Annotated in this window: 101 protein-coding genes, 1 tRNA gene and 1 pseudogene; 43 read left to right on the top strand and 60 right to left on the bottom strand. The window is 65.6% G+C overall.

Annotation, left to right across the window (positions count from 1 at the left end; translation table 11 throughout):
- Positions 1-222: 222 nt before the first annotated feature.
- A complete protein-coding gene (locus EV667_RS16105; RefSeq protein WP_131836291.1) occupies positions 223-681 on the top strand; it encodes a CBS domain-containing protein in 459 nt (152 codons plus the stop codon).
- A 69-nt stretch (positions 682-750) separates the two neighbouring features.
- Here the strand turns inward: EV667_RS16105 and rpoH are convergent, their stop codons facing one another.
- Together rpoH and EV667_RS16095 are read right to left on the bottom strand one after the other, a co-directional pair.
- Positions 751-1,662 carry an RNA polymerase sigma factor RpoH gene (gene rpoH, locus EV667_RS16100; protein ID WP_131836290.1) on the bottom strand — a complete coding sequence of 304 codons (912 nt, stop codon included), beginning with the start codon at positions 1,660-1,662 and terminating at the stop codon, positions 751-753.
- A 152-nt stretch (positions 1,663-1,814) separates the two neighbouring features.
- Positions 1,815-2,858, bottom strand: a complete 1,044-nt coding sequence (locus tag EV667_RS16095) for an RluA family pseudouridine synthase (RefSeq protein WP_131836289.1) — start codon at positions 2,856-2,858, stop codon at positions 1,815-1,817.
- On the opposite strand from EV667_RS16095, the gene EV667_RS16090 reads away from it, so the two are divergent.
- Both EV667_RS16090 and EV667_RS16085 read left to right on the top strand, forming a co-directional pair.
- Positions 2,857-3,195 carry a DUF6476 family protein gene (locus EV667_RS16090; protein WP_131836288.1) on the top strand — a complete coding sequence of 113 codons (339 nt, stop codon included), beginning with the start codon at positions 2,857-2,859 and terminating at the stop codon, positions 3,193-3,195. The genes EV667_RS16095 and EV667_RS16090 overlap by 2 nt on opposite strands.
- Positions 3,196-3,330: 135 nt before the next feature.
- Positions 3,331-3,405: transfer RNA gene (locus EV667_RS16085), tRNA-Glu, on the top strand.
- Here EV667_RS16085 and EV667_RS16080 read toward each other — a convergent pair.
- The 13 genes from EV667_RS16080 to EV667_RS16020 form a co-directional block, all read right to left on the bottom strand.
- A complete protein-coding gene (locus EV667_RS16080) occupies positions 3,365-4,189 on the bottom strand; it encodes a terminase small subunit (RefSeq protein WP_131836394.1) in 825 nt (274 codons plus the stop codon). The genes EV667_RS16085 and EV667_RS16080 overlap by 41 nt on opposite strands.
- Positions 4,190-4,595: 406 nt before the next feature.
- Entirely contained in the window at positions 4,596-5,858 is a 1,263-nt protein-coding gene (locus EV667_RS16075) for a YfjI family protein (protein ID WP_280960227.1), read from the bottom strand.
- Complete coding sequence (locus EV667_RS16070; RefSeq protein WP_342636724.1) at positions 5,859-6,677, bottom strand: ABC transporter ATP-binding protein; 819 nt, start codon at positions 6,675-6,677, stop codon at positions 5,859-5,861.
- Between the two features lie 13 nt (positions 6,678-6,690).
- Positions 6,691-7,644, bottom strand: a complete 954-nt coding sequence (locus EV667_RS16065) for a FecCD family ABC transporter permease (protein WP_131836285.1) — start codon at positions 7,642-7,644, stop codon at positions 6,691-6,693.
- Complete coding sequence (locus EV667_RS16060) at positions 7,641-8,666, bottom strand: FecCD family ABC transporter permease (protein ID WP_245516186.1); 1,026 nt, start codon at positions 8,664-8,666, stop codon at positions 7,641-7,643. The genes EV667_RS16065 and EV667_RS16060 overlap by 4 nt, the downstream gene beginning before the upstream one ends.
- Positions 8,653-9,585 carry an iron-siderophore ABC transporter substrate-binding protein gene (locus tag EV667_RS16055; RefSeq protein WP_131836284.1) on the bottom strand — a complete coding sequence of 311 codons (933 nt, stop codon included), beginning with the start codon at positions 9,583-9,585 and terminating at the stop codon, positions 8,653-8,655. The genes EV667_RS16060 and EV667_RS16055 overlap by 14 nt, the downstream gene beginning before the upstream one ends.
- On the bottom strand, positions 9,582-10,409 hold the full coding sequence (locus EV667_RS16050; RefSeq protein WP_245516185.1) for a (2Fe-2S)-binding protein: 828 nt from the start codon (positions 10,407-10,409) through the stop codon (positions 9,582-9,584). The genes EV667_RS16055 and EV667_RS16050 overlap by 4 nt, the downstream gene beginning before the upstream one ends.
- A 140-nt stretch (positions 10,410-10,549) precedes the next feature.
- Positions 10,550-13,018, bottom strand: coding sequence for a TonB-dependent receptor (locus EV667_RS16045; RefSeq protein WP_131836282.1), 2,469 nt, complete (start codon positions 13,016-13,018; stop codon positions 10,550-10,552).
- Positions 13,019-13,124: 106 nt separating this feature from the next.
- Positions 13,125-14,078, bottom strand: a complete 954-nt coding sequence (locus tag EV667_RS16040) for a FecR family protein (RefSeq protein ID WP_165901623.1) — start codon at positions 14,076-14,078, stop codon at positions 13,125-13,127.
- A gap of 86 nt (positions 14,079-14,164) precedes the next feature.
- Entirely contained in the window at positions 14,165-14,662 is a 498-nt protein-coding gene (locus EV667_RS16035; RefSeq protein ID WP_131836392.1) for an RNA polymerase sigma factor, read from the bottom strand.
- Between the two features lie 659 nt (positions 14,663-15,321).
- On the bottom strand, positions 15,322-17,088 hold the full coding sequence (locus EV667_RS16030; RefSeq protein ID WP_131836280.1) for a tetratricopeptide repeat protein: 1,767 nt from the start codon (positions 17,086-17,088) through the stop codon (positions 15,322-15,324).
- 343 nt (positions 17,089-17,431) lie between these two features.
- Positions 17,432-19,201, bottom strand: coding sequence for an FAD-dependent oxidoreductase (locus tag EV667_RS16025; RefSeq protein ID WP_131836279.1), 1,770 nt, complete (start codon positions 19,199-19,201; stop codon positions 17,432-17,434).
- Positions 19,202-19,209: 8 nt separating this feature from the next.
- A complete protein-coding gene (locus EV667_RS16020; RefSeq protein WP_131836278.1) occupies positions 19,210-20,142 on the bottom strand; it encodes an NAD-dependent epimerase/dehydratase family protein in 933 nt (310 codons plus the stop codon).
- Positions 20,143-20,239: 97 nt separating this feature from the next.
- Between EV667_RS16020 and EV667_RS16015 the strand changes: the two genes are divergently transcribed.
- From EV667_RS16015 to EV667_RS15960, 12 genes are all read left to right on the top strand, one after another.
- Positions 20,240-20,929: a hypothetical protein gene (locus EV667_RS16015; RefSeq protein ID WP_131836277.1), complete on the top strand. Its 690-nt coding sequence runs from the start codon at positions 20,240-20,242 to the stop codon at positions 20,927-20,929.
- A gap of 56 nt (positions 20,930-20,985) precedes the next feature.
- Entirely contained in the window at positions 20,986-22,038 is a 1,053-nt protein-coding gene (locus EV667_RS16010; protein WP_131836276.1) for a Gfo/Idh/MocA family protein, read from the top strand.
- 38 nt (positions 22,039-22,076) lie between these two features.
- Positions 22,077-22,997: an NAD-dependent epimerase/dehydratase family protein gene (locus EV667_RS16005; RefSeq protein WP_131836275.1), complete on the top strand. Its 921-nt coding sequence runs from the start codon at positions 22,077-22,079 to the stop codon at positions 22,995-22,997.
- Positions 22,998-23,036: 39 nt separating this feature from the next.
- Positions 23,037-23,873 carry a sugar phosphate isomerase/epimerase family protein gene (locus EV667_RS16000; RefSeq protein WP_131836274.1) on the top strand — a complete coding sequence of 279 codons (837 nt, stop codon included), beginning with the start codon at positions 23,037-23,039 and terminating at the stop codon, positions 23,871-23,873.
- A gap of 84 nt (positions 23,874-23,957) precedes the next feature.
- Entirely contained in the window at positions 23,958-25,742 is a 1,785-nt protein-coding gene (locus tag EV667_RS15995) for a thiamine pyrophosphate-binding protein (RefSeq protein ID WP_131836273.1), read from the top strand.
- 16 nt (positions 25,743-25,758) lie between these two features.
- Entirely contained in the window at positions 25,759-27,228 is a 1,470-nt protein-coding gene (locus tag EV667_RS15990; protein WP_131836272.1) for an aldehyde dehydrogenase family protein, read from the top strand.
- A gap of 7 nt (positions 27,229-27,235) precedes the next feature.
- Positions 27,236-28,192 carry an NAD-dependent epimerase/dehydratase family protein gene (locus EV667_RS15985; protein WP_165901622.1) on the top strand — a complete coding sequence of 319 codons (957 nt, stop codon included), beginning with the start codon at positions 27,236-27,238 and terminating at the stop codon, positions 28,190-28,192.
- Complete coding sequence (locus EV667_RS15980; RefSeq protein ID WP_131836270.1) at positions 28,189-28,566, top strand: cupin domain-containing protein; 378 nt, start codon at positions 28,189-28,191, stop codon at positions 28,564-28,566. Before EV667_RS15985 ends, EV667_RS15980 begins: the two co-directional genes overlap by 4 nt.
- 79 nt (positions 28,567-28,645) lie before the next feature.
- Complete coding sequence (locus EV667_RS15975; protein WP_131836269.1) at positions 28,646-29,482, top strand: IclR family transcriptional regulator; 837 nt, start codon at positions 28,646-28,648, stop codon at positions 29,480-29,482.
- A 380-nt stretch (positions 29,483-29,862) separates the two neighbouring features.
- Positions 29,863-30,717, top strand: coding sequence for a tripartite tricarboxylate transporter substrate binding protein (locus EV667_RS15970; RefSeq protein ID WP_165901621.1), 855 nt, complete (start codon positions 29,863-29,865; stop codon positions 30,715-30,717).
- Between the two features lie 71 nt (positions 30,718-30,788).
- Complete coding sequence (locus EV667_RS15965; RefSeq protein WP_131836267.1) at positions 30,789-31,316, top strand: tripartite tricarboxylate transporter TctB family protein; 528 nt, start codon at positions 30,789-30,791, stop codon at positions 31,314-31,316.
- Positions 31,317-31,344: 28 nt separating this feature from the next.
- Positions 31,345-32,871, top strand: a complete 1,527-nt coding sequence (locus EV667_RS15960; protein ID WP_131836266.1) for a tripartite tricarboxylate transporter permease — start codon at positions 31,345-31,347, stop codon at positions 32,869-32,871.
- A gap of 156 nt (positions 32,872-33,027) precedes the next feature.
- Here the strand turns inward: EV667_RS15960 and EV667_RS15955 are convergent.
- The 17 genes and pseudogenes from EV667_RS15955 to EV667_RS15875 form a co-directional block, all read right to left on the bottom strand.
- Positions 33,028-33,493 (bottom strand): annotated as a pseudogene (locus EV667_RS15955) (transposase family protein); the annotation flags it as partial.
- A gap of 269 nt (positions 33,494-33,762) precedes the next feature.
- The gene (locus EV667_RS15950) at positions 33,763-34,644 is read right to left on the bottom strand and encodes an urease accessory protein UreD (protein ID WP_245516183.1); all 882 of its coding nucleotides are present in this window, start codon (positions 34,642-34,644) and stop codon (positions 33,763-33,765) included.
- Positions 34,641-35,285: an urease accessory protein UreG gene (gene ureG / locus EV667_RS15945; protein WP_131836390.1), complete on the bottom strand. Its 645-nt coding sequence runs from the start codon at positions 35,283-35,285 to the stop codon at positions 34,641-34,643. Before ureG ends, EV667_RS15950 begins: the two co-directional genes overlap by 4 nt.
- Positions 35,286-35,287: 2 nt before the next feature.
- A complete protein-coding gene (gene ureC / locus EV667_RS15940; protein WP_131836265.1) occupies positions 35,288-37,000 on the bottom strand; it encodes an urease subunit alpha in 1,713 nt (570 codons plus the stop codon).
- A 2-nt stretch (positions 37,001-37,002) separates the two neighbouring features.
- Complete coding sequence (locus EV667_RS15935; protein ID WP_131836264.1) at positions 37,003-37,686, bottom strand: urease subunit gamma; 684 nt, start codon at positions 37,684-37,686, stop codon at positions 37,003-37,005.
- 28 nt (positions 37,687-37,714) lie between these two features.
- Entirely contained in the window at positions 37,715-38,398 is a 684-nt protein-coding gene (locus EV667_RS15930; protein ID WP_131836263.1) for an urease accessory protein UreF, read from the bottom strand.
- Entirely contained in the window at positions 38,392-38,859 is a 468-nt protein-coding gene (gene ureE / locus EV667_RS15925; RefSeq protein WP_131836262.1) for an urease accessory protein UreE, read from the bottom strand. The genes EV667_RS15930 and ureE overlap by 7 nt, the downstream gene beginning before the upstream one ends.
- A 130-nt stretch (positions 38,860-38,989) precedes the next feature.
- Positions 38,990-39,346: a hypothetical protein gene (locus tag EV667_RS15920; RefSeq protein WP_245516182.1), complete on the bottom strand. Its 357-nt coding sequence runs from the start codon at positions 39,344-39,346 to the stop codon at positions 38,990-38,992.
- Positions 39,318-40,016 (bottom strand): tetratricopeptide repeat protein, encoded by a 699-nt coding sequence (locus tag EV667_RS15915; protein ID WP_131836261.1) that lies wholly within the window; start codon positions 40,014-40,016, stop codon positions 39,318-39,320. Before EV667_RS15915 ends, EV667_RS15920 begins: the two co-directional genes overlap by 29 nt.
- Positions 40,017-40,020: 4 nt before the next feature.
- On the bottom strand, positions 40,021-41,112 hold the full coding sequence (locus tag EV667_RS15910; protein ID WP_131836260.1) for a Rieske (2Fe-2S) protein: 1,092 nt from the start codon (positions 41,110-41,112) through the stop codon (positions 40,021-40,023).
- Positions 41,113-41,184: 72 nt separating this feature from the next.
- A complete protein-coding gene (locus tag EV667_RS15905; RefSeq protein WP_131836259.1) occupies positions 41,185-43,581 on the bottom strand; it encodes a N,N-dimethylformamidase beta subunit family domain-containing protein in 2,397 nt (798 codons plus the stop codon).
- Positions 43,582-43,714: 133 nt separating this feature from the next.
- Positions 43,715-44,155, bottom strand: a complete 441-nt coding sequence (locus EV667_RS15900) for a N,N-dimethylformamidase alpha subunit family protein (protein ID WP_131836258.1) — start codon at positions 44,153-44,155, stop codon at positions 43,715-43,717.
- 181 nt (positions 44,156-44,336) lie between these two features.
- Positions 44,337-45,041: an urea ABC transporter ATP-binding subunit UrtE gene (gene urtE / locus EV667_RS15895; protein ID WP_131836257.1), complete on the bottom strand. Its 705-nt coding sequence runs from the start codon at positions 45,039-45,041 to the stop codon at positions 44,337-44,339.
- The gene (gene urtD, locus EV667_RS15890) at positions 45,038-45,784 is read right to left on the bottom strand and encodes an urea ABC transporter ATP-binding protein UrtD (RefSeq protein ID WP_131836256.1); all 747 of its coding nucleotides are present in this window, start codon (positions 45,782-45,784) and stop codon (positions 45,038-45,040) included. The genes urtE and urtD overlap by 4 nt, the downstream gene beginning before the upstream one ends.
- Before the next feature lie 8 nt (positions 45,785-45,792).
- Positions 45,793-46,893, bottom strand: coding sequence for an urea ABC transporter permease subunit UrtC (gene urtC, locus EV667_RS15885; RefSeq protein ID WP_131836255.1), 1,101 nt, complete (start codon positions 46,891-46,893; stop codon positions 45,793-45,795).
- A 44-nt stretch (positions 46,894-46,937) separates the two neighbouring features.
- The gene (urtB, locus tag EV667_RS15880; protein WP_131836254.1) at positions 46,938-47,813 is read right to left on the bottom strand and encodes an urea ABC transporter permease subunit UrtB; all 876 of its coding nucleotides are present in this window, start codon (positions 47,811-47,813) and stop codon (positions 46,938-46,940) included.
- Positions 47,814-47,920: 107 nt separating this feature from the next.
- Positions 47,921-49,228 (bottom strand): transporter substrate-binding domain-containing protein, encoded by a 1,308-nt coding sequence (locus EV667_RS15875; protein WP_131836253.1) that lies wholly within the window; start codon positions 49,226-49,228, stop codon positions 47,921-47,923.
- A gap of 533 nt (positions 49,229-49,761) precedes the next feature.
- Between EV667_RS15875 and EV667_RS15870 the strand changes: the two genes are divergently transcribed.
- The 6 genes from EV667_RS15870 (at position 49,762) to EV667_RS15845 (ending at position 56,686) form a co-directional block, all read left to right on the top strand.
- Positions 49,762-50,460: a response regulator gene (locus tag EV667_RS15870; protein WP_131836252.1), complete on the top strand. Its 699-nt coding sequence runs from the start codon at positions 49,762-49,764 to the stop codon at positions 50,458-50,460.
- Between the two features lie 58 nt (positions 50,461-50,518).
- The gene (locus EV667_RS15865; RefSeq protein WP_245516181.1) at positions 50,519-52,033 is read left to right on the top strand and encodes an ATP-binding response regulator; all 1,515 of its coding nucleotides are present in this window, start codon (positions 50,519-50,521) and stop codon (positions 52,031-52,033) included.
- The gene (locus tag EV667_RS15860) at positions 52,030-53,304 is read left to right on the top strand and encodes an ABC transporter substrate-binding protein (protein WP_245516180.1); all 1,275 of its coding nucleotides are present in this window, start codon (positions 52,030-52,032) and stop codon (positions 53,302-53,304) included. The genes EV667_RS15865 and EV667_RS15860 overlap by 4 nt, the downstream gene beginning before the upstream one ends.
- Positions 53,305-53,475: 171 nt before the next feature.
- Positions 53,476-54,780, top strand: coding sequence for an allantoate amidohydrolase (locus tag EV667_RS15855; protein WP_131836250.1), 1,305 nt, complete (start codon positions 53,476-53,478; stop codon positions 54,778-54,780).
- Entirely contained in the window at positions 54,756-55,724 is a 969-nt protein-coding gene (locus EV667_RS15850) for a phosphotransferase family protein (RefSeq protein WP_131836249.1), read from the top strand. Before EV667_RS15855 ends, EV667_RS15850 begins: the two co-directional genes overlap by 25 nt.
- A gap of 23 nt (positions 55,725-55,747) precedes the next feature.
- Positions 55,748-56,686: a choline kinase family protein gene (locus tag EV667_RS15845; protein WP_131836248.1), complete on the top strand. Its 939-nt coding sequence runs from the start codon at positions 55,748-55,750 to the stop codon at positions 56,684-56,686.
- A 45-nt stretch (positions 56,687-56,731) separates the two neighbouring features.
- Here the strand turns inward: EV667_RS15845 and EV667_RS15840 are convergent, their stop codons facing one another.
- The 12 genes from EV667_RS15840 to EV667_RS15785 form a co-directional block, all read right to left on the bottom strand.
- Positions 56,732-57,577 carry an SMP-30/gluconolactonase/LRE family protein gene (locus EV667_RS15840; protein ID WP_342636723.1) on the bottom strand — a complete coding sequence of 282 codons (846 nt, stop codon included), beginning with the start codon at positions 57,575-57,577 and terminating at the stop codon, positions 56,732-56,734.
- Positions 57,578-57,720: 143 nt separating this feature from the next.
- Positions 57,721-58,809 (bottom strand): LacI family DNA-binding transcriptional regulator, encoded by a 1,089-nt coding sequence (locus EV667_RS15835; RefSeq protein WP_131836246.1) that lies wholly within the window; start codon positions 58,807-58,809, stop codon positions 57,721-57,723.
- Between the two features lie 96 nt (positions 58,810-58,905).
- A complete protein-coding gene (locus EV667_RS15830; protein ID WP_131836245.1) occupies positions 58,906-60,393 on the bottom strand; it encodes an amidase in 1,488 nt (495 codons plus the stop codon).
- Between the two features lie 11 nt (positions 60,394-60,404).
- Positions 60,405-61,526: an ABC transporter ATP-binding protein gene (locus EV667_RS15825; protein WP_131836244.1), complete on the bottom strand. Its 1,122-nt coding sequence runs from the start codon at positions 61,524-61,526 to the stop codon at positions 60,405-60,407.
- 94 nt (positions 61,527-61,620) lie between these two features.
- Positions 61,621-63,321: an ABC transporter permease gene (locus EV667_RS15820; RefSeq protein WP_131836243.1), complete on the bottom strand. Its 1,701-nt coding sequence runs from the start codon at positions 63,319-63,321 to the stop codon at positions 61,621-61,623.
- A 25-nt stretch (positions 63,322-63,346) separates the two neighbouring features.
- Complete coding sequence (locus tag EV667_RS15815; protein WP_165901620.1) at positions 63,347-64,390, bottom strand: ABC transporter substrate-binding protein; 1,044 nt, start codon at positions 64,388-64,390, stop codon at positions 63,347-63,349.
- Between the two features lie 158 nt (positions 64,391-64,548).
- Positions 64,549-65,649 carry a phosphotriesterase family protein gene (locus EV667_RS15810; RefSeq protein WP_131836241.1) on the bottom strand — a complete coding sequence of 367 codons (1,101 nt, stop codon included), beginning with the start codon at positions 65,647-65,649 and terminating at the stop codon, positions 64,549-64,551.
- 7 nt (positions 65,650-65,656) lie between these two features.
- Positions 65,657-66,673 carry an ABC transporter permease gene (locus tag EV667_RS15805; RefSeq protein ID WP_131836240.1) on the bottom strand — a complete coding sequence of 339 codons (1,017 nt, stop codon included), beginning with the start codon at positions 66,671-66,673 and terminating at the stop codon, positions 65,657-65,659.
- A gap of 14 nt (positions 66,674-66,687) precedes the next feature.
- Positions 66,688-67,479, bottom strand: coding sequence for an ATP-binding cassette domain-containing protein (locus tag EV667_RS15800; protein WP_245516179.1), 792 nt, complete (start codon positions 67,477-67,479; stop codon positions 66,688-66,690).
- Positions 67,480-67,491: 12 nt separating this feature from the next.
- Positions 67,492-68,427, bottom strand: a complete 936-nt coding sequence (locus EV667_RS15795) for a substrate-binding domain-containing protein (RefSeq protein ID WP_131836239.1) — start codon at positions 68,425-68,427, stop codon at positions 67,492-67,494.
- 226 nt (positions 68,428-68,653) lie between these two features.
- Positions 68,654-69,922, bottom strand: coding sequence for a Zn-dependent hydrolase (locus EV667_RS15790; protein ID WP_207907759.1), 1,269 nt, complete (start codon positions 69,920-69,922; stop codon positions 68,654-68,656).
- 88 nt (positions 69,923-70,010) lie between these two features.
- Positions 70,011-70,673: a cupin domain-containing protein gene (locus EV667_RS15785; RefSeq protein WP_165901619.1), complete on the bottom strand. Its 663-nt coding sequence runs from the start codon at positions 70,671-70,673 to the stop codon at positions 70,011-70,013.
- Between the two features lie 257 nt (positions 70,674-70,930).
- Here EV667_RS15785 and EV667_RS15780 point away from each other — a divergent pair, with 257 nt between their 5' ends.
- The 3 genes from EV667_RS15780 to EV667_RS15770 are packed head-to-tail and all read left to right on the top strand — an operon-like array spanning position 70,931 to position 73,802.
- Positions 70,931-71,794 (top strand): NAD-dependent epimerase/dehydratase family protein, encoded by an 864-nt coding sequence (locus EV667_RS15780; RefSeq protein WP_245516178.1) that lies wholly within the window; start codon positions 70,931-70,933, stop codon positions 71,792-71,794.
- A gap of 29 nt (positions 71,795-71,823) precedes the next feature.
- Positions 71,824-73,089 carry an alpha-hydroxy acid oxidase gene (locus EV667_RS15775; RefSeq protein ID WP_245516177.1) on the top strand — a complete coding sequence of 422 codons (1,266 nt, stop codon included), beginning with the start codon at positions 71,824-71,826 and terminating at the stop codon, positions 73,087-73,089.
- Positions 73,086-73,802, top strand: coding sequence for a substrate-binding domain-containing protein (locus EV667_RS15770; RefSeq protein ID WP_207907758.1), 717 nt, complete (start codon positions 73,086-73,088; stop codon positions 73,800-73,802). The genes EV667_RS15775 and EV667_RS15770 overlap by 4 nt, the downstream gene beginning before the upstream one ends.
- 74 nt (positions 73,803-73,876) lie before the next feature.
- Here the strand turns inward: EV667_RS15770 and EV667_RS15765 are convergent, their stop codons facing one another.
- Genes EV667_RS15765 through EV667_RS15755 form a run of 3 tightly spaced genes read right to left on the bottom strand, consistent with a single transcriptional unit; the run spans position 73,877 to position 76,564 of the window.
- Complete coding sequence (locus EV667_RS15765; RefSeq protein WP_131836237.1) at positions 73,877-75,067, bottom strand: pyridoxal phosphate-dependent aminotransferase; 1,191 nt, start codon at positions 75,065-75,067, stop codon at positions 73,877-73,879.
- Positions 75,042-75,713 carry a TetR family transcriptional regulator C-terminal domain-containing protein gene (locus EV667_RS15760; protein ID WP_131836236.1) on the bottom strand — a complete coding sequence of 224 codons (672 nt, stop codon included), beginning with the start codon at positions 75,711-75,713 and terminating at the stop codon, positions 75,042-75,044. Before EV667_RS15760 ends, EV667_RS15765 begins: the two co-directional genes overlap by 26 nt.
- Positions 75,710-76,564, bottom strand: coding sequence for a dimethylarginine dimethylaminohydrolase family protein (locus EV667_RS15755; protein WP_245516176.1), 855 nt, complete (start codon positions 76,562-76,564; stop codon positions 75,710-75,712). Before EV667_RS15755 ends, EV667_RS15760 begins: the two co-directional genes overlap by 4 nt.
- A 269-nt stretch (positions 76,565-76,833) precedes the next feature.
- Here EV667_RS15755 and EV667_RS15750 point away from each other — a divergent pair, with 269 nt between their 5' ends.
- From EV667_RS15750 to EV667_RS15680, 15 genes are all read left to right on the top strand, one after another.
- Positions 76,834-77,607 (top strand): ABC transporter ATP-binding protein, encoded by a 774-nt coding sequence (locus EV667_RS15750; RefSeq protein WP_131836234.1) that lies wholly within the window; start codon positions 76,834-76,836, stop codon positions 77,605-77,607.
- Positions 77,608-77,656: 49 nt separating this feature from the next.
- On the top strand, positions 77,657-78,418 hold the full coding sequence (locus tag EV667_RS15745) for a transporter substrate-binding domain-containing protein (RefSeq protein ID WP_131836382.1): 762 nt from the start codon (positions 77,657-77,659) through the stop codon (positions 78,416-78,418).
- A gap of 126 nt (positions 78,419-78,544) precedes the next feature.
- Positions 78,545-79,264, top strand: a complete 720-nt coding sequence (locus EV667_RS15740; RefSeq protein WP_131836233.1) for an ABC transporter permease — start codon at positions 78,545-78,547, stop codon at positions 79,262-79,264.
- A 131-nt stretch (positions 79,265-79,395) separates the two neighbouring features.
- Positions 79,396-80,130: an ABC transporter permease gene (locus EV667_RS15735; protein WP_245516200.1), complete on the top strand. Its 735-nt coding sequence runs from the start codon at positions 79,396-79,398 to the stop codon at positions 80,128-80,130.
- A 2-nt stretch (positions 80,131-80,132) separates the two neighbouring features.
- Positions 80,133-81,302 carry a M20 aminoacylase family protein gene (locus EV667_RS15730; protein WP_131836232.1) on the top strand — a complete coding sequence of 390 codons (1,170 nt, stop codon included), beginning with the start codon at positions 80,133-80,135 and terminating at the stop codon, positions 81,300-81,302.
- Between the two features lie 33 nt (positions 81,303-81,335).
- On the top strand, positions 81,336-82,238 hold the full coding sequence (locus EV667_RS15725) for a LysR substrate-binding domain-containing protein (RefSeq protein ID WP_131836231.1): 903 nt from the start codon (positions 81,336-81,338) through the stop codon (positions 82,236-82,238).
- A gap of 145 nt (positions 82,239-82,383) precedes the next feature.
- Complete coding sequence (locus EV667_RS15720; protein ID WP_425359035.1) at positions 82,384-83,466, top strand: ABC transporter ATP-binding protein; 1,083 nt, start codon at positions 82,384-82,386, stop codon at positions 83,464-83,466.
- 18 nt (positions 83,467-83,484) lie between these two features.
- A complete protein-coding gene (locus EV667_RS15715; protein WP_131836230.1) occupies positions 83,485-84,600 on the top strand; it encodes an ABC transporter substrate-binding protein in 1,116 nt (371 codons plus the stop codon).
- Positions 84,601-84,656: 56 nt separating this feature from the next.
- A complete protein-coding gene (locus EV667_RS15710; RefSeq protein WP_131836229.1) occupies positions 84,657-85,496 on the top strand; it encodes an ABC transporter permease in 840 nt (279 codons plus the stop codon).
- A complete protein-coding gene (locus EV667_RS15705) occupies positions 85,493-86,305 on the top strand; it encodes an ABC transporter permease (RefSeq protein ID WP_131836228.1) in 813 nt (270 codons plus the stop codon). Before EV667_RS15710 ends, EV667_RS15705 begins: the two co-directional genes overlap by 4 nt.
- 1 nt (position 86,306) lies before the next feature.
- Positions 86,307-87,305 (top strand): fatty acid desaturase, encoded by a 999-nt coding sequence (locus tag EV667_RS15700; RefSeq protein ID WP_131836227.1) that lies wholly within the window; start codon positions 86,307-86,309, stop codon positions 87,303-87,305.
- A gap of 2 nt (positions 87,306-87,307) precedes the next feature.
- Positions 87,308-88,204, top strand: coding sequence for a sugar phosphate isomerase/epimerase family protein (locus EV667_RS15695; RefSeq protein WP_131836226.1), 897 nt, complete (start codon positions 87,308-87,310; stop codon positions 88,202-88,204).
- Positions 88,186-88,947 (top strand): class II aldolase/adducin family protein, encoded by a 762-nt coding sequence (locus EV667_RS15690; RefSeq protein ID WP_131836225.1) that lies wholly within the window; start codon positions 88,186-88,188, stop codon positions 88,945-88,947. Before EV667_RS15695 ends, EV667_RS15690 begins: the two co-directional genes overlap by 19 nt.
- Before the next feature lie 44 nt (positions 88,948-88,991).
- Entirely contained in the window at positions 88,992-90,077 is a 1,086-nt protein-coding gene (locus EV667_RS15685; RefSeq protein ID WP_131836224.1) for an aromatic ring-hydroxylating oxygenase subunit alpha, read from the top strand.
- Between the two features lie 47 nt (positions 90,078-90,124).
- Positions 90,125-91,750 carry a phytoene desaturase family protein gene (locus tag EV667_RS15680; protein ID WP_131836223.1) on the top strand — a complete coding sequence of 542 codons (1,626 nt, stop codon included), beginning with the start codon at positions 90,125-90,127 and terminating at the stop codon, positions 91,748-91,750.
- Between the two features lie 71 nt (positions 91,751-91,821).
- Here the strand turns inward: EV667_RS15680 and EV667_RS15675 are convergent, their stop codons facing one another.
- The 8 genes from EV667_RS15675 to EV667_RS15640 all read right to left on the bottom strand — a co-directional run bounded on the left by EV667_RS15675 (position 91,822) and on the right by EV667_RS15640 (position 99,153).
- The gene (locus EV667_RS15675) at positions 91,822-92,622 is read right to left on the bottom strand and encodes a creatininase (RefSeq protein ID WP_131836222.1); all 801 of its coding nucleotides are present in this window, start codon (positions 92,620-92,622) and stop codon (positions 91,822-91,824) included.
- A gap of 20 nt (positions 92,623-92,642) precedes the next feature.
- Positions 92,643-94,160, bottom strand: coding sequence for an amidohydrolase family protein (locus EV667_RS15670; RefSeq protein WP_131836221.1), 1,518 nt, complete (start codon positions 94,158-94,160; stop codon positions 92,643-92,645).
- 32 nt (positions 94,161-94,192) lie between these two features.
- On the bottom strand, positions 94,193-95,278 hold the full coding sequence (locus tag EV667_RS15665) for an ABC transporter ATP-binding protein (RefSeq protein ID WP_245516175.1): 1,086 nt from the start codon (positions 95,276-95,278) through the stop codon (positions 94,193-94,195).
- A gap of 5 nt (positions 95,279-95,283) precedes the next feature.
- Entirely contained in the window at positions 95,284-96,090 is an 807-nt protein-coding gene (locus tag EV667_RS15660) for an ABC transporter permease (protein ID WP_131836219.1), read from the bottom strand.
- Positions 96,087-96,995, bottom strand: a complete 909-nt coding sequence (locus tag EV667_RS15655) for an ABC transporter permease (RefSeq protein ID WP_245516174.1) — start codon at positions 96,993-96,995, stop codon at positions 96,087-96,089. The genes EV667_RS15660 and EV667_RS15655 overlap by 4 nt, the downstream gene beginning before the upstream one ends.
- An 82-nt stretch (positions 96,996-97,077) precedes the next feature.
- The gene (locus tag EV667_RS15650) at positions 97,078-98,241 is read right to left on the bottom strand and encodes an ABC transporter substrate-binding protein (protein WP_131836218.1); all 1,164 of its coding nucleotides are present in this window, start codon (positions 98,239-98,241) and stop codon (positions 97,078-97,080) included.
- Positions 98,242-98,284: 43 nt separating this feature from the next.
- Positions 98,285-98,761 carry a nucleoside deaminase gene (locus tag EV667_RS15645; protein WP_131836217.1) on the bottom strand — a complete coding sequence of 159 codons (477 nt, stop codon included), beginning with the start codon at positions 98,759-98,761 and terminating at the stop codon, positions 98,285-98,287.
- Positions 98,758-99,153, bottom strand: coding sequence for a hypothetical protein (locus EV667_RS15640; RefSeq protein ID WP_131836216.1), 396 nt, complete (start codon positions 99,151-99,153; stop codon positions 98,758-98,760). Before EV667_RS15640 ends, EV667_RS15645 begins: the two co-directional genes overlap by 4 nt.
- 487 nt (positions 99,154-99,640) lie before the next feature.
- Here EV667_RS15640 and EV667_RS15635 point away from each other — a divergent pair, with 487 nt between their 5' ends.
- From EV667_RS15635 to EV667_RS15625, 3 genes are all read left to right on the top strand, one after another.
- On the top strand, positions 99,641-100,603 hold the full coding sequence (locus tag EV667_RS15635; RefSeq protein ID WP_131836215.1) for a LysR family transcriptional regulator: 963 nt from the start codon (positions 99,641-99,643) through the stop codon (positions 100,601-100,603).
- Positions 100,604-100,747: 144 nt separating this feature from the next.
- Positions 100,748-102,286, top strand: a complete 1,539-nt coding sequence (locus EV667_RS15630) for a cryptochrome/photolyase family protein (protein WP_131836214.1) — start codon at positions 100,748-100,750, stop codon at positions 102,284-102,286.
- Positions 102,283-102,468, top strand: a complete 186-nt coding sequence (locus tag EV667_RS15625) for a DUF2256 domain-containing protein (protein ID WP_131836213.1) — start codon at positions 102,283-102,285, stop codon at positions 102,466-102,468. Before EV667_RS15630 ends, EV667_RS15625 begins: the two co-directional genes overlap by 4 nt.
- Before the next feature lie 19 nt (positions 102,469-102,487).
- Here EV667_RS15625 and EV667_RS15620 read toward each other — a convergent pair whose 3' ends face one another.
- Genes EV667_RS15620 through coxB form a run of 3 tightly spaced genes read right to left on the bottom strand, consistent with a single transcriptional unit; the run spans position 102,488 to position 106,034 of the window.
- Entirely contained in the window at positions 102,488-102,817 is a 330-nt protein-coding gene (locus tag EV667_RS15620) for a hypothetical protein (protein WP_131836212.1), read from the bottom strand.
- Entirely contained in the window at positions 102,814-105,342 is a 2,529-nt protein-coding gene (gene ctaD / locus EV667_RS15615) for a cytochrome c oxidase subunit I (protein WP_131836211.1), read from the bottom strand. The genes EV667_RS15620 and ctaD overlap by 4 nt, the downstream gene beginning before the upstream one ends.
- On the bottom strand, positions 105,339-106,034 hold the full coding sequence (gene coxB, locus EV667_RS15610) for a cytochrome c oxidase subunit II (RefSeq protein WP_131836210.1): 696 nt from the start codon (positions 106,032-106,034) through the stop codon (positions 105,339-105,341). The genes ctaD and coxB overlap by 4 nt, the downstream gene beginning before the upstream one ends.
- A gap of 33 nt (positions 106,035-106,067) precedes the next feature.
- On the opposite strand from coxB, the gene EV667_RS15605 reads away from it, so the two are divergent.
- On the top strand, positions 106,068-106,577 hold the full coding sequence (locus tag EV667_RS15605; RefSeq protein ID WP_131836209.1) for a DUF2231 domain-containing protein: 510 nt from the start codon (positions 106,068-106,070) through the stop codon (positions 106,575-106,577).
- Here the strand turns inward: EV667_RS15605 and EV667_RS15600 are convergent.
- Positions 106,538-107,044: a CopD family protein gene (locus EV667_RS15600; RefSeq protein WP_131836208.1), complete on the bottom strand. Its 507-nt coding sequence runs from the start codon at positions 107,042-107,044 to the stop codon at positions 106,538-106,540. The two genes, EV667_RS15605 and EV667_RS15600, sit on opposite strands and share 40 nt — an antisense overlap.
- Complete coding sequence (locus tag EV667_RS15595; RefSeq protein ID WP_245516172.1) at positions 107,041-107,613, bottom strand: cytochrome c oxidase assembly protein; 573 nt, start codon at positions 107,611-107,613, stop codon at positions 107,041-107,043. Before EV667_RS15595 ends, EV667_RS15600 begins: the two co-directional genes overlap by 4 nt.
- Positions 107,614-107,866 lie beyond the last annotated feature (253 nt).

The raw sequence follows: 107,866 nt of genomic DNA, 5'->3' as shown, positions 1-107,866 counted from the left end.
GGCGGAGGCGGCGGGGCGGATCGGCCCCGCCCGCCCGACCCTCCCCCCATCCCACCCGAGCCCGCGAAAGGCCCGCCAACCGGCGGGCCTTTTTGTTTGTCGTCGCAGGCACCGATGCTGCGCTGCCGCGACAGATTTCATTGACGCCGTGTGTATTGCATACCAGACTTAGACGAAAGAATAAGAAGCGTGACAGTCGAGGCTCCACCAGAGGGATACGCCATGCTTGTCGCCGATCTCATGAAGCTGAAAAGCGCCCGCGTTCCAACCATCCGCATGGCGGAAACCGTTGAAATGGCGGCAACATTGCTCAACCGCGAGCGTATCGGCGCCGTGGTGGTGAAGGACGCCTGCGGCTCGGAGGGCGTCACTGTCGTCGGCATCTTCTCCGAGCGCGACGTGGTGCGGGCCGTGGCCGAGCGTGGCGCCGGGGCGCTGCGTCTCACCGTCGGCGACCTGATGTCGCGCAACATGATCTCCTGTCGCATGGAAGACAGTATCGACCATGTCCGTGCGCTGATGGAGGAGCACCATGTGCGCCATCTCCCGGTCATGGAAGAGCACCAGCTGGTCGGCGTGCTCAGCATTCGCGACGTGCTTTCGCATGATGTGCGCGCAGCCGCGGCACCGGCCGGGGTCGGGCAGCCCTCCGCGGCGAGCCACACCACGCTGCCGGCCTGAACCGGGCACATGAAAAAGGGCGCCATCGCTGGCGCCCTTCATCTGCCGAGTCGAACCGCGCGGCCGTGCCTACAGCGCCGGCGACACGTCCTGTCGCATCGGCGCCGTCTCCATCTGGTGCACGCGGTCGATCACCGCCTTCTGCACCTTCTCGAACGCCCGGACCTCGATCTGGCGTACCCGCTCGCGCGACACGCCGAACTCGGAGGCGAGGTCCTCCAGCGTCATCGGGTCGTCGGACAGGCGTCGGGCCTCGAAGATGCGGCGCTCGCGTTCATTGAGCACCGAGAGGGCGCCGGACAGGGCACTGCGCCGGTTGTCCATCTCCTCATGCTCGACCAGTACCGATTCCTGGCTGTCGCTATCGTCGGCCAGCCAGTCCTGCCATTCGCCGCCGCCTTCGACATCGCCGCGAAGCGGGGAGTTCAACGAGGAGTCGCCGCCGAGGCGGCGGTTCATCTCGATCACTTCCTGCGCGGTGACGCCGAGCTTGGTCGCGATCTGCTGCACCTGGTCGGGCCGCAGATCACCTTCCTCCAGCGCCGAAATCTGGCTCTTGGCCTTGCGCAGATTGAAGAACAGCTTCTTCTGCGCCGCCGTCGTGCCCATCTTCACCAGGCTCCACGAGCGCAGGATGTATTCCTGGATCGAGGCCTTGATCCACCACATGGCGTAGGTGGCGAGACGGAATCCCTTTTCCGGCTCGAAGCGCTTCACCGCCTGCATCAGCCCGACATTGCCTTCCGAAATGACCTCGGAGATCGGCAGGCCGTAGCCGCGATAGCCCATGGCGATCTTGGCCACGAGGCGCAAATGGCTGGTGACGAGACGGTGCGCGGCGTCGGAATCCTCGTGCTCGCGCCAGCGCTTGGCGAGCATGTATTCTTCCTGCGGTGCCAGCATGGGGAACCGGCGGATTTCCGCGAGGTAGCGGCTCAGGCCACCTTCGGCGGACGGTAGGCTCATAGCGGAACGGGCCATGACTGCACCCTCCTTGTCTCACGGTCCCCATCAGCGGGCGACCGGCATGCGGCCGCTTTTCAGCCGGCCTCTACTCATACTAGCAGGAAGGAGCCGATTTTGCGAAAGCGCAAGGCGCTCGACGGTCACGAAGCGTTGAGCCGGCGGCGCCCTCAGCCCCCTGCCGCGAGGGCCTGATGAAGGCGGGCGAGGTCCGCCGGCAAGGCGCTCTCGAACGCCATGAGTTCGCCGCTGGCGGGATGCTCGAAGCCGAGCCGGGCGGCATGAAGGGCCTGCCGCCCGAGCCCGTCGAGCGCCTCGCGCGTGGTGTCGGGGAACCGGCTGGCGCGGGTGCGCTGGCCGACCCCATACACCGTGTCGCCGAGCAGGGGATGGCCGATATGGGCCATGTGGACGCGGATCTGGTGGGTGCGGCCGGTTTCCAGCTGGCACTCGACCAGGGAAGCGATCGGGCGGCCCTGCATGTCCGCATAGGTGGCGAGGCGCTGCCAGTGGGTGATGGCGAAGCGTCCGCCGGTCCGCACAGAGATGCGCTCGCGGGCCACGGGGTGGCGGGCGAGGGGGGCGTCCACCGTGCCGCTCGGCAGGTCCGGCGCGCCCCAGATGAAGGCGAGATACGCCCGCTCCAGCGGGCCGGTGCGGCCGTGATCGGCGAACTGGGCGGCCAGCCTCTTATGGGCTCGGTCGTTCTTCGCCACCACGATGAGGCCCGAGGTGTCCTTGTCGAGCCGGTGGACGATGCCGGGCCGCCGGACGCCGCCAATGCCGGAAAGACTGCTGCCGCAATGAAACAGCAGCGCATTGACCAGCGTGCCGTCCGGGCTGCCCGGGGCGGGGTGGACCACCATGCCGGCGGGCTTGTCGACCACGATCAGGTGGTCGTCCTCGTAGACGATGTCGAGCGGGATATCCTGCGCCGCCGGAGTGGCGTCCTCGGGCTCGGGCACCTCGACGCTGTAGCTCTCGCCGACCACCGCCTTGGCCGAGCCGCCGGCAACGGGCTGGCCCGCGCGCTGGACCCGACCCTCGGCGATCAGAGCCTGCAGGCGGGTGCGGCTGAACTCCGGCAGGTGGCGCGCCAAAACACGATCGAGCCGAAGCCCTTCATCCTCCGGCCCGACGGTGATATCGACGCGCGTCGCGACCACCTCCGGCGCGACATCGTCCATCTCCTCGTTGAGCTCCGGTGCCGGCATGACTTCTCCTGATCCAGACGACAAGCTCGACCCGGCGGCCGAGCGCGTGCTGCGCCGGATGCGCCGCTTCGCCGCCTTCTCGGGGCTTATCATGCTTCTGGGCTTTCTCGCCGTCTTCGGTGCCATCGGATACAAGCTGATGAGCGGCAGGAAAAGTGTCCCGGCCGAAATCGCCGGCACGATCCAGCTGCCAAAGGGCGCGGACGTGCGCGCGGCGGTCGTCGCCGGCGATCTCATCGCGGTGACGGTGACGCGCGAGGGCCGGATCGAAACGCATTTGTTCGACCTTGAAACCCGCGCGCCGCGCGGTGTCCTCGGCTTTGCCAGCGCACCCTGAGCGCGGCCGGCGAGGGCGCGGCGCATGGCATCGCGCAAGGCATCGACGGTGCGGGCCGGTGGAAAAGCCGCCGGCACCCCGCCAAGCCCCTTGATTGCGCGGCAAAACCGCTCTATCAGACCGGCCTGCCTAGATGCGCCCATCGTCTAGCGGTTAGGACGTCGCCCTCTCACGGCGAAAACCGGGGTTCGATTCCCCGTGGGCGCGCCAGCAATTTCAAGGGGTTAGGCCCCTGCCGGTTGCAGAAAATCAAAACGTACGGAAAATATACGGAATAGGCGCTTCCATGCTTGTGGGAGCCATGGCGAGCTTCCGGGCGCTTCTGCTTGATCAACAGCGAGAGCGGGTTCTCGGCGTCGCCCTGAAGTCTGACCTTGTCGTTGAACATGCCGAGGTGACGGGCCACGTTCTCCAGCGCCTTGTCGCGGTCGCGGAGCTTGACCTCAAGGCCGTCCCTTGTGGCCTTGACCCCATCGAATAGAAGAAGGGCGGAGCCGGATAGCTGGCCCGTGTCTGTCGCCTGGACACGGCCGACACCCTGGCCACTACACTCCGGGCATCGCGGGTGCGGGCTGAGCGTATGGTCATAGTCGAAGCCGCCGTCGCATGTCGGCGCGGGGCGCTTCTTCAATTCGGCTTCCGCAACAGCCTCGCTGAACTCGCGCGGCGAGCGCCAGTGGTAGAGGTGGCCAAGGCCATAGCAATAGCGGCAGGCACCGTGTCGGTACTGAATGACATCAGCCGCATTCGCGGTCGCGATGTCCCACCAGCGGCGCAGCACGGCGTCGGCCTCGATCTCGGTACGGGCCGAACGTTCCGCCATAGCGGCCTTCACCGCAGCCGCGACACAAGTTTTACCAAGCAGCTCAGGCCCGATGCGATTGGCCGTCCTGACGCTGTATCCTGCGCGAACCGCTGCGGCCGTTGAGTTCAGGTCGATCAGGTACTCGCCCACGAAGCGCTGCTGCCTGGCGGTGAGGTTGCGGGCTTTCATGAGAGTTCTCCGGCTTGTGCGAGGAATTCGAGCCGCTTGGCCACGATATTGAGGATCCCGGCAGCCTCTGGCCCGAGATCGAGCGTGCTCAGGGCCGCTAGCACCTCGGCATGTGCGCGTGGCAGGCCTCCGTCGAACTCGGCGATGGAAGCCCGCTCGCGAAAGGCATCCGGCTGTGCGAATCCGGCCGTCGCTAAAGTGGCGAAACGGCTAAGGTCTCCGCTATGTTGTGTGTTTTCAGTAACTTGACCGTTCTGGGTGCCGCTAAACCCGTCGCTAAGGAGGGCGAAGGTTCTGGCCGTGGTCTCAGCGCTGGTTGTCCATGGCGGATGCCTCTCACCGCGAAGCGCTGCCGAAGCCGCGCGTGGTGCCGCTGATGCGGACGGTGTGAATGGGACATAGTCCATCACTGCGCCCCCGCGGTCAGCCTGAGACGGCGCGGACGCGTCGAGATTTCCTCGACCCAGCCGTGCTCGACGAGAACCACGAGAGCCTCCTCAGCCTTATGCTTGGATCGCAGTCCATGGGGGCCATGCGTCAGAATCCGGCTAAAGCCGACGTCGCCACCTTCTTTCTTCAGCCATTTCAGCAGATTCAATGCGGTCTCGATGCGGGCATCGACAGGGGCTGCTCCCTTGAGGCGCAGGAGTTCCTGAACGTACCAATCCATCAATTGCATGGCATTCCGCATCGCCTCTCCGCCAATCTCGGGGGCGTCGATGTCCTCCACGATCGTCAGCACCCCGGCAATCCGTGCGGCATTTTCGGCTGCCTTCGCCGCGAAGCCGCGGATCAGCGCGAGCGGCCCCTCAGCGCCAACCAAGCCCTCAATGCGATCGTGGAATTCGATCCAGACCGAACACGCCTCTTTGCCGATCGGCAGTTCCCGCGGATTGAGCTCGTTGACAATGTACTCCGGGGGCAGAAGCGCCGGCTTGGCTTCCAGGAGGCGCAGCAGATGGGCACTGTAGTGGCGGATCGTCGCATCCACGTCTGAGGGAACGTCGCGATGGAAACGTGTGCCGGCCAGGCTCTCTGGCGAGGCGACGAGAAAGCGCGACAGCAGGCCCTGATCGAGCAGAGCTTCGCTGCCCAGGAAGTCCGCTGCCCCTCCCGGCTGGATCATGATGTGAATGGCAAGCCGCCGCCCATTGAAGATCGACACCCCGTCGCCCGCCCTGACCCGCTTGATGGGACTTCCATCCCATGCTTCGGAGAGAAGGGCGGCGGTACGCCGGCGGTTGTCATCGGTCATGGCATGACCGCCTGTGAACATGCTGCCTTCAGCGGTAAAGAGGCCGAGCGAGCCCTGAAGCGCCGGCATATTTTTGGTGAGACCGTCGCTGGTGATGTCGGCCACGAGGATGAGCGGCCTGATAGGCTCGACCGGCTCTGGACCGATGCCCATCAGCCTCTCCTGCCTTTCCTCGAGTCCAATCTTCGCGTTGTTCTCGATCTTCCGCTTTTCGGCAGCCCAGGCGGCGGACTTCACGCGCCAGTCGGCGCGGGCCGCCTTGTGCTCTGCACCGAGTTGAGTTTCCCGCTGGACGACCGGGCGGGTCGCCTCATTGTCCGTGGCGCTCTTGCGATCACCCGACGCCGCGACCGTCGCCATGAAAAGCGAGAGCGGTCTTTTCTGGCCATACCCACACAGTTTCGGCGCAGGCACCTAGCTTCGCGTAGCATCCTCACCCGTGGCATCGATGATCGTCAGCGCTGTCCTCGGCAGGAACAGCGGTCCTGGCGCCATCGGATTGGGCAGCACCATTCCGTCGACATGGAATACCGTTCGAATGGTCTCGGGGGTTATGACATCGACGGCGCGGCCCATGCCCGCGATGGAGCCGTTGCTCAGCAGAGCCAGCTTGTCGGCGAACTGCCCGGCCTGGTTGATATCGTGCAGGACGGCGAGAATCGTCTTGCCTCGCTCGTCGACCAGCCGCCGCAACAGCGCGAGCAGCTCGAGCTGGTGGGCCATGTCGAGATAAGTGGTGGGCTCATCAAGCAGCAGGATGTCGGCGGATTGCGCCAGCGTCATCGCCAGCCAGGCACGCTGGCGCTGCCCGCCGGAGAGCGCGGCGAGCGGCTGATCAGCCAGCGCCACCATGTGCGTAAGTTCGAGGGCCTCGGTGCAGGCCGCCCGGTCGGCTGCCGACCACGGGGCAAGCGGCCGTCGATGCGGGTAGCGGCCCTGTTCCACGAGATCGCGCACCGTGATGTCATCCGGCGCGCGCGGTATCTGGGGAAGAAAGCTCAGTCGCCGTGCCAGCTGCTTGCGCGAAAGCTGCGCGATCGGCTGCCCCTCCAGACTGATCGTGCCGGCTCTGGGCGCAAGCAGACCCGCAAGGGCGCGCAGCAAGGTGGATTTGCCGCAGCCATTCGGGCCGAGCAGGGCGGTGAACCGTCCGCGCTCGATACCGATCGACAGGCGGTTCACGATGTCCCGGCCGTCATAGCCGATAGTGACGTCGCGGGCCTGAAGCAGCACCGGAGATGTCGGTTCAGTCATTCCTTCGCCTCCATAGCAGGAGCCCGACGAACGGTACGCCGATCACCGGCGTCAGCAGACCTGCGGGCAATTGCACGAGCCGCCCTACCAGATCGGCACCGCCCAGCAGGAGTGCCCCGCAGAGTGCGGCGGCCGGCAGGCGGACCGCGTGGCGGGAGGACAGGCCGCGGACCAATTGCGGCGCCAGCAGGCCGACAAAGCTGATCGGCCCTGCCGCCGCCACCGACGCCCCGGCAAGCAGGGTGCACAAGGCGATCAGCGCGGCGCGCATCGCTTGCAGCGGCAGGCCAAGCGCGCAGCTGACATCGTCATCGAAGGCGGACAGATCGAGATCGCGGGCGAGGCACCACGTGATGGCAAGAGCAGGAAGCGACCACACGGCCAGCCATCCGAGCTTCGTCCAGTCGGCGTTGTAGATGCTGCCCGCCATCCAGGCGAGCGCCCGCTGGACGTCGCGGATGTCGCCGAACACGGTGAGGAGCGAGGTAACCGCGCCTGTCGCCGCGCCGATGCCGATGCCGACCAGTATCAGCCGGATCGAGGATGTGCCGCCTCGCCAGGCCAGCACGTAGATCGCGGTCGCAGCGACCGCCGCCCCCGCAAAGCCTGCGAGCGGCATGAGATGGCCGACCGCTCCCTCCGCGCCGATCACCAGCAGCGCGACGCCGAGGCTTGCACCGCTATTGATGCCCAGCAGGCCGGGTTCGGCGAGTGGGTTGCGCATCACGGCCTGGGTGATGGCGCCGGCGACGCCGAGGCACGCGCCCACGAGCAGCGCGGTCGCGACGCGCGGCGCACGTACCGTGCCGAGGATGATCGCGGCGATCGGATCGCCCCTCAGCGCCGCGACAATGTCCTGTGGTGCGAGCCCGTTATCGCCCCAGCTCAGCGACAGCGCTGCGGCGATCACCACGAGAAGGGCGAGGAGTGCGAGTCCGCGGTTCATCGCATCATCCCGCTGCGCCGGCGCGCCAGTGCGATGAAGACCGGGGAGCCGAGCAGCGCCATGGTGATGCCGACCGGCAAGTCGATGCCGACAAGCCAGCGGATGCCGGCATCGGCAACAAGCACCAGCAGTGCGCCGAGCGGCGCGCTATAGGCCATGATCCATCGGTAGTCGGCGCCCACCAGCATCCGCGCGGCGTGGGGAACCACGAGGCCGACGAAGCCGACCGGCCCGGCAAGGGCCACGGCGGAGCCCGCGAGCACCACCACCAGCAGGCCGGCGAGCAGCCGCCACCGCACCACGTTCTGGCCGACCGTGCTGGCAACGTCGCCGCCGAGGCTCAGCGTCATGATCGGGCGCGCGGCGGCAAGAGCGCATGCCAGCCCGGCAAGGCCATAGGGTGCGAGCTCCGCCACGGTCGCCAGCGAGCGCCCCATGAGGCTTCCGGCCGCCCAAAGCCTCAGATTGTCCAGCGTGCCCTGGTCCAGCAGCAGCAGGCTGGTGGTCACCGAGGTCAGGAACGCGGTCAGCACTGCGCCGGCCAGAGCAAGCTTCAGTGGCGTCGCACCGCCGCGACCTATCGAACCCAGCGCATAGACGCAGCCGCCCGCGACACCCGCTCCACCGAATGCAAACCAGACCAGACTGCCGCTGGCATCGATACTGGTGAAGGCGAGGGCCAGCACGACAGCGAAGGCGGCGCCGGCATTGATGCCGAGCAGACCCGGGGAGGCCAGCGGATTAGCCGTTACCGCCTGCATGATGGCGCCGGCAACCGCGAGCTGTGCGCCGACCAGAAGTCCGGCCAGCATCCTGGGCAGGCGTATGTCCAGCAGCACGATGTGTTCGCGCGAGCCGTCCGGGTGCATCAGGGCGTCAAACCACATGCCGGGGGCGATCTGCGAACTGCCTACCGTCAGGGCCCACAACGCCATCGGCGGCACCAGGGCAATGAGCAGCACAAGGCCGAGTGCCCGTCGGTTCCTGCGGCGGCCCGGCAGGATGGCATCAAGGTTTGGCAATGATCAGGCGCTCGATGTCATCCAGCACGCGATGCGCCGAGGTTGTTCCGTTGAACTCCATCCACGTGCCGGCATCGACCCGATAGACGCGTCCGGCCTGCACCGCCGGCAGCATCTGCCAAAGCGGATTGCCGGTCACTTCCTCATGCCGGCCATTGGTGTCTGAGTTGTTCGCGCCCCCGACGATGTAGAGCAGCACGTCGCCCTGAAGGTTGTTCAGTTCCTCCCAGTCAGGCCGCTTCAGCGTCGCGTCGCCCTGCGCTGTCTCATAGTCGGTCCGCCGCACGCCGACATCGCGGAGCACCAAGAACGGGCCATAGGTGTTCGGTCCGTCGAGATTGACCTGGAAATCCCAAGAGGTAATTCGCACCACCGAGACCCGCTGGTCGGGAATGCGGGGTTTCAACTTCGCTACGCGGGCGTCATAGGCCGCAAGCAGTTCCTCTGCCCTGTGCTCGCGGCCAGTGGCTCTGGCAAGAAGCGACAGAAAGGTCTTCCAGTCCCCCGCCGAGATCAGCAACGTCGGCGCCAGCTGCGAGAGCAGCGGGTAGGCGCTGTCGGCCATGGAGACGCCGATGATGAGATCGGGCTTGAGCGCGACCAGCCGCTCGATATTCGGCTCGAAGTAACTGCCGAGATCGGCGACGCCATGGCGCTCGGCCTCATCGCGAAGAATCCGGTCGCTCATCAGGCTGAGCGGCGCCCCGACGATCGGCAGGCCAAGCTCCAGCCCCATGCCGAGGCTGAAGGTGGGGTCCAGCACAACGATGCGCGCGGGATCCTTCGGCACGCAGATCGGCGCGTGCAGCACGTCGGGGTCGTCGATCAGCCGGCCGTCGCAGCCGCCCTGCGCATGGGACGGCGTGACCGAGAGGCCGAGCGCGGTCAGGCAGGCAAATAAAATGGCCCGCACTGTCATGAGGAGAGGTCTTTCGGCTGTGCGGCATCGGCGGAGGCCGTGTCCTCGAGCGCGGGCAGGCCGAGCCGGTGCCGCATCTGCGCCTCGATGCGTCGACGGCGTTCGTGCGGAGTAACCAGCACGCAGCTCGAGCAGTAAGATCCGCCCGGCGCCGTGTAGAACCGGCAGCAGCCGCCGCGCGCGCGGAAGCTGCGGCGGGCGACGATGCGGCCCGGGCTCGCCTCGTCGCGTATGACGATCTCGAAGAAGTGCAGCTGTCGGTTGGCGAGCGGCGAGCCGGGCGCCTTCAATATGGCGAGCGCTTCGGCCTGCGCTTCCTCCTCGCATCCGAACTGCCGGCCGGCTTCCAGAAAACGGGCGGCGACGGAATCCGAGACAAGGCGCCACATCGCCTGCCAAGGCAGGCCAGTGCGCCCTCGCAGACGATGGATTAGAGGCTCCATATGGGCCTCCAGCCCCTCGCGTAGCTCGCTCCGCAAGCCCTCCCGATCGACAGGACGGCAACTTGCGCCGTGCCGCGATTGGCCCGGCCTGCCGGTGACGCAGCGCGGGTCGAGCAGTCGCAGCCGCACCCTCGGCCTGCCCTCAGCAGGCAGTTCGAAGGCCAGCGCACAGTTCTCCGGCACGAACGCCGGGACCAGCCCGTGCGACAGGTAGGGCGAGGCGGCGGCAATGCCGAGCACGCCAGCATATTCGGAGATGAAGTACGCCGCCGCGCCCTTGGCGTCGAGGCCGGGCGTACCCGCCTGCTGGCGCGCCAGCATTTTGGCGAGGAACCGGTCGTCGGCGAATAGCGCCGGGACGGGCATGAAGCCGGGCGCCATGGGCCCGATCTCCACCTGCGGCAAGGGCCAATGCTGCGCCATGACGCCGAAGGCGGCGCGAAGCTCTCGCGCCGCCGCGGTGGTGTTCTCACGGTCGTCTGTCCATCCGCTCATGGCATTGGCCTTGTCACCGGCGAGGTTCAGAACGTCGCCCGGGCACGCACGCCGATCATGCGTCCGTCGCCGACGGTTGCTGAGGATGAGCTGCCGCTCACCGAGATCCCGGTCAGATACGCCTCGTCGAATATGTTTTTCGCGAACAGAGTCATCGACCAGTTCTTCGCCTCATAGCCAATCGCGGCATTGACGATGGTGAAGGCCGAGATCTGTTCATCCGCTGTATTGGCGACGTCGGCTGTGGAATAGTAGCTATCGGTATAGGCAAGATCAGCGGATACAAAGACGCCGGAGGCATGGCGGTAGATGCCGCCAATGTTGAAGGTCACCGACGGCGCTTCGGGGAATTCACCTCCGACCTCGATTCCGACAGCCGGAACGGCGCTGTCGAATTCGGTCTTGAGCAGACCCACCGAAGCGAAGGCGGTGAATTCCTGCGTCACCAGCGCGCGAAGCTCGATTTCGCCACCATAGGCGTGGGCCTTGCCCACATTGGCAGTGATGGTCTGCGGATAGCCGAGGATGGGGTCGTCGACGTCGGTCTGCAGGTCGCTATACTTGTAATAGAAGCCATTGGCGTTGGCCTCCAACCGGTCGTCCAGCCACTTGGAGCGATAGGCCACCTCATAGGCCCACAGCTTCTCGGGATCGACCTCATAGACATTACCGCTGCCATCGACCGCCGTGAAGCCGGCGCGGAAGCCCTCGCTCACCGTGAAGGCTACCGTCTGTTTAGGATCGATCGCGTAGGCGATACCGATCTTGGGCAGCGCCACGAGGTAACCGACGTCGGCGTCATAACTGGAGGACTCGTAAGCCGGTATCCCGGTCATGATCGTCTCAAACAGGTTGAGAGTCCGTCCGTCTGCCTGGTTCTCTACTGTTTCATAGCCGAGACGGCCACCGAACAGCACAGTCCAGCGCTCATCCAGCGCGTAGCGCAGATCGGCGTACGCTGCGTAGGAAGTGATCAGATTGCGGCTGTCCAACTCCTGGTAGAGGATCGGATCGAAGATGCCGTATTCCGGCGCGGCGACGGAGATTTCGGAGTCCGGCTTGTTGCTGAACCGGCCATAGTTGAACCCGATGACACCGCTTAGCGGGCGGACACCCTCTTCGAGTTCGAGGCGAAGATCTTCGGTGAAGTCCTCCCCGGCGCGCAGCTCGTCACGCAGATACAATGTCGAGCCCGGCAGGCTGGAGATGTCGGCATCGGTTTCGATATAGGCCGTGACCGAGCGCAGCTTGACCCCTTCCGAGAGTTGCTGGGATACGTCGGCGATCACGGTCGTGACGTCGGTATACCGCAGTTCCGCCGCCGAGACGTCGCTATTGAAGCGGCGGTCGAAGAAGTTCGGGCCAGACGCCACCGGGAAGCCCGGCTTGTCGGAATTGTAGCTGACGGTGATCAGCGCCTCGAAGCCATCGAGCTGTTCCGGCGTAATCAGCACTTTGGCGCGCAGGCTGGAAAACTCGTCATTGTCCAGGGGCCCATTCAGGGGATCCGCGAAGGCGATCCCGCGATCACCTTCCAGATACTGGCCAGCGACGCGGAAGGCGAGCTGGTTCTCCGCTAGCGGACCGGACAGCATGAACGCGCCACTGCCTTGATAACCGGAATCGGACGAATCCAGATAGTCGAACTCGGCCGCACCCTCCCAGTGCCAGGTCGGGTCATTGGTGTTGACCACCACCGCGCCGCCCATGGCGTTGCGGCCCTGCAAGGTTGATTGCGGCCCACGGAACACCTCGACATTGGCAACGTCCCAGGTGCCGCGATTGCCGCGCTGAATACCTTCGCCGTTCTGCGAGGCACCATCGACGATCAAGGCAATGGTGGGAGAGGAATTGGTCGGCGAGGTGAGGCCCTGGGACGACAGACCACGGATGACGATGCCGCTGGAGCCGCGATTGGAGCCGGAAACGCGGGTGTTGGCGAGTTTATTGAGCGCGCCGTTCAAGTCCTCGATCGCGTAGTCGAAGAACTGCTCGCCTGTGACGACGCCAACGCTCGAATAGACATTGGCGAGGTCGCGGGTCAGCTTCTCGCCGGAAATGGTGATGGCGTCGAGTTCGATCATGTCCTCGCCGACCACGACCGAGGCTGTGCTCGGCACCGAGGCCTCGATGGTCACCGAACGCGGCGAGGTGAAGCGCCAGTTGAGGCCGGTGCCGGCCAGCAGCTCCGCCAATGCCTGCTCGCTGGTGCGTGCGCCACGCACGCCGGGAGAGCGCAGCCCTTGGGCAATCGAGCTGTCATAGACGATCTGCACGCCATTGGCCGCGCCGAAGGCCGCGAGTGCGCCGGAGACCGGGCCGGCGGGGATTGCGTAGACTGAGATCTGCGCCGCCGCAGCCTGGGTCTGCGCGGCACCGGGGCTGGGTGCCGCGACGCTCGCCAGAGCAATCAGCGCACAGCCGGCGAGCAGATGTTGACGATGGTTTAGGAGCCGGCGTCGGTTCGCGCGCGCGATCAGGCTGCTTGCGGTCATAGTCCAGTAATCCCCATCGTCTTTAAGCCCCAGGGAGCGCGTCGGGGCGCCCCGTTAGGTAAGACGACGGCGCGCGGGGAATGCGAATCCCCTACGGCAAAAAAATTTACGTCAGGATGACGATGTTTCCGGGAAGCCGTGTCTCGGTAAGCGCGAGCGCGGCGACGAGGTTTTCTACGATCTCTTCTGGGCGCTGGAGATGGAACACACCGTCCACCCGCCGATTTCCAAGGCCCGGTCGTGCCAGCACGACGCGGCCACGGCGATGGCGGTTGATGTCGTCGACGACCTCGGCGAGCGGACGGTTCTCGAACACCAGAAGCCCGCGCCGCCATGCTCCAGCCAGGGTCGGGTTCATCGGCTCCACCACTGTCGGGTGGTCGGGGGCAAGGATGATCCGCTCGCCGGCATCGAGCCGGGCGGTGACGTCACCCGAAATGGCGAGACTGCCACGGGTACATTCGATGCGGATCGGTCCGGACCCGGCTGTGAGGGTAAAGTCGGCATCGTTGGCGGAAATCACGCAGGGACCGGCGGTGACACGGAAAGGGAGGGCGCCGGCAGCAATGTCGAAGGCGGCGGCGCCGTTTACCAGCTTCGCTGTACGCGAATCCTCGGTCAGCTCGACATCAAGCGCGGTGGCGCCGTCGAGATGAATCATGGAGCCGTCCGGGAGGGCGAACCTGGCCTGCTCGCCAACCCCGGTCGCGTAGTCCGACATAATCTGATCGAGGCCGGGGAGCAGCCCGAGCGAAACCCCGGCCCAGCCGGCGGCAAGCGCCGTCCCAACTCCAGCGAGCACGAGCCGACGGGTCGGCGCCGGGCGGCGGAGATTGGCGCTCGCTGCAAAGCCGGCGTGACGCCATGTCTGGCTGGCGAGACGAAACGCCTCCTCATGCGCCCGGCTGCGTCCGCGCCAGGCTTGGAGCTGCTGAGCATCCTCGACCGTCGCTTCGCCGGAGGTGAGGCGGGTCACCCAGCCGATGGCCTCGTGCTGCAGGGCATCGAGTTCCCTTCGGCCACCGTTCGTGCCGCCCACCGTACCGTCATCCGTTTCCATCGCGCCCAAAAACCGCTCGTCCAAGCGAAGCTCGCCGGCCTGTATAGGCGATATCGGGAAGACCGGGGAGACCATTGGTGCGACGCCTAGTCCAGCAGGCACTGGGCGCAGGTCTCGAGCGCCTTCCGGATTTCGATATCGACAGTTCGTGTGGAGATCCCGTACCTCTCGGCAAGCTCGCGGTGCGGCACATTTTCGAGCCGCGAGGCCAGAGAGATGTCGCGCCGCCTTTGCGGCAGTTCGGCGAGTGCGATGAGCACGCGGTCGACACTGTCCCGAGCGATCAGAAGGGCTTCGGGGTCGGCGCCGGGATCCGGCACGTCGAGCAGGTCGTTGATCTCCGCCTCGGCCAGCCGGCGGCGGACATGGCTGCGGTTGACGTCGGCGATGAGATTGGACGAAATCCGGCGCAGATAGGCCGACGGATTGGCCAGCGCGGCGACATCGATTGCGGCAAGACGCAGAAAGGTCTCCTGCGTCAAGTCTTCCGCAATGGCGGCGGAGCCGGTCGCGCGGCGGAAAAACCCAAGCACCGACGAGCGCTCAGACACGAAAAGTGCTCGCAACCGATCCTTACTGCGCATTGGGAACCTACCCGCCTCACCCCAACAGGGGTGAAGGTTCTTAGGTGCCAATCAAACCAGAAATCAATATCCTGGGCCTATATTGTAATATTTCTTTTTATTGTTTATATTATCTCTAAGATCGTTTTGACGTGATCAATGCTCGATGATCTGCGATTATTTTCTCTCGTTTTATACAAAGGCGCCGGTCAGCCTCCGACCATCCAGGCGATGGTCTCGCGTCACGCCCGACCTACAAGCCCAGCGGGAAACGACCCAAGACCGGACGTTATCAATGCCGGCTTAGGGTCAGTTTCGGCATCGAACATTCATCGGCGATATGTCCGCTTCTCGTTTGAAGTCCCCAATAGCGGACAGTCTGCCACCGGCCCCGGAGCCGTCTGTCAGCAAAGCGTCGCCTTCTCGGCCATTGATCTGGCAACGGCCGCAGCCCAAAAGGGACATTGGCGAGGTGGGGCGGTTCGGCACCTTCGCGGAGGACGTTGGTTACAATGCCTTCTAGCAAACGTTGAAAATGAAGCGCTCCCCACGACTTCCTTGGGTCAGAGCGGTCGCGACCGGTGCATCTGGCCAGTCATATCGACGCCGGCAGCACCGGGCCGATAACGCGAGCGGTCATGCAGATCGCGCTCAGACGTGGCGGTGTTAGAGGCAATGAACTATTGTGCCTTGGCAAGGCTTCGAGCTCGCCCCAGCCCCCTCAGCAGCGCTTCGATAATTTGATCCGTAGCACCCGCTCGGCGGAGATACGCTGCGGGGTCGCGCGCGAGGATCTTCGTCTTCTCCATCTCCGTGAGCGCTACTTGCGTCGCCTCGCGATTACCTGATTCGGCATTTGCGATTGCCATCAACATTTGACTGACGGCGGACCCACCCACGGCCGATCGCTGAGCAGCCGCAAGCATTTGTGGGTATTCGTCGCGCAGGTAATGATCGACTGCGATCAGGTGAAAGTACCAGCCCGGAGGATTGGGCGTGCGCTGGATCGCTTGCGTCAGGATCGGGATCCCCTCGTCAAAAGCGCCGCGCACTGCCAGACGCCAGCCCAGTTGGGCGAGAGCATCAGGGTCATTCGGGTTGATCTCGACCGCCTGCCGCGCAAGGCGCTGGCTGTCCTCGTAGCGCCCCATATAGTGTTCAATCGACGAGAGTGCCTTGAGGGCGACGGGATTGTCGGGCTCGATCTTCACCGCCCGCGAGGCCGCATCGAAAGCCAGATCGTACTCTCTCAGGCGTGCCGCGTCGTCAATGTCGCCATACCGGCCGCGATCGAGATAGAGCCAACCAAGCATCGCCCAGGCTTCGCTGTAACCCGGGTCGCGCCGAACGGCCTCGTCAAGGCATTGGAGGATCGGTGCGGCCTCGCTGCGCGAGAAACTGCGACGGTACCTGTAGGCCTGCTGCACGCACAGGTAGCTCTGCATACTGGACACCGCCGGCATCTTTTGCTGGAGCAGATCGGCGTTTATCGCTCCGTAAGGTTGCCCCAGCACGGTCGCTATCTCGCCTGCAATTTCTCTTTGTGCGGCGATCAATGCGCCCGGCTCCAACTGCCGGTCATAGGATCCCGACCAAAGAACCTCGCCGGTGGCCGCCTTCGACAATTGCACGGCAACGCGCACCAGGGGGACATCCCCGCGAACACTGCCACGAATGACGTAATCCGCCTCCACCTCCGCAAATGGGGGGGTGGATGGGCGGTCGGAGGCGGTCCGGATCGGCGGAACATAGACGCGGAAACTCGGGAAGCGCATCAGATCGCCGATCAGGTCTTCTCCGACGCCATCCGCCAGACCCTGCGCCACCGCACCGCCCCCCGACGCGGTGAACGGGAGCACCATTACAGCGGGACCGCGCCCAGATGCCGATGGCTCGGAGGTTGGAGCTACCGTCCATCGAAAGCCGGCAACGCCTACGACGATGAGAAGGACGGCCCCGAGTACAACGATCGCCGCAACGCGCCCCCAACCCGGTGGACGCACGGCTCTAGGCGGTACGACGTCCGATGCTGGCGCAACCACGATGCCCTGCCCGCTATCCGGCGAATTCCGATCAAACCGCGGCACATAGGATCCCTTCGGGATCGAAATGCGCACAGGGTCATGACGGCCGGCTTCGACATAATAGGAATCCAGATCACGCCTGAGGCGGCCGGCTTCCAGACGAACGACAGGATCGGCCTGCGCATCGAAGCTCTCATCGCGGCCAAAGACGCCAACGGCGACGGTGAATCCCTTGAGTGTGTGAGCCTTGCCGGAAAGTGTCTGTTCGACGATGAAGCTCAGAAAATTCCGGCGCCTTGGACTCGCTTCGAAACTTGGGCTGGACAGGATTGCGGCGAGTGCCGCACGCACATCTTCGGCTGTCGGCGCATCCGGGCCGACCCTGTCCAGAGAGGCGAACACTCGACCCGGCACAGCCTTCACTCACATTCGGCGCATAGAGACGTCGGACGAAGCTAAACACTTTTAAACGACAAACGCACCGAGTTGGTTGCGCCCCGCGATCGGGAAAGGCATCGCTCCTCGAATATGGCTGACTCGCTGCGTCGCAGGCCTCGTCATTGAAGGTACGTACATGTTCGTACTTCCCCATCGGCAGCATCCGATGACTATTCGACCTTGAAACGAAGGCCGGTTATGTCGGCAAAGCTGAAGGCCCTTGAGCGCGAGAACCGCGAGTTGCGGCAGGCGAACGAGATCCTGCGCAAGGCATCCGCTTATTTCGCCATGGCTCCTATCGGCGAATGCAGGCATTCGATGTGGCCGGTTACCGGCACTTCGGACTCGAGGCTACCCTAATGCTCATCCGTGGCGTCGCCGGCGTGGATTGCCTTGGCATCGGATTGGTGGCGTGGCGCGCGGCGATATAGGCGAAAGTCATGCCCGGACCGAGCTGGCCGCCGGGCCCCTGGTATTCTCCGCCCATCGCGGCGCTCATGTCATTGCCGCAGACATAAAGCCCCGGGATTGCGCGCCCGTCGTCGTCGAGCACCTGCGCCTGCGCGTTCGCGGCCAGGCCGAGGCTGGTGGCGACAGGCGTGGGATAGACGAGCACGCCGTAGAACGGCGCCTTTTCCAGCGGCGCCATGCACGGGTTGGGACCGCGGACGATGTCACCGTTGGAGCGGTCATAAATACTGTCGCCCTTGGCGAAATCCTCGTCGCGCCCGTGGGCGCACATCTCGTTCCAGCGGGCGATGGTTGCCGACAGCCCGTCGGGGTCGACGCCGAGCGCCTTCGCGAGTTCGGCGGGAGCGTCGCCCCGCTTGAGATAGCCGTTGGCGAGATGGGGGCGCAGCCAGAAGGTCATCGGGCGGATCATGCCGAGCCCATAGCGCCACAGGAAGCGGGCATCGCAGACGAGCGCGGCGGGAATCGTCGGCTGGCTCGCCTCCGCGCTTCGTATCGCGCGCGAGAACCTGTCATAGGAGGCGGCCTCGTTCGCAAAGCGCCTTCCGGATCGGTCCACGGCGATCAGGCCCGGCTTGGCGCGGTCGAGAACGATGTGCGGAAAAACCGCCGTCGATCCGTCGCGTCGCGTGGCGATGGAACTCGGGAACCACACCGCGTTTCCGCCGCCCGGCGCACGAAGGGCCGCGCCGGCATCGAGTGCGAGCTGGATGGTTTCCCCGACGCAGGACGGACAGGCCGGGCTGTGCGTGGGCACCGGGGGCGGAATGTGGCGTTGCCGCCAGCTGGCGTTAGCCGGAAAGCCCCCGCCGGCCAGAATGACCCCGTCGCGTGCCTGGATATGCCCAACTCCGCCAGGTGTTTCGACGACCACGCCGCGCACCCGTCCGCTCTCGACTACCAGCTCGGTCGGGTTCTGCGAGCATCTTACCTCCCCGCCGCGCTCCACCAGCGAGGCCAGAAGGCGGGCGACGAGCGCGTTGCCGAGAACAAGACGCGTTCCTCGGCGATGGCGCAGCCGGTCCCGGGCATAGCGGGCGACCAGTCGAGCGCCGAGCGCAAGCCCATCGAGCGAGCGCCACGCCTCACGCAGCCGGGCGGCCTCGCCGCGGGTGAGCATCATGCCGCCGAACAGCATGAGCTCGGGGATCGGGTCGCGCAGTCGCGCGAAGGCGGCGCCAAGCGTGCGGCCATCGAAGGGCAGGGGCTCGTGCGCCTGTCCTCCAGCACTGGCGCCCGCAAGTTCCTGATAATAGTCCGGGCTCGTTCGGTAGGTACGGAAGGCGACCTGCGTCTGCCCGGAAAGGTAGCGCATCATGCGCGGGCCTTCGCGCAGGAAGGCTTCCCTGAGATCCCGTGGCGCCTTGTCGCCCACCAGGGCATCGAGATAAGTCCCAGCATCGGCAGAGGCGTGGTTCTGCTCCTCCTGCGACGCGTCGGCGCTGTAGCCGGGCACCCAGAGCGTGCCGGACGAATAGGCGGTCGTTCCACCGATGCGGTCGGTGCGCTCCAGCACCAGCGCCCGCCGCCCTTCGACGGCGGCGACAAGCGCGGCCGTGAGGCCGGAGCCACCGCTGCCCAGCACGATCACATCGACGCTTTCGTGCCATTCCTCCGGGACGGGCATGCTTGGCCTCAGACGGTTTCGCGCAGCCGTTCATGAAGGGCGGCGCGCATGCCGGTGGGAGCCGTGAAGCCCAGAAGACGCCTCGCGGCGCCGGTGTCGAAGATCGGCGCGTAGGGATTGTCCTCATAGAGGCGCGCGTCGCGGATTTCCGGGACATGGCCGAACAGTTCCCGCGCGCGCTCAAGCGTCGGCCTGGGGTGCAATGTCTCGTCGGCCAGGACGAAGGCCTGCTCGAAGGGCTGCGACATCGGTGCATCCACGGCCTGGCGGAAGGCACAAGCGGCATCTTCGGGCTTCACATAGTGCCAGAACGGCCCGCCGCCGGCTTTTGGCGACACCGGGTCGAGCGATGGCACGTAGCTTCCCGGATCGCGGGCGCGGCGCAGCACCTCGTCAACGACGCGCGGGTAAAGGACATAGACCGGCCGCAACACCATCACCTCAAGCCGGCCACGGTCCGCCATGCAGCGTCCCGCCTCTTCGCCGAGCTTCTTGCTGAGGCCGTAGGGATCGGTGGGGCGGGAGGGGTGGTCGGTGTCGATCGGCAAATAGCGCGGCGGCGTCATGCAGTCCGGACGGACGGTGAGGCCGGTTACCGAGTCGCTCGAGCACAGCACGACCCGCCGGACGCCGGCGGCCTCGGCGGCCTCAAGAACGTTCCAGGTGCCGACCACATTCACCCGCATGATGTCGGCCGGCGTCCCGGCAAAGATGTTGGCCATGGCGGCGAGGTGGATCACGGTGTCCATCCCCTCGCAGGCGCGCGCGAGAATGTCGGCTTCGAGCACGCTTGCGCGCCACAGCCGTGACAGTTCCGGCGGTGTCGAGACCTCCTCGCCGACCATGTCGAGCGCCGACACCTCCCCGAGGCTGGCCGCTTCGCGCACCACATGCCGACCGAGATAGCCGCAGGCTCCGGTAACAAGAATACGCCGGCTCATGATCGGTCCGCCTCACACCATTTCAAGGACCTCGACGCTAGCTTTTCAAAAACTCGGATGTCAATCTATATTGTCGCAAGCTTGATGACGGGAGGACGTGTTGCGGACAAAGGGCATTCTGGCGATCTGGCACGATATCGAGCCCGGCCATGAGGACGCGGTTCTCGAATGGTACAATCGCGAGCATCACATCGAGCGTGTGTCGATACCGGGATTTGTGCGCGCCCGCCGCCATAGCGCGATCGCCGGCGAACCCGCGCTGTTCATCTATTACGAGACGCAATCGCCGCAGGTCCTGGGGAGCGAGTCCTATCTCGCCCGAGTCAATGCGCCGACCGAATGGACGCGGCACTGCATGCCGCATTTCCGGGCCAATTCTCGCACCGTGTGCCACGCAAGCGTTGCCCTGCAAGGGGCGGAGGGCGGCTACGCGCTCACCTTGCGGATGCGGCCGGAGGCCGGTCGCGAGCATGATCTGCGGAATTATGTGGGCGAGGAACTGTTCCCGAGCCTCCGCGCGGAGCCGCTCTTTCTGAGGGCCGAGCTGTGGGAGGCCGTGCACGACATCACGACCATCCGCTCGACGGAGCGCGTCATTCGTGGCGCTGAGGATCGCGTAGAGGCCTGGACGCTGGTGGTCTGGGCGTCGGATTCCAAGACGATTGCGCGGCTGGCGACCCGCCTCTCGGATCAGCGCGACCTCTCCGAAGCTGGCGCCCATCCGGACATGCAATGTGGCCAGTACCAGCTCGACATGGTGCTCGAACGCGAGTTTATCCCACAATGAGAGTTGACATGCTAAAATAAGAAATTAGAGTTTGAGCCAGCACGAGGGGGCGGAACATGCAGCGCATCCGACTGGCGACGATCGGCACCGGCTTCTTCGGCCGTTATCACTACGAGGCGTGGAACCGCATTCCCGAGGTGGAGCTGGTGGGGCTCGCCTACGCGCGGAACCGCGAACGAGCCGCGGCTTTCGCCGGTGAGTTCGGCGTCGGCGCCGTATTCGACGATGCCGAGCGCATGCTGGACGAACTCAGGCCCGATCTCGTCGACATCATCTCGCCGCCCGAGACGCATCTGCCCTTGGTGGAAGCCGCCCTGAAGCGCGGCATTCCCGCCATCACGCAGAAGCCGCTGGCACCTAATCTGCCGGATGCCCTGCGCATGGTCGATGTTGCGCGCGCCGGCCGCGTTCCTGTCGTGGTTCACGAGAACTGGCGGTTCAAACCCTGGTTTCGGGAGATCCGGCGGATCATCGAAGGCGGCTCGCTCGGAGCGATCTACAACATCGCCTTCCGCATGCGCCCCGGCGATGGACAGGGGCCGTCCGCCTATCTCGATCGCCAGCCCTATTTCCAGCAGATGCCGCGCTTCCTCATCCATGAGACCGGCATCCACATGATCGACGTGTTTCGCTTCCTCGTCGGTGAGATCACCGGCGTCTCGGCGCGCCTGCGCCGTTTGAACCCGGCGATTGCCGGGGAGGATGCGGGCTATGTGATCTTCGATTTCGCGGGATCGACGGCCGGTCTGCTCGACGGAAACCGGCTCGCCGATTGCCGCGCGCGCAATCCACGCCTGACCATGGGCGAGTTCGCGCTCGATGCCGAGAATGGCGCGATCCGCCTCGACGGCGATGGCCGCATCTTCGTGCGCCGACGCGGCGAGGACGAGAGCGAGCATGTCTATGAATGGCACGATCGCGGGTACGCCGGAGACGCCGTCTATGGCCTCCAGCGCCATGTGATCGATCATCTCACGCAGGGCACGCCACTGGAGAACCGCGTCGAGGACTACCTCCGCAACGTGATGGTGGAGGAGGCGGTCTATCGCTCGGCAGCCGAGCGGCGCCACATCGCCATGGATGAAATCGCCAGCCGGCAGGCGGCCTGAGCAAGTTCTCTCAGGCGTCGGTCGGAACGAACAAGAACATGAAAATGGGACCCAAGGACATGCATCTGGGAAAAGTCGCCGTGACGGGCGGCAGCGGCCGCCTCGGTCGCTTTGTCGTCGATGAACTCGCGGGCCGGGCCAATGTCACCGTCATCGACATCCGGCCGCCGGTGCAGAAGGATGTCGCCTTCGTCGAGTCGACCGTGCTCGATTTCGAAGGGCTGAAGCGCGCCTTTGCCGGGCATGACGCGGTGATCCACCTGGCCGCCATTCCCAATCCGCGCACGGCGCCGGCGGATATCACCTTCAACACCAATGTGCAGGGAACGTGGAACGTCCTTCAGGCGGCGGAAGATGCCGGCGTCAAGCGTGTCGCCGTCGCGTCGAGCGACGCCGCGACCGGGCTCCACTACAACCCGCCGGACTGGGACCCGCAATACCTGCCGGTGGACGAAGCCCATGTGCTGCGGCCGATCGAGTTCTACTCGCTCAGCAAGGAAGTAACCGAGGTCATGTGCCGGTGCTACGCGGTGCGCGGCAAGATGTCGGTCATCGTCATCCGCCCGACCCACATCGTGTTCGAGCCGGAATGGCCGGAGCTCGAAGCGCGCGGCGCGGACCCGCAGAACTATCACTTCTGGGCCTATGTGGAGCCGGAAGACGTTGCCCAGGCGTTCCGCAAGAGCCTTGAACTCACCGATGTGAGCTACGACACCTTCTTCATCGCCGCCGCGGACTCGCTGGCCGCGCGCCCGACGCTCGAGATGATGCGCGAGCGCATCGGGCGCGATCTCCCGGTCAAGAACGCCGCGGTGTTCCAGAACGAACCGTACGCTCCCGTCTTCGACATCAGCCATGCCCGCGACGTGCTGGGCTACGAGCCGAAGAGCGACTGGCGCAAGCTCTACGCCAAGGTGCCGGAGGCCAAACGCTGGGGACGAACGGCGCCTGCCGCCTGACGCCGCCGCCTCGCTCGCAATGACGCCCGGAGAAAACCGATGGCCCGCTCCGACTACGTGATCAATCTCTACGCTTACACGCTGAACCGCACCGCGCAGGAGGCCATGGCCGAGCTTGCCGATCACGGGTTCGAGGCCTTCGAGCTCATGATGTATCCCGGCCATCTCTGGATGCCGGACATGGACGCTGGCGCGCGTGCCGCGCTGCGCAAGTTCATCGCGAGCCGCAACCTGCACATCCAGTCGGTCAACCAGCCGAATATCGACATCAACATCGCGGCCGCCGCGCCGGAGATGCGGGAACATTCGATCAGGATGATGGCCCGCATGGTCGAGTGCGCCGGTGAATTCGGCGCGCGGCAGGTGCTCATCGGGCCCGGCAAGGTCAATCCCCTGATGCCGATGCCGCGCGACCAGCTGATTGGCCATTTCTACCGTGCGCTCGACCAGCTTGTGCCGCTGGCGCAGAAGGCGGGCACGCAGGTTCTCGTCGAGAACATGCCCTTCGCCTTCCTCCCGGATGCCGAGGGTCTGCTCACGGTCGTCGAGGGTTACGGCTCCGACGACGTGGGCATCCTCTACGATCTCGCCAACGGCGCGTTCATCAAGGAAGACATTCGCGCGGCACTGAAGCGGTGCGGCGACCGGCTCAAGCTCGTGCATCTCTCCGATACCGGCACGAAGGTCTACAAGCACGACCCGGTCGGTCACGGGACGATGGACTTTGGCGCGCTCATCGAAGACCTCGCCGCCATCGGCTGGACCGAGCGCCCCGTGCTCGAAATCATCGGCGTCTCCGAGCAGCCGAGCGCGGAAATACTCGACAGCATCCGCCGCCTCGAAGAGGTCGGCTGGGCGAACCGCTTCGCGGCGTGAGCCTGCGCCGGCAGCCGGCGCGCCACAGCCATTGACGAATATCTGGTGTCCCGCCGCGACCAGCGACGGGCAGGAGGGAAGTTCATGCCTCGCATGAAGGGAGCCGACGTCATCGCGGACACGCTCATCCAAGAGCGCGTCCCCTATGTTTTCGGTATTTGCGGCCATGGCAATGTTGGCATGCTCGACGCGCTCTATGACCGCCAGGACAAGATCAAGCTGATCTCGCCCCGGCATGAACAGACGGCCGGGCACATGGCCGACGCCTATTTCCGGGTGGCGCACCGCCCTGTCGCAACGCTCACCTCCTGCGGTCCCGGCTCGGCGAACATGCCGATGTCGTTGGCTTGCGCGCAGGCGGATTCCTCGGCCTTTCTCGCGATCACCGCCAATGTGCCGACATCCCAATTCAACCGCGCACCGTTCCAGGAAGCCTACCAACACCATCAGGCGGATTTTCCCTCCGTCGTGCGGCCCTATGTGAAGCGCAGCTTCCAGCCGAGCCGCGTCGACATGCTGCCCACCGCGATGCGGCAGGCCATGCACCTGATGACCTCGGGCCGGCCGGGGCCGGTCAATCTCGACGTGCCCTACAACGTCTTCCAGGAGGAGGACGACGTCGAACTGCCGGCTCCCCGCAGCCTCACCGGCGCCAGCCGTATGGGGGCGAGCGAGGAGGACGTGGCGCGCACAGTGGACATGCTGCTCAAGGCGGAGCGCCCCCTGCTTTTCGTTGGCCACGGCGTCACCCTCTCGGAGAGCGGCACAGAGCTGACCGCCCTCGTCGACACGCTGAATATCCCGGTGGCGATGTCGCCGAACGCGATGGGCACGCTCGACATGACCCATCCGCTCAGCCTCGGCTTCATCGGTCGAAACGGCACCTGGGCGGCCAATGAGGCGGGCCGACGCTGCGATGTGCTGCTCACCATCGGGGCCCGCTTCGACGATCGCTCCTCAAGTTCCTGGTTGCCGGGCTATTCCTGGAACATGCCGCCCACGCGCCTTATCCATGTCGACATCGATGTCGCGGAGCTCGGCCGAAACTATGTGCCGGAACTTGGCATCGCCGCCGACGCGCGGACTTTCCTGCGGCAGGTGCTGGCGGAAATTGGCCGGCGCGGTGGGGTCGAGGCCTGCCGCAACCGCACCCGCCCCTGGGGCGAGCGTATCTCTGCCTGGAAGCAGGAATGGGCACGGCATACCGCGCCGCAATTCTCGCTGGACACCAGCCCGATGCGGCCCGAGCGCGTGGTGGCGGATGTACAGAGGGTGGTACCGGACGACACGATCCTGGTCTGCGATTCCGGCGTTCATCACAACTGGTTCATGCAGTATTGGTGCGCCCGCCGCCCGCAGCGGATGCTGAACTCCTGGGGCTTCTCGGCCATGGGGTTCGGGGTCTCCGGCGTACTCGGCGCCAAGCTCGCCTCGCCGCAGAGCCCCTGCGTCGCTGTCGTCGGCGACGGCGGCTTCACCATGACGCCTCACGTTCTGTGCACCGCCGTGGAATATGACATCCCGGTCGTCTGGGTGATCTGGAACAACTATGCCTGGGGTGCGATCCGCGACCTCCAGCTCGGGGCCTTCGGCGGGCGCGAGATCGGCACGAGTTTCCGGCATGGTCCCAACGGGGCCGCCTACAACCCCGATTTCGCCGCGATGGCCCGCAGCTGCGGGGTGGAAGGCGTCAAAGTTGGCCGTTCGGATGAATTTGCCGATGCGTTGAAACACGCCATCGCCAGCAACAGGCCTTTCGTCATCGACGCCGAAGTCGATGCCAATGTGAGGCCGACTTCCGTCGGCACCTGGCAATTGCCCCCGCTGCCCCATCCCGAGCCGGCCTTCGGCCAGCCGTGGCGTCCATAGTCGCAGGGAGCCGATCATGACCAACGCCCCTCATCCAGACCGCATCTCGTCATCGGCCGGCGAGCCGGTGCTCGCCATTCGTCATCTCATCGGCGGTGAATGGCGCGACTCCGACACGCATGCCGAGGTTCGGGACCCCTATCGCGGCGAAGTCGTCACGCGCGTGCCGCAGGGAACCGCAGCTTCTGTCGACGAGGCCGTGGCATCCGCCGTTGAGGCGGCGCCGCGCGTAGCGGCGATGCCGGCCTACAAGCGCGCGGCCATCCTCCAGCGCGCGGCCGAACTGATCGTCGAGCGAGCCGACGACATCGGCCGCTTGATGTCGCGCGAAACCGGCAAGGCAGTAAAGGACGCCATCGGCGAGGTCCGCCGCTCGCAGGATACGATGACCCTCTCGGCGCAGGAGGCCGTCCGCATCGAGGGCGCCCATATTCCGCTGGACAGCAGCGAGATGGGGGCAGGCAAGATTGCCTTCATGCTCCGCTTTCCGGTCGGCGTCGTGGGCGCCATCACACCGTTCAATGCGCCGTTCAACCTGGCTTGCCACAAGGTGGGGCCCTCTTTCGCGGCAGGCAATGCGACGGTGCTGAAGGCGCCGCCTCAAGCGGCAGGCGTGGTGCATCTTCTTGCGGAGATCATGGTGGATGCCGGCATCCCGGCCGGCGCACTAAATGTCGTGCATGGCGGACGCGAGGCCGGACAGGCGCTGGTGCGCAATCCGCGCGTCGATTTCGTCACTTTCACCGGCTCGACCCCTGCCGGTGCGGAAATCAAGGCGACGACCGGCCTGCGCCGGGTGGCGCTTGAACTCGGCGGTAATGGCCAGACCATCGTGCACGAGGACGCGGACATCGACGCGGCCGCCAAGGTCTGCGCGCGCAATGCCATGCGCATTGCCGGCCAGAGCTGCATCTCGGTCCAGTCGGTGCTGGTGCATCGGTCGCGATACGACGCGTTCGTTAGCGGAGTGGTCGCCGAGGTCCGCCAGATCAAGTGCGGGGATCCACTCGATCCGGCGACCGATCTCGGCACGCTGATCGACGAGGCGGCAGCAAAGCGCGTCGAAGCCTGGATCGGAGAGGCGGTGCAGGGCGGGGCAACGCTCCATGTAGGCGGCACGCGCAATGGCGCCCAGCTGACCCCGGCGGTTCTGACCGATGTGCGCCCGGACATGAAGATGTTCTGCGACGAGGTCTTCGGCCCGGCGATCAGCATCCTTGCCTATGACGATCTCGACGCGGCCTTTGCTCTCGTCAACGCCGGCCAGTTCGGCCTTCAGACCGGTATCTTCACCCGCTCCAACGAGGTGACGATGCGCGCCGTGCGGACCCTTCGCACGGGAGGTGTCATCATCAACGGCTCATCGACCTGGCGCACCGACCAGCTCGCCTATGGCGGTGTCAAGAACAGCGGCATCGGGCGCGAGGGTCCTCGCTATGCCATCCGCGACATGACGGATGAGCGCCTCGTTCTGTTCAACATGTGAGGCCGCCATGCGCGTTCTGGTGACAGGTGGCGGTGGATTTGTCGGGGCGGCGCTGGTGCGGCGGCTGGCGCAGCGCGGCGATGTCGCCATCGCCTTCGACCGCAGCTTCGCGCCCGACCTCGAAGAAGCGACGGACGCCGGGATTACGACTGTTCCCGGCGACATCACCGATGCCTTCAGCGTCCTGTCGGCGCTCGACGCGCATCAGCCCGACGCGGTGATCCACTGCGCGGCGATGGTGGGCGTACTCGCCTCGCTCTCGCAGGCCGAAATGCTGCGGGTGAACATCGGCGGCAGCGTCAACCTGTTTGAGGCGATGGCCCGCCGCGATATCCGCCGGGTGCTGCATCTGAGTTCGGAGGAAACGCTCGGGCATTTCCTCGCCGACCGGGTCGACGAGGGCCATCCGACGCGGCCGGTGATGGCCTATGGCGTGAGCAAGCTGGCGGTCGAAGGGCTGGGCCGAACCTACCGCGCGACGCATGGAATCGCGTGCATCAACCTGCGCACCTCCTGGGTCTACGGGCCCGGACTGCCGCGTTCGCGCGTGCCGAAGAATTTCATCGACGCGGCGCTCGATGGACGAAGCCTGCACCTGCCCCGCGGAGCGGATTCGGCCATCGACCACACCTACATAGACGACCTCGTGGACGGGGTTCTGGCGGCTCTCGACCAGCCTCGGCTCGAATTCGACACCTATAACATCGCGAGCGACAGTGCGCCTACCGTCGGGCGCATCGTCGAGATCGTCCGGGCGCTGGTTCCCGGAGCGGACATCTCGATAGGCCCGGGGCCGCTGCATCACCGCGATGACATTCCGGTGGTCCGCAAAGGCGCACTTGCCGTCGACCGCGCCCGGGAAAGCCTCGGATATTCTCCCCGTTTCGACATCGAGCGCGGGCTGGCCGCCTACGTAGCCGAGCTTCGCACGCGACACACCCCCAGCCAGGAAGCGGCAGCATGAGCACGGAAAAGCGGAAGGCGACGATCAGGCGGGGCGCGGAAGTCTTCTGGGAGGAGCCGCCGGCCCATTTTGGCGCCTATTCCAAGATGCTGGTGCGGCCGGAGAATGCCGACACGCGACTGATCGACTTCCGCATCTCCAGCTACCAGCCCAAGGGCTTCGTCGGGCCGCACAAGCATGTCGTCCAGGAGCAGATCTACTACATCCTCGAAGGCGAAGGCCTCATGGAGATCGATGGAGAGCGGACGGTGGTGCAGCCATGGACGGTCATCTTCCTGCCGCCCGGTGTCGAGCACGCGATCTACAATACCGGCATGGTCGACCTAAAATTCGTGGTGGTGACGACACCGCCCGACGATACGGCCCCGGAGTGAGAGGCGGCTTTGCGGTGAGAACCGTGACCTGTATGTTGAACTGAGAGGTCTTCCCATATTGTCGTAAATGAGGTGACGGATGCCCAAGGTCAAATCCGCTGAAGCCGAGGCCGACGCCGCGATCGTCGGCGCCACCGGCGGCGTGCAGTCGCTTCATCGGGCGATGGCCATCCTTCAATCGGTGGCACGCGCCCGGCAGGGCATCGGGCTCGCCGAACTGAGCAAGGAAGTGGGGCTTCACAGCAGCACCACCTTTCATCTCGCCAAGACGCTGGTCACGCTCGGCCTCATGCGGCAAGAGCCTGACAGCAAACGATATCGGGTCGGTCCGAGGCTCTTCAGCCTCGCATCCGGCGCGCTGGACGAGCTGGAATTGCTGAATGCCGCGACGCCCTACCTGACCGCGCTTGCGGGCGAAACGGGCGAGAACAGCCATATCGCGGTGCGCGCGGGCCGGGAGGTGGTCATCATCGGCAAATGCGACGGAACGGCCTCCATCCGCCTGGCCGAGCGTATCGGTGCCGCACGCCCTCCCCATGCGACGGCAATCGGCAAGATACTGCTTTCCGCGCTGCCGGATCCGCAACTTGACGCCTTCCTGAGGTCGATATCGCTTACGCCCATCACGCCGAAAACCATTGTCGATGGGGATCTGCTGCGGGCCGCCATCCGCGAAGCGGGGCAGAACGCCATTGCCTTCGACGACGGTGAATTTGATCCCGACGTGCGCTGCCTAGCGGCGCCCGTGTTCGATTTTCGCAACAGGATGATTGCTGCCGTCGGCATTTCGGCCCCGGTCTGGCGGCTGAGCCTGAGCCGTATCGGCGAGATTTCGGCGCTGGTCCAGCAGGCGGGACGCGACTTGTCGGCCCAACTCGGCCACGTCCCCGATTCAACGAAGCTGACTGCAGGGTAGTGCTCGCGCGGCCTTCCAAGGTCGGAAAAGAGTCGATCAAATCGGCCGTCTATTTCTTGTTATGAATTGACTTGCGATAATATCAGAAATAGCCTTCAACTTTAGGCGAGAACGGGCCCCGTAAGAGGCGCGCTCGCTGAAGCGGCCGCAGAGCCGGACAATCTGGGAATTCCGTATCGCGGGCGCCGGAACGGCCCGTCCGCGAACGGAGAGGAGGAAACGCCATGATCTCACGTCCTTCCTGGGCTCGCGCGCTCGCGGGCACCGTCATCGCTTTCTCGCTGGTCGCGCCTGTCCATGCGCAGGACTGGCCGACTCGGCCAATCGAGGATTCGGTCTGGTCGTCGGCCGGCGGCGCGACGGATCTGGTCAATCGCCTGATGGCCAAGGCGCTGGAGCCGCATCTCGGCGTCAAGGTGAACGTCGTCAACCGCACGGGCGGCGGCGGCGCGGTGGCGATGAACTATGTTTGGTCGCAACCGCATAACGGCAATTACTGGCTTGGCGCCTCAGAGGGGATGCAAACCACGGCGGTAATGGGTTTCCACACGACGAAGACCAAGGATTGGCGCTGGTACATGGTTGCGGGTGCTCCCGGCAGCCTCGCGGTTCCGGTGAACTCTCCCTTCAAGACGGTGGATGACTTTCTCGCTGCAGCAAAGGCGAGCCCCGGCAAGGTCAACGTCTCGCACAGTGCCCTCGGTTCGGTCTGGCATCTGAAGGGCGTGGCACTTGCCAACGCGACCGGCACTCAGCTCAATCTCATTCCCTATGAGGGCAGCGCGCCCGCCATGGTTGCGGCGATGTCGGGCGAAACCGCGGCTGTCATCTCCAGCGTTTCCGAGCAGGCCGAATACATCAAGGGTGGTCGCCTTCGCTCGCTCGGCCTGGTCGAGATGACGGATCAGGAGTTCCCCGGACTCGGCAAGCTTTCCGGCATAGGAAAAGCCTATCCGAAATTGAAGGATATTCCGGCACGTCAATGGGTTGGTTTTGCCGTTCCGGGCGATGTGCCGGCAGACGTTGTCACGAAGATCGATGCCGCCTTCGACCTCGCCGTGAAGGATCCGGAACTCAAGAAGATCGCCGATGACAAGCTGCTCACCATCTTCGGCACGCGCGGCGACGCCTCGATGAAGGAACTGCAGGAGATGGAAAGCGCACTGAGCTGGACGCTGTGGGATTTGAAGGTCGGTAAGGTCGACCCGGCCACTCTCGACATCGCGCGCCCCTGAGGGGGCGATCACGCCGGGACGAAGCGTTTCGTCCCGGCGTCTAGCTTTGCAGGATCTCCGGAGTGGACGACATGTCTTCCGAAAAGCCGCTCAGAAAAGCTGACTTCGTCACGTCCATTGTCTTCATGCTCCTCGGCATCGTCATGATCGTCGCTGCCAGCCGCATGCCCTGGATCGTTCAGTCCGGCGGATTGCAGCAGGACTGGTACTTGTCTCCCGGGCTATTCCCTACCGTACTCGGCGTTCTGCTCATCATCTTCAGCTCAAACGTGCTGATGCACGCCGTGCGGGGTGGGGGCTATCGGGGGCTGGGCCGTGCGGCGGCCCATGGTCTCCGGTCGGTTGGCAGCAACCACGATCTCCACCGCATGGCCATGGCGGCGGCGCTGGTCGGTCTGTATGTCTTCGTCGGCATCGGCAGGGTCGAGTATCACATCGCGTCGAGCGTGTTTCTCTTCGTCACCATGCTCGTCTTTCATCGCGCGCCGGATCGCCCCTTCACCGTCCGGGCGGTGCTCAAGCTGGCGCTGATTGCTGTGCTGGCGCCGCTGGTGATCGGATACATCTTCACCGAATTCTTCCAGGTCCCGATGCCTTGAGCCGACGACCCGTCGAGGGAGAATAGCCATGTACTTCATCGAATTCCTCCATCAGGTCGTCGCGACAGTCACGCCCATCAAGATGAGTGTGCTGTTCGGAGGCGTGATGCTGGGCATCATCTTCGGTGCCCTTCCCGGTCTCACGGCGACGCTTGCCGTCGCCCTGCTGAGCACCGTGACCTTCAACCTTCCGACCGATGTCGCGATCATCGCGCTGATCGGCGCTTATGTCGGCGCGGTCTATGGCGGCTGCCAATCCGCCATTCTGATCGGCATTCCCGGCACGTCCGCCGGGGCAGCGAGCGTGCGCGATGGTCATCAACTGGCGAAACAGGGCCGCGCCGGCGAGACCATCGCCAATGCGACGATGGGGTCCGCTCTCGGGACCATCTTCGGACTCACCATGATGCTGCTCGTCATGCCGGTGATGGTCGCGCTGGCACTGCAGTTCACCTCGATCGAGTTCTTCCTGCTCGCCGTCTTCGGGGTGCTCATCTGCGGTTCGCTGACCTCGGACGATCTTCCCGCCAAGGGCTGGATCGCGGGCATTCTGGGACTTGCCATTTCGACGGTCGGTATCGAGACCATCCAGGGCTACAGCCGGTTCACATTCGGAGTGCCCGAGCTGGCCGGCGGTATCGAATTCGTTCCGGTCATTCTCGGTGCTTTTGCAATCCCCCAGATCATCCGCGGCCTACGTGACTCGGATGGTCGCCTGGAGCGCAGCACGGTGCTGTCGAAGGTGTGGCCGGATTTCAAGTTCCTAGGTCGATGCAAGATGCTGATCGCGCGCTCCGGCCTCATCGGTGTCGGCGTGGGCGCCATTCCCGGCGTTGGCGAGGACGTCGCCGCCTGGAGCGCCTATGACGCGACCAAGCGCTCGGCAAAGGACCCGGAGACCTTTGGACGAGGCAATATGCGTGGGGTGATCGCCCCGGAAGTTGCCGCCAATGCCTGCATAGGCGGGGCCATCGTGCCGGTGCTGACACTCGCCGTGCCGGGCTCGCCGCCCGCAGCCATGCTGCTGGGTGCGATGTGGCTGCACGGGCTGCGCCCGGGGCCGATGCTGGCGATCGAATCGCCTGAGGTCATTCCCCAGATTGCGGCATTCCTGTTCTGGTCGGCCATCGCCATGGCGATCTGCGGGCTCGCAATGGCGCGGCTCTCGGTGCTCGTCCTGCGCCTCTCGCCGTCCATCGTCCTGCCGATGGTCGCCATGATCTCGATCCTCGGCTCGTACTCTCTCGGCCTGAACATCTTCAACGTCTATCTGATGTTCGGTTTTGGATTGCTGGCCTTCGTGCTGGAGGAGATGGAATATCCGGTCGCGCCGCTGGTGATCGGGCTCATTCTCGGGCAGATGGCAGACATCGGTCTTCGCCGCGCGTTGCTCTCAGCGCATGGGGATGTCTTCTCGTTCTTCGAGCGGCCCCTCGCACTCGTCTTTATGGCACTTATCCTCTACTCTCTCTTTGGGCGCAGCAGGATTGTTCGTCATGCTTTTGGTATGCTCTTCGGCCCGCTTCGCCGGAAGGGAAAAGCATCCGAGGTATAAAACGGGGCGGATACAAGCGGTCGTCGCAACACTCGAACGAGGGAGGTTGCGATGGGCATTCAAAGGCGACGTTCACACCGTTCCGGACGGGCGCCATTGCCCTCGCCGGGACGGCCGCCAGCCGCTGGGCGAACTGACCTGCAGCGGTTCTGGCTGGGGACGGCGTTGTTGTGACAGTTGCCGCGTCAGCCGCGCAACCCGGTTTGGACAGCAGCTCTCGCCCATGTCCGCTAGGTCATCGTGAAGCCTGCGCGCTACGGTGATTGCAAGCAATCACCTGTTGTCGGCCAATGGATAGCCATAGACCTTGCCGCTCTGGCTCCATGCCGCGCGGATCATCTCGGTCTGTCGTTGGTCTTCCTGAGCGCGCTTGCTCAGCGGGTCCTTCAGCCAGGCACAGAAGCCGCTGGGCTGGACACGCAGGCACCGACACATGGCGCGGATCGAAAACAGCAGGCGATGCTCGGCGATGAACGCGTACTTCACTTTGCATCCTTGGCGAAGTACGCGGCCGCTTTTTTTTAGGATGTCGCGCTCCTCCGTCACGCGCTGCAACTCGCGCTTCAGCCGACGGACCTCAGCGGCCTGATCGTCATCGCGGGGCCACGGCGGCAGGCTTGCCCTCCGCAAGTAGCGGCGCAGGGAGCGCACACGGCGCGACTGCTTCCCCGCGAAACAGCGCAGCCTCCGCTTCCGAGTTGTCGCGGCCTCAGCGACGGTGTCCGCCACCACTTCCGAGGCATCGCCGGCCTCCACCGATTTGTGCATCAGGCCCTCGCGGCGCGCGGTCGACCTCGGAGACCGGGATGGAGTGATCGGCCCGCGTCCTGGTCCTCACGTCGGGCCAGAACGTCAAGCTGGATCAGGCGGAGGGGGTAACGATGGTGGCACTTACTTCCGTCTCCGGGCTGGCCTTTCGCCCATCAGTGCCATGAAGGTGAGGACGAACAGGTAATCCATGCCCTGGGCCAGATGCCCCCCGGTGAGGGCGAGGCAGCGTAAGATCAATCCGCCGCCATTCGGCAATTCGCTTATGCCGGCGCAACAACCGAGCGCCTCCATCTCGGTCGTCAGACGATGCGGGTCGATCTCGCCGAGGCGTGGGCCGAGTACCAGCATGCTGCCCATGGCGCGATACGGCCCCAGAGGCGAACCGCCTCCGGCGAAGTCCAAGCCGCTCAGGCTTCCGCGATCCGTCGCGATCAGGCCTCCGTCCGGACCGCAAATGCGCGTGCGTGTCTCAAGTCGCTCAAAGGGGCGGCTCCGCGCTTCCGGGTCGTGTGAGGCAAAGCCATCGGAGACGATGACGCGGGCATCCGGCGCCACCGTTATCTCCATGGACGAGACGAAGCCCGCCTCGGGAAACAGAATGAAGGGATCGTTGGTCAATGCCAGGAACGAGCGCGCGCCGGCGGTGATCGAGGTCGAAAGCCGAGCGGGAGCCGCCGGCGTGCGGTGAATGACGGTCGCCGCCTGGCTTGTGAGGTGCGCCATGGCGCCGGCGCCGGCCCGTAGGTCGAGCCGCAGCCGGTCGCCACGGTACAGCCCGCCGGAGGAAGATTGGAGATAGAGTGTGGCCAGTTCCGGCAGGGTGCGATCGAGCGCAAACGGCCGGGTGATGTGGAAGGGATAAGGCACGTGCTGGCGCGTCAGCACGGTGCGTCCCCCACCGCGCGCAAAGTCGAGCGCTGCCGTCACGTCGCGACAGGCGCCCGGCATTGGATCCGTCCCCGCGGGTGACAAGAAGTCGGATCGGTCGAGCGCGACGTTCATCGAAACAGCACCGCCTTCATGATCTGGTCGGCGACATCGCCCACCCCGTCACCGCGCCGGGCGTCGGTCAGGATCACCGGCCGTTGCGCGCGAACGGACCGCGCCTCTTCCAGCATGCGCGGCAGGTCGACGCCGACATGTGGGGCGAGATCCTGCTTGTTAATGACCAGGAGATCGCAGCGCAGCGTTCCGGGCCCCTTCTTGCGCGGAATGTCGTCGCCTCCCGCGACATCGATGACGAAGATCCACCAGTCCACCAGATCGAGCGAAAAGGTGGAAGCGAGATTGTCGCCCCCGGACTCGAACAGAATGAGCTCGACGCCAGGAAAACGCGCCTCCAATTCGTCGCCCGCCGCAATGTTCAAGGTCGGGTCTTCGCGGATCACCGTATGCGGGCACGCGCCCGCCTCGACGGCTGCCACGCGCTGCGGATCGATGAGCCCGGAGCGTCGAAGGCGTTCGGCGTCCTCCTTGGTGACGAGATCGTTCGTCACCACCGCGAGGTCGACGCCGCGTGCGTGCAGGACGGGGATGAGGGCTTCGATCAGGGCCGTTTTGCCGGAACCGACCGGCCCGCCGATCCCGACCCGCGCCGCCACCGCGTGTCCCGTCGCCTCTTTGGCCCGCTGATTGTCGATCATGTTCATCGCAGCATGTACCGCTGTGCGAGAGGAAGCGTGTCATAGGGCTCGCAGGTCGCCAGCGTGCCGTCGACGAACACCTCGAAGGTTTGCGGATCGACGCGGATATCCGGGCACGCGGCATTGTGGAGCATGTCCTGCTTGGTCAGCGTGCGGGTGCCGCTGGCCGGCAGCAGCGCCTTGGAAAGGCCGAGCGTCCGGCCGATCCCGTCCTCGATCGCCAGAGGATGCACGAAGCAGGCGGAAAGCGCCGGCGCGGCGCGGCCGAAGGCGCCCCATTGCGGGCGCATCATGATCGGCTCGCAGGTCATCAGCGAGGCGGCGCTGTCGCCCATGGCGCCCCAGGCGATGAAGCCGCCCTTCACGACCAGCTCCGGCTTGATGCCGAAGAAGCCCGGTCGCCAGATGACGATATCCGCCATCTTGCCGTCTTCGAGCGAGCCGATATGCGCGGCGATGCCGAAACTGCGGGCGGCGTTGATGGTGTATTTGGCGATATAGCGCCGGATGCGGGCATTGTCGCCGAGGCCCGGTTGGTCCTCCGGCAGCAGCCCGCGCTGGTCCTTCATCTTCGAGGCGAGCTGCCATGTCCGGCAGATCACCTCGTGGATGCGTCCCATTCCCTGGCTGTCGGAGCCCAGCATCGAGATCGCCCCGAGATCGTGCAGCACGTCCTCGGCCGCGATGGTCTGCGGGCGGATGCGGCTTTCAGCGAAGGCCACATCTTCGGGGATGGCCGGGTTGAGGTGGTGGCACACCATCGTCATGTCGAGGTGCTCGTCGAAGGTGTTGACCGTGTAGGGGTTTGTCGGGTTGGTCGACGAGGGCAGGCAGTTGCTGATGCCCGCCACCCGGATGATATCGGGCGCATGGCCGCCGCCGGCACCCTCGGTGTGGTACATGTGGATGGTGCGCCCGCCGATGGCCGCCAGCGTGTCCTCCAGAAACCCGCTCTCGTTCAGCGTGTCGGTATGGATCTGCACTTGGAAGTCGAGCTCGTCGGCCACGCGCAGGCAGGTGTCGATGGGCGCCGGCATCGAGCCCCAGTCCTCATGCAGTTTCAGGCCGAGGCAGCCGGTGCGCATCTGTTCGACCAGTGAAGCCGGCTTATGGCTGTTGCCTCGGCCGAGAAAGCCGAAGTTCATCGGCCACTGCTCGGCGGCCTGCAGCATCTTGCCGGTGTTGAAGGGCCCGCCGGAATCGATTCCCACGGTGATGGGGCCTAGCGAGCCGCCGATCATGGTGGTGATGCCGCTCGATATGGCGTGCTCGACAAGACCGGCACTGTCGAAATGCACATGCACGTCGATCGCCCCGGCGGTGGCGATCAGCCCCTCGCAATCGCGGACGGTGGTTCCCTGCGAGACGATGAGGCGGGGATCGACGCCGTCCATGATTGCCGGATTGCCGGCCTTGCCGAGGCCGACGATCTTGCCGTCCTTGATGCCGAGGTCGCCCTTTACCACGCCGAGCACGGCGTCGATCACCACGACATTGCACAGCAGCATGTCGAGCGCGCCCTCCTTGGAGGTCACGCCGGCGGCGAGGCCCGCGCCGTCGCGCAGCGTCTTGCCGCCGCCGTGCAGGCACTCGTCGCCATAGACCGTGTGGTCCTTCTCGACCACGGCCACCAGCGAGGTGTCACCCAGCCTTATCCCGTCGCCGACCGTCGGCCCATACATGTGGGCATAGTCCCTGCGCAGCATCGTGACCATGGTCAGGCTCCCTTGAAACCGCCGTCGCGGGCCCGGCGCAGCGCGGCGTCGCGATCATCGGTGCCGTCGCTGAGATTGTTGAAACCGCTGATCTTGCGATCGCCGCCGAAAGCCACCAGCACCAGCGTCTTGCTCTGGCCGGGCTCGAAGCGCACGGCCGTGCCGGCGGGTATGTCGAGCCGCTTGCCATAGGCTTTCGCCCGGTCGAATTCGAGCGCCTTGTTCACCTCGAAGAAGTGGAAGTGGGAGCCGATCTGGATCGCCCGGTCGCCGGTGTTGACGGCGGTGATTTCGGTGCGTTCGCGTCCGGCATTGAGCTCGATCTCGCCGTCCAGCGGCAGCAGCGCGCCCGGCTCCAGCGTGTCCGCATCCGCCCCCTCGCGCGGACGGATGGGCTCGTGGATGGTGACAAGCTTGGTGCCGTCGCGGAAGCCGCACTCGACCTGGAGGATGGGGATCAGCGACGCCACGCCGGGCATGACATCGTCCGTGCTCAGGATCGTCGAGCCGAAGCCCATCATCTCCGCCACGCTGCGCCCGTCGCGCGCGCCCTCCAATATCTCGTCGGTGATCAGCGCGACCGCCTCGGGATGGTTGAGCTTCAGCCCGCGCGCCCGGCGCTTGCGGGCCAGTTCCGCCGCCGTGAAGATCGTCAGACGTTCAAGTTCCGTCGGGGTCAGGAGCATGAGTTTCTTCCTGCGGAGGGGAGCGTCATCAGTTCGAGAACAGCCGGACCTCCGATGTCGCATGCCGCATGGTGGCAATGTCGAGCATCGGGGTCAGGCTCTCGAAATCGTCGCATGTGAGAGGGCCGGCGCGCCCTGCGTCGTCCACCAGTCGCGCCATCAGCGGCAGTGTCGCGCGCAGGCAGCTTTGCGCCTCCACCGCGCCGATTAGGCTGAGACGGACGGCGGCGCTGGTCATGCCGGTGACAGCGGTATAGGCGGAGGCGGCGAGCACGGAGGTTTCGTCCATGCCGCAGGCCCGCCAGACCGCGCCCTGGATTACGGGAAGGTGCCCGCGCATCCGGCCGGTCTCGACCTGTCGCTTCATTTCCGCAGCCGCACCTGTGCCAAGCCGGGCATGGGCGGTGAGCAGGCCCAGCCCGTTTCGCCGCGATCCCGCCCGCTGCAGGGCGGGGATGGTCGCCGCGTCGAACCGAAGATCAATCTCGGCGAGGCGGTCCATGTCGTCGGCGGCCGCGAACGCCAGCGACACGGCGATGCGGTCCATGCCCATCCAGCGATGGGTGAGCGCCATGGCGAGGACGTTGGTCAGCCCCTCGCGATCCAGCCTCTGGCCAAGGTCGGCCAGTCCTTCGATACCGTTGGAAAAGGCAAATCCCCCGTTTGGGAACGCCGAATCCGCCTGCCACAGCGTTGCGAAAAGGCTCAGCATGGCGCCTCGTCGGCCGGGTGGGCATGCGCCTCGACCCGGCTGTCGAGACCGAGCGAGGCGAGGCGCGCCAGATAGGCCTCTTCCGGCCCCTCAAGCGCGACGTCGATGGAGCCTGCCGCGAAACGCACCCGCCAGTGCAGGTTGCCGACGTGATAGCCGAGCTCCAGTGCGGTCGCGAGATCGTGCGGCGTGATCCGCAGCCAGCGCTCGGCATCCACCTTCACCACGATCGCCCGGTTCGGCTCGAACAGCAGCACCGCGCCGTCGGTCAACGGCTCGTCTCGCGGCAGGGCGACCGCCACCTCGGCACCCCGGCTCGTCACAGCGCGGAACCGCCGCCGCGCCAGTTCAGCAGCGGGGAGAAGTAGCCACTCGACCTCGCCATGGTGCTCCAGATGATGAAGCTGTTCCGCGAAGCCGTCATCCAGTCGATGGCCCAGTACGCGATTGACAAGCAACATGGTCAGCTTTCCGAGAACGAAGAGGTGCCGGTCCGGCATCCTAGTGCGCATTGGCGCGATGGCCAGCCATGCCGGGGAGTGAGGCAAGGACAGGGGTGGATAAGCCGTGCCGGGCGGGTCATCTGCTGCATCAGGCGTCTCCCGGTCGCGCGGGCATCGGCACGCCGTTCTCCACCAGACCGCGCCTGAACAGATAGATGCAACGTCCCGCACCCTCGTCGGCGGCGGGCATGTGGAGCTGCTCGGTCAGATAGCGAAATACGATGCGCGCCGCCGCCTTCGACAAGGTCGGCTTCCACAGCCAGATGTCGCGTGCGGGATCGACGCCATGGCGGTCGAACAGCGCCAGCGCGGCATCGTCGGCGCAGCCGACGCACCATTCCGCCGGCTTGCCGCCGAATTCCTTGATGTAGCTCAGGAATTCAAACTTGACCTGCTGCGGGCTGAACACCATGCCGTCACCCGTGAACGGGATTGAGGCGCGCATGGCGCGAGGCGTCGGGCGTGCGGCCGCGCCAGCGCCCAACGGCGGCGTTCCCGGCCTGCTTCTCATCGGACGACATCTGCGCCACGATCGCCTCAAGTGCCGTCAGGGCGGTTCCTACGCCATGCTGGGCCGCCAGCGACAGCCAGGTGAACGCTTCGACGCGGTCCTTCGTCACGCCCAGGCCGTTCGCATACAGGAAGCCGAGGCGCGCCTGCGACGGGTAGTGGCCGCGCTCCGCCGCCGACCTGTACCAATGCGCGGCGGCCGCATAGTCTGGGGGGAGTCCTTCGCCCTTCGACAGCAGCGTGGCCAGATTGTACTGGGCGAAAAGGTCGCCGCTCCCGGCCGCCTTTTCCAGCCAGAGCACGCCGGCCGGAATGTCGCGGGGCACGCCGTGCCCCATCGCCAGCATCGCCCCGACATTGGTCTGGGCCAGCACGATGCCAGCCTGCGCCGCCTCCAGATAGAGCGCGAAGGCGCGGGCCAGAGAGGCGTCGATCCCCTCGCCATTGGCGTGCATGGCGCCGAGCCATGTCTTGGCGTCCGCATCACCCTCTCCGGCCAGCCGCGAGAACAGGCGCAGCGCCTCGGGGTAATCGCCGCGCTCATACAGCGCGATGCCGGCATCGAGCGGGGTTGCGTTGGTGGTCGAGAGATCCAGCGACAGCATGTCCTCAGCCTCTCGGGTTCTGGTAAAGCGGTTGCGGGAATTCGTCGTGCGGCAGTCGCGCCAGGCGTGCCGCCAGGGCGCGCTGCATCCAGCCTCCCGCCGCCTCGCTCTGGCGCGGCAGCGCGGCGCCGATGGTCTGCGGGCGGTGTTGGGTGCCCCAGCGGGCCAGATCGTCATGCTCGGCCTCGGCCTGCGCGGCACGGTGCCCGATCTGCGCGCGCCAGAATGGCAGGTCGCGATGCGGGTCAGCCCCGTAGGTCGAGAGCCGGCACAGGGTTTGCCCCATGGAGGTCGGTTGCAGCGTTACCACGGCGGTGCTCGCCGGCGTGGCGATCAGGACAAGGTTGGGAAACAGCCAGGCCGCGCGCGCCGCCGTGCCGTCGGTCAGGGTTGTCTCGGCGAGCATCCAGGTATCGCTGTCGGACATCACCCGCTCGCCGGCGGCCAGGGACTGGCCCATCAGCTTCCAGTTCGCGGCGTATTCGAGCCAGGTCTCGGGCGAGCGACGGGGCTTGTGAGGGCCGAAGAACGCCCCCGTTCGGCCAAGCACGGCAAGCTCCGCGTCGGGCCAGGCGGGGGCGATGTCGAGATTGACGAAGATCAGCGGGCCCCAGCTGCGGGCCTGCGCGGTCAACAGGCGCTCCGGGCGCAGGCCAAGATATTGGTGCATCTCCGGCGTGCCGTCGCCAAGCTCGCTGGCCGGGATCGCGCCCCGGTCGCGGCTGTAGCCGCAGGAAGTGAAGGAGCACTTGGTCTTGGCGCCGGTCTGGCACTGCAGCGGCACCGCGCGGCAGCCGCCATGCTGCGCCTTGTTGAACCGGGCGACGATTCCGCCCTCCGTGCGCTGCACATGCACGCCGTGCGTGCCAACGGTGAAAGGAAGCAGGTCGCCCTTTTCCGGGATGGCTTCATGAGAGCCGACACAGACCCAGTCGCGCGTCCAGACCGCCTCGTCCTCAAGCTGGCTGAACCGCAGCGAGCGGAAGGCGAGGGGAGAGAGCACGCGCGGGTCCGGGCCGAGCGCTTCGGCATAGAAGGACGCCTCCGCGAGATTGCGGCCCTCATCCCAGTAACCGAGATCGCGTCTATGGGTCATGTCCGGCGTCCTGCGAGAAAGGCCCGGCACGCACGCGGGGGGACGCGCGTGCCGGCAGTTTCGCCCGAGGGGTCAGGCCGTGGTGGCGAGCGCGGGCGATTCGTAATCGGCGCGGCCGCGATGCTTGATCGCCTCGGCCGGAGCGGGCGGCAGCGGGCCGTCCGCCGAGAAACGGTCGAGCACGTTCTTCACCAGCGTGGAGACGTTGTTCTGGCATTCATTCCACGGCAGCGAGCCGCAGAAGGCGATGGACGAGAAGGCGAAGCACCCGCCGCCATTCGGGGTCTCGTGGAAGGCGATGTCGCCGCGCACGCGCGGATGGGTGGTGCCGTCGAGCCCCTGCTGGTTGAAGCCGAAATCCTCCATGACGAGGAGATAGGCCTCGGTGTGCCGGCCGGCCGAGGTCGCCACCGCCAGCGTGTGCGGCGGCGAGCCGAGCGTGACGTCGACGATGTCGAGTTCCAGGCCGGCGCAGCCGCCGCCGACCAGGCCGAAATTGCCGATCGGTTCGTCATAGGAGATGCCCTCGAACGCCCACGCCACGCGCGGATCGAGGCTGTCCGGGGTCCGGCTGTAATAGGTCGAGATGTCGAAGCCTTCGTTCGTCATGCCGACACCGGCAACCGAATAGAGCGAGCGACCGCGGAAGCGCCACATGCCGCCAAGTTCGCCGGTGCCCTGATGGTAATATTCGCCCGGCTCGGCGCGCCAGGTGCGGATGCCGGATTCACAGCGGCGCATTTCGGTGACGACGCCCCGGCCAAGGTGGTCATAGGCCGGATGGAACGAATGCACCCAGTACCAAGCGTCGGCACCCATATACATCAGCCGCCCGCCGCGCTGCGAGTAGTTGTGCAGGGCGTCGAGCTGGGTGCCCGAATTGTGCTCGGGATGCGAGCCGGTGATGATGACGTTGTAGTTCTCCAGCCGGGCGAGGCCGTCATAGGTGACGTCTTCGTCGGTGATCACGTCATATTCGTAGCCCATCGTCTCCAGCCAGTAGATGAGATGGAGATCGGCCGGGTACTGCCACGGCGCCTGCGCGAGGAAGTGGTCGTATTTCGGACGGATCGACAGGATCGGGCGCAGCCGCGACGACAGGCAGATGCCGGAACCGTCGGTGTGGGTGTCGTAGATCGAGCCGCCATATTCGCGGTGCTCGGCCAGAAACATGTTCTGGTGCTGCATGATCGGCACGCGATAGATGAACAGCTCGGCGCCGCCAGCATTGCAGGCCACATGCTCATTGGCATAGGCCATATAGCTGATCGTCGGCACCATGACCGCAATCTTCGACTGCTCCTTGCCGATCTTCGGCACGATCCAGAACGGGATATAGTCTTCGTCGCCTTCCGCCGTCGTCAGCTTCAGGGCGTAGAAGCGGCTCTTGATCAGCTCCGGCACGGTCCATTCGACATCGACCTCCCAGCGGGCATTGTCGACGTCGTCGTCGTGGAAATGGATCGCGCCATATTCTTTCCTGGCATGCTTCCAGTCGAAATTTTCGCCCGCCCAATTATACCCGGTGAGCGCGCGCGTCGGGCAGCCCACCAGCGTCGCGTCGAAGCGGTAGGGGCCGTTGTCCTTGGCGGTGATGGTGTCGATGCCGTCCCAGAAATCCCAGGCGGCGACGATCAGCGCGGAGAGCTCGCCGGTCGGCCCGGAATTGCGGCGCTCGGTCAGGCCGGGCTGCGCGCCGCCCTTCATCTGCTCGATCTCGAAGCGGCTCAGCGCCTTCTTGACGATGCGCGGGCTGTCGATCTTGCCGTTATACTTGCCGGCGAACCAGACCCCGGCGGGAAGCGACGACGCCCCGAGCGGATCGTCGCTGATCGTCTCGACATAGGCGCCCAGCGCCACCGGCGCGGCCGTATGGATGATCTTGGTGGCGAGCGTGGTCTTCACCGGCTCAATAACGGGATCGAGGGCATAGACGATGAGCGGCTCGTGATAGAGCACCACCTCGCCGGTGGCGGCGTCGAAGCTGGCGGCGACGAAGTGCCAGGCATGATCGCGGATCGGCACGCCGGTGGTGATCTTGTGCTCGTTGATGCGCAACTCAAGAAAGCCGGCTTCATTGATGAACAAGCCGTAGCCCTTGCCGTCCATCCACTTCGTGACCAGTCCCTGCGCCCCGTGCTTCCAGTAGCGCGGATGGGTCTTCGGCGTGGTCGGCCAGATGTGGCACTGCAGGGTGAAGCTGTCGACATGGAACTGTGGCGCGTCCTCGACATAGCCGTAGGACCCGCCATGGATGATCTGCTTGCGTCCCTTATAGGTTCCGTTGGCGTCCGCTGCGATCGACTTCTCGATGAAGCCCGGACCACGCGGGTTGGTGTCGCCATTGATCATGTGAACGACTTCGGCGTTGAATTCCGCCGGCCCGTCGCAATTCACGTAGAACTTGATCGTGTCGCCGGGATGGACACCAAACTTGTCGGCGTAGCCGGTCAGCCGCATGGCGCACATGTATCGTTTCTCCAACAATGAAGCGGACGCCAGACAAGCCGCTCCCAATCGCGGCCCGGGAGGGCTGCGCGAACGGGGCCTGTGCTGAGGCGAAGCTAAAGCGGCTCGGCGCGGAGCGCGTGAGGCCGGATGATCAGGTAACGGGCCAGTTGTCGTCCCGATGCTTCCAGCCTTCCTCGAAATGTTCGGGCATGCCGGCGGTCTCGGGCAACTCGTCCAGCCGCATCAGGAAGATGTCGTGCTGGATTTCCTGCTCGCTGTCATAGACCTTGTCGTTGACGAATTCCGGCGGCACCCCGCGAATGCCGGACAGGCGGCCAATGCGCCATTCGGCATCGACCTTGGTGCAGATGACGATGAGCTTGCCCTTCGGCGACTCGCCCCGCATGCGCAGAAGCACGCGGCGCAGGTCCGGGTTTTCGTGCACGCCGCCGGAGACGACCGTGGTGTCGCCGGGCGTTTCGCATTTAAGCACCGAGAAGCCGGCGACCCCCTTCATGGAGTCGACGCATTCCTTGTGCTCCTTGATCATGGCCTCGCGCTCGGGCGTGCCCTTCCGGGGAATCGGTATCATTGCCAATTTTTCTCCGTTTTGCTCGAAGAAGCGTCGCCATACGTCTGTATTGTCCTGACGGGCGACGCAGGAGCTTGGTATTCGTGGCGCCAGATCGGCCGAAACCGTAGTTTAGAATTTGACCGATACTAGACGTTTCGTCAATAACATTCGACGAAAGCTCGCAGGTTTATCGTTTTGTCTAGATGGTCATGTGCCGCTCGACCAGTTGGTCGGTCATCTCACCCATGGGGCCTTGCGCGACCACGCGGCCATTGTCGACCATCAGGAAGGCGTCTCCGAGCTTCCGGGCCACCTTGATGTGCTGCTCGGTCACGATCAGGGTGATGCCCAGTTCGCGGTTCAGCATCTTCAGGATCTCGCCGATCTCGACCACGATGTTGGGCTGGATGCCCTCGGTCGGCTCGTCGAGCAGCAGGATCTGCGGATCGACCGCCAGAGCGCGGGCGATGGCGAGCTGCTGCTTCTGCCCGCCGGAGAGAAGCCCGGCGCGTCGATCCAGATTTTCCTTCAGATAGGGGAATATGCGCAGGCAGAGCTCGGGAATCTCGCTGGCCTTGTCGGCGCGCGCGAAAGTTCCCAGCAGGATGTTCTCCCGCACGGTGAAATTGGACAGGATTCCACGCCCTTGCGGCACATAGCCAAGCCCGTGGGTGGCGCGCACATGCGTCGGCTCGCCGCTCATCTCGCTGCCATTGATGCGGATGGCGCCGACCGAGCGGTCCGTCAGCCCCATGATGGTGCGCATCAGCGTGGTCTTGCCCACGCCGTTGCGGCCCAGCACGCACAGGCACTGCCCCTTTTCGACTTCGAAGGAGAAGTCCTTCAGGATGCGCGTGGCGCCGTAATAGGAGGTGACGTTGTCGAAACTCAGCAGCGCGCTCATGCCGCCTCCTGCTCACCGAGATAGACGTCCCGCACGCGCCGGTCCGCCTCGATCTGCTGGATCGTGCCCTGGGCGAGCAGCGATCCCATATGCATCACGACAACGACGTCCGCGATTTCGCGCACGAAGCCCATGTCATGCTCCACCACCAGCAGTGTCGCGGACTTGCGCAGGTCCTTGAAAATCTGCGCGGTCTTCTCGGCCTCGCCCTCAGTCATGCCGGCGATTGGCTCGTCCATCAGCAGCAGCCGCGGCTCCTGCATCAGCACCATGCCGATCTCCAGCCACTGGGTCTCACCATGGGAGAGGATGCCGGCCCGCTCCTTCAGCCGCCCGGTCAGCCCGGCAAGGGTCGCGACCTCGTCGAGCTTGTCCTTCAGCCCCGCCTTGCGGAACTTGAACAGGTTGCGGAACGGGTTGGTCTGCCGGCTGAAGGCGACTTCGAGATTCTGCTGCACGCTCATGTCGCGCAGCACCGCCGGCACCTGGAACTTGCGGCCGATTCCGGCGCGGGCGATCAGGTGCTCGTGCTTGGCGGTGATGTCGTCATTGGCAAAGAACACCTTGCCGGAGGTCGGCTTGATGCGTCCGGTGATGAGGTCCATCGTCGTCGTCTTGCCGGCGCCATTGGGTCCGACCAGGCAGCAAATGGTTCCCTCGACAACCTCCATGCTGAAGTCGTTGATCACCTTCGTCGCGTCGAAGCTCTTTGAAAGATTGCGGATTTCGAGAAGACCGGACATGCAGGCGCTCACTCGGCTGGCAGGGGCCTGCCGCCGTCCGGCGCAGGCGAGGAGGTCGGGTCCCGGCGCTCGAACAGCCCGAACGCCTTCTCCACGAGGCTGGCGAGGCCGTTCGGCAGGAACCGCACCACCACGATGAAGAAACCGCCGAGAATGAGCAGCCAGGTGGCGAGGAAGGTGTCGCCGAGATAGCTCTGCGCGCCCTGGATGATGAAGGCGCCGAGGATGGAGCCGAGCAGGGAGTGGCGCCCGCCAATGGCCGCCCAGATGACGATGGAGAGGCTGAAGCTGACATCCATCTGCGCTGGCGAGACATACTGCACCAGCATCACCCAGCAACAGCCTGCCACCGCCGCGATGAGACCGGAAATGGTGTAGATCACCGTCTCATAACCGGCGACGCTGTAGCCTAGGAAGCGCACGCGCTCGGCATCGTCGCGGATCGCCTGGGTGACGAGGCCGAACGAGCTCTGGGTGATGAGCTTGGTGAGGAAGGTGGCGCCCATCAGGAAGCCGAACACTACCCAATAGGCGGCGGGGCTGTAGGGGTCGATCTCGAAATCGCCGAACTGGAAGGAGCCGGGCGGGGTCAGCCCGTTGACGCCGCCGGTATAGGCCTGCCGGTCGAGGATGATGGTGTAGAAGGCCGAGAGCATCGCCAGCGTCATGATGGCGAAGAACGGGCCGGAGACGCGGGCGCGGAACATGATGCCGCCGAACACCGCGCAGAACAGCGTCGGCGCTGCGACCGCCAGAATGAGGCCCAGCGTGGTGCTCTGGAAGGGCTGCCAGAGCATGGGCAGGGATTCGAGGCTGTTGTTCAGCATGAAAGGCGGGATCGGGTTGGATTCCGTCTGGCTCTGCATCTGCATGGTCATCGCCATGCCGTAGGCGCCCAGGCCGAACGCAATGCCCTGCCCGAGATTGAGGATTCCGCCGAACCCCCAGCACAGGCTGAGCGACAGCGCCAGCATGCCGTAGACGCCATAGGTGGCGAACTGGTTCAACAGGAAGCTGTCGCTGACCATCAGCGGCACGACCCCCAGCGCCGCGAAGAACACGACATACACAGCCCACTGCGCGGTCTTGTTGTAGTAGAGGTTGCCCATATTTCAGAACCGTCCTGACGCTGCGTGGCTGACGGCGGCGGCGTTCATCGCCGGGCTCCCGCCTGTGCAAACAGGCCCTGCGGACGGAACCGCAGGAAGATCACGATCAGCACGAAAATGATGAATCGGGCGAAGGTGTCGTTGGTGAAGAAGGCGAACACCGACTGAAGCTCGCCCGTCACGCCGCTCGCCACCACGCTGCCGGCCAGCGAGCCACCGCCGACGACCACCATGAGGAAAGCCTGAACGACATAGCTCGCTCCCATGGTGGGCAGGACGATCGCCAGCACGCCGAACAGCGCGCCCGCCACGCCGGCAAGCCCGGCTCCAAGCGCGAAGGTGAGCATGTAGATGCGACCGGCATTAATGCCGAACGACGCCGCCATCTCCTTGTTCTGCATGACGGCACGCACCTGGACCCCGTAGCGCGTCTTGTAGAACAGCAGCCACAGCCCGATCACCAGCAGCGCCGTGACCGCGACGACCACGATGCGGAACGCGGAAAGCGACACCGAGCCGAGCATCACGTTGCTCTGGAAGATTTCCGGCACCGCGAGATATTTCGGATCGCTGCCGAAGATCAGACGCACCCCCTGCATCAGCACCAGCGAGACGCCGTAGGTGGCCAGCAATGTGTCCAATGGACGGTTGTAGAGATAACGGATCAAGCCGCGCTCCAGCGCCAGCCCCACCAGCGCAACGATGACGAAGGAGGCCGGCAGGCACAGCAGATAGGGCAGGCCCAGATGGAACTGGAGCATGTAGGAGCTATAGGCGCCGAGCATGATCAGTTCGCCATGCGCCATGTTGATGACGCCCGCCGTCCCATAGATGATCGTCAGGCCGAGAGCGGCGATCAGCCAGATGCTGGCGATGCTGACGCCGAGGATGAGCGCATTCAGGAGCGAACTCAGATCCATAGAACCTTATCCGTTGAGCCCTTGCGGGGCCTCTGCGCGGCCGTGGCGCGTACAGGCGTGGAATGCGGCAGGGGCCCGGCGACGCGTGCCGCCGGGCCCTTTGCGTGTCAGATGACGCTCTTGCGGATCTTGCCGTCCGGGGCCTTCAGGCCGTCCTTGGTGCAGATGCCGGCGTCCGGGTAGATCGAGTACGGGTCGGGCGCGACGTGGTTCTCGGCGGCCTTGACGATCTTGAAGGTGCCATCGGCCTGGCACTGGCCGATCTTGGGCTTCAGCCAGGTGTTGAAGTTGTTCTCGTCGATCCAGATCAGGCCTTCCGGCGACACATCGTCCTCGACGCGGATGCCACCGGAATGGTCGCGGATGATGCGGGGGGTGACGTTCTCGACGCCCACGGCGGCGACGGCCTTCTCGAAGCCGGCCTTGAACACATAGGCGGAGGTATAGGTCTCCTCCATGTTGTAGTGGGTCGTGCCGTTCTTGCCGTACTTGCTCGCGAGGAAGCTCTCGACGAACTTGTTGTTGGTCGGGGTGTCCAGAGACTGGAAGTAAGGGGCGGACAGGAAGTGGCCGGCGCCGAATTCCGCACCCATGGCGCGGGTCTCGATCTCGCCGGTGGTCAGCGAGGCGATCGGCATCTTGTCGACCTTGAACCCTTCCTGCTTGAACTGCTTGTGGAAGGCGATGTCGGAGGCGCCGACGACGGTGGAGAAGATGAAGTCCGGGTTGGCCTCGCGAATCTTGTTCAGCACCGGGCCGAACTCGGAGCTGCCGAGCGGGATGTATTCTTCACCCAGCAGCTCGCCGCCGGCCTTCTCAAGCCAGACCTTGGCGTTCTTGTTGGATTCCTTCGGCCATACATAGTTGGAGCCGACGAAGAACACCCGCTTGCCGAAGTTCTGCACCATGTAGGGAATAAGGTCCTGCGAATGCTGGTTCGCGAGCGGCCCGGTGCAGATGGTGTTCTGGGTGCATTCGGCACCCTCGTAGCAGGTGGGGTAGTACAGCAGATGATCGCGCTGCATGACGGTCGGCAGGATCGCCTTGCGGCTGGCCGAGGTGTAGCAGCCGAACAGGGCGATGACCTTGTCCCGCAGGATGAGTTCCTTGGCCTTTTCGGAATACACGGCGAAGTCTGACTTGGCGTCGACAATCACCGGTTCAATCGGCACGCCGGCCACGCCGCCGGCCTTGTTGATCTCGTCGATGGCGTACTGCATCACGAGGGTGGAATCTTCCTCGGGCACGGCCAGCGAGCCGGTGAGCGAGAACAGCAGGCCCACCTTGATCGGCTCACCCTTCTTCAGCGTCGCTCCCCAGGCCTCGCTGGATTTAGGCAGCCAAAGATGAGGCAAAGTAAGAGCGGCCGATGCCGCGACGGTCGACTTGAGTATGTTACGGCGTGTGAGTTTCATGTCTGCGACCCTTCGGACATCCCGTGTTGACTGGCAACTCAACTGCTCGTCCGGACGTGTTTATTCGTCACTAGACTAATCATCTAGATGATAAGTTGAGTGCGAAGGCGGCGTCAACGCCTTTTCGTCTGGGTTATCAAAGTTTCTTGTGGCGATTAAAAACTGCATGCGCTCGCGTCACAGTGTCGACCAATATGTGACCAAATGCCTTGATAATAAGCGTTTTTTGCATGCCTCACCGCTGTCCGCGGCCGTCGCTCCATCCTCTCGCCTCGGTGGCGGGAGCGACGGGCGTGTCGATCGGCCATCATTTTTGTCTGGCGGATGGGCTAGACGTTTCGTCAATCGCTAGAGCGTCGAGAAGAGGAGGCGACGGGACGCGGATCGCTAGCGCTTTTTCGTCGGCCCCCTTTAAATAGTGTCGCAATCGTGACAGAAGGTGCGTATCTAGGATTGAGACCAAGCACGCTCGATTGACGCCGTTTCGCGTCCCAAGGGCATGGACGACCGTCGGAAGCAGCGATTGCTGGCATATGAAGATTCTCATCGCCGATGACCATTGGGTGGTCCGCCAATCGCTGAAGCAGGTCATGCGTCGCCTGCGTCAGAAGCTCGAAATCTTCGAGGCGGAGACCTTCGACGAGACGTCGGCGCTGCTGCTTGCGCACCCCGACATCGACCTCGTGCTGATTGATCTGGTCATGCCCGGCTTCGATGCCTTCGACGGTCTGCACAAGCTGCGGACGAATTTTCCCGATGTGCCGGTGGTGGTGGTTTCCGTCCATGAGGATGTCGATCACGTGCTGCGCTCCGTGGAACACGGCGTCATCGGCTATGTGCCGAAGTCCGCCGGCGGCTCGGAGATCGAGCGCGCGCTCGAACGGGTGCTGGCCGGGGAGGTGAGTTTCCCGCGCCGGATCATCGAGCGCTCTGCCGGCAGCAGCCTGTCGCGGCCCGTCGCGAGGATTCCGGCGGCGCCGGTGAGCGCGGTGCCGGCCCCGCCTGCTGATGAGCTCCGCGACGAACTCGACCTTCTGACCCCGCGCGAGCGCGATGTGCTCGGCCTGCTCGGGCGCGGCTATTCGGTGAAGCGGATCGCCGAGGAATACGAACTCAGCAGCCAGACCGTGCGCGTTCACCTGGGCAATGCCATGCGCAAGCTCAACATCCGGGACCGCTCCGCCGCCGTGCATTATGCCATCGGCCGGTTCAATGCGGGGGAGTCCGTCTGACGTGGCCGATGTGCCTGGTTCTGCCGGATCGGAGCAACCAGGCGAGATTTTCGCCGGATTGGACGTCGCCCCCTTCGGCATCCTCGTCTGGTCCCGCGAGCGGCGGCTGCTCTATGCCAATGAGCGCTTCCGGCGCAGCTGGGACCTGCCGGTCTCCCTCGGCATGGATTTCGAGGCGTTCGTCGCCACCATGGCGCATGCGAGCGAATGCGTGCTGCCGGTCGAGCCCGACGCATGGGAGCGCCAGCAGATTGCGGCATTCGCAACCGAGCGCAGCGAGGATTACCTGTTCGCCACCGGCAGCGTGCTGAACCTGACTCAGGCGCCGACCGCCTCTGGCGGCATGACCATGTCGTTCTCGGACGTCACCGCTATCAAGAGCAATGAGCGTGCGCTGCAACTCGCCAAGGAAACCGCCGAGGCGACGGATGAGGCCAAGTCGCGCTTCCTGCGGGCGGCGAACCATGATCTGCGCCAGCCGCTCGCCTCGCTCAAGATCCTTGTCTACAACTGCCTGCGCGAAGAGGATGCCGAGCACCGCTCCGACATGCTGCACGCCATGGGCATCGCGACCTCCATCATGGAGGATCTGCTCGGCGCTCTCCTCCAGATCGGCCAGCTCGACGCTGGCCGCGTCGAGCCGCGCATCACCTCGTTCCAGCTCTCGCAATTGTTCGAGCGCCTCGATGTGCAGTTTCGCCATCAGGCGCGCGAGAAGGGGCTGCGCCTCGTCTTCGTCCCACCGCGTGGCACGATCGCCACCGACCGCGCCCTGCTGGAGCGCATCCTGAGCAATTTTGTCGCCAATGCCGTGCGTTTCACCGAAGTGGGCGGCATCGTCGTCGGCTGCCGGCGCGAGGCCAACGGCCTGCGGATCGAGGTTGTGGATACGGGGCGTGGCGTCCGCGAAGAGGACCGGGAACGCGTGTTCGACGAGTTCTTCCGCGCGGAAGACCAGCGCGCGCAGAAGAGTGGCCTTGGCCTCGGGCTCAATATCGTCAAGCGCCTGGCCGACCTCTTGGAGCTTCCCATTCGCCTCCGCTCCCACGTCGGGCGCGGCTCGATATTCTCCGTCACAGTGCCGCTCGGAAACATCTGGCACAGCGAGGCGAACGAGATCGAGATTAGCGAGACGGTCGCCGGCGAGTTCGTCGGAACGCCGGTCATTCTGGTCGAGGATGACGACATCCTGCGGCACACCATGACCCAGTTGCTGCAGCGCTGGGGCATGGAGGTGCACCCGGCGGCGGACGAGGCGGACGCCATCAGGCTCATCGAAAGCGGGGTGTCGCCGCGCCTCATCGTCGCCGACTATAACCTCAAGGCGCGCATGGGCGTCGACGTGGTGGAGAGGCTGCGCGCCGCCATCGGGGCCAAGGTGCCGGCGATGATCGTGACGGCGGATGCCGAGCCACGCGTCATCGAGATCATCCGCAATGCCGGCCTGCCGGTGCTGGTCAAGCCGGTCAGCCCGCCGCGGCTGCGCGTGCTGATGCACAATCTGCTGTTCGAGCCCTCGCTGGTGAATGTCGGCGAGCCGGCGGCGGTCCAGCCCAGGAGAAGCCTCACGTGACTGCGCATAACCAGCCTGTGCCCATTGGCAGCATGGTGCCGCTCACCGGTCCTTCGGCGGCGGATGGCGCGGAGTTCCGCAAGGGCATGATCCTCGCCGTTGAGGAACTCAATGCCCGCGGCGGGCTGTTCGGGCGGCCGATTCAGCCGATCTTCGCCGACACCTGCCGCCAGACGGCAGAGGAGGTCGTCAGTGCCGCGCGCTGGCTTATCGAGAAGCACAACGTCCACGCGATCATCAACGGCTATAATATCGGGCCCCAGAACTCCGAGTACGAGCCTATCGCGGACGCCGGCATCATCTACGTTCATTCGAATACGCTGCTGCAGCACCACGACACCGTGATGAGCGATCCCGCGCGTTATTTCGGCTGCTTCATGGCGGATCCGGCCGATTACTGGTACGGGCCCGGATTCATTAAGTTCATTTCCTGGCTGCGCGATTCCGGCCAGTGGACGCCCCACTCCAACCGGATCGCCATCATCTCGGGCTCGAAGCCCTACAGTATCGTCATTGCCAACTCCATGGCGAAGGCAGCGGCCGATTTCGGCTGGGAGGTGGCGTTCGGGCCGAGGATCGTCCAGACGCCGACGCATCACTGGCGCGATGTGATTGAGGAAGTGCGCTCCACCAATCCTGCCGTGATTGCGAATACCCATTTCTATGCGGTCGACCTCGCGCATTTCCAGCGGCAGTTCCGCGCCAACCCCATGGATTGCATCGTCTATCTGCAATACGGCGCCATGCACCGCACCTTCAACGACATTGCCCAGGAGGCCAGCGACGGCGTCATCGTTTCCTCGGTGATCGGCCTTCTTCGCGATGAAATGGGCAAGCGTTTCGAGGCCCGCTACAATGCGCGCTTCGGCGAGGGGTCGACGGCCACGATCGGGTGCCAGTCCTACAGCAACATGCATCATTACGCCGTCGCCGCCGCCATGGCGGGTGGCTCCGGCCCGCCGGGCGATTTCGAGCAGAACCGGAAGGTCGCCTTTGCCCTCAAGGGCATGATCTACCGCAGCGTCCACGGCACAATCCGCTATCATCCCGACTGGCAGGCGGTGGTTCCCTATCCCGTGGTGACGCACGATCCCTCGCTTGGGATGCCGCACATCTTCTATCAGATCCAGGACTTCCGGAAGTCGCTCTCCATGATCGCGCCGGAGCCCTACAATACCGAACGCTTCGTCTATCCGCCCTGGATGAGCAGCCGGGTGTCGGCGGCCAGGCCGGTGGCGTCGTCCAATCCGCGTGGTCTCGTCGGTCTCTGAATCCGCCGCGTCGCATCGTACAGTTCCGGTTGCAGACCCCGCCTGTCGGCGAGCCGCCCCGATCCGAGGCCGGGACGGGGTAATGACTGTTGCAAATGTCTAGATATGTGTTTCAACTAGACGTCCCGGTGCCAGTCGCACGCCCCTTCCAGAACAGCCAACGTCGATACCGTGAGTGTCCCCCCTCTGCTTCCGCGCGATCCCGCGAGCGATCGCTTCCATGAACTGTTCATCGCCTTCGCCGCCTGCGGCGCGACGCCGGCCGGTGGCGTCCACCGGCTGTGCGGCAGCCCGGCCGACGGGGAGGCGCGCGCCGTGTTCGATCTCGCCGTGCGGCAGGCGGGGGGGACGGTGTGCATTGACGCCGTTGGCAACCAGTATGGCGTGTTTTCGCTGGCGCCGCAGGACGACGCGCCGCTTGTCATGTTCGGCTCTCATCTCGACAGCCAACCCAATGGCGGGCGGTTCGATGGTGCGCTGGGCGTGGCGGCAGCCCTCGCCGTCGGCGAAGCCCTCATCGCCGATAAGCGGGCAGGGGCGGATTTCTCGGCCGATTTCTGCGCGGTAAACTGGACCAACGAAGAGGGGGCGCGGTTTCGGCCGAGCCTGCTGGGAAGCGGTTTCTTCGCCGGCCGGCACGATGCCGCCTATGCTCTCGCCCGCACCGATGATGACGATGTCTCGCTCGGTGAGGCGCTCGCCGCGATCGGCCAGAGCGGCAGCGACGCGCCACCGAAGATGCCGGCCTGCTACCTCGAACTCCATGTCGAGCAGGGCGTGACGCTGGAGCAGGCGGGGGTCCCACTTGGCATCGTCCGCCGCAACTGGGGCGCTGCCAAGTTCGACATACGATTTGACGGCGAGCCGGCCCATACCGGCCCGACCCCCATGCCGCGCCGGCGGGATGCCCTGCTGGCGGCGGCCTATCTCATCGCGGAGATACGGGCGGTCGCCGACCGATGGCCCGGCGCCGTGCATTCCTCGGTGGGTCGCCTCATCGTGCGGCCGAACTCGTCCAATGTCGTGCCGAGCGAGGTGAGCCTGTCAGCCGAGATCCGCGCGGTTGAGGACGGCATCCTGCGGGAGGCCGGCGCGCTGGCCGCCCAGGCCGTACGGGACGCGGCGGCGCGCGCGGGGGTGGCCATCGGCAGGTGCGAGCGGGCCGATCGACCGGGCCGGCCGCTGCCGGGCGAGGTGCGCGACCTCGTGGTGGCCTGCGCCAACGCGCTCGGCCTGCCGCATATCGAACTGGACACAGTGTCCGGCCACGACGCTCTCAGCCTGCTGGGCCTGTGCCCCACCGGCCTGGTGTTTGTGCCCAGCGCTGGCGGCATCGCTCACAGCGAGCGCGAATACACCGCACCGGACGCTATGGAGGCGGGTTTCTGCGTCCTTCTGGAAGCGGCGCTGCGCCTGTGCCGATCGGACGGAGTGGCGGAGCGGGCAGCGCAATGGAACGGGGTATCAGTGCGGTGATCGCTTCCACTCTCCCCTTTGAGGTCCGTGTTGAGGCCGCGCTCGTGCTCCTGCCCGACCTTGCCGGCCGGGTCCGCTCCCATGCCCTCGCCGCCGCCCCGGTGGCATCGCCGATGCATCGCGGCGTCGCCTCCGATGGCGTTCGTCTCGACCTCGACGACGGGTCCCGTCTCTTCCTGAAGATCCGGCACGCCGACTGCGCCGCCGATATCGTCCCCCATGCGGCGCAGGCGGCACGGCACGCGGCGGGGCTGGGCATTGCCCCTGATGTCGTCGCCGAGGCGGAGGGTGTCCTTGCGCTCGCCTTCCTCGACACGCCGTGGCGCTATGCCCGTGTCGGCGATCTGCAGGACCCGGCGGTCCTCGGCAGGGTTCTCACGGCGAAGCAGGCCCTGCACGACGGCGGGCCGACCGGCGTGCGCTTCGATCCGTTCGAGCGGCTCGCCTCGCTTTTTGCCGAGGTTGCCGCCTCCGGCGCCCTCCTGCCCGACGACACGGAGCGCCTCGTCGCCAGTTGCGCGCTGATCCAGCAGGCGATCGAGGCGAGCGGAATCGACCTCACCTTCTGCCACAATGACGGCGTCGCCTCGAACATCATGCTGCAGGACGAAACCGGGGATGCCCTTCTCGTCGATTTCGACCTCGCCGGCGACAATGACCGCTGGTTCGACGTCGGCGCCCTGATCAACGAGGCTTGCCGTTTCGAGGCGGACGAGCGCGAGGCGATCGAGGCTTATGCCGGCGCGTGCGACGAGCGCGTGCTGAACAGGTGCCGGCTCTACGGCATCGTGGACGACACGATGTGGGGCCTGTGGGGCCTCGCCCGCGCGGCATCGACGCCCCGGCGCGGCATCGAATTCCACAAATATGGAACCTGGCGTCTGTCGCACGCGCACTCAAAGGTCGCCACGCGCGGTTTCGAGACATGGCTCCGCCGGCTGTAGCCGGGGCGAGGGAGAAGGCCGCGATGTCCTGGAAGACCCTTGGCGCGGCGGAAACCGCCGCCGAGCACGAACTGGAAGCCATTCTCGCCCGGGCGCCGCGCTGGCACGGGCGGACGCTGCGCTACCGGCCGGTTGCCGGTGGCATCAGCAACACCAACTGGCGGATCGACGAGGGGGGCCCGCGCGATTTCTTCCTCAAGGCGCCGGGGCGCGGCACCGAGATGTTCATCGACCGGATGGCGGCGCATGAGGCGAGCCGCAGGGCGCATGCCAGCGGCTTCGGCGTGGAAGTCGTCGATTTCCTTCCCGAGGCCGGCGTCGAGATCTTCGTCTTCGTCGAGGGTTTCCGCGCCTCGTCCACCCTCGACTTCCTGCGGCCCACGGTTCGCCGCAACGCGGTGCGCGCGCTGCACGCCTTCAATGACAGCACCCCGCTCGGGCTCACCAAGACGATCTTCGACATGATCGAGGAGCACGCGGCCCAGGCAGGCGAGGTCGGCGGCCGCCTGCCGGCCGACCAGCCCTTCCTGATGCAGCGCTGCGCCGAGGCCAAGGCGGCGTTCCTTGCCTCCGGCATGGACCTCGTGCCCTGCATGAACGACACGCTGGCCGGCAATTTCATGATCGACGAGGCCGACGAGGTGGTGATCGTCGATTTTGAGTACGCCTCGAACAATGAGCGCGCCTATGAACTCGCCGGCTGGTTCGATGAAATGGCGTTTCCCCGCGACATCGAGCGGGAGATGACCGAAGCCTATTTCGGTCATGTCAGCCGGCAAGTCGAGGCGCGGATCAATGTGCTGAAGGGTCTCGCGGACCTCAAATGGTCGACCTGGGCGATGATCCAGGAAGCCGTTTCCAGCCTCGACTTCGACTTCCACAAATACGGAATGTGGAAGTACATGCGGGCGCGGAACCAGTTTCACCATCCCGACTGGAATGCCTGGCTCAGATGGCTCTGACCGCAACCGGGCGGCCGCGCGCGCCGCGAGGCCGGGGATGCCGGTTCATGTCGCCGATTCTGTGTCCGTAAACCGCGTCGGTCCTCCGTGCATCGGCCGTCCCGGCGCCGAAACCCGGGCGGTCACGATGGAGCCGCTGTCGGCCTCCGTGATGTAGAGCGTGCGGCCGTCGGCGCCACCGAAGGCGACATTGGTCGGGGACAGGCCTTCGGGCATGTCGATGCGAAGCGTCGGCTCGCCGCGCGCATTGAATATCCAGACCGCGCCGAGGCCGATGTGGGCCACCGCCAGGCCGTCGGCAATGTCCGAGGCAAGCCCGTCCGGGCCGATGCCGCCGCTCATCCGGATGAAGGCGCCGACCTTCGACACGTCTCCATTCGACAGCAGGGGCAGCCGCCAGACAGCGTTGTCGCGCGTCACGCAGACATAGAGGCACGTCTCGTCGCGGTTCATCACGATCCCGTTCGGGCTTGGTATCCCATCCATGACCAAATGGAGATGACCCGACGCCCGCCAACGGAAAACGCGCCCTGACCTGTCCTGCTGGCCGCTCTGGCCCTGATCGGTGAAATAGAGATCGCCGTTCGAGGCAAAGAACAGATCGTTCAGCCCTTTGAAAGGCCCGTCATGTGATTCACCCAAGACAGTTGAAACACGTCCGGAATCCGGATCGAGCAACACCAGACCGTTTTTGTGATCCGCGATGTAAATCTGCCCGTCGGCGTTTATCTTGAGTCCGTTGGGCTGCCCGTCATATTCGGCGACGACCGTGAACATGCCCTCCGTTGACACGCGGAACACACGGCCAAAGGCGACATCCACCAGATAGAGCCGCCCTTCACGGTCGAAGGAGGGGCCTTCGAGCAGTGAATGGCGCGACGCGCCGCGCAAATGCGTGTCGAGCCAGGCCGACCGCCGGCCGGAAAGGCGTAGATCGTCCGGCAGGCGGGCGAATGTTTCCGCGACAATGGAGGGCGGTGGAGCAAACATGGTGTCTCCTGCTGGGACCGGCGGCGCGGGACGAATTCGTGCGGTCAGTCGGCGAGAGGGATGCGGCTTTTGCGGCGCGAGGCTGCCGCCTTGCCGGGCGGGGGGGCCGTGCTTCCGCGTACGATGAGGCTGACCTCGACCTCGGCCATGGGCAAGATGGGCTCGTTCTGCAGCCGGCGCACGATATAGTCGCCGGCCATGGCACCAATCTGCTCGACGGGGATGCGCAACGTGGTCAAGGGCGGGACAAGGTGCGCCGCATAATCGAGATCGTTGAAGCCGGTGATCGAGATGTCGTTGGGCACCGACACGTTCAGCGAAGCGGCTTCGATCAGGGCGCCAAAGGCGAGTTGATCGTTTCCGCAGACCACGGCGGTCGGGCAGGGGTCCGACGACAGCAGGGCTCTCATGGCAAGGCGCCCATCGAGAATTCTGAAGGGGTGCTCCACCACGAACTGCGAACACAGCGATAGCCCCCGGCGTCGCAGGCTTGCCTCGACGCCGGCCACGCGGGCGGCGGCGCGGTCGTTCATCTGCGGGCGGCCCATGATGGTGCTGATCGCCGTGTGCCCCAGGCCCACGAGATAATCGATGACCTGGCCGGCCGCCTTCTCATTGTCGAACCCGACGCAGGGACTGTTGGGCGACAGCGTCCATGTCTCGACGAAGATCGTTCCCATGCGTTTCAGCATCGGCATCAGGCTGGGGTGATGCTGGTCCCCGACAAGGACGAGCCCATCCACGCCGTGGGTGAGCAGCGCCGTCACCTCGCGCAGTTCCACCTCGGGGTCGTAGCCGCTGCTGGCGAGCAGCAGCGTATAGCCGGCCTGCTCGATGCGCTTCTGGAGGGCGGCGACCGCGATGGCGAAGCCGCTATTCTCTATTGCCGGCACCACAGCGCCGATCGCCCGCGTGCGACGCGACGACAGGGCGCGAGCGGCGCCGTTTGGCACGTAGCCGAGTTCCGCACAGGCTCGTTCGATCCGCGCGCGAATGGCATCGCTGACTTTGGCCGAACCGTTGAGGACCCGCGATACGCTGGCCATGGACACGTCGGCCGCCCGGGCGACATCCTCCAGGCCGACGGTTCGGTCGCGCAGGCTCCGCGGGCTGCGGGGTACGGATTTCGCCATGCGCTTATCCTTGAACAATAATAGTCATCATAGTGCATTACCGCGCTACAGCCGTACCGGAAAACCGCTTGCAGGCCGCTACGAACCGGACCGCGCTCACCGCGAATGCCCAAGTCTGGCGTAGGAATCATGCCAGGGCATGTGCCGCTCGAAGGCTGCGCTCGCCGCAAGCACGGCAGCATCGCCGTGGCGGGGGCCGATGATCTGCATGCCCACCGGGACGCCCTCGGGCGAGAACCCCACCGGCACCGAGGCGATAGGGTTGCCGGTGAGATTGAACAGATAGGTAAGGCTCCAGCCGATGGTCGGATTGACCGCGAGGTCGCCGATGCGCGGGGGGCCGAATGTCTCGCCGAAGGCTTCCACGTTGGGGATCGCCGCCACAAGGTTGGTCGGGGCGAGGATCAGGTCATAGCGATCAAACAGCGCCTCGACGGCATCCATGACCCCGCTTCGCTCATGATTGTAGCTCTGGAAGTCCATGGCTGACATGGACATCCCACGCTCGATGAGCGTCAGCAGACTCGGGCTCAGCAACTCGCGCTGGGGTGAATCGATGTCGAAGTCCAGCCCGCGCAGCCCTCGCGCCGTGTCGGCCGCGAAGACATCGTAAAGCCCGGCCCATATGCGCTCGATGTCGGCGTAATGATAGGCAATCGCAGTGCCTATGTCCTCGACCTCTGCCCCGGCCTCGGCAAAGGCGGCCGCACCTGTCCGCACTCTCCGATCGACATCGGGATGGGGAACGAGTTCGCAGAGCGTCGGAGCAAAGCCGACTTTCAGCCCTTTCAGGCTTCCATCGAGGGCAGCGATATAGCTCGGTTTCGCGGCTGCCGGACCGAAAGGGTCTCGGGCCATAGGCTGGCCCATGACATCGACCATGGCAATGGCGTCCGCAACGCTGCGGGCGAGCGGCCCCTTATGGGTAAACGGCGCCAGCGTACCCATGGCGTTGGGGCGGTTCACCCAGGGAATCTGGCCGAAGGTCGGCTTGAACCCGTAGACCCCGCACGCTGCGGCGGGAACGCGGATTGATCCTCCGCCGTCCGAGCCCAGCCCGATCGACACCATGCCCGCCGCCGCCGCTGCCGCACTCCCGCCGGACGAGCCGCCGGCATTGTGGCCGATCGAGAACGGCGTACTGGTGGGGCCGACCACGTAATTGTCGGTCGTGTTCTTGTGGCCGAATTCGGATGTGTTGGTCTTGCCTATGGGAATGGCGCCGGCATCGAGCAGCCGCGTCACGTGATCGGCTGTCCGGGGTGCTATGAAATCCGCAAAGGCACGCGAGCCATAGGTGTTGCGGACCCCGGCAATCGAATCCGACAGATCCTTCAGCCCGATGGGGACGCCGAACAGACGGGGCAACGCGCCTTCGTGCTTCGAGAGTTGCGCCTCCTGCCGCCGGGCGGTCTCATAGGCGAGTTCTGCGGTGACGGTGACGAAGGCGTTGATGGCCTTGTCGCGGGTCTCGATCATGGCCAGGCAGGCATCGACCACGTCGACCGGCGACAACGTGCCGGCGCGATAATGCCGGTGCAGCTCGGCAATGCTGAAATAGGCAATTTCCTCATGGGTGCTCATTCAGCCGTCTCCTATCGCGCGATGATGACGCAGTTGGCCGGCGCAACGCTCAGGACCACCGGGTCTTCGAGCGCGAAGCGTTCGGATGGCGGACGCCGCACCACGACGGGCCCCCAGGGGGCGGCGACCGTGTACTCGATGAAGTCACCGCTGAACGTCGCCTGCGTGATCCGGCAGGCCCAGCTGTTCGGGCTCACGGTCTGGGCTCCGGCGGCGAGCTGCGGGTAGACCGTCCGCAGCGCGAGCAGCGCCTCGCCGTCATATCCGGGGGGGCGGCTGTCGGTCGCGTGGACGCGGGTGCCCGACGCGGTGACGAAATCCACACGATCCCCCGCTCGGGTGGCGTCATCGACCCGACCTTCGACCAGATTGGCCGAGCCGATGAAATTGGCGACGAAGCTGTTGGCGGGGAAATTATAGAGATGCTCCGGCGCCGACACCTGCTGTATCTGGCCGCTCGACATGACGATGATGCGGTCCGACATCGTCAGCGCTTCTTCCTGATCATGCGTGACATAGATCGACGTCACGCCGAGCTTGCGCTGGAGGTCCTTGATTTCGTGGCGCATCTGCACCCGCAGATTGGCATCGAGATTGGACAGCGGCTCGTCGAAGAGAATGACCTTGGGCGAAAAAGCGACGGCGCGCGCCAGCGCGATGCGCTGCTGCTGGCCGCCGGACAGGGCCGAGGCCCGGCGTTCGCCGAACTGTTTCATGCGCACCACATCCAGCGCCCAGTCACCCTGGCGCTTGATCTCCTCCTTGGGGCGCTTGCGCACCCGCAGGCCGTAGACGGCATTCTCGAAGGCGGTGAGGTGAGGCCAGATGGCGTAGGACTGGAACACCATCGACAGGTTGCGCTTTTCCGCCGGCACCTCGATGCCCAGCTTCGAGGAATAGACGATGTTGCCGTCGATGCGGATCTCGCCGGAACTCGGCCGCTCCAGCCCCGCGATGGAGCGCAGGATGGTGGTTTTTCCGCAACCGGACGGCCCGAGCAGGGTGAGGAACTCGCCCCGGCGAATCTGGAAGCTGACACCGTGGACGGCGGTGTAGCTGCCATAGCGGATGACGAGATCGGTGACCTCAACGAGGACATCGCTGTCCGCAACGGCGGTGGTGGGTGTCGCCATGTGGCCGGTCCTTATGGATTGAGACGATCTGCGAGCGGGGCCGGCGGCCTCGCGACAGACGGTGCTCGCCGCGAAAGCGCGACATTGCCCGTGCTCATCGGACTTCCGTCCGCGTGAAACGCAGCATCACCATGAGAGCGAGGAGCAGCACCACGAGCTGGATCACGGCCAGTGTGGCGGCCTGCTCCCGCCCGATGACCTGGTACGCTTCAACGATCGAGGGCGAGATCACCTTGGAGTTCGGCCCCACCAGCAGGACGGAGGCGCCCAACTCGCGCACGCTGACGATGAAGAGCAGCGTCCATGTCGCGATCAGGCCTGGCTTGAGCAGCGGGATTGTCACCGTCCGCAGGAAATAGAACCGCGAAGCTCCCGTGACCCGGGCCGCCTCCTCAAGGCTCTTGTCGAGCTGGAAGACGACGCTGGCGATGGCGCGCACCCCCAGTGGCAGGAAGACGGTGAGATAGGCGAGCCACAACAGCCAGAGCGTTCCGTACATCTTGCCGGGGAACTGAAGCCAGGCCCACAGCAGCCCGAAGGCGAAGACCAGTCGCGGAATGGCTACCGGCACCATCACCGCATATTCGACGAAGCGGCCGATGCGCGGGGGCAGTGGCGATCGGTAGATCACCCAGACAACGAAGCCCATGAGCAGGAGGCCCGTGGTCGCGGTGGAGACGCCGAGGATCAGGCTGTTGACGATGCTGCCCCAATGGTCCGCCGAGGAAAGCACCTTGACGTAATTGTCGAAGGTCCAGACCGAGGTGGAGAAGTAGACCGTCGACAGGCGCTGGAGCGAATTGACGACCAGCATCAGCACCGGAAGAATAACGGCAACAAAAACGTAGAGCATCACGAGGCTGAAGAGCCCCATCCGCGAGCGCCCGGTTTCGATCCTGGCCATGCGGTAGGCCTTGCCGGTGACGGTGGCGAAGTCGCGATTGTCGAGCAGGCGGAAATACACAAACATCAGAGGGATGACGATGAGCAGAAGCGAAATGCCGAGCGCCGCAGCCTCCCCGTAGGCCGGCGGATAGGAGCCGGCCAGCAGATAGATCCGGGTACTGATCGTCTGGACATTCTCGGTCGCGCCCAGGATGAGCGGTTCGGCAAAGGCGCCCAGTCCCTCCGCCAGCACGAAGATCGTGGCGCTGAGGATGGCCGGCCGCATGAGCGGGATCGTGATCCGCCAGAGAGTTTGTCGTTTCGAGGCACCGAAGACCTGCGAGCATTCCTCCAGCGCCGGATTGAGCAGCTGCATTGCGGCGCCCATGATCGCGAAGGCGACCGCAGCCCCGGTGAACGCCATCACCACGGCGATGCCGACCAGGCTCGTTATGTTGATGAGCGGCCCCTCATGGCCAAGCCGGGTGGCGATCTGGTTGATCAGTCCCGATTGCGGAGCGGCGAGGGCCAGCCATGCCAGTGCCGGCACCAGCGGCGTGACATAGTAGGGAATGACCATGAGGCGCTCGAAAAAGCGCTTTCCGGGAATGTCGGTGCGATAGACGATCCATGCGGCGAGGAAGCCGCATGGAATGGCGATGGCGGTGGAGACGACGGCGAGAAAGATCGTGTTGAAGATCGTGTCGAGATTTCGCGAAGTGAAGATGAGGGCGAAATTATCCAGCCCGTAGCGTGCTTCCGCGTTCGGTTCGCTGACCCGCAAGGCCACTTCCACGAGGAAGGCCATGGGGTAGGCGACCAACAGGACCACGACCAGAAGCGCGGCATAGGCGACGATCTGCTGGAACGACAAGCCGCCCTTGAGGCGATTCACCAACGACACGTTCATCACAACCCTTCGCCGTCAGGGGGAGTTATTGACCGAGGACCTTGCGCCAGTCGGCTTCAAAGGTCTTGCGACGGTCGGCCATGGCGTCCCAGTCGGGAACGAGGAACTTCACGTTCTCGGGCGCGCGAGCGGCGGGAGGCGCGGCAACGTCCTTTCGCGGCGAGAAATACTGCATCTTCTCGACGATGACTTCCTGCCCCTTCTTGGAGAGGAGGTAGTCGACCAGAAGGCGCGCGGCCTGCGGGTGCGGGGCTGTCCTGACCACGCCGACACCTTCGAGGGTCGCCGGCACACCGTCCTCGGGATAGAGGATTTCCAGCGGGGCGCCCTTCTCGATGTACTGCATGGCGCCCGAAATCTGGCCGTTGATCGCCATCATATCCGCGCCACCGACGAGCCGGTCGAACTGCTGCGTGAAGGAATCGAAGGCGATCGGATTGAGCCCGGCAACTCCCTCGACCCAGAAGTCACGGCCATAGAGATCGACCAGCGTGGCCCATTGCGCGAACTGGAGGCCGGATGTGGCGTTCTTCAGGCTCGCCTTGCGGCCGGCGAAGCGTTTGTCGCCGATCAGGTCCTTCCAGGTCTTGGGCGGGTTCTCGCCGATCGTATCGGTGTTGTAGACGAGCGTGGTCGCCACCAGGCCCCACGACGTCCAATAGCCCTTCGGCTTGCTCTGCACATTCACGTCGGCGATGTCTTGCAGCGAGGGCGAGACATAGGGCGACAGAATGTCGTTCTTCTGCATCGTCTGCAGCAGCGTGGGGTCCGACAGCACGAGCACGTCGACCAGCGTGTTGTCGGTCTTCACTTCCTGCTCGACCTTGGCAAAGAGCGCGCCGGTCTGTGCCCAGATGGACTGGACGCGAATGTCGGGAAAGAGCTTGTTGAACTCGTTGAGGACGGCAAGCTGCTGCTCCTGCCCGGCAGGAGCGTAAAGGACGACGGCGCCTTCCTTTTTGGCGGCGTCGACATCGGCGCAGGTGAGGAAGCCCTGCACCTCCGTCGGCGACGGGCAGGCGGCCGGCTCGGCCGATTGCGCGCGAACAGCGCCGGAGGCTCCGACCATGAGCAGACATGCGGCACCTACCGCAATTCCGTTAATCCGTGTCGTGTTCATGTAGTTCCCCTTTGAAAGAGCGTGATTTCTGGAGGTTTGATCGTGGTCCGCTTGAGTTGCTCGACCTTCTTATGACGTCATCATCGCTGGACACCGGCTTGTTGCAGTCACGCCGCGGCCGTCTCTCTGCGTGAGAAGACGTATCTCGGATTCTCGATCAGTAATGTTTCGAGTTGCTCGTCGTTCACGCCATGCCGGCGAAGGCGAGGAACGAAATTGCGCAGGATGTGCCCGTATCCATGCCCGCCATATCGGACGAGCATCATCTTCAGGAAGACGTCGTGGGAGATGAGTATCTGCTGGAGAAAGCCGGCATCGATCAGCCGGCGTATGGCGATCGCGTTCTGCTCGTCCGAGGGTGCCTGCGTGTTCTTCTCGGCGAAGAAGAAATCAATGCCGATCATGTCGTAGCCGAGAAACACGCCCCGGCGTGCCAGGCGATGCTGATAGTCGGTATCCTCCCCGCTCGGATTCATGTGGCAGAGGATGGTGTGGCGGGGATCGGCGCCTTCCGCCTCCGTGATGTCGAGGACGCGCTCACCCAGGCGCAGCCATCCCGGCAGATGCACCGAGAGAGGCACGCCCGTGCGCGCGGCGGCGCGCGCACCCGCCCGCAGGCACTTCTCCTCCTCGGCGGTGAACTCGGGCGACACGCCGATCTCGCCGATGAGGCCGGCGATGACGGCGGGCTGCTCCGGTCCGCCGCCGACATCGTGGATGATCTTCTCGGCAAGCTGTTCGACGGACGCCTCGCGGACATAGTCCGGATGCGAGGGTTCGAGGTAGAAGCCCGAGCCCATGATGATGTTCAGTCCGGTGCGGCGCGAAATACGCTGAAGCGCTGCCGGATCGCGACCCACGCCGACATTGGTGGCGTCGACCAGGCTCTCGCCGCCCAGTTCCCGGAACATCATTAGCTCGTCGATGGCGAGAGCGACATCCAGAAGCATGCAATTGTCGCGATTGCCGATCGGGTTCAGCCGGAGTTCCCCGAGCATGTCCTGGGAGACCGGCCGCTCGGCAAAGCCCATCTGCGAGCAGGTGCAGGGCGGTCGCCATTTCTTCGAGGCGTCGAGCAGAATGTGCTCATGGGTGAGGGTAACGCCCAGTTTCGCGACGGGAACGGGCCCGAGAACCGTCATCGCGTGCCCGCTGTCGACGCCAACCGGCAGCGGGTTCGGGTGACGGAAGATCGATCCCGCGGACATCTCGACCTCAGCCCACCCGCCGCGCGGGGCGGTCGAGCAGCCAGGTGTTGAACCAGATCGCCAGGATGATGATCAGGCCGGTCGCTATCTGGGTGTAGTAGGGCGAGACATGCGCGAGGATCAGGCCATTGACGATCATCGAGATCGCCAGCACGCCGAGGATGGTCCCGACGATGGAGCCGCGCCCGCCGAACAGGCTGGTGCTGCCGAGAACGACGGCGGCGATGACGTCGAGTTCAAACATCACGCCCTGATTGGCCGACCCACTGCCCAGCCGGGCGGTGAGGATCAGGCCGGCGGCCGCCGCCGCGACGCTGCTCCAGATGTAGACGAGCGTGCGGACCTTGCGAATGCTGACGCCGGAGCGGCGGACACCTTCCGCATTCGAGCCGACGCCGACAACATAACGGCCGAAGCGCGTGTGGTTGAGCGCGATATAGGCGGCCACCAGCGTGGCGCCGGCGAGCAGCACCGGCATCGGAATGCCCAGCACCCACCCACGGCCGAGGAACGCGAGGATGCTGTCGGAGGGAATGGGGATCGAGTAGCCCTCGGTCAGCAGCAGCGCCACGCCGCGATAGATGAACAGCGATGTCAGCGTGACGATGAAGGGCGGGATTCCCTGAAAGGCGATCAGATAGCCGTGGACGGAGCCGATGCACGCGCCCACCAGAAGCGCCAGCATGATCGCCGGCAGCACCGGCACGCCCCAGCCGTGCATCGCCGTCGAGGCGAGCACGCCGGCGACGGCACCCACCGACCCCACCGACAGGTCGATGCCCCCGGTGGTGATGACAAAGGTCATCGCCGCCGCCGCGATGCAGAGCGGCGCGGCCTGCCGAAGCACGGCGAGCAGATTGTGAACGGTCAGGAAATTGTCGGTGATGATCGAAAAGGTGGTGGCAACGACGAGCACGAACACGGCGATGCTGATCACGCCGGGGTGGTTCGTCAGGGCGTCCTTCCAGAAGGACTGCTTCACGTAGCGCAAACTGGCGGCTTCGGTCGCGGAGACGCGGGGCATGCTCACTTCCCTTACTAGGCGCGGGCCGATGCGGCCTCGAATTTGTGGCCGACGATCAACTCGACGATTTCGGAGAGGCTCGTGCTGGCGACCTCGGGCGTGGCGACGTTGGTGCCCTCGTACATGACCATTATGCGGTTGCAGACGAGGAAGAGGTCCTGCAGGCGATGGGTCACAAGGATGACGCTGACGCCCATCTTGCTGACATTGCGGATGATCTCCAGCACTGCCTCGACTTCCGCGACCGCCAGCGCGGCGGTGGGCTCGTCCATGATGAGCACGAGGGGCTCGAACGAGATCGCCCGCGAGATGGCGATGGCCTGCCGCTGGCCGCCGGAGAGATTGCCGACCAAAGCGTGCGTGTCGGGGATGCGAATGCCTAGCCCCTGAAGCATGATCCGCGCCCGCTCATGCATGGCATCGTGAGCGAGCAGGGGAATGCCCGCGAACGACCGGGTGAGTTCCCGGCCCATGAACAGGTTGCCGGCGACGTCCACCGTGTCGCACAGGGAGAGGTCCTGATAGACCATCTCGATCCGCTTGCGGCGCGCATCGGCAGGGTTGTTGAAGCGAACCTCTTCCCCGTCGATGGAGATGGTTCCGCCGTCGGGAGTGACCGCTCCCGACAGGACCTTGGTAAGGGTCGACTTTCCGGCGCCGTTGTCGCCGACGAGACCCAGCACCTCGCCCGGCGCGAGGGAGAGATCGACACCCCGGAGCGAGCGGATCGGACCGTAGGTCTTCGTGATGCCCCGCATATCCACGCGTGGGCGAGGCGCCAGGGCGCCGTTGTTCTCGCGCAGCATCACTGCCTCCCTCTACTTGAAGCGACCGCGAAACTGGTCCACGTTGCTTTTGCCGACAAAGGTAACGGGAACGCCGACGGTCGCGGGAACGTCCTTGCCGTTCAGCACGTCGGCGGCGGTGGAGACGGCGGCGGCGCCCATGCGGTAGGCTTCCTGCTGGACCACCGTGTCGAGCCAGCCCTCGTCGATCGCCTGAATCGCCTGGGCATTGAGATCCCACCCGAACAGCTTGATACGATCGGTGGCGTCCCGCGACCTGATGGCCGCCATGGCGCCGACAAGTGCCGGTTCGCCGCTGGCATAGATGACGGACAGGTCGGGATGGGCCGCGACGAGCGCCTCGGCGGCGTTCTGCGCGATGTTCTGGACATTCTGTCCGTCGACGCCGCCGACGATCTTCGCCTCGGGGGCGACTTCTGCCAGGCCTTCCTTGAACCCGTCCATCCGAAGGTTCTGGATGAAGGAATTCAACGCCCCGACGGTGCCGACTTCCGTCTTGCCGGTCGACTTCAGATATTCGCCGACACGCCGCCCGATATCGCGACCGGCGTCCTTGTTGTCGACGCCGATATTGGAGATGTTCTTGCCGTCGACCACCGTGTCGACCGCGAGCACCGGAATGCCGGCGGCCACCGCATCCTCGATCGAGGGCTTGATCGCGTTGGCGTCGATGGCCAGAACGAGAATGATGTCGACCTTGTCATTGACATAGGTTTCGACCGCATCGTTCTGCAAAGCGGGGTTGTTGTTGGCGTTATAGATGGTCAGCGTGTAGCCGAGCTCCTTCGCCTTGTCCTCCGCGCCCTTGTTCAGGTCGATGCGGAAGCGCGATTCCTGGTGCGCCTGAACCAGCGCGATACGCTTCTGCTGGGCGGCGGCGGGCGGCATCGTCGCCAGGACCAGCGCGGACGCCGCACCCAGCCCCAGAATAAACGATTTCACTCTCATAGAACCCTCTGACGTTGCTAGTACAACAGGTCACGCAGCGGCGTTTACGCATTGATACGCGCGGTCAATAAATGACCCAAAGACGTTCTATCTTTTATTATTTCGCCGAAAACGCTTTCATAAAAAATTGCCAAAGTTTTTTCAGTGTGTCAATCGAACCTTCTGAATAAAATGGCCGTATCGTGCTTATTATTAAAGCAATGTGCGTAAATATTCTTCAATCAAGTCAACGTGTCGCTGCGTCATCGGCGGCTACCGGATCGGCGATGACGGCGAGTTCGAGCGCGGCGCGAAACAGAACATTGCAGCCGGCGGCAAGCTGCTCGGGCGTCGTGTATTCGGAGACGTGATGGCTCACGCCGTCCCGGCTGGGCACGAAGACCATTGCCGTCGGCACCACGGCGGCGATGGGTATCGCGTCGTGCCCGGCGCCGCTCACCATCGGCCGCGAGGTCAGGTTCAGCGCCGCCGCAGCGGATCGCAGCGCGGCAACGCAGGTCGCGTCGAAGGAGCGGGGAGGGACCACCCAATAGGGTTCCATGGTGAAGGAAAGGCCGCATTCATGGCTGATCCGCTCGATGATCTCGCGCAGCCGTCCGGTCATGACGTTGAGTTCGTCCTCGCCCTGGTGGCGGCAGTCGACGGTAAACGTCACCTTGCTGGCAACGACGCTGCGGGCATTCGGCTCGGCAAGAATCCGCGCCACGGTGGCGCGGCCATTGGGCTCGAAATCCAATGCCAGTGCGCGGACTTCGGCGATGCAGCGCGCGGCGCCGAACAGCGCGTCCTTGCGTCGCTGGACCGGGGTGGTGCCGGTATGGTCCTCGCGGCCGATCAAGATGACACTGTAGGCATTCACGCCCATTGATCCCCCGACGATGCCGATCGCCTCGCCCTTTTCCTCCAAGATCGGGCCTTGCTCGATATGGCCTTCAAGATAGGCGCGGGCCTTGAGCGCGACATCCGCCGTGCCGAGGTAGCCAATGGCCTCCAGTGCGTCCCCAAGGCGTATGCCGTTCTCGTCCTTCGCGGCGAGGCCGTCGGCGAGCGCGATATGGCCGGCGGCAACCTCTGCGCCGAGGCTCGAAGGCTGAAAGCGGCAGCCCTCTTCATTGGTCCAGTTCACCAGTTCGATCGGCGCGGTCGTGGCGATGCCGGCCGCATCGAGGGTGCGGACGATTTCCAGGCCGGCCAGCACACCGAAGGCGCCGTCGAATCGGCCGCCGGTGGGCTGCGAGTCGAGATGGCTGCCGATCAGCACGGGCGGCAGACTCTCGTCCTTCCCGGCCCGCCGGGCGAACATGTTGCCGATCCTGTCGACGCGCACCACCAGTCCGGCCTCTCGGCACCAGCGCGCGAACAGGTCGCGACCTGCCTTGTCCTCCACCGATGCGGCCAGCCGACAGACCCCGTCGCCCGGGATGCGGCCGACCTCGGCAAGTGCCATATGGGCGTCCCAAAGGCGTTGCGCGTCGATCATCGGCAAGTCTGTCACGTCGCGTCCTTTCAGCAGGTCGATTGGGGGGGCGGGCGCCGTCAGCGCCGCGCAGCCGGGGGCGGGCCCGGCGCGCGGCGCGTCACGATCAACTGCGGCACTGGAACTGGACGATGTTCAGCGGCGTGTCGCCGATATTGCGGAAGTAATGCGGCACTCCCGGAGGGATCCACATGCAGTCGGATGCGTCCAGCGCGTACTGCCATTCATATTCGGTGCCGGCGAGCTGCACATGGGCGATCGCGAAGCCTGAGGAAAGCGAGTAGACGCTTTCGTGGCCGGCGAAATCCGACAGTGTGGACTGCCCGTCTTCCGCAACGGTGAAGCGGCGACACTCCAGCCGGCTGAGGAGCCGCGACTGGTCTTCGGGCAGGCAGTCCCCCGGCTGCGCGGAATAGGACGCCTCGGCCTTCCGGTCGCCAATCTCGGCGGAAATCAGTATGTGCTCCAGCACATCCCGGCCGGAATTGACGACGTGGTGCTCGATGCCGGTCGGGATGGCGACGGCACTGCCGGGCCGCACATCCACATAGCTGTTGCCCAGCAGCACTTTGCCAGTGCCGCGACGGAAATACATGATCTCCTCCGTCGGGCTTTCCGCATGCACCGGCGAACTGCCGGATGCGAAGTAGATCGACTGCTCGACGCCCATGATGCGGCTGTTGACCAGGTCGTTGTTCGTGAACACGACGCGGACGAGGCGATGGTTCTCGTTGCGTTGCGCGGGGGCCGACAGCGATGCCAGCCGCATAAGGGTTCCCATCCTCGACCTTTCGATTACCTTGAGGTAGCCCAATAGATGGACATGCCTAGAAAGCGCTTACATGCTGCGCAACCTGTCCCGTGCTGTCAACAGCTCAACGCGACAAGTTCGCTGGAGCCTGTCGTTGTAGTGGTTCTCCAGAGCGTAAGAGACGCCCGGTCAGGCTTCGTCGCGACGGCGGTTGACACTCAAACGGGCCGTCACTACGCTCATTTGTAAGCGCTTTCTCAATTTGAATGGGCTCGGTGTCCTGGACGACGTGCTGTCCCACCGGCCGATCCCTGACACGGACCGCCATGACGCGTTTTCGGAACATCTTGATTACAGGCGCCGCCGGCGGCATCGGGAACGTGCTGCGCGATGCTCTTCGCCCCCATTGCGAGCTGATGCGCTGCAGCGATCTCGTCGATGTCATTCCTGAGGCGCCGCACGAGCAGTCCTTTGCCTTCGACCTGCGCGACGCTGCCGCCACCGCGAAGGCCATGCAGGGCGTTGATATCGTCTACCATTTCGGGGGCATCCCGATCGAAGGGGCGTGGCAGGACATTCGCGACGTCAACATCGACGGAACGTTCAACATATACGAGGCGGCCCGCATTGCCGGCGTCAGTCGGGTGGTGTTCGCCAGCTCGAACCACGCGATGGGCTTCTATCGCCGCTCGACGACCGTCGGACAGGACGAGACCCCCCGACCGGATTCGCGCTATGGCGTGAGCAAGGTGTTCGGCGAGGCGGTCGGGCGTCTGTATGCCGACAAGCATGGGATCGAGACGATCAGCCTGCGGATCGGCCAGTTCCGCCCGCGTCCCACCAATCGCCGGATGCTCAGCCTCTGGCTGAGCCCCGCCGACATGGCACGCCTCGCCGTGTCCTGCCTGTGGCAGGGGCCGTTGCACTTCGAGATTGTTTACGGTGTTTCGGCTAACAAGCGCGGCTGGTACGACAATATCGGCGCCCAGACAATTGGCTACGAGCCGCAGGATTGTGCCGAGGACTATGCGCAGGATCTGGGCGATGAGGCCATGAAGGAAGAGTCCGTCGAAGCGTCGTTCCAGGGTGGCCCCTTCTGTGCCGCCGAATTCGACGGTTCCATCGATCGCATCACCTGACGCGGCGCGTTTGCGCTGAGGATAAAAACGTGTCGCAAGAAGAAATTGACGTGGAACTGGGGTTGGTAGACGCACCCCTGCGCCAGGGTTCTGCGAGTGCCGCCTCCCATCGCTGGCGCCATATGCTCTCGCTCGACGACTTCGAGACGGCGGCGCGCGCCTACCTGCCGCGAATGATCTACGGCTTCATCTCCGGCGCGGTAGAAACCGGCACGGCCCAGCGCCTCGCCGCCAGTGCCTATGCCGATTATGCGTTCGTGCCGCGCGCCTTGCGCGACGTGGCCGTGCGCGACCAGGGCATCGATCTTTTCGGGCACCGCTACGATGTACCCTTCGGCATCGCGCCCATGGGCGGGTCGGCCATTGCCGCCTATTGCGGCGACCTCGCCCTGGCCGAGGCCGGCGCGCGGCTCAACCAGCCGATGATCATGAGCGCATCGTCGCTGATCCCGCTGGAAGAGGTTCAGTCCCGCCACCCCCATGTGTGGTTCCAGGCCTATCTCGCCGGCGACCGGGGCCGTATCGGCAGGATGGTGGAGCGCGTGGCTCGTGCCGGCTGCAAGACGCTGGTCGTGACCATTGATGCGCCGGTGCCCGGAAATCGCGAGAACAATGTGCGCAATGGCTACAGCATGCCAATCCGCATAACGCCGCGTGTCGCGCTCGACTGTGCCCTGCACCCGCGCTGGCTGGTGGGCACCTTGATCCGGACCTTCCTCAACCGTGGCATCCCGCATTTCGAGAATATGGACGCCGAAAGAGGGCCCCCCATGTTCTCGCGAAGCCTGGGGCGAAACTTCAGCGATCGCGATCGCTTCTCCTGGGACCATGTCCGGGCGATCCGTGAGCAATGGCAGGGCAATCTGGTTCTCAAGGGCGTGCTCTCGCTCGACGACGCGGTCCTCGCCAGGGAGGCGGGGGTCGATGGCATCATCCTTTCCAGCCATGGCGGCCGTCAGCTCGATTACGCCGTGCCGCCGCTGCATGTGCTTCCCCGGATACGCGCGGCGCTCCCCGCGATGTCGATCATCATCGACGGCGGCATCCGACGCGGCAGCGACGTCCTGAAAGCCATGGCGCTGGGCGCGGACGCGGTGCTGGTCGGGCGGCCCTATCTCTACGCGGCCGCGCTGGGACAGGCCGAGGCGGCGGCGCACGCCTCCGAAATCCTGAAAAGCGAGATTGATCGAAACATGGCGCTGCTCGGCTTGAACAGGCTCGCGGACCTTTCTGCCGACTACCTCGTACCCAGCCGCCACGGCGGTCATCCGCTGGAAGGGGAGGGCCATCAATGACCGAGACCGTGACGATGAGGGGCGGCTACGCGCTGCAGGGGGTGATCGAGCCGATCCTGATCCCGGCCTTTGAAAGGCAAACCGGCGCGCGCGTCAGCGCTGTCTGGGAGCCGACATCCATGATCGTCAAGGCGTTGAAGGCGGGCGAGCGGTCCGACGTCGTCGTCCTGGCCGACGAGGCGATTGACGAACTCGCCGAGCTGGGTTTCATCGCGCCGCGCACGCGCACCCCCCTTGCCAATGCCATTCTCGGGCTGGCCGTCGGACGCGGGCAGCCGAAGCCGGATATCGCCACCCCCGACGCCTTCCGCCGGGCGTTGCTCGATTGCCGGGCCATTGCCTATTCCAAGGCGGGTGCCAGCGGAATCTATTTCGAGAAACTCATCGAGCAACTCGGCATTGCGGACGTCGTCCGGGAAAAGGCCGTTGTCATTCCTTTCGGCCTGACCGCCGAGAAACTGGTGAGCGGCGAGACCGATCTCGCTATCCAGCAGATCAGCGAACTGATGATGGTCGACGGCATCGACCTCATCGGGCCCTTGCCGGACGAGATCGGCTGCGTGACCGGGTTCTCCGCCGCGATCCTTGGCACGTCGCCGCATCTGCATGCCGCGCAGCAGTTCATCGCCGTGCTCTCCTCAGTCGCCGCCATGCAGGCCTATGCGGCTGCTGGCCTTGCGCCACGTCTGCCGACGCAGAATGAGGGCGATTGACGGTTCTCGGGCCGCGAGCCACCGGCAGTCGGCCCACAAAACATTGAACTGGCGGAGCGAACCCGGTCGATCCTCTAGGCCCGCCGGGCCTTCCGCCGCACCGAACGCGCGGCCAGCCCCGCCATGCGCCGGCAGGCTTCCTCGATCCTGTCGTCCGGCACCGTCAGGCTGATGCGGACGAAATCGCTGCCGCCGGCGCCGAAGGAGGAGCCCGGCATGACCGCGACTTCCTCTTCGTCGAGCAGGGCCCAGGCGAAGTCCTCGCCACTCATGCCGGTGCCGCTCACATCGACGACAATGAACATGCCGGCCTCGGGCGGGAAGGGCACCAGCCCCGGCGCGCCCGACAGGGCGGCGAGGATGATGTCGACGCGCCGGCGGTAGGAACGCCGCATGATGTCCGCCGTGTCGACGGGGTTGTCGAGCGCATAGGCGGTCATGTCGGCGATGAAGGGCTGCTGCCCGAACAGCATGGTCTCCGAGACCGATAGCAGCCGGCCGCATAGCTCCGCCGGCCCGATCGCCCAGCCGCTGCGGAAGCCCGGCGCGGCGTGCGACTTCGAGATGGAGGAGCAGGCGATGGTGCGCTCGGCCAGCGCGGGAATGTCGAAGGGCGAGGCGAAGCCGCCCTCAAAGATCAGTTCCTCATAGACCTCGTCGGAGACGATCCAGAGGTCGTGCCGGCGGCACACCTCGCCAATGGCGGCAATCTCCTCGGCGGTCAGCACCGCGCCGGTCGGGTTGTGCGGGGTGTTGAGCAGCAGCACGCGGCACTGCGGCGTGATGGCCCGCTCAAGGTCCTCGGCCTGCATGTGGAAGCCCTTTTCCGGGCGCAGCGGCACGGGGATCATGTCGGCGCCGGTCGCGCGGACCACGCCCTCATAGGTGGCGTAAAGCGGATCGCCCACCAGCACTCCGTCGCCCGCCTCGACAAGGCCGAGCATGACGGCGAAAAGCGCCGTCTGGGTCCCGGGGAAGCACAGCACGTTCTCGGCGGTCACGTCCGGACGGCGCCGGGAATATTTCCGCACCAGCGCATCGACGACGACCTGTTCCCCGCGTCCGTTGGAATAGCGGTGGCGGCCGGCCGCCATGGAGCGTGTCGCCTCGGCGATCAGCCGCTCATGCGGCGGAAGGTCGGGCTCGCCGATCGTCAGCTCGATGATCGGCAGGCCTCGTTCCTTGCGACGGCGCGCCTCGACATGCACCGCCCATTTCTCGGAGCCAAGGCGGGCGAGCCTATCGGTGATGGATGCGTAGCGCATCGCGGTACTCCCGGTCCATGTCGGTTGGGGCCGGCGCCTTGATCGGGTGGCCGATCAGCGCCTCGATGGAGGAAAAGGCGATCGAGACCAGCTCGCTTTCCTCGAACAGTTCACCGGCGAGGCAGCCCTCCAGCCAGAGGCCGTCGAGGACGCCGTTCACCGCGATGGCGAGCGCGCGGTTGCGCGCGGGGTGGACGCTCTCGCCCTTGGCGGCGAGGACGTCGGCCAGCAGCTGTTCCAGTTCCTGGCGGAAGCTCAGATAGCCCTCGCGGTGGATCGTCGCGAGGGCGGGGTCGACACTGACCCGGCTGATGAAGGCCGCCCAGAGCGACAGGCTGCGGCTGTTGGCGACCGGCTCGGTCAGATTGACGAAGATGAAGCTGGAGAGCCGTTCCTCCGGCGTGCCATCGAGGTTCTTCGCCTTCTCGGTCAGCCGGGCGATGACCACCTTGTAGGCTTCCTGGAGGATGACATCTTTGGACGCGAAATAGTGCCGGATCAGGCCCGCCGTCACGCCCGCCTTGGTGGCGATCTGCCGTACGGTCGCGCCCTGCAGGCCGGCTTCGGAAATGCAGTCCAGCGTCGCCTCGATGAGGTCGTGGCGACGCTCGGCCTCGGTGGCCCTATGGAAATCCCGGCGGCTCATGCCGCTCGACGCAGCACGGGGCGCGTCAGGCAGGTCGGGCCGCCCTCGCAGGCGATGCACAGTGCATCGGCGGCGAAGGTCGACACCGTGCAGCCGGCGGCTTCCATGGCGGCGCGGGTCGCGGGGAAGCCCTCGACCATGATCACCTCGCTCGGCCGGGTGGGCAGCACGTTCAGCGACAGGCCGTTGCTGGCGTGGAACTCGTCGGCGGGCGCCTCGACCAGGCGGATGCCGCGCGCCTTGAGCAACTGGTAGAACGCCGCCGGCAGCAACGGCGCGAAGACGAGCGCGAGGTCGTCGGCCAGCGGGCTGATGACGCTCATGAGGTGAAGGCAGGCGTCTTCCCCCTGCCAGAGCGGCAGGTCGAAGCCGAGCACGGCAATGCCATGGGGGGCGAGGAGGGCGCCGAGCTGGTCGATGCCCTGCTGGTTGGTGCGCACCCCGCGCCCGACGATGAGGGTGCGCGCATCGAGCCACACGCAGTCGCCGCCCTCGACCGTGCCGGGGGCCTCGATGCGCCCGAGGATCGGAATCTGCCGCTCGGCATAGGCCTTCTCGTGCAGCGCGGGCTCCCCGGCGCGCAGCGGCTTGCCCATGCGCAGGATGATCGCGCCGTGGTCCGACATCAGCGAGGGATCATGGGTGAACATCGCGTCGGCCAGCCCGTCGCCCTCGTCGTCGAGCCAGATGATCTCGGTGCCGGACTGCTCGATGAGACGAGCGAACTCACGGTACTGGTGAACCGCTCTCGTGCCGTCGAACGTCGGGCCATAATGCCACTGCGCCGGGTCCGCATTCATCAGGCTGGCGCCCGGGCGGCGCATCAGGACGCGCTGCAGCGGTGCCGACATATCCTGAGATCCAAAAGCGGACATCTGCTACCTCTTTGATCATCAATTGCCGAAATTTTGGCACTGCACAAAAACATCGCCTGTGATTTTGTTATACGCTTGAATAACTGTGAGGGAAAGTGCACCGTTAGCCCGTGAGAGGGGCGCGCGTGTCGGCGGCCCGCCATTTGCGTCGGGATTTCCGGCAAATGGTCGGCGGTGGATGAGGCGGGAAAGGGAGACGGCATGAGCCAGACGCCTTGGTGTCAGCCTCCGGAGGCGCCCATCCGATGACGGAGCGCGCCGAGGCCATCGCCGTTCGCGACCTGCACAAGCGCTTCGGCGCTCTGGAGGTCCTCAAGGGCATCTCGCTTACGGCGCGCGAAGGCGAAGTCATCGCCATCATCGGCGGCTCCGGTTCCGGCAAGTCCACCTTCCTGCGCTGCATCAACATGCTGGAGGTGCCGAGCAGCGGCTCGGTGGCGATCCACGGCGAGGAGATCGCCCTGCGCGCCGACGGCCATGGCGGCCTCGCCCCGTCGGATCGCCGGCAGGTGCAGCGCCTGCGCGCGCGCCTCGGCATGGTGTTCCAGAGCTTCAACCTCTGGCAGCACATGACCATCATCCAAAACGTCATCGAGGCGCCGGTGCATGTGCTCGGCGTGCCGAAGGCCGAGGCGGTCGCGCGCGGCGAGGCGCTGCTGCGGCGCGTCGGGCTGTTCGACAAGCGCGACGTCTACCCGGCCTTCCTTTCCGGCGGCCAGCAGCAGCGCGCGGCCATTGCGCGGGCTTTGGCAATCCAGCCGCACGCGATGCTGTTCGACGAGCCGACCTCCGCCCTCGATCCCGAACTGGTCGGCGAGGTTCTGGGCGTCATCGGCGATCTGGCGAAGGAGCAGCGGACGATGATCCTCGTGACGCACGAGATGAAGTTCGCCCGCAACGTCGCCAGCCACATCGTGTTCCTCGCCCATGGCGTGATCGAGGAACAAGGACCGCCGGAGCAGATCTTCGGCGACCCGAAGTCGGAGCTGCTGAGGAAATTCATCAGTTCCAGCCACTGAAAAAGCCCGAAAACCAGAGGGGAAGACCATGAACCACGCATTCAGGACGATGATCGCCGCCGCCATCATCGGCGTTGCCGGCGTCTGTGGCGCGGCCGCCGAGCCGCTCAAGGTCGGCTTCGCCGCCGAACCCTATCCGCCCTTCGCCTCGCCGGACGCCGGCGGCAACTGGGAAGGCTGGGAAGTCGAGTTCATGCAGGCCATATGCAAGCAGGCCAAGCTCGAATGCGTCATCACCCCGGTCGCGTGGGACGGCATCATCCCGGCGCTGACATCCAAGAAGATCGACATGATCGTCGGCTCGATGTCGATCACGCCGGAGCGGCTGAAGACCATCGATTTCTCCGACAAGTACTACAACACGCCCACCGGCGTGATCGGCCCGAAGAGCGAGAAATTCGCGGCGACGCCGGAAGGCCTCAAGGGCAAGACCATCGGCGTCCAGGTCGCCACCATCCACCAGGACTACGCCACCAAATATTTCGGCGGCGCCGGCGCGACCGTGAAGGAATACCAGACGCAGGACGAGGCCAATGCCGACCTCGCCGCCGGCCGGCTGGACGCGGTGCAGGCCGACGCCATCGCGCTCGACGCCTTTCTGAAGTCCGACCAGGGCAAGCAGTGCTGCGACCTGAAGGGCAATGTGAAGGACGACCCGGAAATCCTCGGCGCCGGCGTGGGGGTGGGCCTGCGCAAGGACGAGACCGCGCTGAAGGACAAGATCAACGCCGCGATCAAGGCGATCCGTGCCGACGGCACCTATGACACCTTCTCGAAGAAGTATTTCGACTTCGACGTCTATGGCGGCTGAGCGCTAGCGGGCCCGGCCGGCGCGCGGCGCCGGCCCGTGATCCCAAGCCGGCGCCCGACGCGGGCCGGTACTCTCTAAGCCGGCGCCTGGCGTCGGCCTGTGCTTCTCCAAGGCCGAGAGGGGCTCATGGCGGCTGACATGATCAATTGGGGCCTGCTGGCACTTGAGCCGCCCGGCTGGGGCGGCGTGCTGCTTGCCGGCCTGATGAACTCGATCAAGATCGCGCTCGGCGGTTATTCGCTCGGCCTCGTGCTCGGCACGGGCGGCGCCTTTGGCAAGCTCTATGGCGGCCCGGTGGTGCGGGACCTCATGGAAGTCTACACCACGCTCGTGCGCGCCGTGCCGGAACTGGTGCTGATCCTGCTGCTCTATTACGCCGGCACGGACCTGCTCAACCGCGCCAGCGCCGCGCTGGGCTTTGGCTCGATCGACATTAGCGGGCTGGCGGCGGGCATCTTCGTCATCGGCGTGGTGCAGGGGGCCTATTCGACCGAAGTGCTGCGCGGGGCGATCCTCGCCGTGCCGGGCGGCCAGATCGAGGCCGCCCGGGCCTTCGGCATGTCGCCGCTGATGATCATGCGGCGCGTCACCATGCCGGCCATGCTGCCGCATGCGCTGCCGGGGCTCTCCAATCTCTGGCTCATCTGCACCAAGGATACGGCGCTGCTCGCGGTGGTGGGCTTCAGCGAACTGACACTGGTGACACGGCAGGCGGCGGGCACCACGAAAGCCTACATGCTGTTTTTCTGCGCTGCGGGCGCGCTCTATCTGCTGTTGACGCTGGTCTCCAGTCTCGTCATCCGCCTCATCGAGGCCCGCGCCCGGCGCGGCTGGTCGGCGCGATGAGCCGCGAGCAACGGGCCGCCACGCCCGAAACGCGGATCGAGCTGCCGCCGGAGGAAAGCACGGTCGACGCCACGGCGCTGACCGCCCTGCCGAGTGGGCGGGCGCTGCTCAAGCCGCACCGCATTGCGCTCATGGCAGTGGGGGCGGGGATCGTGTTCTGCGCCGCCTGGTTCATGCGCTGGGACTGGCTGCCGAACTATGCCGGGGCGATCGTCTGGGGTGTCGGCGTCACGCTGGCGATGCTGGCGAGCACGTCGATCCTCGGCTTCTTTCTGGCCGTGCCGCTCGGGCTGGCGCAGGTGACAGGCCCGTGGTGGCTGTGCGTGCCGGCCCGGGGCTTCTGCACAGTCATTCGCGGCACGCCGCTGCTGCTGCAGCTCTGGCTGCTTTATTTCGGGCTCGGTTCGCTGTTTCCGCAGTTTCCGGAAATCCGCCAGTCCTTCCTCTGGCCTTATCTGCGCGAAGCCTGGCCCTATGGCGTGGCGGCGCTGACCTTCTCTTTCGCGGCCTATGAGGGCGAGGTGATGCGTGGTGCTTTCGCCGGCGTGCCGCGCGGCGAGCTGGAGGCGGCGCGCGCCTATGGCATGAGCCGCTGGAAGCTGTTCTGGCGCATCTGGCTGCCGCGCGCCGTGCACCGCGCGCTGCCCACGCTCAATGGCGAGATGGTGCTGCAACTGAAGGCCACGCCGCTGGTCGCCACCATCACGGTGATCGACGTCTATGCAGTCGTGTCCAAGGTGCGGCAGGTCACATTCCTGACCTATGAGCCGCTGTTGCTGCTGGCGTTGATCTATCTGATCCTCACCGCACTGCTCGTCGCGGGTTTCCGCTATTTCGAAAAGAGACTACCAACCTGGAGTGCCTGAGGATGAACGCTCGCGCCATGCTCACCAATGCGATGCCCGAGCTGGTCGCGCTGCGTCGGGACCTGCATGCCCATCCCGAGCTCGGCCTCGAGGAGGTCCGCACCTCCGATGTCATCGCCCGCGAGCTCACCGCGCTCGGCTACCGCGTCACGCGCGGCCTCGCCCGCACCGGGCTTGTCGCCACCCTGTCCAGCGGCACAAGCGGCCGCTCGGTCGGCGTGCGCGCCGACATCGACGCGCTGCCGATTCACGAGGAAACGGGCCTGCCCTACGCCAGCCGGACGCCGGGGCTGATGCATGCCTGCGGCCATGACGGGCACACCGCCATGCTCATCGGCGCGGCGCGGGCGATTTCCGAGCGGCGGAATTTCGACGGCACGGTGCATCTCATCTTCCAGCCGGCCGAGGAGAATTTCGGCGGCGCGAAGATCATGGTGGAGGAGGGGCTGTTCGATCGCTTTCCCTGCGACGCGGTGTTCGCCCTGCACAACGACCCGGACGTTCCGTTCGGTACATTCGTGTTTCGCGACGGGCCGATCATGGCGGCGGTCGACGAGTGCCGCATCACCGTGAACGGCGTCGGGGGGCACGGCGCCGAGCCGCAGGCGACGGCCGATCCTATCGTGGCGGGCGCCTCCATCGTGATGGCCTTGCAGTCCATCGTCGCCCGCAACATCCACCCGATGGACCCGAGCGTGATCACCGTCGGCGCCTTCAACGCCGGGGCGGCGAGCAATGTCATCCCCGCCCGCGCCGAGCTGGTGATCGGCATCCGTTCCTTCGACCCCGCCGTGCGCGACGAACTGGAGCGCCGCATCCGGCTGATCGCCGAGGGGCAGGCGGCAAGCTACGGGATGAGCGCCACGGTGGACTACCAGCGCAGCTATGACGCCACCATCAACCACAGCGCAGAGACCGCGTTCCTGCGCGATCTCGCGACCCGGTTTGCCGGGCCGGAGAAGGTGCGGGAGATGGCGCGCCCCAGCATGGGCAGCGAGGATTTCGCCTATATGCTGAAGGAGCGGCCGGGCAGCTATTTCTTCCTTGGCGGGCGGGCCTCTGAGGCGGACCGTCCGCTGCATCACCCCGGCTACAATTTCAACGACGATCTCCTGCCCATCGGTGCCGCCTTCTGGACCGAACTGGTCGAAACCTATCTGAAGCCGGTGTGAGCGGGCGCCACGCCGCGCGAAGGACGAGAACCCATGCGGCTACCCTCGACACAGGCCCTGCGGGCGCTCGAAGCCTTCGCCCGGCACGGCACGGTCTGGCAGGCCGCCGCCGAATTGAACATCACCCGCAGCGCGGTCAGCCACCAGCTGCGCTTCCTGGAACGGGATCTGGGTTTCGAGCTGCTCCAGCGCGCCGGAAAGGGCGTGATGCTGACCCCGCAGGGCAAGCGCTACGCCGCGGACATCCGCACCGCGCTCGCCCTGCTCGCCGATGCCGCAGTGCACTATGGCGACCGGGGGGGCCTGCAGGGCGCGATCACGGTCAGCTCGACCCCGGGTTTTGCCACCTTCTGGCTGTGCATCCATGTCGCCGAGTTCCGCCAGCTGCATCCCGGCGTGACGCTGCGCATCGTCACGCCCCCGCGACTGGAGGATGTCGACGCGCCGGGCGTCGACGCCTTCATCGCCTATGGCGACGGCGACTGGCCGCGCCACAGCGTGGAACTGCTCAGCGTTGTCGACTTCATGCCGGTGTGCAGCCCGGTGCTGCTCAATCAGCTGGGCGGCCTGAGCGAACCCGTCGACGTGTTCCGTTCGGTCCTTCTGCATCTCGATGGTCTCGGCGACTGGCTCACCTGGCTGGCGGCGGCCGGCGTGGTGGGGCCGCGCACCGACCAGGGCGTGATCTTCTCCGACATGAACCTCGTGCTGGCAGCGGCGCTGGCGGGGCAGGGGATCGCCATCGGCGACAATTTCGTTTGCCGGCAGGCGGTCGAGACCGGGCGGCTGGTCGTGCCGTTCGATCTCACCATCCGTGCCTCGCGAGCCTATTACTTCGTCACCCCCCGCGATCGTCCCGGCAATCCGGCGATACAGGCCTTCGCGGCCTGGCTGAAGTCACGCCTTGTGCAGACCGCGCCCGTGATGCGCAGTTGACTGATGCATTCATAGGCGACGTGTCTCGTGCCCAGTGCGACGGCATTGACGTGAATATTCTTCACCTCATAGCGGATTTTTATTCATTTGAGGTGAGCGGATCGCAAGATTAGGATTTCTACATACAAAGGGAGCGCGCAGCGACGTGAGCAAACGGGCTGTCGGGTTGCAGGTGATCGGGATCGGCAAATCCTTCGGCCACTTCACCGCGCTGAAGGACATCACGCTCGACATCGCGCCCGGTGAATTCCTGACCCTGCTCGGGCCCTCCGGCTCCGGAAAGACCACGTTCCTGATGGTGCTCGCCGGCTTTCAGGCCGCGAGCGAGGGCCGGCTGCTCAGCGACGGGGTCGACATTACCGGCAGCCGCGCCGAGGACCGCTCCTTCGGCATGGTGTTCCAGGGCTATGCCCTGTTCCCGCACAAGAGCGTCGCGCAGAACATCGCCTTTCCGCTTCAGGTGCGCGGTATCGCGCGCGAAGACATCGCCCGCCGGGTCGACGCCATCATCGCCCGCGTCGGGCTCGCCGGGCATGAGAACAAGCGCCCCGCCCAGCTTTCGGGCGGCCAGCAGCAGCGCGTGGCACTGGCGCGGGCGCTGGTGTTCGAGCCGCCCGTGCTGCTGCTCGACGAGCCGTTCTCCGCGCTGGACAAGCATTTGCGCGGGCGCATGCAGGAGGAAGTGGCGCGGCTGCACGGCGAGTTCGGCACCACCTTCGTCTTCGTCACCCATGACCAGAGCGAGGCACTGTCGCTGTCCTCGCGCATCGCCATTTTCAACCATGGCCGGCTGCTTCAGGTCGGCGCGCCGCGCGATATCTATGAGCGGCCGTCCAGCCGTTTCGTCGCCGAGTTCCTCGGCGAGATCAACCTGCTGCCGGTCGGCGGCATCGGCCATTGCGCGCGCGGCACCAGCGGCACGTTCGAGGATGCGCGCCTGACCGCGCCCCGGCACGACCATCTCGACGGAAGCGCCGTGCTGGCGGTGCGCCCCGAGCACATGTCGGTCAGCGCCGAGCCGCCGGCAGAGGGCAATGGCGTTCCCGCCCGGCTTGTCGGCACCACCTATCTCGGCTCGGCCATGCGCCTCGCCTTCGCGACACGCAGCGGAACCCCGCTCACCGTCACCCTGCCGAGCGTGGCCGCCGGACACATCCTCGATCGCGGTCCGGACTTCTGGGTCAACTGGTCCTTCGACAATGGCTTCCTTCTTCCAGAGCAAAGCTGAAAACAGCAGGAGCACGCCGTGAACGACGCATTCCGCAAAGACTGCCTCGATATCCTCGCGGCGAAGGCCGCCCGGGGGGACATCAGCCGCCGCCGCTTCACCCAGCTCGCCGCCCTGATCTTCGGCGGCACGCCCCTGCTCCTGCGCTCACCCGGTGCACTGGCGCAGGTGCGCCAGCTCGTCCTCGTCAACTGGGGCGGCGACGCGCTGAAAGCCTATGACAAGGCCTATGGCCAGCCCTTCGAGAAGGAGACCGGCATCGTCGTCAGGGAGGACGGCACCGGCCCGACCGAGGGCGCTATCGCGGCGCAGTTCAAAAGCGGCAAGCCGACCTGGGATATTGTCGATGCCGACCCCTTCTCGGCGATCTCGCTCGGCAAGCAGGGCATGATCGAGCCGATCGACTACAGCGTGGTCGACAAGTCCAAGATGCGTCCCGGCTTCGACTGGGAATACGCCGCCTCGACCTATTTCTTCTCCTACGTCCTCGCCTATGACGCAGAGAAATACGGTTCCAATCCGCCCAAGACCATGGCCGACTTCTTCGATGTGGCGAAGTTCCCGGGCAAGCGCACCATGTACAAATGGGGCGCCGGCATGTGGGAGGCCGCGCTGCTGGCCGACGGCGTGGCGCCCGACAAGCTCTACCCGCTCGATCTCGCGCGCGCCCACGCGAAGATCGCCGCGCTGAAGCCGGATGTCGCCGCCTATTGGGGTGGCGGCGCCGAGAGCCAGCAGCTGATGCTGAGCGGCGACGCCTCGATGGGGCTGATCTGGTCGACCCGCGCCTCGCTGATCGAGAAGGATTCCGGCGGGCAGATCAAGTTCACCTGGGACCAGGGGCTGCTGTCGCCGGGCGCGCTGGCGGTGGTCAAGAATAACCCCGGCGGCACGGAAAACGCGATGAAGTTCATCGCCTCGACCTCCGTCCCCGCGCGCCAGCTCGTCATGTTCGAGATGCTGGGGCAGGGTCCGGCCAACCCGGCGACCGACGCGCTGATCCCGGCCGACCAGAAACGCTTCAACCCGGTCGACCCCGCCAACATGAAGAGCCAGGTCGCGCTCGACATGCCCTGGTACGCCGACAATTACGGCACCGCGCTGGACGAGTTCACCCGGGTCATCTCGGCGTGATCCGCCCGCCCTTCCGCGCGACCCGTGCGGAAGGGCTCTCCTCGACGGATGAACCCATGCGCAACCGCTCGGCATTCTGGCCCGCACTCGCCCTGATGGCACCGCTGGTGCTGTTCCTGGCGTTTGCCTATGCGGTGCCGTTCCTCGGCGTCGCGCTCTGGAGCGTCACGCTGCCGGAGCCCGGCCTAGGCCAGTATGAGCGGCTGGTGGGCGATCCGCTGGTGCAGTCGGCGTTTCTGCGCACGTTTCGCATCTGCCTCATCGTGACGGTGATCGCGGTCGCCTGCGCCTATGCCGTCACCTATGTCTGGGTGCGCGGCACGAGGATGCAGCGACGCCTGATTGAGATCTGCATTTTCGTGCCGTTCTGGATTTCGCTTCTGACGCGCGCCTTCGGCTGGCTGGCCCTGCTGTCCACGCGCGGCATCGTCAATACGTCGCTGCAGGCGCTCGGTCTCACGGACGGGCCGCTGGCGCTGGTGCGCAACGAGCCGAGCGTGATCGCCGGCATGGTGCATGTGCTCATCCCATTCGCGGTGCTGCCGCTCGCCTCGGCGATGCGGACGGTGGACGAGCGGATGCTGCTGGCCGCGCGCGGCATGGGCGCCTCACGCCTGCGCATCTTCTGGTCGGTGTTCCTGCCGTTGACGCTGCCCGGCGTCATCGGGGCGACGCTGATCGTCTTCGTGTTCAGTCTCGGCTTCTTCGTCACCCCGGCCATTCTCGGCGGCGGGAGGTCGATCATGGTAGCCGAGCTGGTCTATCTGCGCATGTTCCAGAGCCCGGACTGGGGGCTGGGCGCGGCGATCAGCGTGGCGCTGGTCATCCTAGTGGCGGGCCTGATGGGCCTGCTCGCCCGCTTCGCCCGGCTCGGCCTGACGGGGGGCGGGCGATGAGGATCCGGCGCCCCGGTCCCGTCGCGCTCGTGCTGGCCCTATTGGTCGGCGCCTTCCTGCTGCTGCCCTTGCTGGCGGTGGTGCCGATTTCCTTCACGCCCGGCCGGATGCTGACGCTGCCGAAGGGCAGTCTCTCGCTGACGCATTACCGCACGCTGTTCGAGAATCCCGACTGGCTGGCTAGCATCCTTTTGAGTGCACGCATCGGCCTGTTTACCAGCGTCCTGTCGACCGTGCTGGCGACCAGCTTCGCGCTGGGCATCTGGATGCTGCAGCCGCGCTTCTCATCATGGCTCGTCGGGTTCGTGCTGCTGCCGATGATCGTGCCGCCGGTGGTCTCGGCGATGACGCTGTATTTCCTGCTGACCGGCATGTCGCGGATGTCCCACGCCATCGGTTTCGACAGCGTCATCGGCGTGACCCTTGCCCATGTGGTGATGACCGTTCCCTTCGCGGTGGTGATGGTGCTGGTGGCGCTGGCGCAGCTGGACCGGCGCATCGACCTCGCCGCGCGCGGCATGGGCGCGAGCGTCGTCCAGCGCATCTTCCATGTGATCCTGCCCAACATCGCCTTCGGCGTCGCAACGGCGGCGCTGCTGGTCTTCGTCCTGTCCTGGGAGGAGATCGGCGTGACGCTGTTCATCACCAGCATCGACGCGATCACCCTGCCGCGCCTGATGTGGATGGGGCTTCGCGACAATGTCGACCCGGCCATCGCCGCCATCTCGGTGGTGCTGATCGTCGTCACCCTGCTGATCCTGCTGGCCCGCATGGCGTTCCAGCGCCGCCCCGAATTTGAGGAGGAGTGAGATGGACGAGGTATTCGGCCGCAAGGACATGATCAGTCCGTCCCGGCTCAAGGAACTGAGCCTGAAGTCAGATGTCTCGGGCTTCCTCCAGCTTGGCAGTCATTTCGGCGCGCTGGCGATCACCGGTGCGGCTCTCTGGTTCACATGGGGCACGTGGTGGATGGTGCCGGCGTTCATCGCGCATGGCATGCTGATCAACTTCCTCTATGCCGGCCAGCATGAGATGAGCCATTCGACGGTCTTCAGGACCAAGGCGCTCAACGAGATCTTCGGCCGCCTGTTCGGCTTCGTGCTGATCTATCCGCGCGATTTCGACCAGATCCAGCACTTCGCCCATCACCGCTATACGCAGGACTGGGAAGGCGACGGCGAGCTGGGGCGCGAGCGCTACTCCATGGCGTCCTACCTGCTCTGGGTGCTCGGCCCGACCTATTGGTACACCCGCATCCGCCGCGTCGTCCGCTTCGCGCTCGGCATCGTCGGCGAGCACTACATTCCCGCCGACCAGCACGCCAAGGTGATCCGCGAGGCACGCTGGCACCTCGCGGGCTATGCGCTGATCGCCGTTCTCTCCGTGGCGACGGGCAGCTGGATCGCGGTGAAGCTGTGGCTGCTGCCGATGCTTGTCATGAAGCCGGTGCACCAGCTGCAGAACACCATCGAGCATCTCGGCCTGCCCCATGTCGACCAGATCACCGAGAACACCCGCACGACGCGCACCAACGCGATCATGCGCTGGATGTGCTGGAACATGCAGTTCCACACCGCGCACCACGCTTTCCCCGGCGTGCCGTTCCACCGGCTGCCGGACCTGCACCGCAGCATCTTCGTCGAAAAGGGCCGCAAGCCCCCTTCCATGACCTATCTCGGCTTCCAGCTGGCGGTGATCAAGGCGTTCTGGAACGGGCGCACCGAGGCTGACTATCCCGACGACAAGATCTGGATCATGGACGACACCGACCTTGAGCCGGTCGGCCCGCGCACCGCGAAGCAGGCCTGACCATGCCGCTCAAGGTCTACCAGTCGCTCTGGGCCACTGAGCTGCGCCATCCCGGCACGGCGGAACGGCCCGTGGCGGAGCGCTTCGACGCGGTGAAGGAGGCAGGCTTCGACGGGATGGCGATCGATCTCGGCGCGATGGACATCGAGGCCGCGCGCCGAACCGTGCCGGACTTCGCCCGCACCGGGCTCGGCGGCTTGTTGACGGCCTTCCCGCGCTCGATCGAGGAACTGCGCCCGGCGCTGCACCTCGCCAAGGACATCGGCGCGCCCTTCGTCATCGTCATCGGGCAGGTGATGCCGCTGTCGGTTGCGGAGATGGTGCCGGTGATCGAGGCGTGGATGCGGGTCGGGCAGGAGGAGGGCGTGCCGCTCCAGTTCGAGACGCACCGCAACTGCATCACCAACGACATGTTCGCGACGCTCCTGCTCATGGACGCGATCCCCGGCATGCGGCTCGCCGCCGACCTCTCGCACTATGTCGTCGACCGCGAGATGATGCTGCCGATCAGCGCCGATTATCAGGCGCAGGTCGACCGGCTGCTGGAGCGCTCGGACAGCTTCCAGGGCCGTGTCGCCAATCGCTGCCAGGTTCAACTGCCGCTGCATTTCCCCCAGCACCGGCCGTGGATCGACGTTTTTCTCGACTGGTGGCGGCGCGGATTCCAGTTCTGGCAGGCGCGCCACGGCGCCGATGCCGACTGTCTTTTCCTCTGCGAGCTGGGCCCGCGTGACTACGCCATTACCGATGCGAAGGGCGACGAGTTGTCGGACCGCGCGGGGGAAGCGTTGCTGCTCCGCCGATGGGCGTTCGAGCAATGGGACGCCGCCGCCCTGCTTCCCATCCCCCGATCCGCCCGTGACATGCAAGGAGAGCCATCATGGCCGTCGCCAGCCTGAGCCCCGATATGAGCGCCGCCGAATGGCAGCAGCGGGTCGAACTCGCCGCCTGCTATCGCCTGCTTGCGCATTTCCGGATGACGGACCTTATCTACACCCACTGCACCGTGCGCGTGCCGGGCGAGCCGGGGCGGTTCCTCATCAACCCCTATGGGTATCGTTGGGAGGAGATCACCGCCTCCTCGCTGGTGAAGATCGACGTCGACGGCAACAAGGTCGGCGAAAGTCCCGCCCGGGTGAACCCCGCCGGCTTCACCATTCATTCCGCCGTGCACATGGCGCGGCACGACGCCGCCTGCGTGATCCACACCCATACCCGTGCCGGCATGGCGGTCGCTTCGCTGAAGGAGGGGCTGCTGCCGCTCAACCAGATCGCGCTGCAGTTCTATGGCCGGCTGGGCCTGCATGATTATGAGGGCATCGCGCTCGACCTCGACGAGCGCGAACGCATCATCGCCGACCTCGGCACGACATGCGGACTGCTGCTGCGCAATCACGGCCTGCTCACCGTCGGGCGGAGCGTCGCCGAGGCGTTCAACCTGATGTTCTATCTGGAACGCGCCTGCGAGGTGCAGGTGGCGACGCTGTCCATGGGCCGCGAGATCGTGCTGCCGCCCACGGATGTCTGCGAGAGGGTCGGCGCGCAGTACGACCAGATGAATTTCGACGACGGCGACCTCCAGCTCGAATGGGACGCCCATCTGCGCATGCTCGACGCGATCGATCCGTCCTATCGCACCTGAAACCTGAACGGATCAGCAAGATCCGAACGCCCGGGAGCACGCACATGAACGCCGAGACCAGTGCCGCCGGCAGCGGCCCGTTCGACTGGACCCTGCCGGCCAGCGACTATTGCGACCCGGCCCTTTACGAGCGCGAGCGCAAGGAGATCTTCGCCCGCAACTGGATGCTGTTCACCTGGGCGGAACGGCTGAAGCAGCCGGGCGACTATGTCTCCGGTACGCTGGCGGGCTATCCCGTCTTCGTCATCCGCGACGATGACGGCGTCGTGCGCGCCTTCCACAATGTCTGCCGCCATCGCGGTGCGCAGTTGCTGGAAAAGGAGGAGGGCCACTGCGGCAAGCTGGTGGTCTGCCCCTATCACAGCTGGAGCTACACCCGCTCCGGCAGGCTCAACAAGGCTGTGGATTTTGGCGAGGGCATCACCTTCGATCCCCAGGGCTGGGGGCTCTACGCCATCGATGCCGAGGAATGGCGCGGCCTCGTCTTCCTGCGCATCGCGCGCGGCGGCGAGAGCCTCGTTGAATGGCTCGGCCCGATCCATGACATGGCGGCGGATTATCCGCTGGAGCAGCAGCAGTATTTCATGTCGAAGAACCGCGACTGCGCGGTCGACTGGAAGGTCTATGGCGAGAATTATCTCGAATGCTACCATTGCCGGACGATGCATCCGGGCCTGTGCGAGTCGATGGATATCGACAGCTACCGCATCGACACCTACGCGACGGACAAGTTCTTCCATTTGCATGCGCCCAAGCGGGACGGCGGTTTGACGCGGGGGCTCTATTTCTATCGCTTCCCATTCCTCATGCTGAATCTCTATGACTGGGGTTCGTCCATCGCCACCGTCGAGCCGCTGGGGCCGGGGCGCATCCGGCACATCAACTGGTACTTCTTCAACGACGTCTCGCCGGATAAGGCGGAGGCGAACCGCCAGTCGGCGGAGTGGTCGGCGCAGATCGTCACCGAGGATCTCGACATCATCACCGGCGTGCAGCGCAACCTCGAGGCCGGCATCTACACGCGCGGACCGCTCTCGCCGAAATACGAATACGCGGTGAAGTCTTTCCAGGACATGTGCCGCAATGGGCGCGAACCGAAATCCCCGCTGCGCGGTGTCGCTGCCGAGTAGTTTGATCCACCCTTTGAGCCGTCACCAGTCAGGTTGGGGTTGAAGCGATGAGTGCCGACGTCACCGCAGGCAAGGTTTACGACGCGATCATCATCGGCGCGGGTCATAACGGGCTGGTGTGCGCGAACTATCTCGCGAAGGCGGGGCAGAAGGCGCTGGTGCTGGAGCGGCGCGACGTCGTCGGCGGCGCGGCGGTGACGGAGGAAATCGCGCCGGGCTTCCGGGCCTCGATCTTCTCCTATCTGATGAGCCTCCTGCACCCGCGCATCATCCGCGAGCTGGAGTTGAAGAAGCACGGGCTGGAAGTGCTTCCCTGTTCCGACATGGTCTCCCCGCTCGATGGGGACAACTACATCCTGTTCTCCGACAACATCGCGAAGTCGCAGGCGAGCTTCGCCCGCTTCTCCCAGCACGATGCGGACATCTATCCCGAGTTCGACCGCTACCTGAACGAGGCGGCGAACATCGTGCGCAAGCTGTTGTGGGAGACGCCGGTCGACCCGACCAAGCGCGACTGGCGCACCTTCAAGGATGGCGCCTCGCTGCTGTGGCGCCATCGCAAGATCGGGCGGAAGATGTACCGCATCGTCGACATGCTGACGATGAGTGCCTACGACTTCCTGCGCGAATGGTTCGACGACGACCGCATCATGGCGGTGCTCGCCTATTACGCCTCGATCGGCACCTTCGCCGGGCCGAAAACCCCGGGCTCGGCCTATGTCATCATGCACCACATCATGGGCGAGCATGAGGGCGCCGGCGGCTGGGGTTTCATCAAGGGCGGCATGGGCTCGATCACGCAGGCGCTGGCCTCTTCGGCGCGCGAGAAGGGCGTCGACATCGTCACCGGCGCGCCGATCCGGGAAGTGCGCGTCCAGAACGGCCGCGTGACGGCCGTCTCGACCACCACCGGCGAGACCTATGCGGCGAAGACCATCATCTCCAATGCCGACGCCAAGACCCTCTATCTCAACCTTGTCGGCGAACGGCACCTGCCGGAAGAATTGGTGCGGGAGATCAAGGGCTACCGGACCTTCTCCACCGCCTTCAAGATGAACATCGCCTGCGAGCGCCCGCCGCAATACCGCATTCTGGACCGGATACGGCGCGAGGGCACGCTCGGCAGCTTCGACTACCCCACCTATATGCACATCGCGCCCGACATCGACTATCTGGAGCGCGCCTATGACGAGGCCAAGCATGGCTGGTACTCGTCCCGTCCCTTCATCACGCCTGTGGTGCCGACCATGGTGGACACGACGCTGGCGCCCCCGGGCAAGCACGTGGTCAATTTGTTCGGCGGCCACGCGCCCTACACGCTGAAGGGCGGCGACTGGGCGAGCGAGAAGGAGAATTTCCGCAAGACGGTGTTCGACACCATCGAGGATTATGCTCCCGGCTTCCGCGACGACGTCATCGAGGCGCAACTGCTTGTCGCGCCTGACATCGAGAACATCGTGAACCTGCCGCAGGGCCACATCTTCCAGGGCGAACTCTCGGCGGACCAGCTGTTCTTCCAGCGGCCGGTCTCGGGCTATGCCGATTACCGCACGCCGGTGAAGGGGCTCTATATCTGCGGCTCCTCGATGCATCCCGGTGGCGGCGTCTCCGGCATTCCCGGCTTCAACGCCGCCCGCGAGGTGCTGCGGGACATCAAGGCCCGGCGGAACTGAGCGGCCGGTAACCGGAGCCACCCCGCCGCCCGACGCCGTGCAGGGCTTTTCAGCCCGTCACGGCTCCCCGCTCATTCCGAGGCCGAGGCGAAGGCCGTCCGCAGGCTCGCCGCGATATCGGGCACCACCTGCGCCAGCACGACCGCGCCCTTCTCCGCCGAGGAGGATTTGGCCGAGGACAGCACGCCGGTCGGCGGAATGGGGCGGGTGTCGAAGGGATAGACGTCAAAGGGCGGGAAGACGGCCGCCGGGTCGTCGGGGATCTTGTCCTGCCGCACCAGATCAGGCCGCACATGCAGCATGATCGAGGTTTCCATGACGGCGGCGTGCTCCAGTTCCCAGCTCGGAAAGCCGTCGGGAAAGAGCACTGCTTCGGTCGCCTTGTTGATGAAGTCCCAATAGCCGAGCTTGACGATCTTCACGTCGGTGCGCCCCAGCATCGCCTGGTCGCGCAGGGCGAGATCGGCGGCCTCGACGAGGAACCACGCATTCTCCATGTGCCCGTCGAACAGCACGATCTTGCGCGCGCCATGGCGGACCAGTTCGTTGACGATGTTGCGCACCAGGGCGATGAACACGCTGGCATCGAGGCTCAACGTGCCGGGAAAATGGTTGCCGCCGCCGGATTTCGGCTGCGACTTGTAGCCATAGCTCACCGCCGGGGCGACCATGCCGCCGACCTCCGCCGCCACCGCCTCGGCCACCGCGACGGGCAGGATCACGTCGGTCAGCAGCGGCAGATGCGGGCCGTGCTGCTCGACCGAGCCGGTGGGCAGGAAGACGATGGGGTTCTCCTTCACCCGGTCGGCGAATTCGTACCAGGTCATGTCGGCGATGCGGATCAGGGGCGATGAAGGGGTGGGGTTGCTCATCTCGGGGGCTCCGCCTTGGGTCATGCCGGCCACATGTCGCTGGTGCCGACCAGGCGGTGAATGCCGAGATCGACCTGGTTGCAGCGGCGGTGGATGGCGTCGAATGCGGGGGCGAAGGCGCGGTTGGCCGCCTCGACGCCTGAATGATAGTCGTTGAAGGCCGGCATCAGCGACCGCAGCTCGGCCAGCAGCGCCTTCTCGTCGATCCTCAACAGCTTGCCGTTCTCGACCACGATCTCGCCATTGACCATCACCTTCTCGATGGACGAGCCGTTTTCGCTGTAGACGAGGTGGTTGAGGATGTCGTGGCGCGGCGTGAAGCACACCGTGTCGAGGTTGATGACCAGCAGGTCGGCCTTCTTGCCTTCTTCCAGCGAGCCGGTCTCATGGCCGATCAGCGCGCTCCTGGCCCCCGCCAGCGTGCAGGCGTGCAGCACCTCGGCGGAGCTCAGCCACTGTGTGTAGTCGGGCGTCGTCACCTTGTGGATCAGGCCGCAGGCATGCATCACGTCGAACATGCGCGGCGTGTCGTTGGTGGAGATGCCGTCGGAGCCGAGCGCGACATTGACCCCGGCGTTCAGCAACTGCCGCACCGGCGCGATGCCGGCGCCGAGCTTCTGGTTGGAAATGGTGTTGTGCACCACCGAGACGCCGGCCTCGCCCATCAGGGCGATGTCATCCTCGCTCACCCAGACCGAATGGGCGATGGCGGTGCCCGGGTGCATTAGGCCGAGATCGGCCATGTAGCGCATCAGCGACTTGCCATACATGACCGGGCCGGTGACGCCCTGCACCTTGGTCTCGACGATATGGGTGTGGAACGGCACCTTCCATTCCAGCGCCAGCTGGTTCACCGCCTGCATCAGCTCGGGCGTGCAGCGCTGCGGCGCGGAGGGCGCCAGCATGAAGCGGATGCGGCCCGAGCGACCATGGAACTGCGCGTGGGCCTCCCTGGCGAAGGCGAGGTACTCGTCGGTCGTCGGCGGGGTCAGCTTGGCGACTTCCGCCTGGAGTTCGGCCGGCACGTGCTCGCGCGAGAAGGGGATGGAATCGAGAAAGTCCCGGTCCATCACATGGCCGGAGACGGTGGCGCGGATCCCGGCATCGTCATAGGCCGAGACCGCCGCGCCAAGCTGGGCGAGCGACTGGCGCGGGGCCTCGAAGATGTCGTCGGTCAGGCAGGTGACGCCGGTCTTCAGCGATTCGATGGCCACCACCATGCTGCGCAGATAGATCATGCGCTCGCTCAGCCCCTTGGCGCCGAGGATCGGGTAGGCGTAGAGCATCCAGAGTTCGAGCGGCAGGTTGTCGTAGCGGCCCTTGAACAGAGCCTCGCCGGAATGCAGATGCGCGTTGATCAGGCCCGGCATGACCAGCTTGCCGGCGCCGTCGATGATTGTGGCGCCTGCGGGCACCGGCAGGCCCTCGCCGATGGCCTTGATGCGGTCGCCCTCGACATGCACGTCGCCAAGAAAGGGTGTGCTGCCGTTCGGGCCGCCCATGGCGAGCACCGTGGCGCCGCGGATGAAGGTCGACATCGCATTCACTCCATAAATCAGGCGGGCAAAACTCAGGAGGGGAGAAAGAAGCCTTGCTGCGGCGACCAGCGGGCGACGACCGGCTGGCCGACGGCCAGCGGGGTGTTTTCCATCTCGTGCAGGGAACGCTGCGCGCGCAGTTCGCCGCCGCCCTCGGTCTCCAGGAACACGGTGACGGTCGAGCCGACGAATTCCACCGTGACGACGCGCGCCTGCACCTCATTGCCGGCGCCGGTGCTCTCCGCCGCCAGTTCGATGCGGTCGGCGGGAACCACCAGCGTGGCGGCGGCGCCGGTGACGATGCCGCCGTCAGAAGGGGCGGGCGCATGAACCGTGCCCACCGGCCCGGCGAGCGCGATCGAGCCATCCTCGTCGACCCGCGCCGTGCCGGTGAAGATGTTGTTGCCCCCGACGAATTCGGCCACGAAGCGGTTGGCGGCGCGGCGGTGGATGTCCCTCGGCGCGCCGATCTGCTGAATGCGGCCCTCGTTCATGATGACCACGCGGTCGGCCATGGCGAAGGCTTCGGAATGGCTGTGGGTGACGCAGATGAAGGTGATTCCGAGTTCGCGGTGCAGCCGCACCAGCTCCGATTGCATCCGCACCCGCAGATGCGGATCAAGAGCGGAGAGCGGCTCGTCGAGCAGCAGCATTTCCGGCTCCAGCGCCAAAGCGCGGGCGAGCGCGACGCGCTGGCGCTGGCCCCCGGAGAGCTGGTCGACGCCGCGCTCGGCAAAGCCCGCAATGCCGAGCCGCTCCATCCATTCGTCGGCCTTCTTGCGGCGTTCAGGCGCCGGCAGCCGGCGCTGCTTGAGGCCGAATTCCACATTCTTGCGCACGGACATGAACGGGAACAGCGCGTAGCTCTGCCAGACCAGCGGCGCGTCACGCTCCCAGGGCGCGTCCTCGTTGAGGCGGCGGCCCCACAGCCGGATTTCGCCGGAGGAGGGCTCGTCGAGGCCGGCGATCATCCGCAGCGTCGTGGTCTTGCCGCAGCCGGAAGGGCCCATCAGCGCGATGAACTCGCCCTTCTCGATGACGAAGGAAACATCCGCTACGGCGGCCTGGTTGCCATAATGCTTGGCGACACGGTCGAGCTCGATCATGGGGGTGGCCATGCGCGTCATCCTTTCTTCCGGGCGGCGCGGCCGGACATGCGTCCGAGCAGCACTTGGGCGAGCACGATCAGGGTGATGCTGACGCCGAACACGATGGCGCCGATGGCGTTGATGCGCGGGCTGACCTGCCCCTGCAGCATCGCCAGCACGCGCACCGGGAGCGTCTCGTTCACGCCCGAGACGAACCAGGCGATCATGAACTCGTCGAAGGAGACGGCGGCGGTGAGGAACAGCGCGGCGAGGATCGCGGGGGCGCAGAACGGCACGATCACGCCGAACATGGTGGCGAAGGGCGAGGCCCCGAGATTCCACGCCGCGCGCTCGATGTCGGGGTCGAGATCGGCGAGCCGCATCCGCACCAGCGCCATGGCGAAGGGCGTCGCCAGCACGACATGGCCGACGATGATGCCCTGCAGCGTCCCCGACAGCCCGACCCGCCCCTCAAAGGTGAGCAGCGCCACGCCGAGAATGACCACCGGCACGGTCGGCGGCAGCGCGGCGAGGGCGAGATAGACCGACTTGCCGAGGAAGCGGTAGCGGTAGTCGACATAGGCGGCGGAGAAGCCGAGGAAGGTGGCGATCACGCAGGTGACGCCGGCCACGACGAGGCTGTTCACCAGCCCGCGCTGGATCGTCGCGTCGGCGAAGATCGCCTCGTACCATTGCAGGCTGAACCCGCCCCAGGGCAGGCTGGGGAATCGGTCGGCATTGAACGAGAACACGATGGTCGAGACGATGGGCGCGAAGATGAAGGCGAACACCAGGCCCGTATAGGCGACCAGCAGGAAGCGGCGGAGCGCGGCCATGCTCATGCCCTCTCCTTGCGGCGGCCATAGGCGAGGCCGATCATGACCAGCATCACCACCATCAGCGTCACGATCATCATCACCGCCACCACCGAAGCCCGCGGCCAATTGTTCCCGGACTTCACCTGGTCGGCGATGAGGATGCTGAGCGTGGGTGGCCGGGAGCCGCCGAGATAGGTCGGCGCCACATAGTCGCCGAAGGCCAGCACGAAGGCGAAGGTGCCGGCGACGATCAGGCCGATGCGGGCCGAGGGGATGATAACCGACCAGATGGTGCGGAACCGGCCGCAGCCGAGATTATGTGCCGCCTCGATCAGGATGCGCGGCACATTGGCGAGGGCGAAGGTCTGCAGCAGCACCACGAGCGGCAGGGTGAGCACGAGATAGCCCACCACCGTGCCGGTCGGCGTGTTCAGCACCTGCAGCGGCCCCAGCCCCAGCGGCACCAGCACGGTGTTGATGATGCCCTGCGGACTGAAGAAAATCTGGGTGGAGTAGATCCGCACCGGATAGCTGGTGAAGAACGGCACCACCAGCATGAAGATCATGAAGCGCCGCGTCGCCGGGCTCACCTTGTAGGCCAGCGTATAGGCGGCGGGGAAAGCTGCGAGGCTGGCGATAACGGCCGTCAGGGCCGCGAGCCAGAAGGTGTAGACATAGGCGCTGCGAAAGAAGCCGGCATTGAGGATGAACATCCAGTTGGCCAGCGTCGCGTCGGGCGTCAGGCGGAAATTCTTCACCGACCAGAAGGTCATGGCGACCAGAAAGCCCAGCGGCACCAGGAAGAACGCGGCCTGCCACAGCGCCGGCGGTGCGCCCCAGAACACGGCGAAGCGTGCCCCGGCGGCGCGTCGCGAGGTGGCTGCAAGGGGGGCGGGTCCGGTGTCCGGCGTGGGCAAAGGTTCGCTCATGAAGCCTTAGGGGCTGGTAGTGTGAGACACGACAGGCGATCACCGGCAGGCGGCGCGTGGCCGCCTGCCGGGCGTGCGCGGGCTACATCGACTTGAATTCGGACCAGACGTCGTTCCACTGCTCGATGCTCTGCTGCACCGGCGTCTTGCGGATGTAGATCTTCCCGTCCTTGTATTCGTCCATGACGTTGCGGGCGTCGAAGGTGTGGCGCAGCGCCTTGGCCTCGGCCTGGTGGTCCTTGTTCAGCAGCTCCCAGCCCTTCTTGTTGGGGATCGAGGCCCAGTAGGCGGGCATGATCGAGGAGCGCACCTGGCCTTCCGGCGACGACATGTACTGGATGAAGGCCTTGGCGAGGTCCTTCTTGGTGGAAGAGGAGACGATGGACATCGACTCGGTCCACTGGATGCCGCCTTCTTCCGGCACGGTGGCCGAAACCGGAACGCCGCTCTTCTGCAGCAGCAGCACCACCCAGTCGCCGACGCCGGGAATGGCGGCGGCGGTGCCGTTGGTCAGCATCGAGAACTGGTCGGCCATGGAATAGAAGCCGGCGGTCTGCGGCTTGAGCGAGAACAGCGTCTCCTTCAGCTTGCCGAAGGCGGCGTCGGAAATGTCGAAGGGCGGCTTGTTGCCGTCATAGAGGCTGAGGCAGCCCATGGTCGGCAGGTACCAGTCGAAGAAGCCGAGCTTGCCCTTGATCTTGGGGTCCCACAGCGCCTTGTACGACTTCACGTCCGCCTCGGAGAGCATGTCGGTGCGGTAGGCGATGCCGAGATAGCCGAAGCGGATCAGCACCGAGTAGAGGTCATCGCCGACCCAGTGCGGCTCGAATTTCTGGAACTCCGGCCAGTAGTCGGCGAGCGGGTAGTCGGCCGGGTTCATCTTGTCGATGAAGCCGCCTTCCTTGAGCATGTGAATGTACTCGGCGTCCGCCAGCACCACGTCGAACGAGCCGGGGGGCGACTGGTTCATCAACGCCAGCATCGGCTCGCCGCCGACATATTCCTTGGCGACGACCTTCACGCCGTATTTGTCCTCGAACGGCTTGACCACCGCCGGGTCGGCATGGCCGGGCCAGGACAGCAGGTTCAGCACCTTGTCCTGGGCATAGGCGGGCTCGGGGGCGGTGGCGGTCACGCCGAGCGCGGCGGCGCCGGCAAGCACGCTGGCGCCCTGAAGCAGGCGGCGCCGGTTCATCGGGTGCAGCAGCGCCCGGAAATCGGTGATCGGGCCGTCGAACTCGTTCATGTCGTCGTCTCCATCGGGAAGGTCGTTTTGATTGGGCCGGCACTCACTGGAACGCACTGAAGCCGGGCGAGGCCGCCCACTCGTCGAGGACGTCGCGGGCCTCGGCGGGGAGCAGGCGTTCGGCGGGGAGGGTGCGCTCGTGCAGGTCGCTGCGGACCATTTTCGTCAGCGGTTCCAGCTTGAAGCCGATATCCGCGCAGTCCTTCAGCGTATTGGCGTAATAGAGCCGGCTGATCTTCGCCCAGAACATCGAGGCGACGCACATCTCGCAGGGCTCGCAGGTGGTATAGAGATCGCAGCCGCTGAGGTCCCAGGTCTTGAGGTTCTGGCCGGCGTCGCGGATCGCCTCGACCTCGCCGTGCGAGGTGGCGTCGTGCTTGTTGACGACGTTGTTCACACCCTCGCCGACGATCACGCCATCCTTGACGATGACGCAGCCGAACGGCGCCGAGCCGTCCGACCGCATCTTGTCGCGGCTGATCTCGATGGCACGGCGCATGAAGGTCTCGTGAGTGCTCATGATGGGGCCTCGCTGGGCGGAAAAAGGCGATGGAGGGCGGGAGAAACGAGGTCGACGGGGCCGCGCACGCGCTCGATGCCGCCCGTCACGCGCACATTGGCCTCGCCCAGAGCCGGGCCGACGATCTGCAGCCCGACCGGCATGCCGTCGCCCGCCAGCCCGGCGGGGTCGAGCCGTTCGCGCTTCGTCTCCAGCATGTCGCGCAGCCGCGTGCCGTCGCCCGTAGAGAATTCGCCGATCCAGAGATCGGCCGGATCGTTCGCGAACACCGTGTCGACCTGCTCGACGGTGGCGGCGAGGTCTTCCAGCTTCCGCACCGCCTGCTCGGTCACGCGCAGCACCTCCGGCTCCGGCCGGGCGTAGCCGAGCGCCGGCGACCATGCGATGCGCATGCCAACCCGCGAGGCTGTGGAGCGGGCGCGCGCGGCCGGCACAGGGCCGGCGACGCTGGCAAGCCCGCGACCCCCGCCGTCACCACCGCCTCCACGCCGGCGGGAGCGCGAGTCGCGGTGGCGCCCCTGCCGAAAGGCCAAGCGCGCCCGTCGCCGCCCGATGCTGGCCGCGCAGAAATCGTGATGAAGGCATGTCGTCTCTCCCGATGCCACGGGACTCGGGGGGACGGAGTTCCGTGGCTCGACGAGACGAGAGGCTAGAGACAAGCAGCGGCAATCGACAAAGACGATTTTCCAATCAGCAGTATAGGCTATTCCTATCGTCTCTATTTATAGGCATTTGTGATCACTGTTGGATTGATATAACTATCGGATTTTATTGAATAATCAAAAATTGAATGCTTATAGATTATGCAAATGATGCTTTGTTAGTCAGTTTGACATTTGGACGGCGGCACGCAGAGGTGACGCGTGAGAAAGGTGGTCCATGGATCTTCGCCAGTTGAAATACTTCGTGCAGATCACGGAAAGCGGCAATTTCTCACGCGCCGCCGAAATGCTGCGGATCGCCCAGCCCTCGTTGAGCCAGCAGGTGAAGAACCTCGAAGAGGAACTGGGCGTCGAGCTGCTCCTGCGCCATGCGCGCGGCGTGACCCCGACCGAAATGGGTCAGCAGCTTTACGACCATGCCCGCCGCATCCTTGAGGAGGTCGAGCGTGTAAAGGATGTCGTGCGTTCCCAGTCGGTCAATCCTTCAGGCCGCGTCGCGGTCGGGCTGCCGACCTCGGCCTGTCGCGGCCTGTCCATCCCGTTGATCACCGCCATGGCCGAGCGCCAGCCCAAGATCACCCTGCGCGTGGTGGAGGCGATGACCGGCTATCTCGACGAGTTCCTGCAGATGGGCCGGCTCGACGTCGCCCTGCTCTATGACCGCCGCGCCTTCGAGAATGTCGCCTGGACCGAGATGATGGTCGAGGAACTGATGCTCTTCGTGCCGCCGGGCCATCCTCTCGCCTCCAGCGGCGGGGTGACGCTGCGCGGGGTGTTCGAGCATCCCATCGTTCTGCCAGGCGCGCCCAATGTGCTGCGCACGGTGATCGAGCGGTTCGCGGCCCGCCACGACATCAAGCCGGTGGCGATGGATTGCGACAGCCTGCCCGCCATTGCCCAGCTGGTGCAGCAGGGCCGGGCGCTGGCGGTCATGCCGCATTTCGCCTTTGTCGAGGAAATGCGGCGTGGCGAGATGGTCGCCGTGCCCATCCTCGACCCGACACCCTCGTGGCGCCTGTCCGTGGTGGTGTCGCCGCGCACCATGAACCCGCGCGGCAGCGACGCGGTGGCGAAGGTGATGGCCGACGTCATCGCCGGCATGGTGGAGACCGGCGCCTGGCGCGCCCGGCTGCGGGCGGACAAAAGCCGGGGGGAGGCGGGGCGGGCCGTGCCGCGATGAGCCCCGCCCCCGGCGATGTATTTGATCGTCGCCCGCGCCCGACCAGACCCTCTGCGAAAACACGCCCCTCCCGTGCCGGCCATGGCCAGATCACCGCGCCTGGGGCAAGGTCGGCGCCACGGGCGTTGAGGGGAAAGCTGCGGAATGGGCGTGTTGCGGGTGGTCCTTGGGGACCAGTTGTCGTCGCAACTGGATGTCGTGGCCGGTGCCGACAAGGGCCGGGACGTGTTCCTGCTGGCCGAAGTGATGAGCGAGGCCAGCTATGTCCGCCATCACGTCAAGAAGATCGCCTTCCTGTTCGCCGCCATGCGCCATTTTGCCGAAGCCCTGCGAAGCGCGGGCTACACGGTGCGCTATGTCGCGCTCGACGACGAGGGCAACAGCCAGAGCCTCGACGGCGAAATCCTCCGCGCGGTGGCGGCGCTCGCGCCCAGCCGCGTTGTCGTCACCGAGCCGGGTGAATGGCGGCTGCGCGAAGGCTTCGAGGCGTTGCGGCTGGCGCTTCCCGTTCCGCTCGATGTCCTCCCCGACACGCGGTTCCTCTGCTCGCACGCGGCGTTCGGCACCTTCGCCGAGGGCCGGCGCGAACTGCGGATGGAGTACTTCTACCGCGAGATGCGCCGGCGCTACGACATCCTGATGGAGCCCGATGGCACGCCGTCGGGCGGGCGCTGGAATTTCGATGCGGAGAACCGCAAGCCGCCCAAGGCCGGGCTGACGTCTGCGCCGCGCCTGAGCTTCCGCAAGGACGCCATCACCCTCGACGTGCTCGATCTGGTGCGCCGGCATTTTCCGCAGGGCTATGGCCGGCTGGAGCCCTTCCATTTCGCGGTGACGCGGCGCCAGGCCCTGCGCGAGCTCGACCATTTCATCGCCCATATCCTCCCCGGCTTTGGCGATTACCAGGACGCGATGGTGCGGGGCGAACCCTATCTCAGCCATTCACTGCTCGCGGCCTATCTCAATGCCGGGCTGCTTTACCCCCTGGAGGTCTGCCGCAAGGCCGAAGCGGCCTTTCGCGAGGGGCGGGCGCCGCTGAACGCGGCCGAGGGCTTCATCCGGCAGATACTGGGGTGGCGCGAGTATGTGCGCGGCGTCTACTGGCGCTTCATGCCCGGCTATACCGAGCGCAACGCGCTGGGCGCCGACGAGGCGCTGCCCTGGTTTTATTGGAGCGGGGAGACCCGCATGGCGTGCCTGCGCGAAGCGCTCGCCCATACCTATGACCATGCCTATTCCCACCATATCCAGCGGCTGATGATCACCGGCAATTTCGCGCTTCTGGCCGGCATCGCGCCGAAGGCCGTGCATGAATGGTACCTGGCCGTCTATGCCGATGCCTATGAGTGGGTGGAAGCGCCCAACACGCTCGGCATGGCGCTGCACGCCGATGGCGGGATCCTCGCCTCCAAGCCCTACGCGGCCAGCGGCAACTACATCAAACGCATGAGCAATTACTGCGAGCGTTGCGCCTACGACCCCGCCGTTTCGGTCGGCGCGCGCGCCTGCCCGTTCAACGCGCTGTATTGGGATTTTCTGGCGCGCCATCGCGACCGCTTCAGCGGCAATGCCCGCATGCCCTATGTCTACGCCAATTGGGACAAGATGGGCGGCGAGAAACAGGCGGCGCTGCGCGATCAGGCGCGGGCGCATCTGCGCGCCATGCGCGAGGGGACGCTGTGAGCGGGAAGCGCACGGTGAAGGCGAACCTGCCGACCAAGACCTGTCTTGTCTGCCAGCGGCCGTTCACCTGGCGCAAGAAGTGGAGCCGGGTCTGGGACGAGGTGCTCTATTGCTCGGACGCCTGCCGTGGCCGCCGCCAGCAGAAAAGCCCGCCCGTCGCCGCCTCGCCCGATAGCGGATGAGCGGCCGCGCGCCGCGCGTTCAGACCCTGCAACTCGTGGCCACAAGCACCGGCGCCATCGTGTAGAGCGTAGCGATCAGGCCGATCCAGAGGCCGAGCCGGGGAATGCCGGCTTCCGGTCCCAACGCCGTCTTCACCCGCGCCAGCAGGACGAGGCAGACAAGGATCGCGGCGAGGGAGGGTAGGGCGATGGCCACGCGCTGCAGGCTGACCGGGCCGAGGCTCAGCGCCGGCCAGCCAAGCTCGCAGCCCAGCCCGTGCAGTCCGTAGGCGACAGAAAAGGCGGCCGCCCAAACGGTGGGCCCGGCGATCAGCCAGCCCAGCCAGCCCATGCCGCCGACGCGCCTCATGCCGTCAACTCCTGCGCCCACAGGGCTGCCGTCGCCAGCGCCGCGGCGGCGAGCGTGTAGCGTTGCCACAGGCCCCAATTTCGCAGCGAACCGGCGTGCGCGGGGTTCAGTTCGCCCCGGCGCGCTTGGTCGAGCGCGAAGGCGCTGAAAAGCACCGCGACAGCGATGTGCAGGCCGACATAGGCGACAAGGGCGGCGCGCACGGCGTCGCCGGCATGGCGCGTGGGGTCGGGCAACACCCCCAGCGCCAGCGCGGCGAGGGCGACGAGCGCCGCCAGATTGGCGACCACCGAGCCGATGAGCGCCGCCCCGGCCGGCTGGCCGGCCTCGACACGCGCCAGCGCCCACCGCCCGCCGAGCGTGCCCGCCGCGAGGAGGGCCAGCACGGCGATGGCCGCCAGCAGCACCGTTCCGTCCGCCTGCCATGCCGGCACAGGCGGGCCGGGGGAGACCAACGTGAGAAACGCCAGCCCGAACAGCAGCGAGGCGAAGAACGTGCCATTGGCGAACAGCAGGCTCACCAGCCCACTCTGCGTCAGCGTGGCGCCGTTCGCCGGGTGGACCGGCAGCAGCAGCCCGGGCGCAATCTCCACCGGCGCCGCGTCGACGGCAGCGACGGCGCGCCGTGCCCAGGCCCAGATCAGGCCGGCCACGGGGATCAGCGCCACCGGCGCCACCGCGTAGAAGCCGCCCAGCATCAGCAGCACGAAGGCGCAAATGGCGAATGCCACCACGAGTGGCAGGGCGGTGTTGAACGGCAGCAGCGCCACATGCTCGGGCCGGGCAGAACCGACCGAGGTGACGAGAATCTCGCGCCGTCCGCGCGGGGCGCCGGGCAGGAAGCCCTCGCCGCGCGCCAGCTTCAGCATCGCATCGGCGGCGCCGGCCTTCTGCAGCTCCACGCCGGGCAGCGAGGCGAAATTGTAGTTGGGCGGCGGCAGCGCCATCGCCCAGTCCAGCGACGGTGCGTGCCAGGGGTCGCGCACGCTGCGCTTGCCGAACCCTGCCTGCAGGATGAGGTCGATGGTGAACAGGGCGAAGCCGATGGTCATGACGAAGCCGAAGAAGGACGAGGAGAGGTTGAGCAGCATCCATTCGGGATTGTCGGCATAGGTCGGAATCCGGCGCGGCATGCCCATCAGCCCGGTGAGGTGCATGAGGAAGAACGTGCCGTGGAAGCCGATCAGGATGAGCCAGAACGCCGACTCGCCCAGCCCCCTGATGCGCCGGCGCCCGCTCATCAGCGGCATCCACCACGTCACCCCCGCCAGCATCGGGAAGACGAAGCCGCCGATCAACACGTAATGCAGGTGCGCGGTCACGAAGGCGGTGTCGTGCGCCTGCCAGTTGAACGGCACCACCGCCAGCATCACGCCGGTCAGCCCGCCCATGACGAAGGTGAAGAAGAAGCCGAGAACATACAGCATCGGCAGCTTCAGCTCGGGCCGCCCGCGCCACATGGTGCCGATCCAGGCGAAAATCTGCACGGCGGTGGGCACCGCCACCAGCATCGAGGCGGCGGAGAAGAAGGCCAGCGCCAGATGGGGAATGCCGACCGTGAACATGTGATGCACCCACAGCCCAAAGCTGAGGAACACCATGCCGAGAATGGCGGCGACGATGGCGCCATAGCCGACGATGGTCGTGCGGCTCAGCACCGGAATGACGGTGGAGAGCACGCCCGCCGCCGGCAGGAAAATGATGTAGACCTCCGGGTGGCCGAACAGCCAGAACAGGTGCTGCCACAAAAGCGGGTCGCCGCCGCGCTCCGGGTCGAAGAACGGCCAGCCGAAGGCACGCTCCATCTCCAGCAGCACCGAGCCGAGGATGAGCGGGGGAAAGCCGGCCAGCATCATCGCGGCGGTGCCGAGGATGTACCAGGCGAAGAGCGGCATCTGCGTCAGCTTCATCCCCGGCGCCCGCAGGCGCAGGATGGAGACCATGAGCTCGATCGCCGCCGCGAGCGCGGAAATCTCGACGAAGGTCACGCCCAGCAGCCAGACATCGGCGTTGATGCCGGGCGAATAGGTTTTCCCCGACAGCGGCGTGTACATGAACCACCCGTCGCCCGGGGCGACGCCGGCCAGCAGGGCAAGGATCAGGATGCTGCCGCCCAGCAGGTAGCACCAGTAGCCCAGCGCCGAGAGGCGGGGAAAGGCGAGGTCCCGCGTGCCCAGCATCTTCGGCAGCAGGTACATCGCCAGCCCTTCGAGCATGGGGATGGCGAACAGGAACATCATGATGCTGCCATGCATCGTGAAGATCTGGTTGTAGAGCGCCGTGTCGAGAAAGGCGCTCTGAGGGGTCGCCAGCTGCGCGCGGATCAGCATGGCGAGAAGCCCGCCAATGCCGAAGAAGACGAACGCCGTGCCCATGAAGCGCAGGCCCAGCGTGGTGTGGCTGACGCTGGTGATCTGCCCCCACAGGCCGGGGCCGTTCCGCCAGACGATGTCCAGCTCCCTATGCAGGTGGAGCGCCCGGCGCGGCGGGTTGGGGGGGATCGCCGCTACATCGTTCGGGATCATGGCCGGGGGGCCTCCATCAGCGCGGGCGGCGAGAGGGGCGGCGATACAGGCAGCGAGGCGGGCGGCCAGTCGGCGGGATCATGCGCGATCACCTCGAACCGCATGGACGCATGTTCCAGCCCGCAGAACTCGGCGCACAGCCCCTCATAGGTGCCGGGCCTCGTGGCCTCGATGCGCAGCCGGTTCTGCCGGCCGGGGATCGCATCCATCTTGCCGCCGAGCTGCGGCACCCAGAAGGAATGGATCACGTCGGAAGAGGTGATGAGCACATCCACCGGCTGGCCGGCGGGGATATGCAGCACGCCTTCGGCCTCGTTCGGGCCCTGCGCGCCGGGATGGCTGAAGGTCCAGGACCATTGCCGGGCATGGGCGTGCACTTCCAGCGCTGGCCCGTGTGGCAGGATGCGCTCGCCCACCCACAGCGCCGCCGCGAGGGTGAGCGTGAGCACGGCCAGCGAGAACCACACGCCAAGGCCGAAGGTCCAGCGCTTCTCCGGCACCTCGCGCGGCCGGCCGAAGCTGAGCGCGACCAGCACGAACACCAGCAGCGCCAGCAACGCCGCCCCCGCCAGCAGCGCCCACCACAGCCAGGCGATGTCCTGCGCGATCGGCCCTGCCGGCGACAGGGTGGAGAGCGGACCCTTGCATCCCGCAAGAAGAAGGGGAACCGTAGCAAAGCCTGCGCACTTCACCGGAGAGACGGCACGCCACGCGAAGGGAACCCGATGGACACGCGCCCCGATCTGTTCGATCCGCTGGAAGAGCGGCGGGCCTTGCAGGACACGGAATCGAAGATCGCCATTTCCGGCCATCCGCTGCACGCGATGCTGGTCGCGTTTCCCATCGCGCTGGCGTTCAGCACGCTGGGGGCCGATCTTCTTTATATGTGGACCGGCGCCAGCTTCTGGTCGCATGTCGCCGCCTATGCGGTGTTCGGCGCCTTCGCCATGGGCGTGCTGGCCGGCATCACCGGCACGGCCGAGCTGCTGCTGGTGCGCGGCATCCGTAACCGCTCGTCGAGCTGGACGCATTTCATCCTGGCGGTGATGCTGCTCTCGCTCATCGGCACCAACTGGATCATTCGCATCGGCGACCCTGATGGCGCGGTGCTGCCGGTCGGGCTGGCCTTGTCGCTGGTCATGGCCGGGATGACCGCAGTGACGGGCTGGCATGGCGGAAAACTCGTCTTCGACTATCAAATCGGCACCAAGGCGGCAGGCAGCGAACGGTCCTGAGGGGTGGTCATGAATCGCGGAAGACTGTCGATCCACGGGTAGAGGTCCGGCTTGGCGAGGACGAGATAGAGCACCACGCCCATGCACAGCACGCTGGCGGGTGCGGCCAGGATCGCGTGCGGCATGCGGTAGGTGCCCCGTCCCTCCGACGCCTCCACTGTCAGGTGCCCCAGCCAGGCATGGACGAGCACCATGCCCGCCACCGCCACCAGCTTGGCCACCAGCCAGGGCTGGGTGAGCCCGACGGCGAAGATCAGCCCCGTGCCGGCCGCGATGGCGATGATGGCGGCGGGTGTGACGATGCGCGTATAGGCGGCATGCATCAGCAGGCGGAATTCGGAAAAGCCGGCCTGGGTGCGGACTTCCTCGCGCCGGCCATAGACCTGCAGCACGATCGGCATCGCCAGCAGCCCGGCGCACCACAGGCTCAGCGCGAGGATGTGCACGGCCTTGAGCAGGGCGATCATGTCAGGCTCGCCTCCCGCCAGCCGCGCCGCAGCAGGAGCGCGCCGAGGAAAGCGAGGGGGAGCATGCCCGGCACCCACATCACCAGCCCCGCCAGCTGCTGGTCGGCCAGCGCATCGAGCCCATAGGCCTGCGTCGCCCCGAGATGCTGGACATAAAGGACGCGCGGCGAAAAGGTGAGGATCGCGGCGATCAGCCCCATCTGCCCGGCCAAAGCGAGCACCATGCCGACACTGGCGATGCGCTCCGCGGGGCGCTCGGCGTGGAAGACCTGCGACCAGAACGCCCAGCCCGGGCCGAGCATGCCCGCCTGCATGGTCCAGTAGATGGCATGGCTGTTCCAGGCGAGCGTGTAGGCGGCGGGCAGGTGCCACAGCCACAGGAACACCGAGAGGCCGACAAATCCACCGACCCGCGCGAAGGGCAGGCGATGCGGCCAGGCCAGCGCCAGCGCCGGCGCCGCGACCAGCACGAGCACGAGATGATGCAGCCCGCGCGCGGCAAACAGCCCCACGGTCAGCACGCACAGGGGCGAGACGAAGGCAAGGAACAACGCCGCGCTCGCCAGCATGGCCGGCCCCCGCTGAACCCCGGGGCGGAAGGCGGCGAGGACCAGCGGTGCCGCACTCAGGGCGAGCGGGAGCGGCGCGAGGTTCCACGCTGTCAGCAGGCTCTCGGGAGCCGGACCGCAATAGGGGATGATCGGTTCCAGTCGCGGCCTCCTCTCACGCTTCGGGGCGAGGCGCCGGCGGACGCCCGCCGCCCGACCCCTCCCCCTGGAAAGCGCTGCCCGGCCCGGGTCGGCCGGGCCCACACTCTCGACA

It is taken from the genome of Ancylobacter aquaticus (genome assembly GCF_004339465.1).
Lineage (GTDB): Bacteria > Pseudomonadota > Alphaproteobacteria > Rhizobiales > Xanthobacteraceae > Ancylobacter > Ancylobacter aquaticus.
The sequence above is the reverse complement of the archived record's forward strand: the minus strand, read 5'-3'. Positions and strand labels throughout refer to the sequence as shown.

Excerpts from the sequence above, each read along its gene's own strand:
- ureG (WP_131836390.1), bottom strand. The coding sequence starts at position 35,285 with ATGATCGACAATCAGCGGGCCAAAGAGGCGACGGGACACGCGGTGGCG.
- EV667_RS15730 (WP_131836232.1), top strand. The coding sequence starts at position 80,133 with ATGAACGCTCGCGCCATGCTCACCAATGCGATGCCCGAGCTGGTCGCG.
- urtB (WP_131836254.1), bottom strand. The coding sequence starts at position 47,813 with ATGGATCTGAGTTCGCTCCTGAATGCGCTCATCCTCGGCGTCAGCATC.
- EV667_RS15705 (WP_131836228.1), top strand. The coding sequence starts at position 85,493 with ATGAGGATCCGGCGCCCCGGTCCCGTCGCGCTCGTGCTGGCCCTATTG.
- EV667_RS15970 (WP_165901621.1), top strand. The coding sequence starts at position 29,863 with ATGGCCAAGGCGCTGGAGCCGCATCTCGGCGTCAAGGTGAACGTCGTC.
- EV667_RS15595 (WP_245516172.1), bottom strand. The coding sequence starts at position 107,613 with ATGCTGGCGAGCGCGGCGTTGTTCCTTGCCTTCGTCTCGCCCCTGTGC.
- EV667_RS15805 (WP_131836240.1), bottom strand. The coding sequence starts at position 66,673 with ATGCCCCGCGTCTCCGCGACCGAAGCCGCCAGTTTGCGCTACGTGAAG.
- EV667_RS15700 (WP_131836227.1), top strand. The coding sequence starts at position 86,307 with ATGGACGAGGTATTCGGCCGCAAGGACATGATCAGTCCGTCCCGGCTC.
- EV667_RS16090 (WP_131836288.1), top strand. The coding sequence starts at position 2,857 with ATGACTTCTCCTGATCCAGACGACAAGCTCGACCCGGCGGCCGAGCGC.
- EV667_RS15930 (WP_131836263.1), bottom strand. The coding sequence starts at position 38,398 with ATGCTGAGCCTTTTCGCAACGCTGTGGCAGGCGGATTCGGCGTTCCCA.
- EV667_RS16050 (WP_245516185.1), bottom strand. The coding sequence starts at position 10,409 with ATGGCGCCCGGCTTCATGCCCGTCCCGGCGCTATTCGCCGACGACCGG.
- EV667_RS16000 (WP_131836274.1), top strand. The coding sequence starts at position 23,037 with ATGGCCCGCTCCGACTACGTGATCAATCTCTACGCTTACACGCTGAAC.
- EV667_RS15685 (WP_131836224.1), top strand. The coding sequence starts at position 88,992 with ATGAACGCCGAGACCAGTGCCGCCGGCAGCGGCCCGTTCGACTGGACC.
- EV667_RS15760 (WP_131836236.1), bottom strand. The coding sequence starts at position 75,713 with ATGAGCCGCCGGGATTTCCATAGGGCCACCGAGGCCGAGCGTCGCCAC.
- urtC (WP_131836255.1), bottom strand. The coding sequence starts at position 46,893 with ATGGGCAACCTCTACTACAACAAGACCGCGCAGTGGGCTGTGTATGTC.
- EV667_RS15645 (WP_131836217.1), bottom strand. The coding sequence starts at position 98,761 with ATGAGCACTCACGAGACCTTCATGCGCCGTGCCATCGAGATCAGCCGC.
- EV667_RS16025 (WP_131836279.1), bottom strand. The coding sequence starts at position 19,201 with ATGCCCGTCCCGGAGGAATGGCACGAAAGCGTCGATGTGATCGTGCTG.
- urtE (WP_131836257.1), bottom strand. The coding sequence starts at position 45,041 with ATGAGCGCGCTGCTGAGTTTCGACAACGTCACCTCCTATTACGGCGCC.
- EV667_RS15640 (WP_131836216.1), bottom strand. The coding sequence starts at position 99,153 with ATGCGCATCGCATGGTCGCCGGCGCTCGGCTACGCCCGGCCGGAGCCG.
- EV667_RS15745 (WP_131836382.1), top strand. The coding sequence starts at position 77,657 with ATGATCGCCGCCGCCATCATCGGCGTTGCCGGCGTCTGTGGCGCGGCC.
- EV667_RS15655 (WP_245516174.1), bottom strand. The coding sequence starts at position 96,995 with ATGAGCGAACCTTTGCCCACGCCGGACACCGGACCCGCCCCCCTTGCA.
- EV667_RS15975 (WP_131836269.1), top strand. The coding sequence starts at position 28,646 with ATGCCCAAGGTCAAATCCGCTGAAGCCGAGGCCGACGCCGCGATCGTC.
- ureE (WP_131836262.1), bottom strand. The coding sequence starts at position 38,859 with ATGTTGCTTGTCAATCGCGTACTGGGCCATCGACTGGATGACGGCTTC.
- EV667_RS15845 (WP_131836248.1), top strand. The coding sequence starts at position 55,748 with ATGTCCTGGAAGACCCTTGGCGCGGCGGAAACCGCCGCCGAGCACGAA.
- EV667_RS15695 (WP_131836226.1), top strand. The coding sequence starts at position 87,308 with ATGCCGCTCAAGGTCTACCAGTCGCTCTGGGCCACTGAGCTGCGCCAT.
- EV667_RS15795 (WP_131836239.1), bottom strand. The coding sequence starts at position 68,427 with ATGAGAGTGAAATCGTTTATTCTGGGGCTGGGTGCGGCGTCCGCGCTG.
- EV667_RS15800 (WP_245516179.1), bottom strand. The coding sequence starts at position 67,479 with ATGCTGCGCGAGAACAACGGCGCCCTGGCGCCTCGCCCACGCGTGGAT.
- EV667_RS15920 (WP_245516182.1), bottom strand. The coding sequence starts at position 39,346 with ATGCGCGCCTCAATCCCGTTCACGGGTGACGGCATGGTGTTCAGCCCG.
- EV667_RS16010 (WP_131836276.1), top strand. The coding sequence starts at position 20,986 with ATGCAGCGCATCCGACTGGCGACGATCGGCACCGGCTTCTTCGGCCGT.
- EV667_RS15960 (WP_131836266.1), top strand. The coding sequence starts at position 31,345 with ATGTACTTCATCGAATTCCTCCATCAGGTCGTCGCGACAGTCACGCCC.
- EV667_RS15665 (WP_245516175.1), bottom strand. The coding sequence starts at position 95,278 with ATGGCCACCCCCATGATCGAGCTCGACCGTGTCGCCAAGCATTATGGC.
- EV667_RS15785 (WP_165901619.1), bottom strand. The coding sequence starts at position 70,673 with ATGCGGCTGGCATCGCTGTCGGCCCCCGCGCAACGCAACGAGAACCAT.
- EV667_RS15690 (WP_131836225.1), top strand. The coding sequence starts at position 88,186 with ATGGCCGTCGCCAGCCTGAGCCCCGATATGAGCGCCGCCGAATGGCAG.
- urtD (WP_131836256.1), bottom strand. The coding sequence starts at position 45,784 with ATGTCCGGTCTTCTCGAAATCCGCAATCTTTCAAAGAGCTTCGACGCG.
- EV667_RS15765 (WP_131836237.1), bottom strand. The coding sequence starts at position 75,067 with ATGCGCTACGCATCCATCACCGATAGGCTCGCCCGCCTTGGCTCCGAG.
- rpoH (WP_131836290.1), bottom strand. The coding sequence starts at position 1,662 with ATGGCCCGTTCCGCTATGAGCCTACCGTCCGCCGAAGGTGGCCTGAGC.
- EV667_RS15825 (WP_131836244.1), bottom strand. The coding sequence starts at position 61,526 with ATGGCGACACCCACCACCGCCGTTGCGGACAGCGATGTCCTCGTTGAG.
- EV667_RS15755 (WP_245516176.1), bottom strand. The coding sequence starts at position 76,564 with ATGTCGGCACCGCTGCAGCGCGTCCTGATGCGCCGCCCGGGCGCCAGC.
- EV667_RS16035 (WP_131836392.1), bottom strand. The coding sequence starts at position 14,662 with ATGCGCAGTAAGGATCGGTTGCGAGCACTTTTCGTGTCTGAGCGCTCG.
- EV667_RS15990 (WP_131836272.1), top strand. The coding sequence starts at position 25,759 with ATGACCAACGCCCCTCATCCAGACCGCATCTCGTCATCGGCCGGCGAG.
- EV667_RS15830 (WP_131836245.1), bottom strand. The coding sequence starts at position 60,393 with ATGAGCACCCATGAGGAAATTGCCTATTTCAGCATTGCCGAGCTGCAC.
- EV667_RS15950 (WP_245516183.1), bottom strand. The coding sequence starts at position 34,644 with ATGAACGTCGCGCTCGACCGATCCGACTTCTTGTCACCCGCGGGGACG.
- EV667_RS15605 (WP_131836209.1), top strand. The coding sequence starts at position 106,068 with ATGGACACGCGCCCCGATCTGTTCGATCCGCTGGAAGAGCGGCGGGCC.
- EV667_RS15910 (WP_131836260.1), bottom strand. The coding sequence starts at position 41,112 with ATGACCCATAGACGCGATCTCGGTTACTGGGATGAGGGCCGCAATCTC.
- EV667_RS15875 (WP_131836253.1), bottom strand. The coding sequence starts at position 49,228 with ATGAAACTCACACGCCGTAACATACTCAAGTCGACCGTCGCGGCATCG.
- EV667_RS16045 (WP_131836282.1), bottom strand. The coding sequence starts at position 13,018 with ATGACCGCAAGCAGCCTGATCGCGCGCGCGAACCGACGCCGGCTCCTA.
- EV667_RS15820 (WP_131836243.1), bottom strand. The coding sequence starts at position 63,321 with ATGAACGTGTCGTTGGTGAATCGCCTCAAGGGCGGCTTGTCGTTCCAG.
- ctaD (WP_131836211.1), bottom strand. The coding sequence starts at position 105,342 with ATGATCCCGAACGATGTAGCGGCGATCCCCCCCAACCCGCCGCGCCGG.
- EV667_RS16105 (WP_131836291.1), top strand. The coding sequence starts at position 223 with ATGCTTGTCGCCGATCTCATGAAGCTGAAAAGCGCCCGCGTTCCAACC.
- EV667_RS16055 (WP_131836284.1), bottom strand. The coding sequence starts at position 9,585 with ATGACAGTGCGGGCCATTTTATTTGCCTGCCTGACCGCGCTCGGCCTC.
- EV667_RS15965 (WP_131836267.1), top strand. The coding sequence starts at position 30,789 with ATGTCTTCCGAAAAGCCGCTCAGAAAAGCTGACTTCGTCACGTCCATT.
- EV667_RS15600 (WP_131836208.1), bottom strand. The coding sequence starts at position 107,044 with ATGATCGCCCTGCTCAAGGCCGTGCACATCCTCGCGCTGAGCCTGTGG.
- EV667_RS15630 (WP_131836214.1), top strand. The coding sequence starts at position 100,748 with ATGGGCGTGTTGCGGGTGGTCCTTGGGGACCAGTTGTCGTCGCAACTG.
- EV667_RS16040 (WP_165901623.1), bottom strand. The coding sequence starts at position 14,078 with ATGGAAACGGATGACGGTACGGTGGGCGGCACGAACGGTGGCCGAAGG.
- EV667_RS15735 (WP_245516200.1), top strand. The coding sequence starts at position 79,396 with ATGGCAGTGGGGGCGGGGATCGTGTTCTGCGCCGCCTGGTTCATGCGC.
- EV667_RS15725 (WP_131836231.1), top strand. The coding sequence starts at position 81,336 with ATGCGGCTACCCTCGACACAGGCCCTGCGGGCGCTCGAAGCCTTCGCC.
- EV667_RS15670 (WP_131836221.1), bottom strand. The coding sequence starts at position 94,160 with ATGTCGACCTTCATCCGCGGCGCCACGGTGCTCGCCATGGGCGGCCCG.
- EV667_RS15770 (WP_207907758.1), top strand. The coding sequence starts at position 73,086 with ATGACCGAGACCGTGACGATGAGGGGCGGCTACGCGCTGCAGGGGGTG.
- EV667_RS15835 (WP_131836246.1), bottom strand. The coding sequence starts at position 58,809 with ATGGCGAAATCCGTACCCCGCAGCCCGCGGAGCCTGCGCGACCGAACC.
- EV667_RS15710 (WP_131836229.1), top strand. The coding sequence starts at position 84,657 with ATGCGCAACCGCTCGGCATTCTGGCCCGCACTCGCCCTGATGGCACCG.
- EV667_RS15815 (WP_165901620.1), bottom strand. The coding sequence starts at position 64,390 with ATGGTCGGAGCCTCCGGCGCTGTTCGCGCGCAATCGGCCGAGCCGGCC.
- EV667_RS15995 (WP_131836273.1), top strand. The coding sequence starts at position 23,958 with ATGCCTCGCATGAAGGGAGCCGACGTCATCGCGGACACGCTCATCCAA.
- EV667_RS15660 (WP_131836219.1), bottom strand. The coding sequence starts at position 96,090 with ATGAGCATGGCCGCGCTCCGCCGCTTCCTGCTGGTCGCCTATACGGGC.
- EV667_RS15905 (WP_131836259.1), bottom strand. The coding sequence starts at position 43,581 with ATGTGCGCCATGCGGCTGACCGGCTACGCCGACAAGTTTGGTGTCCAT.
- EV667_RS15985 (WP_165901622.1), top strand. The coding sequence starts at position 27,236 with ATGCGCGTTCTGGTGACAGGTGGCGGTGGATTTGTCGGGGCGGCGCTG.
- EV667_RS15750 (WP_131836234.1), top strand. The coding sequence starts at position 76,834 with ATGACGGAGCGCGCCGAGGCCATCGCCGTTCGCGACCTGCACAAGCGC.
- EV667_RS16080 (WP_131836394.1), bottom strand. The coding sequence starts at position 4,189 with ATGAAAGCCCGCAACCTCACCGCCAGGCAGCAGCGCTTCGTGGGCGAG.
- EV667_RS15740 (WP_131836233.1), top strand. The coding sequence starts at position 78,545 with ATGGCGGCTGACATGATCAATTGGGGCCTGCTGGCACTTGAGCCGCCC.
- EV667_RS15680 (WP_131836223.1), top strand. The coding sequence starts at position 90,125 with ATGAGTGCCGACGTCACCGCAGGCAAGGTTTACGACGCGATCATCATC.
- EV667_RS15810 (WP_131836241.1), bottom strand. The coding sequence starts at position 65,649 with ATGTCCGCGGGATCGATCTTCCGTCACCCGAACCCGCTGCCGGTTGGC.
- EV667_RS15980 (WP_131836270.1), top strand. The coding sequence starts at position 28,189 with ATGAGCACGGAAAAGCGGAAGGCGACGATCAGGCGGGGCGCGGAAGTC.
- EV667_RS16020 (WP_131836278.1), bottom strand. The coding sequence starts at position 20,142 with ATGAGCCGGCGTATTCTTGTTACCGGAGCCTGCGGCTATCTCGGTCGG.
- EV667_RS15870 (WP_131836252.1), top strand. The coding sequence starts at position 49,762 with ATGAAGATTCTCATCGCCGATGACCATTGGGTGGTCCGCCAATCGCTG.
- EV667_RS15850 (WP_131836249.1), top strand. The coding sequence starts at position 54,756 with ATGGAACGGGGTATCAGTGCGGTGATCGCTTCCACTCTCCCCTTTGAG.
- EV667_RS15650 (WP_131836218.1), bottom strand. The coding sequence starts at position 98,241 with ATGAACGAGTTCGACGGCCCGATCACCGATTTCCGGGCGCTGCTGCAC.
- EV667_RS15620 (WP_131836212.1), bottom strand. The coding sequence starts at position 102,817 with ATGAGGCGCGTCGGCGGCATGGGCTGGCTGGGCTGGCTGATCGCCGGG.
- EV667_RS15635 (WP_131836215.1), top strand. The coding sequence starts at position 99,641 with ATGGATCTTCGCCAGTTGAAATACTTCGTGCAGATCACGGAAAGCGGC.
- EV667_RS16065 (WP_131836285.1), bottom strand. The coding sequence starts at position 7,644 with ATGAACCGCGGACTCGCACTCCTCGCCCTTCTCGTGGTGATCGCCGCA.
- EV667_RS16095 (WP_131836289.1), bottom strand. The coding sequence starts at position 2,858 with ATGCCGGCACCGGAGCTCAACGAGGAGATGGACGATGTCGCGCCGGAG.
- EV667_RS15675 (WP_131836222.1), bottom strand. The coding sequence starts at position 92,622 with ATGAGCAACCCCACCCCTTCATCGCCCCTGATCCGCATCGCCGACATG.
- EV667_RS16005 (WP_131836275.1), top strand. The coding sequence starts at position 22,077 with ATGAAAATGGGACCCAAGGACATGCATCTGGGAAAAGTCGCCGTGACG.
- ureC (WP_131836265.1), bottom strand. The coding sequence starts at position 37,000 with ATGGTCACGATGCTGCGCAGGGACTATGCCCACATGTATGGGCCGACG.
- EV667_RS15915 (WP_131836261.1), bottom strand. The coding sequence starts at position 40,016 with ATGCTGTCGCTGGATCTCTCGACCACCAACGCAACCCCGCTCGATGCC.
- EV667_RS15900 (WP_131836258.1), bottom strand. The coding sequence starts at position 44,155 with ATGATACCGATTCCCCGGAAGGGCACGCCCGAGCGCGAGGCCATGATC.
- EV667_RS15935 (WP_131836264.1), bottom strand. The coding sequence starts at position 37,686 with ATGCTCCTGACCCCGACGGAACTTGAACGTCTGACGATCTTCACGGCG.